At 43.8% G+C, this 115343-nt stretch carries 90 protein-coding genes, 1 tRNA gene and 2 pseudogenes (1 of these 93 running past the window's edge); 33 read left to right on the top strand and 60 right to left on the bottom strand.

The annotated features are described in order from the left end of the window. The 4 genes from PG901_RS03285 to PG901_RS03270 form a co-directional block, all read left to right on the top strand. On the top strand, nucleotides 1–416 hold the end of the coding sequence (locus PG901_RS03285; protein WP_271133494.1) for an ATP-binding protein. It extends 1759 nt beyond the left edge of the window; 416 of the gene's 2175 nt are visible here — the last part of the coding sequence; its start codon lies off the left edge, out of view; it ends in the stop codon at nucleotides 414–416. Nucleotides 417–792: 376 nt separating this feature from the next. Beyond that, nucleotides 793–1563 (top strand): methionine ABC transporter ATP-binding protein, encoded by a 771-nt coding sequence (locus PG901_RS03280; RefSeq protein WP_201565075.1) that lies wholly within the window; start codon nucleotides 793–795, stop codon nucleotides 1561–1563. Nucleotides 1564–1580: 17 nt separating this feature from the next. Continuing rightward, the gene (locus PG901_RS03275) at nucleotides 1581–2267 is read left to right on the top strand and encodes a methionine ABC transporter permease (RefSeq protein ID WP_149488683.1); all 687 of its coding nucleotides are present in this window, start codon (nucleotides 1581–1583) and stop codon (nucleotides 2265–2267) included. A 266-nt stretch (nucleotides 2268–2533) separates the two neighbouring features. After that, nucleotides 2534–3517: a MetQ/NlpA family ABC transporter substrate-binding protein gene (locus PG901_RS03270; protein ID WP_271133493.1), complete on the top strand. Its 984-nt coding sequence runs from the start codon at nucleotides 2534–2536 to the stop codon at nucleotides 3515–3517. Between the two features lie 145 nt (nucleotides 3518–3662). Here PG901_RS03270 and PG901_RS03265 read toward each other — a convergent pair whose 3' ends face one another. Then, the gene (locus PG901_RS03265) at nucleotides 3663–4919 is read right to left on the bottom strand and encodes an amidohydrolase family protein (RefSeq protein ID WP_271133492.1); all 1257 of its coding nucleotides are present in this window, start codon (nucleotides 4917–4919) and stop codon (nucleotides 3663–3665) included. Nucleotides 4920–5011: 92 nt separating this feature from the next. Continuing rightward, nucleotides 5012–6244: an MFS transporter gene (locus PG901_RS03260; protein WP_271133491.1), complete on the bottom strand. Its 1233-nt coding sequence runs from the start codon at nucleotides 6242–6244 to the stop codon at nucleotides 5012–5014. 498 nt (nucleotides 6245–6742) lie between these two features. Between PG901_RS03260 and PG901_RS03255 the strand changes: the two genes are divergently transcribed. Next, nucleotides 6743–7591: an aldo/keto reductase gene (locus tag PG901_RS03255; RefSeq protein ID WP_271133490.1), complete on the top strand. Its 849-nt coding sequence runs from the start codon at nucleotides 6743–6745 to the stop codon at nucleotides 7589–7591. 124 nt (nucleotides 7592–7715) lie between these two features. On the opposite strand, the gene ccmE is transcribed toward PG901_RS03255, so the two are convergent. From ccmE to ccmA, 5 genes are all read right to left on the bottom strand, one after another. Beyond that, nucleotides 7716–8216 (bottom strand): cytochrome c maturation protein CcmE, encoded by a 501-nt coding sequence (gene ccmE, locus PG901_RS03250; RefSeq protein ID WP_271133489.1) that lies wholly within the window; start codon nucleotides 8214–8216, stop codon nucleotides 7716–7718. 254 nt (nucleotides 8217–8470) lie between these two features. After that, complete coding sequence (gene ccmD, locus PG901_RS03245; protein ID WP_372830399.1) at nucleotides 8471–8695, bottom strand: heme exporter protein CcmD; 225 nt, start codon at nucleotides 8693–8695, stop codon at nucleotides 8471–8473. A 46-nt stretch (nucleotides 8696–8741) separates the two neighbouring features. After that, on the bottom strand, nucleotides 8742–9530 hold the full coding sequence (gene ccmC, locus PG901_RS03240; protein WP_201565070.1) for a heme ABC transporter permease CcmC: 789 nt from the start codon (nucleotides 9528–9530) through the stop codon (nucleotides 8742–8744). Nucleotides 9531–9738: 208 nt separating this feature from the next. Then, nucleotides 9739–10395 carry a heme exporter protein CcmB gene (locus tag PG901_RS03235; protein ID WP_271133637.1) on the bottom strand — a complete coding sequence of 219 codons (657 nt, stop codon included), beginning with the start codon at nucleotides 10393–10395 and terminating at the stop codon, nucleotides 9739–9741. A gap of 184 nt (nucleotides 10396–10579) precedes the next feature. Beyond that, complete coding sequence (gene ccmA, locus PG901_RS03230) at nucleotides 10580–11209, bottom strand: heme ABC exporter ATP-binding protein CcmA (protein WP_271133488.1); 630 nt, start codon at nucleotides 11207–11209, stop codon at nucleotides 10580–10582. A 76-nt stretch (nucleotides 11210–11285) separates the two neighbouring features. On the opposite strand from ccmA, the gene PG901_RS03225 reads away from it, so the two are divergent. From PG901_RS03225 to PG901_RS03210, 4 genes are all read left to right on the top strand, one after another. Continuing rightward, the gene (locus tag PG901_RS03225) at nucleotides 11286–12392 is read left to right on the top strand and encodes a hypothetical protein (protein ID WP_271133487.1); all 1107 of its coding nucleotides are present in this window, start codon (nucleotides 11286–11288) and stop codon (nucleotides 12390–12392) included. A gap of 71 nt (nucleotides 12393–12463) precedes the next feature. Next, entirely contained in the window at nucleotides 12464–13480 is a 1017-nt protein-coding gene (locus PG901_RS03220; RefSeq protein WP_271133486.1) for a YbjN domain-containing protein, read from the top strand. A gap of 136 nt (nucleotides 13481–13616) precedes the next feature. Then, nucleotides 13617–14534, top strand: coding sequence for a histone deacetylase family protein (locus PG901_RS03215; RefSeq protein ID WP_271133485.1), 918 nt, complete (start codon nucleotides 13617–13619; stop codon nucleotides 14532–14534). 66 nt (nucleotides 14535–14600) lie between these two features. Then, nucleotides 14601–14807, top strand: a complete 207-nt coding sequence (locus tag PG901_RS03210; protein ID WP_201624653.1) for a DUF2905 domain-containing protein — start codon at nucleotides 14601–14603, stop codon at nucleotides 14805–14807. A 19-nt stretch (nucleotides 14808–14826) separates the two neighbouring features. On the opposite strand, the gene PG901_RS03205 is transcribed toward PG901_RS03210, so the two are convergent. The 3 genes and pseudogenes from PG901_RS03205 to coaBC form a co-directional block, all read right to left on the bottom strand. Next, nucleotides 14827–15609: a sulfite exporter TauE/SafE family protein gene (locus tag PG901_RS03205; protein WP_201619219.1), complete on the bottom strand. Its 783-nt coding sequence runs from the start codon at nucleotides 15607–15609 to the stop codon at nucleotides 14827–14829. Nucleotides 15610–15693: 84 nt separating this feature from the next. Beyond that, a pseudogene (locus PG901_RS13640) lies at nucleotides 15694–16143 on the bottom strand (phosphopantothenoylcysteine decarboxylase domain-containing protein); the annotation flags it as partial. Nucleotides 16144–16263: 120 nt separating this feature from the next. Continuing rightward, nucleotides 16264–17067 (bottom strand): annotated as a pseudogene (gene coaBC / locus PG901_RS13635) (bifunctional phosphopantothenoylcysteine decarboxylase/phosphopantothenate--cysteine ligase CoaBC); the annotation flags it as partial. 130 nt (nucleotides 17068–17197) lie between these two features. On the opposite strand from coaBC, the gene radC reads away from it, so the two are divergent. The 3 genes from radC to PG901_RS03185 all read left to right on the top strand — a co-directional run bounded on the left by radC (nucleotide 17198) and on the right by PG901_RS03185 (nucleotide 22978). Further along, nucleotides 17198–17881 carry a RadC family protein gene (radC, locus tag PG901_RS03195; protein WP_271133483.1) on the top strand — a complete coding sequence of 228 codons (684 nt, stop codon included), beginning with the start codon at nucleotides 17198–17200 and terminating at the stop codon, nucleotides 17879–17881. Between the two features lie 356 nt (nucleotides 17882–18237). After that, nucleotides 18238–21216 carry an acyl-CoA dehydrogenase gene (locus PG901_RS03190; RefSeq protein ID WP_271133482.1) on the top strand — a complete coding sequence of 993 codons (2979 nt, stop codon included), beginning with the start codon at nucleotides 18238–18240 and terminating at the stop codon, nucleotides 21214–21216. 388 nt (nucleotides 21217–21604) lie between these two features. Then, nucleotides 21605–22978 (top strand): dicarboxylate/amino acid:cation symporter, encoded by a 1374-nt coding sequence (locus tag PG901_RS03185; RefSeq protein ID WP_271133481.1) that lies wholly within the window; start codon nucleotides 21605–21607, stop codon nucleotides 22976–22978. Nucleotides 22979–23263: 285 nt separating this feature from the next. Here PG901_RS03185 and PG901_RS03180 read toward each other — a convergent pair whose 3' ends face one another. Beyond that, nucleotides 23264–24019 carry a TSUP family transporter gene (locus PG901_RS03180; protein ID WP_271133480.1) on the bottom strand — a complete coding sequence of 252 codons (756 nt, stop codon included), beginning with the start codon at nucleotides 24017–24019 and terminating at the stop codon, nucleotides 23264–23266. A 498-nt stretch (nucleotides 24020–24517) separates the two neighbouring features. Between PG901_RS03180 and nhaA the strand changes: the two genes are divergently transcribed. Then, entirely contained in the window at nucleotides 24518–25720 is a 1203-nt protein-coding gene (gene nhaA, locus PG901_RS03175) for a Na+/H+ antiporter NhaA (RefSeq protein ID WP_201619224.1), read from the top strand. Nucleotides 25721–25808: 88 nt separating this feature from the next. After that, nucleotides 25809–27197: an oxygenase MpaB family protein gene (locus PG901_RS03170; protein ID WP_271133479.1), complete on the top strand. Its 1389-nt coding sequence runs from the start codon at nucleotides 25809–25811 to the stop codon at nucleotides 27195–27197. Nucleotides 27198–27456: 259 nt separating this feature from the next. Here PG901_RS03170 and PG901_RS03165 read toward each other — a convergent pair whose 3' ends face one another. Next, nucleotides 27457–28194 carry an NUDIX hydrolase gene (locus PG901_RS03165; protein ID WP_201565058.1) on the bottom strand — a complete coding sequence of 246 codons (738 nt, stop codon included), beginning with the start codon at nucleotides 28192–28194 and terminating at the stop codon, nucleotides 27457–27459. Nucleotides 28195–28318: 124 nt separating this feature from the next. On the opposite strand from PG901_RS03165, the gene PG901_RS03160 reads away from it, so the two are divergent. The 3 genes from PG901_RS03160 (at nucleotide 28319) to PG901_RS03150 (ending at nucleotide 31274) form a co-directional block, all read left to right on the top strand. Continuing rightward, nucleotides 28319–28834, top strand: coding sequence for an HPP family protein (locus tag PG901_RS03160; RefSeq protein ID WP_271133478.1), 516 nt, complete (start codon nucleotides 28319–28321; stop codon nucleotides 28832–28834). A gap of 359 nt (nucleotides 28835–29193) precedes the next feature. Next, nucleotides 29194–29757 carry an NUDIX hydrolase gene (locus PG901_RS03155; RefSeq protein WP_201565056.1) on the top strand — a complete coding sequence of 188 codons (564 nt, stop codon included), beginning with the start codon at nucleotides 29194–29196 and terminating at the stop codon, nucleotides 29755–29757. A 194-nt stretch (nucleotides 29758–29951) separates the two neighbouring features. Beyond that, a complete protein-coding gene (locus PG901_RS03150) occupies nucleotides 29952–31274 on the top strand; it encodes a serine hydrolase domain-containing protein (RefSeq protein WP_271133477.1) in 1323 nt (440 codons plus the stop codon). A gap of 111 nt (nucleotides 31275–31385) precedes the next feature. Here PG901_RS03150 and PG901_RS03145 read toward each other — a convergent pair whose 3' ends face one another. After that, nucleotides 31386–34463, bottom strand: a complete 3078-nt coding sequence (locus tag PG901_RS03145; protein ID WP_271133476.1) for an insulinase family protein — start codon at nucleotides 34461–34463, stop codon at nucleotides 31386–31388. Between the two features lie 262 nt (nucleotides 34464–34725). Here PG901_RS03145 and PG901_RS03140 point away from each other — a divergent pair, with 262 nt between their 5' ends. Both PG901_RS03140 and PG901_RS03135 read left to right on the top strand, forming a co-directional pair. Beyond that, nucleotides 34726–35187, top strand: coding sequence for a universal stress protein (locus PG901_RS03140; RefSeq protein WP_271133475.1), 462 nt, complete (start codon nucleotides 34726–34728; stop codon nucleotides 35185–35187). 145 nt (nucleotides 35188–35332) lie between these two features. After that, nucleotides 35333–35794 (top strand): universal stress protein, encoded by a 462-nt coding sequence (locus tag PG901_RS03135; protein WP_087813544.1) that lies wholly within the window; start codon nucleotides 35333–35335, stop codon nucleotides 35792–35794. A 149-nt stretch (nucleotides 35795–35943) separates the two neighbouring features. Here the strand turns inward: PG901_RS03135 and PG901_RS03130 are convergent, their stop codons facing one another. Further along, a complete protein-coding gene (locus PG901_RS03130; RefSeq protein WP_271133474.1) occupies nucleotides 35944–36876 on the bottom strand; it encodes a LysR substrate-binding domain-containing protein in 933 nt (310 codons plus the stop codon). A gap of 192 nt (nucleotides 36877–37068) precedes the next feature. Between PG901_RS03130 and PG901_RS03125 the strand changes: the two genes are divergently transcribed. Beyond that, nucleotides 37069–38151: a YeiH family protein gene (locus tag PG901_RS03125; RefSeq protein ID WP_271133473.1), complete on the top strand. Its 1083-nt coding sequence runs from the start codon at nucleotides 37069–37071 to the stop codon at nucleotides 38149–38151. 215 nt (nucleotides 38152–38366) lie between these two features. Here PG901_RS03125 and PG901_RS03120 read toward each other — a convergent pair whose 3' ends face one another. Both PG901_RS03120 and PG901_RS03115 read right to left on the bottom strand, forming a co-directional pair. Next, complete coding sequence (locus PG901_RS03120) at nucleotides 38367–38576, bottom strand: cold-shock protein (protein WP_010201661.1); 210 nt, start codon at nucleotides 38574–38576, stop codon at nucleotides 38367–38369. 245 nt (nucleotides 38577–38821) lie between these two features. Beyond that, a complete protein-coding gene (locus tag PG901_RS03115; RefSeq protein WP_271133472.1) occupies nucleotides 38822–39244 on the bottom strand; it encodes a YbaN family protein in 423 nt (140 codons plus the stop codon). A gap of 470 nt (nucleotides 39245–39714) precedes the next feature. Between PG901_RS03115 and PG901_RS03110 the strand changes: the two genes are divergently transcribed. Continuing rightward, nucleotides 39715–41787: a carboxypeptidase-like regulatory domain-containing protein gene (locus tag PG901_RS03110; RefSeq protein WP_271133471.1), complete on the top strand. Its 2073-nt coding sequence runs from the start codon at nucleotides 39715–39717 to the stop codon at nucleotides 41785–41787. A gap of 86 nt (nucleotides 41788–41873) precedes the next feature. On the opposite strand, the gene PG901_RS03105 is transcribed toward PG901_RS03110, so the two are convergent. The 5 genes from PG901_RS03105 to PG901_RS03090 form a co-directional block, all read right to left on the bottom strand. Then, entirely contained in the window at nucleotides 41874–43169 is a 1296-nt protein-coding gene (locus tag PG901_RS03105) for a VWA domain-containing protein (protein ID WP_271133470.1), read from the bottom strand. Nucleotides 43170–43204: 35 nt separating this feature from the next. Next, entirely contained in the window at nucleotides 43205–44128 is a 924-nt protein-coding gene (locus tag PG901_RS03100) for a RelA/SpoT domain-containing protein (RefSeq protein ID WP_271133636.1), read from the bottom strand. A 412-nt stretch (nucleotides 44129–44540) separates the two neighbouring features. Then, complete coding sequence (locus PG901_RS13685) at nucleotides 44541–44711, bottom strand: hypothetical protein (RefSeq protein ID WP_082785718.1); 171 nt, start codon at nucleotides 44709–44711, stop codon at nucleotides 44541–44543. After that, nucleotides 44698–45015 carry a hypothetical protein gene (locus tag PG901_RS03095; RefSeq protein ID WP_271133469.1) on the bottom strand — a complete coding sequence of 106 codons (318 nt, stop codon included), beginning with the start codon at nucleotides 45013–45015 and terminating at the stop codon, nucleotides 44698–44700. Before PG901_RS03095 ends, PG901_RS13685 begins: the two co-directional genes overlap by 14 nt. Nucleotides 45016–45032: 17 nt before the next feature. After that, on the bottom strand, nucleotides 45033–47990 hold the full coding sequence (locus PG901_RS03090; RefSeq protein WP_271133468.1) for a valine--tRNA ligase: 2958 nt from the start codon (nucleotides 47988–47990) through the stop codon (nucleotides 45033–45035). A gap of 343 nt (nucleotides 47991–48333) precedes the next feature. On the opposite strand from PG901_RS03090, the gene PG901_RS03085 reads away from it, so the two are divergent. Continuing rightward, nucleotides 48334–49419, top strand: coding sequence for a formate/nitrite transporter family protein (locus tag PG901_RS03085; protein ID WP_271133467.1), 1086 nt, complete (start codon nucleotides 48334–48336; stop codon nucleotides 49417–49419). A 288-nt stretch (nucleotides 49420–49707) separates the two neighbouring features. Here the strand turns inward: PG901_RS03085 and PG901_RS03080 are convergent, their stop codons facing one another. From PG901_RS03080 to PG901_RS03055, 6 genes are all read right to left on the bottom strand, one after another. Further along, a complete protein-coding gene (locus tag PG901_RS03080) occupies nucleotides 49708–50631 on the bottom strand; it encodes a bile acid:sodium symporter family protein (protein ID WP_201565043.1) in 924 nt (307 codons plus the stop codon). A 376-nt stretch (nucleotides 50632–51007) separates the two neighbouring features. Continuing rightward, the gene (locus PG901_RS03075; protein ID WP_271133466.1) at nucleotides 51008–51520 is read right to left on the bottom strand and encodes a YbjQ family protein; all 513 of its coding nucleotides are present in this window, start codon (nucleotides 51518–51520) and stop codon (nucleotides 51008–51010) included. A gap of 46 nt (nucleotides 51521–51566) precedes the next feature. Further along, nucleotides 51567–52034: a YbjQ family protein gene (locus PG901_RS03070; RefSeq protein WP_271133465.1), complete on the bottom strand. Its 468-nt coding sequence runs from the start codon at nucleotides 52032–52034 to the stop codon at nucleotides 51567–51569. Nucleotides 52035–52214: 180 nt separating this feature from the next. After that, nucleotides 52215–52772, bottom strand: coding sequence for a UPF0149 family protein (locus PG901_RS03065; protein ID WP_201565040.1), 558 nt, complete (start codon nucleotides 52770–52772; stop codon nucleotides 52215–52217). Nucleotides 52773–53227: 455 nt separating this feature from the next. Further along, entirely contained in the window at nucleotides 53228–53464 is a 237-nt protein-coding gene (locus tag PG901_RS03060; RefSeq protein ID WP_045443968.1) for a PA3496 family putative envelope integrity protein, read from the bottom strand. A 188-nt stretch (nucleotides 53465–53652) separates the two neighbouring features. After that, nucleotides 53653–55203, bottom strand: a complete 1551-nt coding sequence (locus tag PG901_RS03055) for a hypothetical protein (protein WP_271133464.1) — start codon at nucleotides 55201–55203, stop codon at nucleotides 53653–53655. 437 nt (nucleotides 55204–55640) lie between these two features. On the opposite strand from PG901_RS03055, the gene serB reads away from it, so the two are divergent. From serB to hemJ, 7 genes are all read left to right on the top strand, one after another. Continuing rightward, nucleotides 55641–56828, top strand: coding sequence for a phosphoserine phosphatase SerB (gene serB, locus PG901_RS03050; protein WP_271133463.1), 1188 nt, complete (start codon nucleotides 55641–55643; stop codon nucleotides 56826–56828). Between the two features lie 151 nt (nucleotides 56829–56979). After that, on the top strand, nucleotides 56980–57990 hold the full coding sequence (locus PG901_RS03045) for a DUF368 domain-containing protein (protein ID WP_271133462.1): 1011 nt from the start codon (nucleotides 56980–56982) through the stop codon (nucleotides 57988–57990). Nucleotides 57991–58208: 218 nt separating this feature from the next. Next, nucleotides 58209–58262, top strand: a complete 54-nt coding sequence (locus PG901_RS13680; protein WP_372829526.1) for a hypothetical protein — start codon at nucleotides 58209–58211, stop codon at nucleotides 58260–58262. Further along, the gene (gene aciT, locus PG901_RS03040; protein ID WP_442966846.1) at nucleotides 58240–58617 is read left to right on the top strand and encodes an AciT family ciprofloxacin tolerance protein; all 378 of its coding nucleotides are present in this window, start codon (nucleotides 58240–58242) and stop codon (nucleotides 58615–58617) included. The genes PG901_RS13680 and aciT overlap by 23 nt, the downstream gene beginning before the upstream one ends. Before the next feature lie 202 nt (nucleotides 58618–58819). Then, nucleotides 58820–59326, top strand: coding sequence for a hypothetical protein (locus PG901_RS03035; protein WP_271133460.1), 507 nt, complete (start codon nucleotides 58820–58822; stop codon nucleotides 59324–59326). Between the two features lie 231 nt (nucleotides 59327–59557). After that, nucleotides 59558–60733 (top strand): biotin synthase BioB, encoded by a 1176-nt coding sequence (bioB, locus tag PG901_RS03030; RefSeq protein WP_271133459.1) that lies wholly within the window; start codon nucleotides 59558–59560, stop codon nucleotides 60731–60733. A gap of 104 nt (nucleotides 60734–60837) precedes the next feature. After that, a complete protein-coding gene (gene hemJ / locus PG901_RS03025) occupies nucleotides 60838–61272 on the top strand; it encodes a protoporphyrinogen oxidase HemJ (protein ID WP_271133635.1) in 435 nt (144 codons plus the stop codon). A 132-nt stretch (nucleotides 61273–61404) separates the two neighbouring features. Here the strand turns inward: hemJ and PG901_RS03020 are convergent, their stop codons facing one another. From PG901_RS03020 to PG901_RS02995, 6 genes are all read right to left on the bottom strand, one after another. Beyond that, nucleotides 61405–62244: a hypothetical protein gene (locus PG901_RS03020; protein ID WP_271133458.1), complete on the bottom strand. Its 840-nt coding sequence runs from the start codon at nucleotides 62242–62244 to the stop codon at nucleotides 61405–61407. Between the two features lie 460 nt (nucleotides 62245–62704). Next, on the bottom strand, nucleotides 62705–63196 hold the full coding sequence (locus PG901_RS03015; RefSeq protein ID WP_271133457.1) for a hypothetical protein: 492 nt from the start codon (nucleotides 63194–63196) through the stop codon (nucleotides 62705–62707). 73 nt (nucleotides 63197–63269) lie between these two features. Then, nucleotides 63270–63986: a ribonuclease PH gene (gene rph, locus PG901_RS03010; RefSeq protein ID WP_183620154.1), complete on the bottom strand. Its 717-nt coding sequence runs from the start codon at nucleotides 63984–63986 to the stop codon at nucleotides 63270–63272. Between the two features lie 190 nt (nucleotides 63987–64176). Continuing rightward, a complete protein-coding gene (locus PG901_RS03005; RefSeq protein ID WP_201624695.1) occupies nucleotides 64177–65898 on the bottom strand; it encodes an AMP-binding protein in 1722 nt (573 codons plus the stop codon). A gap of 620 nt (nucleotides 65899–66518) precedes the next feature. After that, complete coding sequence (locus PG901_RS03000; protein ID WP_201624677.1) at nucleotides 66519–68246, bottom strand: AMP-binding protein; 1728 nt, start codon at nucleotides 68244–68246, stop codon at nucleotides 66519–66521. Between the two features lie 375 nt (nucleotides 68247–68621). Continuing rightward, a complete protein-coding gene (locus PG901_RS02995) occupies nucleotides 68622–70463 on the bottom strand; it encodes a vWA domain-containing protein (RefSeq protein WP_271133456.1) in 1842 nt (613 codons plus the stop codon). 365 nt (nucleotides 70464–70828) lie between these two features. On the opposite strand from PG901_RS02995, the gene parC reads away from it, so the two are divergent. Beyond that, a complete protein-coding gene (parC, locus tag PG901_RS02990) occupies nucleotides 70829–73150 on the top strand; it encodes a DNA topoisomerase IV subunit A (RefSeq protein ID WP_271133455.1) in 2322 nt (773 codons plus the stop codon). A gap of 142 nt (nucleotides 73151–73292) precedes the next feature. On the opposite strand, the gene PG901_RS02985 is transcribed toward parC, so the two are convergent. From PG901_RS02985 to PG901_RS02975, 3 genes are all read right to left on the bottom strand, one after another. Then, on the bottom strand, nucleotides 73293–73772 hold the full coding sequence (locus tag PG901_RS02985; protein ID WP_271133454.1) for a hypothetical protein: 480 nt from the start codon (nucleotides 73770–73772) through the stop codon (nucleotides 73293–73295). Between the two features lie 167 nt (nucleotides 73773–73939). Continuing rightward, entirely contained in the window at nucleotides 73940–74722 is a 783-nt protein-coding gene (locus PG901_RS02980; protein ID WP_271133453.1) for a hypothetical protein, read from the bottom strand. A gap of 115 nt (nucleotides 74723–74837) precedes the next feature. After that, the gene (locus tag PG901_RS02975) at nucleotides 74838–75437 is read right to left on the bottom strand and encodes a hemerythrin domain-containing protein (protein WP_271133452.1); all 600 of its coding nucleotides are present in this window, start codon (nucleotides 75435–75437) and stop codon (nucleotides 74838–74840) included. A 348-nt stretch (nucleotides 75438–75785) separates the two neighbouring features. Here PG901_RS02975 and PG901_RS02970 point away from each other — a divergent pair, with 348 nt between their 5' ends. Continuing rightward, on the top strand, nucleotides 75786–76616 hold the full coding sequence (locus PG901_RS02970; RefSeq protein WP_271133451.1) for an HAD family hydrolase: 831 nt from the start codon (nucleotides 75786–75788) through the stop codon (nucleotides 76614–76616). Between the two features lie 189 nt (nucleotides 76617–76805). On the opposite strand, the gene PG901_RS02965 is transcribed toward PG901_RS02970, so the two are convergent. Further along, on the bottom strand, nucleotides 76806–77069 hold the full coding sequence (locus tag PG901_RS02965; RefSeq protein WP_201565026.1) for a hypothetical protein: 264 nt from the start codon (nucleotides 77067–77069) through the stop codon (nucleotides 76806–76808). A 116-nt stretch (nucleotides 77070–77185) separates the two neighbouring features. Then, nucleotides 77186–77983 carry a 3-oxoacyl-ACP reductase gene (locus PG901_RS02960; protein ID WP_271133450.1) on the bottom strand — a complete coding sequence of 266 codons (798 nt, stop codon included), beginning with the start codon at nucleotides 77981–77983 and terminating at the stop codon, nucleotides 77186–77188. A 388-nt stretch (nucleotides 77984–78371) separates the two neighbouring features. On the opposite strand from PG901_RS02960, the gene PG901_RS02955 reads away from it, so the two are divergent. Then, nucleotides 78372–79505, top strand: a complete 1134-nt coding sequence (locus PG901_RS02955; protein ID WP_271133449.1) for an ABC transporter substrate-binding protein — start codon at nucleotides 78372–78374, stop codon at nucleotides 79503–79505. A gap of 128 nt (nucleotides 79506–79633) precedes the next feature. Here the strand turns inward: PG901_RS02955 and PG901_RS02950 are convergent, their stop codons facing one another. The 11 genes from PG901_RS02950 to PG901_RS02900 all read right to left on the bottom strand — a co-directional run bounded on the left by PG901_RS02950 (nucleotide 79634) and on the right by PG901_RS02900 (nucleotide 96855). After that, a complete protein-coding gene (locus tag PG901_RS02950; protein WP_201565023.1) occupies nucleotides 79634–80869 on the bottom strand; it encodes an FUSC family protein in 1236 nt (411 codons plus the stop codon). Nucleotides 80870–81119: 250 nt separating this feature from the next. Further along, complete coding sequence (locus PG901_RS02945; protein ID WP_271133448.1) at nucleotides 81120–82541, bottom strand: FAD-dependent oxidoreductase; 1422 nt, start codon at nucleotides 82539–82541, stop codon at nucleotides 81120–81122. Between the two features lie 168 nt (nucleotides 82542–82709). Continuing rightward, nucleotides 82710–87173, bottom strand: a complete 4464-nt coding sequence (gene gltB, locus PG901_RS02940) for a glutamate synthase large subunit (protein WP_271133447.1) — start codon at nucleotides 87171–87173, stop codon at nucleotides 82710–82712. Between the two features lie 1008 nt (nucleotides 87174–88181). After that, nucleotides 88182–89315, bottom strand: a complete 1134-nt coding sequence (locus PG901_RS02935; RefSeq protein ID WP_271133446.1) for a hypothetical protein — start codon at nucleotides 89313–89315, stop codon at nucleotides 88182–88184. Between the two features lie 183 nt (nucleotides 89316–89498). Continuing rightward, nucleotides 89499–90689 (bottom strand): 3-dehydroquinate synthase, encoded by a 1191-nt coding sequence (aroB, locus tag PG901_RS02930; protein ID WP_271133445.1) that lies wholly within the window; start codon nucleotides 90687–90689, stop codon nucleotides 89499–89501. A gap of 62 nt (nucleotides 90690–90751) precedes the next feature. Continuing rightward, nucleotides 90752–91315 carry a shikimate kinase AroK gene (aroK, locus tag PG901_RS02925; protein ID WP_201565531.1) on the bottom strand — a complete coding sequence of 188 codons (564 nt, stop codon included), beginning with the start codon at nucleotides 91313–91315 and terminating at the stop codon, nucleotides 90752–90754. 164 nt (nucleotides 91316–91479) lie between these two features. Then, on the bottom strand, nucleotides 91480–93852 hold the full coding sequence (gene pilQ / locus PG901_RS02920) for a type IV pilus secretin PilQ (RefSeq protein WP_271133444.1): 2373 nt from the start codon (nucleotides 93850–93852) through the stop codon (nucleotides 91480–91482). Nucleotides 93853–93879: 27 nt separating this feature from the next. Then, nucleotides 93880–94413 carry a pilus assembly protein PilP gene (locus PG901_RS02915; protein ID WP_201565523.1) on the bottom strand — a complete coding sequence of 178 codons (534 nt, stop codon included), beginning with the start codon at nucleotides 94411–94413 and terminating at the stop codon, nucleotides 93880–93882. After that, nucleotides 94413–95144, bottom strand: a complete 732-nt coding sequence (locus PG901_RS02910) for a type 4a pilus biogenesis protein PilO (protein ID WP_271133443.1) — start codon at nucleotides 95142–95144, stop codon at nucleotides 94413–94415. The genes PG901_RS02915 and PG901_RS02910 overlap by 1 nt, the downstream gene beginning before the upstream one ends. Continuing rightward, nucleotides 95141–95800 carry a PilN domain-containing protein gene (locus tag PG901_RS02905; protein ID WP_271133442.1) on the bottom strand — a complete coding sequence of 220 codons (660 nt, stop codon included), beginning with the start codon at nucleotides 95798–95800 and terminating at the stop codon, nucleotides 95141–95143. The genes PG901_RS02910 and PG901_RS02905 overlap by 4 nt, the downstream gene beginning before the upstream one ends. Further along, nucleotides 95800–96855 carry a pilus assembly protein PilM gene (locus tag PG901_RS02900; RefSeq protein WP_201619263.1) on the bottom strand — a complete coding sequence of 352 codons (1056 nt, stop codon included), beginning with the start codon at nucleotides 96853–96855 and terminating at the stop codon, nucleotides 95800–95802. Before PG901_RS02900 ends, PG901_RS02905 begins: the two co-directional genes overlap by 1 nt. Before the next feature lie 192 nt (nucleotides 96856–97047). Here PG901_RS02900 and PG901_RS02895 point away from each other — a divergent pair, with 192 nt between their 5' ends. Further along, on the top strand, nucleotides 97048–99744 hold the full coding sequence (locus tag PG901_RS02895) for a penicillin-binding protein 1A (RefSeq protein WP_271133441.1): 2697 nt from the start codon (nucleotides 97048–97050) through the stop codon (nucleotides 99742–99744). Nucleotides 99745–99893: 149 nt separating this feature from the next. Here PG901_RS02895 and PG901_RS02890 read toward each other — a convergent pair whose 3' ends face one another. The 11 genes from PG901_RS02890 to tuf form a co-directional block, all read right to left on the bottom strand. Continuing rightward, the gene (locus tag PG901_RS02890; protein WP_201565507.1) at nucleotides 99894–100421 is read right to left on the bottom strand and encodes a DUF6586 family protein; all 528 of its coding nucleotides are present in this window, start codon (nucleotides 100419–100421) and stop codon (nucleotides 99894–99896) included. 318 nt (nucleotides 100422–100739) lie between these two features. After that, complete coding sequence (gene rpoC / locus PG901_RS02885; protein WP_201565505.1) at nucleotides 100740–104960, bottom strand: DNA-directed RNA polymerase subunit beta'; 4221 nt, start codon at nucleotides 104958–104960, stop codon at nucleotides 100740–100742. A 188-nt stretch (nucleotides 104961–105148) separates the two neighbouring features. Further along, nucleotides 105149–109267 (bottom strand): DNA-directed RNA polymerase subunit beta, encoded by a 4119-nt coding sequence (gene rpoB, locus PG901_RS02880; RefSeq protein ID WP_271133440.1) that lies wholly within the window; start codon nucleotides 109265–109267, stop codon nucleotides 105149–105151. An 871-nt stretch (nucleotides 109268–110138) separates the two neighbouring features. Then, nucleotides 110139–110510, bottom strand: coding sequence for a 50S ribosomal protein L7/L12 (rplL, locus tag PG901_RS02875; protein WP_201565501.1), 372 nt, complete (start codon nucleotides 110508–110510; stop codon nucleotides 110139–110141). 126 nt (nucleotides 110511–110636) lie between these two features. Next, nucleotides 110637–111164, bottom strand: coding sequence for a 50S ribosomal protein L10 (gene rplJ, locus PG901_RS02870; protein ID WP_201619266.1), 528 nt, complete (start codon nucleotides 111162–111164; stop codon nucleotides 110637–110639). Nucleotides 111165–111583: 419 nt separating this feature from the next. Next, complete coding sequence (rplA, locus tag PG901_RS02865) at nucleotides 111584–112285, bottom strand: 50S ribosomal protein L1 (RefSeq protein WP_201565497.1); 702 nt, start codon at nucleotides 112283–112285, stop codon at nucleotides 111584–111586. After that, complete coding sequence (rplK, locus tag PG901_RS02860) at nucleotides 112286–112717, bottom strand: 50S ribosomal protein L11 (protein WP_068405081.1); 432 nt, start codon at nucleotides 112715–112717, stop codon at nucleotides 112286–112288. 92 nt (nucleotides 112718–112809) lie between these two features. Next, nucleotides 112810–113340 carry a transcription termination/antitermination protein NusG gene (gene nusG, locus PG901_RS02855; RefSeq protein WP_201565495.1) on the bottom strand — a complete coding sequence of 177 codons (531 nt, stop codon included), beginning with the start codon at nucleotides 113338–113340 and terminating at the stop codon, nucleotides 112810–112812. A gap of 71 nt (nucleotides 113341–113411) precedes the next feature. Further along, the gene (secE, locus tag PG901_RS02850) at nucleotides 113412–113900 is read right to left on the bottom strand and encodes a preprotein translocase subunit SecE (protein WP_201565493.1); all 489 of its coding nucleotides are present in this window, start codon (nucleotides 113898–113900) and stop codon (nucleotides 113412–113414) included. A 51-nt stretch (nucleotides 113901–113951) separates the two neighbouring features. Further along, a tRNA-Trp gene (locus PG901_RS02845) sits at nucleotides 113952–114027 on the bottom strand. Between the two features lie 411 nt (nucleotides 114028–114438). After that, on the bottom strand, nucleotides 114439–115343 hold a 905-nt coding region (tuf, locus tag PG901_RS02840), incomplete at its 5' end, for an elongation factor Tu (RefSeq protein WP_271133439.1).

Here is a 115343-nt window from a genome sequence, read left to right as displayed (position 1 = left end):
ATAAAAACAATAGTACTGAGAAAAATGACGCTAAAGATAACTCTAAGAGCAATAATAAAGAGAACGCTAAAGATAATGGCGAGACAGCAAATACACCACGTAAAGAGGGTTTGTTTAGTAAGCATCTAAAGAAAGCAAAAACCGAACCAACCCGCCCGCTACCAAAATATGCCGTGTTGGCAGTGATTGATGAAGGCGACGGTATCCCTGAGAATAAACGCGAAGAAGTTTTTAGTCCCTTTGTACGCTTACAGCAGAAGAATAAAGGCTCAGGACTTGGCTTATCCTTGGTTGCCCAAATTGTCACCGCGCACCAAGGGCGCATCCTGACAGACACCATTAACGGTCATACGCGATTTTTAGTGGTGCTACCTGTGAAGCACGACCCTCATTATCATCATGAAAGCCGTGATTAATCCTATAGCTCAGTCTTAAAAAACTAAGTCTTAAGAAACTCAGTGGCAAAAAACTTACTACTAAAAAACCAGTGCTAAAAGCATGCTCGAACATGCCTGCTGATGTTATATTGCTTCTTTATTTCATAACCATTTATTCGAAATGACGATAAATTTACGCGCTACCTGTCTTGATTGTTTGGTTACTTAATAGCGAGCAAGCCAAGATTATCCTTAAGTCATGGATGTCCATATCCAAAACACTGCATAATATGCTATATTAGCGCCCCTTATTATGGGGTTATTGAATGTTGTTTTTAACTGTGCTCTTTACGATGTAAGAGACCCTACAACCGCTTCATGACTATTAAAATATTTATTGAATTTTGAGCCCTCCATGAGTGACATGATTGTCTTAAACGATGTGACCAAAAGTTTTCTAAGCGACCGGTCTATAAAAGATAAAGACGGCAAGCCACATTGGTTTACTGCTGTCGAGCCGACGTCCTTAACTGTGCAGCAAGGCGAGATATTTGGCTTGATGGGCTATTCGGGTGCGGGTAAATCTACCCTATTACGCCTGATTAATTTGCTTGAGCGTCCAGATTCCGGTCAAGTCATCGTCGATGGTACGGATTTGACCACCTTATCCGCTAGTGATTTACGTATCGCCCGCCATAATATCGGCATGATTTTTCAGCAGTTTAACCTGATGTCCAATCGTACGGTCTTTGATAATGTCGCGTTTAACTTAACGGTGGCAGGTTATCCGAGCGCCGATATCCATAAGCGGGTGATGGACTGCTTAGAAATCGTCGACTTGATCGACCGTGCTGGGCATTATCCCGCGCAGTTATCAGGGGGACAAAAACAGCGTGTCGGTATCGCGCGCGCCATTGCGCCAAGCCCAAAAGTATTATTGGCGGATGAGCCGACCAGTGCGCTTGACCCTGCGACCACGCGCAGCTTATTGACTTGTCTACGCGATATTAATGAACAGCTTGGCGTCACCATCGTCATTGTCACGCATGAAATGAGCGTGATTCGCAGGTTATGCGACCGCGCAGCGTTGTTACATCAAGGGCAATTGCTCGAGGTTGCCGATATTCGCGACGGTCTGATTCAGGCCACCACAACGATTGGCAAAGGCTTGGTTCACGAAGACTAAGAGGTAGGAGAATAGACATGTTAACTGGTGCTGAATTATCCGCCTCGATAGACAAACTGCTCGCGCTGCGCAAAGAGATTTGGCAGGCGTTTGTAGATACCTTTATTATGCTTGGTATCTCAACGACGGTCGCCATCGTGATCGGCGGTTTGTTTGGGGTTTTCTTATTTTTATCTAGTGATCGGCAGTTTTTGCAAAACAAGACGCTATACGGTGTGCTGGGTGCGATTACCAACTTTATGCGCGCCTTCCCATTTGTGATTTTGATGATTGCCATGAGCCCTTTTACTAAAGCCATTGTTGGCACCGGTATTGGACCGATTGCCGCCTCTTTGGTATTGGCGATTGCGGGTTCCTTTTACTTTGCGCGCTTGGTTGAACAAAACCTGCGTGAAGTGCCACGTGGTATTATCGAAGCAACTGAATCGATGGGCGCCCGTCCTTTTACCATTATCAAAGTGCTGCTTAACGAAGCGCGTTCTGGCTTGGTATTGTCGGTCACCATTTTATGTATCAGCTTACTGTCGTTTTCGGCAGCTGCCGGTATGATTGGCGGTGGCGGTTTGGGTGATTTGGCGATTCGTTATGGCTATTATCGCTATCAAACTGAGGTGATGGTATTTATTGTCGTCATGCTGTCGATTATGGTTATCGGGATTCAGGCCTCAGGTAATTGGATAGCCATGCGTTTGGATAAGCGCTAAATTTCACTTATAAATTGACTATAAACAGTATTAGTCATTGGCTCTTAAAGTACGCATATTAAACGTTTGATATGAATAATGCTCAAGCTTTAATGCCGATTCATCCTAAGCAAATGCTTGACTTTGTAACTGATTCCCTTTAATTTTGATACTATCTTAACAACCGTTAACTTAGCAGCATTACTATTCACAATGTTGCTTTTTTAAGGCGGGTTTTAAATGTTGATACTCAATCCCCTATTCCCATCCCTTATTAAGGAAGTTTCATGAAATTAACAGATATCAGCCGTCAAGTAGCCACAGCATTCGCTGCGGTTGGCGTATCAGGTCTTGTATTGGTCGGTTGCAACAACTCATCAGCGCCAGAAGCCAACAAAGAGCCAGTCACTGAAGGCGCAACGGAAACAACGACCACAGAAACAGCCGCGACCAGCGATATCGATCCTGAGCATAGCAAAATTGTCATCGGTACGACCGAAGGTGACTTTGCCGATATGGTACGTAACCAAGTAAAAGGCTCGTTAGAAGCACAAGGTTATGAAGTTGAGCTCGTCACATTTACCGATTATGTACGTCCAAACATCGCCTTGGCTGATGGTGATTTAGACATCAACATCTTCCAGCATAAGCCTTATCTTGATACCTTCAAAAAAGAAAATAACCTTGATTTGGTTGAAGCCTTCCAAGTACCAACAGCCCCACTTGGCATCTATTCAGGCAAAAAGACTAAAATCGATGAGGTCTACAAAGGCATGAGCGTTTCTGCGCCTAATGACCCAAGTAACTTTGCCCGTGCGTTAGTGATGATGAATGAGCTAGGTTGGATTACGTTAAAAGACAATATCGACCCATTGACCGCCTCAAAAACCGATATCGCTGATAACAGCAAATACGACATCAAAATCGTTGAGCTAGAAGCTGCCCAGCTACCACGTGCGCGTGATGAAGTTGACTTTGCTATCATCAATGGTAACTATGCAACTGATGCCGGTATCAAGCTGACTGAAGCGCTATTCCAAGAGCCAAGCTTTGCTTATGTCAACTGGTCAGCGATCAAAACTGCTGATAAAGACAAAAAATGGGTAAAAGACGTGACCAACGCTTATAACTCAGAAGCCTTTAAAAAGTATGCGCATGATAGCTTCCCAGGTTACAAATACCCAAAAATCTGGGGTACTGATACCACTGCTGCCCCTGCGACTGCTTCTACAACAGCTACTGCTCCAGTTACAGAAGCTGCTGCTCAGTAATTGCTTGCCTCATGATTTAAGATAGTTTATGCCAATAAAGTATCTTAAAAATTAAATAGAAAAAGCCCATTATTAATTAATGGGCTTTTTCGTTAATATTTTAGCTGGTTGCTATTTATTCTTTCTCTATTTTTGGTAAATAAGACTACTTGGTTTTTCTAAAAACATCCAATTCGATATCATAGCTTGGTTCAGACTTTTTAAATAAATATTTACCATGACGAACAGAAGCAAGCACGTCAGCGCGTTGACGGACCGCCTCAAACGGACTATCGGCGTCCAATACCAAAAAGTTAGCGGGCTTACCAACATCCAAACCGTATTCATCTTCGATATTTAAGGTCTTTGCGCCATTTATGGTAATAAAGTCGAGACAGACGTCAAGCTGCGGCAGCGACATAGTTTGCGCCAAATGAATACCGTTATCCAAGATATTCATCATATTGCCGTTACCAGTTGGATACCACGGATCGTTAATAGAGTCTTGACCAAAGCTGACGTTAATACCATTTTCCCAAAACTCTTTGACCCGCGTCAAACCACGGCGTTTTGGATAAGTGTCCTGACGACCTTGCAAGTAAGCATTTTCGGTTGGTAATGCGATAAAGTTCATGCCTGACTGCTCAAATAGCCCCATCATCCGAAATGCATAAGCATCATCTGCTGAGCCAAATGAGCAAGTATGACTCGCCGTCGAGCGCGCGCCGATACCTTCAATCATAACCAAAGCATTTAATAGTTGCACGTGACGGCTCATCGGGTCATCAGTTTCGTCACAGTGGACGTCGATGAGCTTGTCATATTTAAGCGCAAGCTCCACCGTCTTACGCACAGAATCTTGACCGAATTCATACGCCCATTCAAAATGCGGAATACCGCCAACACAGTCCGCGCCCATTTTTAACGCTTCCTCCATCAACTCGACAGCGCCTTTATAGGCGTACATGCCTTCTTGCGGGAACGCCACAATCTGAATGGTAACGTTGTCTTTTAACTCTTCGCGCAGCTCGAGCATCGCTTTGAGCCCTGTTAAATCAGGGTCGCAAACGTCGATATGGGTACGAATGTACTGTACGCCTTTAGAAACCTCTTCCTGAATGCCTCTTAGCATCCGCGCTTTGGCATCTTCAAAAGATTGCGTTTTTTTGACATCATGCCAGCGCGCAATCCCTTCAAATAGCGTACCTGAAGTATTTTTTGCCTCATCACCGCCGCCGGTATAGACATAATCTAAATGCAGATGCGAGTCTACATAAGGTGGCACAACCAACCGACCTTTCAGGTCAATCTCTTCTGTAGCAGCCGGTAAACCCTTACCTATTTGCTGAATGATACCGTCTTTGACGAGAATTTCATTAGCATCGCTATTGCGATAGATAGTGGCATTGGTAAATTTAATCATGACAAACTCCTATTATTATTAAAAGTTAGTTATTAAAAATGCGTTATTTAAAATTGCTTATCAAAACCTAGTTATTAATTGTTATTAGATTATTAGACAACAGGCGCCGCCAAGGTTTTCTTAGAGATTACCGTAATAATAATGGCAGGTACGAAACATAGAATAGACAGATAAATGATACCCAAGACACCGGTTTCTGGCATATGCACCAAAATCAAACCGGCAAGCCATGTGGCAATCATAATTGAGAAATTAAATACGCTCGATTGTACCGAGGTCGCGACAGCTTTTGCTTCCGTCACCTGATGGCTAACAGCCGTTTGAAACATAGTTACCAGAGGTCCGAATGCCAGTCCCCAAAGTAAAAAAGCAAAATGTGCAAAACCATTTGTCCCTCTAAAGAAGACAAACAACAGCATGGCAACCACGCCACAAACTAACATCCCAACGATTAAACCCCGTAAATGGGTATCAATAATCTTGGCCGATAAGATGACAGAGATGACCGAACCTATCCCAAAGATAAATAGCGCTAAGCTGATACCGCCAACGAACTTAATGGTTTCGACCAATAGCGTGATATAGGTGTAGGTGCTGTAATGGGCGACGACTGCTAAAAAAGTCAGTGCTAAAACAATCCAGACGCCAGGTATTTTGAGCACCGCTATTGGCGAGTTACTTTGGGTCAGTTTTTCACCTTGCACCGATGGCAAAAACTTCATAGCCAGCAGTGCAATCACCGCACCCAATACACCCAGTACGATAAATGAGGTACGCCAGCCAACTTGAGTGCCAATATAGGTCATAATCGGTAGACCCAGACTGACACCAAAGGTATTGCCCGCCATAATAATAGTGATAGCCTTGCCATGCAGGTTTTCTGGCACCAATGCCGTCCCATAGGCGGCAATCATCGGCCACATAATCCCTGCACAAATACCGCCAATGATACGCATGATGACGATAAGCGCATAAGATGAGGTAAGACCGACGACGATATTAGAAATGGCAAAGCCCGCCAATAAGACCAGCAAAAGAATTTTTCGATTGACCCACAACGTCATACTAATAAGCGGAATAGCGAAAATCGCTGATGCCAGCGCGTATATACCGACCAAAAACCCTACCTGAGTCTGCTCAATACCTAAGCCGGCGGTCATTTGCGGCAAGATACCCGACGGCATCAGCTCTGAGAGAATACCAATAAAGGTCACGCTTGCCATCAAACCAAAAATAAACCACGAAATAGGGTTTTGATGCTGACTGTCTGCACCATTTTTTAAATGACTGTCTTGTACAGTACTTGCCTTTGAAAAATTGGACACATCCTCTCCTAATTGAATGAAGTTGCTAGAAGATTGTGGAACTTGGCTTTGTTCATCGTTATTTTGTTAATCGCTACCTTGTTAACCATTACTTTATTGATAGCTGTATCAATAAAAACCTATATACCTCTCTATATATAATTTTTTGTGGATAAATAAATTTGTCATTTGTTTGGTTATACTCTAGCATTACGTCCATTTTATGTATACCCCTTACCATAGTAAGGTTTTTTAATTTCAGTATTTTTCTATCTTAAATAGCTCCTGTAAACAAATTATTAATAACCTTAGGAGTTATAAAATGACGTTACAGCCTGTTTGTCGTTTGTAGGAAAGCGTCACCCGCCCTTTCACTTACCGCTACTTTTTTCTATAGTGGTTTAGCTTAATAGAGACTGCGACTTAATAGAGATTGAGAACATTATATTTTTGATTGAACTCTCTATTAATAATATAAGAGCTATTAATAAATCAAAAAAAAACAAAAAGGACAATAATATGCGTGCTAAAACTTATAATATTCGCACCGCTGGACAAGCGAACATTCCGGTACTCGGACTGGGTACGTGGCAATCAACGGGACAAGACTGTATCGATGTCGTCAGCCAAGGCCTAAAAATGGGCTACGAGCACATTGATACCGCCCAAGCTTATGATAATGAAAAAGAGGTGGGACAAGGCATTAAGCAATCAGGCGTAGCTCGCGATAAGTTCTTTTTAACGACGAAAATATTTCCTGATGACATGAAGTTTGAGCCAGAAAAGCTTATTGCTGCGGCCAAGCGTTCGTTAGAAAACTTAGATACCGATTACGTTGATTTGCTGCTGCTACATTGGCCTGATGATCGCGTGCCTTTATCTGAAACTATTCCGGCACTTTGCGAATTACAAAAACAAGGTTTAACCCGTAATATCGGGGTGTCTAACTTTAATATCGCCAATATCATCGAAGCCAAGCGCTATGCTGATGTGCCTATTGCGGTCAATCAGGTGGAGTTTCACCCCTTTATTAAGCAAAAAACGTTGCAGACCTTTTTAAATAATCACCATATTTTATTAGAAGCATATTCGCCGCTTGCCCGCGGAGATGTGTTTGATAATGAAGTGATTAAGGAAATCGCTGATAGACACGGTATCACTCCAGCGCAAGTATCGCTGGCGTGGATTTTATCCGATAAGCAGCGTATTGCGATTCCAAAAACGTCCAATCCTGAGCACTTACAAGGCAACTTAGATGCTGTCAAGGTAACGCTCAATGCAGATGAACTTGAGAAAATTGGCAGCTTAGCGCGTAGCGATGGTCGTAAAATTAAGCATCCGGATTATTCACCGGAATGGGATGATTAATAAATAATATTTATTTGAATACTAGCAACAAAAAAAGCCAGTGATAAAGGTCACTGGCTTTTTTATATTTAACGCTTTTACGATAACTATTGATAATTATTGATAATTATTATTGTCAGCGCAATTACTGCTGTAAAGTCTTGGTCTCATGCACTTTTTCAGCAGGATTATATTGCTCAGAAGAAGGGACTGCGCCATTACGATTGTTCTCTTTCATCGATTTGGCAACTTCTGGCGGCATATAATTTTCATCATGCTTGGCCAATACTTCGCCTGCGACAAAGGTATCACCTTGCATTTTACCGGTTGCAACCACGCCTGAGTTTTCAGCGAACAAATCTGGCAAGATACCTTGATAGGTCACGGGCACGGTCGACTTAAAGTCGGTGATAGCAAATTCAATGCTTAACGGGTCGTCTGGCGCACGTTGGACACTACCAGCAACTACCATACCGCCAGCACGGATACGCTTATCTTGCGGCGCCTCACCTTGCGCAATGGCGGTGGCGTCAAAGTAGTAATCGGTCTGTTGCCCAATGGCATAAATCACCAACACCACGGCAATCGCCGCCCCTGCAAGCGTAAACATAACCCACATCAGTTTTTTGCGACGAACTGCGTTCATACCACTACCTCATTGATGAGTCGCTGTTTTACAAACTGCTCGTCTGCAAAACAGAAAATATTAAAGAAATTCCTATTAGACTGACTTGATAACAAGCGCGTCTAACCGTACTTTTCTAATACCTATATGGTAGCATTTTTTGCCCAAATCAATAAGCCCCCTCGCAACTGATGAGATCATATATTTACCATTGGATAATAATAATTTTATAAGCTAAAAATTTGATATTAAAAAGGACTGTTTAAGGAGTATTGTTAAGAGGATTGTTTGGTCGCAGGATTAGGAGTCTTAGCAGCGCGCTGTGCTTGACGCGCTTGCTGAATCGTTAGCTGCTTGATAAGCGCTTGCCGTTGACGACGGCTATAAATAATAAAAATTAGCATCATGCCGACCGTAATTGCCCAGCATGACCAGACAAACACCCCATGCTCACCCATGGCGATAAACTCAGAGACGCTATAAAAGTAAGGCTGCATCATATTTCCCTAGCCGTTATTTGGTTTGTTCATGATTATATTTTATGGGCTATTTATTTTGGCCACGAACGTATTCTTTTACCCACGCTTTACCTTGATCACGATATAAAATCAGGGTATTGGTGCGATAAATGGCCAACGTTGCAACCAATAAATAACTGCCAATAATCATCAGTAATAATGGCAGCCACATATCCGCCGACATTTTTGGTGCCGCAGTCAGCGTAAAGGTCGAGCCTTGGTGCAAGGTATTCCACCACTGTACTGAGTACTTGATAATGGGTAAGTTGACAGCGCCAACGATAGACAAAATAGCCGCCGCTTTACCGCGATTGGCGGTATGTTCAAAGGCAGCAAACAATGCCATTACCCCCGCATATAAAAACGCCAAAATGAGCATAGATGTCAAGCGTGCATCCCAAACCCAATACGTACCCCACGTCGGTTTTGCCCAAATAGAACCGGTCAGCAAGCTAATCACACAAAGCAAAAACCCCATCGGCGCTAACGCCTGCGCCACAAGGCTCGCGGTCTTAATTTTCCATACCAGATAAATGACACCCAGTACGGCTAAAGCAAAATAAATGGAGATAGCCAAACTGGCGGCTGGTACATGGATAAAGATTATGCGATAGCTATTGCCTTGCAGATAATCAGGCGGCGCAAATGCCAAGCCCCAAACGCTACCGATGAGCAGGCAGAGACCGGCTAGTATCGCCAGCCACTTAACCCAAGGCGCAAAGATGCGAAAGAACTCCTTAGTACCCACCGTGGTCAAGAAAACTTGCCAGATGCGTTGCCACAGGCTAGGAGATGAGACATTATTCAGGTTGGGCATGGGAATAAACCTATTACGCAGCTAGTGATTATCGAGTAAAACGCATGATTCATACGACTACCCGCTAACTTGCTGGCGTTGAACGCTGGATAGAATCTACACGTGACTGTTTGTTTAATAGCCTATTATAGCAAAGTTGCCAGTTTTCACCATGCTGTTAATATAAAGGGTTTTAATAAGAAAAAGAATGACATGCCAGCATGGGCTTTTAATTAAGCCACGCCATTTTTAACGTCATTGCAATCACCCATGGCATCACCAGTACTGAAATAATACTACCCGCCAATAATAAAGCTAAAATAGGTAAGCCGTTAAGACCAGTGGCAAATAAATCAACCGCACCCGTTGCAAAGATCAATACGGGTAATTGCATCGGTAAAGCAATCAAAGGTACCAACACGGCGCCATTTTTTAGTGATAACGTCAAGCTACTGGCGACCGCTGACAGCATAAGTAGCATCGGACTACCAGTGATAATAGATGCCATCAATATCCACGCTTCAAACCAGCTAAGCTGAAACAATGGCACAGCAAGCAAACTTAATGCCGCCACGATACCACTACTAAAAATCCAATGGATAACCAAACGAATCAGCACCCAGAATGGCAGCGACGCATTGGCGACGACCAATTGCGCCAGCGTACCATTATCAAGGGCAGGCTTAAACAAACCATCAACGCCCATTACCAGTGACAACAGAGCTGCAATCCAAACTGCGGACACCCCAAGGCGCTGCAATAAAGCGGGCTCACTACCAACGGCTAGCGGAAACAAGGTAATAATCACTAAAAACAGTACTAGAGGATATAACCACTGTACCGCTCCTTGCTGCTTGACCTGCCATTCGCGGCGCCAAAGCTGCATAAAACTGATAGCGCGCACAGCAGCTGTACTAGCATTTGAAGTGTTAGCATTCGAGCTTGTATTCACGGTTGGTACTGCGCTGTCTGTGTCTATCATTTATTGGCTCTTCCACTAATGCTTGTCGCACTTATATTGACGCTTGTTGCAGTTAGGTTGATGCTTATGGCAGTTATATTGATAGCATTTACACCATATAATCGGACAAATCGAGCACTTGATTGGCAACGCCAACCGCTTGATGACTGGTCATTAATATCGCACCGCCAGCCGTAGCAAATTCGCGCAACTTCTCTTCCATGCGTGCCACCATATCGACATCAAGCGCGGTAAATGGCTCGTCAAGCAACCATAAAGGAGTAACTTCAGGCGTTAATAAATACAAGCGTGCAAGGGTAATGCGCCGTGTTTGCCCAGCAGATAAATGGCTTGAGCTGATGGTCTCAAACCCTTGTAATCCTACCCACGTAAGCGCATCGTCGATATCAGCTGTACTTGGGCTAATGCCATATAAATTAAGCAAAAACGTTAGGTTTTGGGCGACGGTCAGGTTTGGATGAATACCCAACTGGTGCGACACGTATAAAGGCTGCACGGGCAAGCTTGCTATCCCTTGATAAACAACCTCACCGCTCAGCACGGGCAATAATCCAGCTAATTGCATCAGTAGCGTCGTTTTGCCCGTACCATTAGCACCGACCAAATGACAAATGCTGCCCGCAGCAAGATTGAGCGTCACGCCTTCACATAAAGGGATCTCACCGCGCTGAACCGTCAGCTCATCAAGCGCAAGTAAGGCTGTATTCAGAGCCGTCATCCAAACCTCTCATTATTTATTAAGCAGCAGGCAATATTCATCACAAACACAGATGAGGTTCATGGCATAATACTTTATGCTTACCACAACCACACAGTATAACAAATTGTCGATTACTATGACCTCAAAACCTATGCAGACTTCAAAAGATATTCAAAACCCAGCGCAAAAATCAGACACGCCGATGCTAACCCTAGACAGCTTAATCGAGGCACAAGTTGCCTTTATGCAGCAATGGCTATGTACACAAGCGCAGCCGCTATCAATGCAAGCTTGGCAGTGGTTTGGCGAGCAGCCACTGAGTAAATATATCAGTAACGATGATTTGCAGCATCTTATTAATGACTGGCTTCTTAAACAGCCGCTCAGCGAGGTGGTACGTCGCGATATTCGTGATATTTTGCATACTATTATTTATCATCCCGTTAATGATAATGTGCCTTTATCAGAATTGGTCGATGACACACAAGTTGAGATTCTAGCCAGCTACGTCGGTAGTCATGAAGAGCAGCGTAATATCTTGGTGCATACACTGGTCGGTAATGAAACCTTTGCAGACTTATTAACGCAAACGCTGTATCACGCTATCAATGATTTTATGGAATCCACGCTAGATAAAGCCGGTGCTGCCGGTAAACTTATGAAGTTTGGACGTAGCTCGTTTGAAAAAGCAACCAATCGCAATCTTGATGAAAAATTGCAGACGTACCTGCATCGCAATATTAAAGATTTAGCGCATAAAGCAGAAGCCAATGCCCAAGCGCATTTATCCAATGAAGAGGTTGCGCGTTTATTGGTGACGGGTTGGGGGCGCATCAAAGAAAAGCCGATTAGCGAAATCCAAACTTATTTACGTGATGAGCCTAACGATAGCAGTATTGAGCATATTGAAAACAGCATCCAACAAAGCTATAACCGTTTGCGCCTATCGCCTTATTTGCACAGCCTTGTGGCAGCGGGCGTCGATACTTGGTATACCAACCATCAAGCCGATAGCATGGCCAATATCGCGGCAAGCCTACATATCGATGAGCAGGCAATAACGCAATTGAGTACTGCCCTGCTCCCTGTCGTCACTGACGCCCTTGAAAGCTCATGGGTTACGGCGCATATAACAGATATGCTGCAGGCGTTTTACGCCCAGCCTAGTATCAAAGCAGGATTGGTATTTGGCAGCGATTAATCTGCTGTTGTAGCGTACGGTTTATGATTTAGTTTTTAAATTTCACCTTTTATTAGTTAGCCTACTATCCTATGAGCCAATCTCCTAAACTAAGCTTATGGCAAAGAATTAAACAGCTGCTTAACATATCGGCTGTGCAGGCTATTATTGATGATATCAAGGCGGCTAAAGACTTAGACTTAGATTTGGGTTCAGATTTAGACATAACAGAACAGGATAATAATAACTCTCATCCTTCAAAAAATGAGAAAGATAGTATTCAAACTCGTCCTAAAGACAGTGATAATAATGACAATGATCATAATGACAATGATAATACGGATGTCAGCGGCTCTAACCCTGACTTAAACCGTAATTCAAATCACAACATAAACCACAGCTTTGATGACCGTTCCGATGACGTCATTTATAACAGCCTTAGTAGCAACATTGATAGTAGGTTAGATAGCAGCACTGATACTGATACTGATACTGATACTGATACTGATACTGACGCTTATTTTGATAATGATATCGAAGGTATGACAAAGCAAAATAGTGATGATGACACCCCGATTGTCAATTATCTTAAGCAGTATTTTGACGAGCAACAATGGCACTATAACCATTATCGACCTAGAACCAGTGGCAATAAAAATATTGACAGCCAGCAATCACACCATTTGTCTTTGAGGATGCGTAATAAAAAGCTCGATTGCGGCTATCTTTTTCGTGTGCAAGAAAAAAACAACTTGCTGGCGGTCTACGGTATTTTGCCGTTTTTGATCCCCGAAAGTCATCAAAGCGCCGCCATGTTACTGATTACCCAAATCAATTACGACATGCTGATTGGCAATCTTGAGATGGATATCAATGATGGCGAGATACGCTACAAAAATGCCATCGATATCGAAGCGGTCGGCATGGATGAAAAAACCATTGAGCATTTACTACAAAGTGTCATCGCGATGACCACGGTTACTTATGAGATATTTAGCGACTTGGTCAACAATCAAAATCCTGCTACAGAATTGCAAGACTTACTGATGACACTACATCAACAAGAGGATGCGCGAACTTTTTTCTTACCAACCCAATTTGTTCAATAATCAAACTGGATATCTGTGCTTTTATAACTTCTCATTAGTATCTTATTCTCAAAAGCCCATTTTCAAAACCTTACTTTCAAAGCCATGAAAACCCTTTAGTCTTAAAAACTCTCTCAAATAGAAACCATTTAATATTATGCTAAAAATTGCTTACTCTGACATTTTTCGTTATTCCGTACCTGAAAAGCACCGCTTTCCCATGCAAAAATACACCATGATTCCTGAGCGCTTATTGGCTGAGGGAACCATCAATAATGAGAATTTTTTTGCTCCAAAGCGTCTGACAGAAGAGGAAATTTTAACCACCCATACAGCGGACTATTGGCAGCAGCTTAAGACCCAGACCTTACCACGCAAAGAAGCGCGCGCCATTGGCTTTGAGATGACGCCAGAATTGGTAGAGCGTGGTCGTTATATTGCCCATGCCACTTATGAATGTGCGTTATATGCCCAGCAATATGGCGTGGCGATGAATGTGGCTGGTGGCACCCATCATGCCTTTGCCAATCATGGTGAGGGATTTTGTGTTTTTAATGATGTGTGTATTGCCAGCAATTTATTATTAAATCGCGGACAGGCGCAACGAATTTTAATAGTTGATTTGGACGTTCATCAAGGTAACGGCAATGCCAGTATCATGGCGGATGAGCTACGCGTTTTTGTCTTTAGTATGCATGGCGCGAAAAACTACCCGTTTCGTAAACAAGTATCAGACTTAGATATCGAGCTCGATAATGATACGGGTGATGCAGAATACTTACAGATATTAGAGGATACGCTGCCGCGCTTAATCAATGAATTTGCGCCGGATATGATATTTTACCAATCTGCGGTCGATGTATTAGCAACCGATAAATTGGGCAAACTTAGTCTGACGATAGAAGGTTGTAAGGCGCGTGATGAGTTTGTCCTACAACAAGCTAAAGCGGCCAATATTCCCGTGGCTATCGTCATGGGAGGCGGCTATTCAGAAGATATCGAAGATGTGGTCGAAGCGCACTGCAATACATTTCGTTTGGCACAACAGCTGTTTTTTGCAGAATTGATTGAGTAATGTGCAACTAAGAAAAAGGCGCGACAAAATAACGTAAGAGAACCAGAGAGATTAGCGAGAGTCTAGATGGCAAAAATATTAATAGGTATAGGCATTTTTCTGGTTATTATCGGCGTTATTTGGCTGCTGTTTCCAAATGCGTTTTCATGGATAGGCAATATGCCAGGAGATATCAAACACACTTCAGGTAATACCAGAATATATTTTCCAGTCGTCACAATGATTATCATCAGTATCGTTGCCACCATACTGTTAAATTTGTTTAATCGGTAAATTTATTCAATCGCTAAGTTTATAGCAACGCCGTTATCCCCTGCCAACCCACGCGAATGCCTAGCACGATGAGAATCAGTAAAATAAGCTGGCGAAAGCGTGCTTGTGGCAAGTAGCGGCGCAAGCGAATACCAACTAACAGCGCGGCGATAGATAGAACACTTAGTAGAGTAATCAGCTGCCACTCACCGTGACTGAGCGCCATGATAGGCTCACGCAAGACAATAATCTGGGCAATTTTACCCAAGAAATAGCACATGTTGCCAACTTTGGCGATGGTATGCTTATCGTCACTTGCGGACAGTAAATACATCATTAATATGGTCGACATGGCATTGGTCGCACCGCCAATAATCCCAGCACTCAGACCAACGATAATCAGCACAGGCTTGGTATTGGGCAGACGAATTTGCTTACCGAGCAAGCTACTGACGACATAAAAGCCAATAACCGCTGCCAATACCAATAAGATATAAGCGCTATCGACCCACAGCAACAATTTTGCACCAAGCATACTACCGAGCAGGCTGGTGAGTGCTAATAGCCAATAGCGCCTACCGTAATAAATGAAATTTTGCCAAATAGTACGCCCGCCACCCGCTAGCCAAGTCATGGCATTAAGTAATAATGAGGGAAAAATCACTAGAACGATAGCATGGGGTAACGGATAGATACTGGCAAGCGCGGTGGTGGTTACTAACGTCACACCCAGTCCGCTAATACCATGCAGCAATGATGCCAGCGCAAAGATTGCTATCAGTAATAACGTCTGGGTGCTATCGTTATCCATCATATTCGTCATAGAAACTTACGACCTAATAGCGATATCGACGACAGATATCGACGACAGTAGAAACAGCATAACGAGGCGGTTTCTTATGATTGGTTATGATTGATGACGTTGCCAAATTGTTTCGCCAATAATAGTAGCCAACTGCTTGGCTATCTCATCTTTGCTCGCTTTCTCAAGTACTACGCTATCGTGCTCATAACGCTCTGAGAAAAATACTTGCATAGCATTATCATCACTGGCAAAACCAATATCTGCGCGTGAGACGTCATTACAAGCGATTAAATCTAAATCTTTAGATACTAGCTTGCCACGCGCATAGTGCTCGACATCTTGCGTTTCTGCTGCAAAACCAACGACAAACAGCTCAGGATGGGCAAGCGAAATCGTCGCTAGGATATCAGGGTTTTTAACCAAGCTTAGCGTCATGGCATCTTGGGTTTTTTTGATTTTTTGCGGTGCCGCTTCTTCAGTACGATAATCAGCGACCGCCGCAGTGGCGATAAAGATATCAGCAACTTTTACGCTGTCATTGGTGATAATCTCAGCATGTTCATGTTGATGCGCTTCACCGCAATCACAATCGCCATGCTGATGAGCATGGTCGTGGCTGTGTTCATGAGAATGATCGTGATCTTCTTCAGGCAGATACTGTAGCGCAATATGCGTACCATCGACACATTGCTGCGCTGCTACAAGCATGTTTTTAGCTGACAGGACGTCAATGCGCGTGACATTGAGCGGTGTTGGCAGCGCAACTTTGCCACCAGTAATCAAAATAACCTCTGCACCAGCGGCCACACAAGCACGGGCTAAGGCAAAGCCCATTTTCCCTGAAGAATGATTGGACAAATAACGCACCGGATCGATGGCTTCTACCGTCGGACCTGCAGTAATCACCACGCGTTTACCTGCCAATAACTGCGGCGTGGTTTGCATGGCATTAAACAGTAGCACTTCGGCTAATAACTCTTCAGGCTCAGGCAAGCGCCCTGCTCCGACATCACCGCACGCCTGCTCGCCGCTGGCTGGTTGGATAATTTGATAATTCATATCGCGCAGAGTCTGCACATTTAGATTCACTGCTGGATGCGCCCACATTTGCTGGTTCATCGCTGGCGCAATAATGACCGGCGCTGTCGTTGCAAGGCAGACAGTGGTCAATAAATCATCTGCCATACCCATCGCAAGCCGTGCCAAAGTATTGGCTGAGGCAGGTGCAATGACAATTAAATCGGCCCATTTAGCAAGCTCGATATGACCCATCCCCGCTTCTGCTTGCTCATCAAGTAATGAGATATGTACCTCATTGCCCGTCAAAGCTTGCAAGGTAAGAGGCGTGATAAACGCTTGTGCGCCTGTGGTCATAATGACGCGCACATCAAAGCCCGCCTTGATAAGTAGACGGGCAAACATAGCAGATTTATAAGCGGCGATACCGCCGGTGATAGCAAGCACAATATTTGACATAAGCATGGCATCAATAAAAAAATGAAAGATAAAAATTGCGCTTATAGTAACAATTATGCGATAAGTTAGGGGAAGTTTTGTAGATTTATCTCCGTTATCTGACACCTATCCCCATTATGAAGGAGTGACAATGGCAATTAAAGATTGGCATGAAGATGATAGACCGCGTGAAAAACTGCTGAAATTTGGTGCGGCTCATTTATCTGATGCTGAGATATTAGCGATATTTTTGCGCACAGGCACCCAGTCGCAATCGGCCATTGAGCTTGCCCGCCATTTAATAGACCAGTTTGGTAGCTTAGCTGAGCTGTTGGCCGCGCCGCAAGAGACGGTACTTGCTTGTCACGGTATTGGTCCTGCAAAATACGCCCAGATACTGGCATCGCTTGAGATGGGCACGCGCTATTTGGACAGTCAGCTTAAGACAGGTCACGCCCTTGGACGCTCGCAAATGGTCAAAGACTATATCAGCACCCAGCTGCGCGGTGAGCACCGTGAGGTCTTTGCTGTGCTGTGTCTGGATAATGCGTTAAACTTAATCAATTTTGAGATACTGTTTATCGGCGGTATCTCTTCTTGCTCGGTCTGTATCAAACACGTTTTGCGTCATGCGTTAAGCCACGCTGCCAGTCAGCTTATCGTCGCTCATAACCACCCGCATACCAATGCGACCCCTTCAACGGCCGACAACTTATTAACCTACGAGCTAAAAAAGGCTTGTGACTTAATAGATTTGTCATTGGTTGACCATATCATTGTCGGACGTAATGACACCTTATCTTATGCCGAGAGCTGCTTGCCCCCTTTTGGCTAAAGATCGATAACAGCTGGTTATATAAACAAAGCTTGATACATATTATCGACACAGCGTAGCATTTTGGCTCTTGATAGTTATAAACAACTGTTTCATATTGGTAGTTAACTTTATTTTTGCTGTGGCAGTTATCGGTAAGCCTACTATTGATAGATTTATTTAGTAGTAGGTTTACCCTTATTAATTTTAAAAACTGCTAGAAAAGAAGTACAAAACAGGCATTTATTTTGTCATATACATTAACTTATCGCATAAAAAATCTGATGGAAAAACAAAATAACAATTAGAATTATTCCATCAGTTTTTATTCATTTAAATTTTACGCTTGTGCATTCAGCGTTATAAAGGAGACAGTCATGGCCATCGGCTTATTTATTTTGGCAGTAATCATTCAGTTAGCCATGGTCTTGGCCATCTTTTTATTATCTTTATCCCGTGTCACCGGTAGTATCGTCGCCCTCGTGACCGTCCTCGTCACCGCCTTTATCAGTCCATGGTCGCTCATCTTAGGCATACCGTTAGCGCTATTATGCTTAGTATTGCTAATCGCCCCGCTGCGCCAATCATTGATTACTAAGCCTGTTTATAAAGCCTTGGGCGGTGCGATGCCAAGCATGAGCGACACTGAACGTGAAGCCCTCGATGCCGGTACCAGCTGGTGGGAAAAAGAGCTGTTTATGGGCGCGCCCGATTGGGATACCTTTGCCAAGTATCCCTATCCTGAATTATCAGAAGAAGAGCAAAGCTTTATTGATAATGAAGTAGAAGTGCTGTGTGCCATGCTTGATGAATGGCAAATCCATCATGAAGATAAAGAGCTGTCACCAGAGGCGTGGCGCTTTATTAAAGCCAATGGCTTTTTGGGTTTAATCATTCCGAAAGAATATGGCGGATTAGAATTTAGCTCGTATGCTCAAAGTCGGGTGATGAGTAAAATCGCTTCGCGCTCACCGACCGCTGCCGTTACTTGCATGGTGCCGAACTCGCTCGGCCCCGGTGAGCTTTTGATGCACTATGGCACCGATGAACAAAAACAACGCTGGCTACCAGGTTTAGCCAAAGGCGAAGAAGTTCCTTGCTTTGGTTTGACGGGTCCTGAAGCGGGCTCCGATGCAGGCGCGATTCCTGATACGGGTGTGGTTTGCTATGGCATGCATGAAGGCGAGCAAGTGCTCGGCCTGCGTATGAACTTCTCTAAGCGCTGGATTACTCTAGCGCCTATTGCCACCGTCGTTGGTTTGGCCTTTAAGATGCATGACCCAGAAGGTTTGCTTGGCGACCCTGAAAAGACCGATTACGGCATTACCTGTGCGCTCGTTCCTGCTAGCCATAAAGGGGTTGTTACCGGTCCGCGTCATAATCCAATCGGCTCGCCATTTATGAATGGTACAGTCGATGGTAAAGACGTCTTTATCCCGCTAGATTATATTATCGGCGGCGTTGAAAATGCCGGTCGCGGTTGGCGTATGCTGATGGAATGCTTGGGCGTTGGGCGCGGTATCTCCTTGCCAGCGCTATCGACCTCTGCCAGTGAAGTCACCTATTTGACCGTTGGCGCATTTGCAAAGGTTCGCGAGCAATTTAAAATCTCCGTTGGTAAATTTGAAGGAGTGCAAGATGCCACCAGTCGCATGGCCAGTAACACTTATATGCTCGAGGCCTTTCGTCACTTGGTCACCTGTGGCTTGAACCAAGGTGGTACGCCATCGGTGATGACGGCAATGGCAAAATACTATGCCACCGAAACCATGCGTGCGGTAGTCAATGATGGCATGGACGTGGTTGGCGGTCGCGCCGTACAGATGGGACCGCGTAACTTTTTAGCGATTCCTTATCAAGCCATTCCCGTCTCTATCACCGTTGAAGGGGCGAATATCTTAACGCGCTCATTGATGATTTTTGGTCAAGGGGCGATGCGTTGTCATCCTTATCTATTTGATGAGCTGCAATTATTGCAAAGTGATGATAAAGAAGGTGCGCTCAAGCAGTTTGATAATTTATTCTTTAAACATTTAGGCTATACCTTTAATCGCGGTGCCAAAGCCTTTGTCGCAGGCTATGTCGGTGGCAGCAATCATGCGCCAAGCTTTGCCGATGGCTTTACCCGTCCTTATTATAAAGACATCAACCGTTTAAGCGCAGGCTTTGCCCTAACCGCCGATATGTCTTTAGGCTTATTAGCAGGCGATTTAAAACGTAAAGAGATGCTCTCTGGGCGCTTAGCCGATATCCATTCGCATCTATTCATCTGTACAGCGATTTTACAATTTTATGAATATGGCTCTAAATCTAAAGCCGAACGTTTACATGCAGAAGTGGCCCTAAAAAACAGCCTTTATACCATTCAAGAAGCGTTCTTGTCTTTATTTGCCAACTTCCCAAATCGTATGGCGGCAAGCTTAGTCAGCTTTGTCACTTTCCCAAGTGGGCGTATCTTTGCGCCGGTCAGCGATGAGCTAAAACGCCAATTGGGCGATACCTTTATGGATGATTTTGAAGCCAATCCATTCCGCGATTATCTTAAAACCATGGTGTATTACAATACTGAGCCTGATGATGTCACCGGACGCATGGAGCACGCTTATCAAACGCTGCTTGACGTTGAACCTTTATGGCAGAAATTTAAAAAGGCTGAGCATAAAGACAACTTTGAAGGTCTTACCTTTGAAGATCATGTGGTCTATGCCAGCCAAAATGGTGACATTACCGAAGAAGAGGCTGAAGTCCTTATTCAATATAATGCCATCCGCTATGATTCGTTATTGACCGATGTGTTCGATAAGCATTTATCTAAAGCGCAAGAACGCACCAATCCGCACAGTTTAGAGAATGCAGTTTATAAGCTAACGGATTATGCGCAATTGAAAAACGATGCCCAAATAAGAAACGGCATCGCGACTGAGAATACTGCGCAAACAGCTGAGCCAATAACTGATAACCTTGAGCCTGCAGCGGATAATAAACAAGAAGCAACCGGTGATGCCAACCCTGACCATGGTTATGAAAGCGATGGTGATGTCAAAATGGTCAGTGAGCAAGACACTATAAAAGAAGTTCAGGCACAAACCGATTTTGCAGAGTCAAACCCTGAAGCACAAGCGCTCGACCCGCGTCACCGTGATGCAGAAACGCACCTAAGCGAGCGCATGGGTCATAATCACCGTTTGAATCGAGCGGCTGATACTCATGCTGATAATGTAGATGGCTTAGACAGCTCAAATGGCCTTGAGAATTCAGAAAGCTTGCAAGCAAAAACAGACCGCTTAGACAAATCGTCTAGCGCTAATAACAAATGGCAAGACGGTTTACGTCGCGACGAAAACGATAAGGTCTAAATAGCTAAAAACCAGCACTTTTCTAAAACTTGTTTTTCAACTTAAGCGAGATTATCCAACATGGATAGTCTCGCTTTTTTTGACTGCACCATAACTATTACACCCAAATCTACGCCAGAAATCTTTATGTTATTCTATTTAATCTAAAAATTTTTGCCGCTACATAAATCCTGACCACAGCAAGGCGACAATGTCACGTTATTAAAGTCATAAAAATTTCTTGCAGTATCCCCAACAATTCTTTTATATTGTCTCCAAAATCTGACTTAAATGACAGATAACACACTTATAGACGTAATAAACATAGTAATAAGCACGATTTTGCCGCTTATACGGCCTGATATATCGTGTTTATTGCTGTGCATTACGACAACCAAGGACAGTAGTTATGTGGAAAAATATGGGGCTGACTGGCAAGATTATTGTTGCCATGGTGCTGGGTATCATACTGGGTTTATTTATAAACTATTCAGGATTGAATGCCGAAGGTAGCTTTGTTAATACCTATATCACCAATGGGTTTTTTGCCATTATCGGCAAGTTATTTGTTAACTCGCTAAAAATGCTGGTTGTGCCTTTGGTGCTAATCTCGCTTATCTGCGGGGTTTGTGGTATCGGTGACATCCGCTTGCTTGGTCGTATCGGCACCAAAACCTTTTTAATCTATATGATGACAACGGCACTGGCGATTGCGACTGCCATCGGACTTGGCGTACTCTTTGGTATCGGTAAAGGCATGGATATCAAAACGGATGCGGCGTTTGAAGCGCAATCCGCACCGCCATTGCTTGATGTGTTCTCCAATATTATCCCATCAAACCCCATCAGTGCGATGGCAAATGGCGATATGTTATCGATTATTTTCTTTGCTATCCTAATCGGTATCAGTATCTTGATGGTTGGTAAGCCTGCTAAAGGCTTGGTGCAAAGCTTGGAGCTTATCAATGAAGTCATCTTAAAGATGGTGACCATCATTATGAACCTCGCCCCTTATGGTGTGTTTGCGCTGTTAGCAAAAGCTATGTCTGAGCTTGGTTTAGACCTTATTTGGTCGCTGCTTGGTTATGTTGCGGTATTGGTTGGCTCGCTTGCCTTCCATTTCTTTGTGACCATGATGATTGTCCTGAAGCTGGCTTCAGGCTTATCGGTGAGAACCTTTTTAACAAAAATGCGCGAAGTACAGATTTTTGCGTTTAGTACCTCAAGCTCAAACGCGACGATTCCAATTACCTTGCGTACCGTTACCAAACGTATGGGCGTCAACAACTCTGTCGCCTCGTTTACCGTGCCATTTGGTGCTACCATCAATATGGATGGTACGGCTATCATGCAAGGGACGGCGACCATTTTTATTGCCAATATCTATGGTATAGATTTGGGCATCACCGAATATCTGACCGTTATTTTAATGTCGGTGCTTGCCTCTGTGGGTACGGCGGGCGTTCCTGGTGTTGGTCTCATCATGCTCTCGATGGTATTTGCGCAAGTGGGCTTACCAATCGAAGGCATTGGTCTTATCTTAGGGGTTGACCGTATCCTTGATATGTTGCGTACCGCCGTCAACGTCAGTGGCGATGCCGCTGTGACCGCTATCGTAGCAAAGTCAGAAGGCAAGATGGATTTGGCAATTTATAACGACCCTGATGCCGGTGCAAAAGACGTATTCGATGGTCATATCGATGAAAACAGCGAGCGCGAATTCTCTGAAGTCTTTAGCGATGGCATTATGGGCAGTGAATACGACGATGTTAAGCGTGATTAAATGAAACGTGGCAGCTTTAATATAAAATAGCCAATGATAAAAGTTTAGAAATAAAAAACCTCAGCCAATTGTAAACTGAGGTTTTTTTCTGTCTTGAATAAGGTTTTTGAAATTAATATATAGACAAAATAACTTAAAACGGGGACGTTACTGCTGGCATAAATTTTTCGAAGCCTCTGGAATGCGAAGCACACCGCAAGCGAAAAATAACATTCCAGCAGTAGATGACTATAAACAAAGCGCTTTTAATTGACACAGACTATCCCAGCCTCAACATAGCTAACCTTAACCAAACACATATTTCGTCAGCATCGCCATACAAACCAAAACAATCATCGGACGAATCAGTTTACTACCGCCTTTGACAACCATATGCGAGCCAAAATAAGCACCTATCGTCTGCCCTACCATCATTGCCAGTCCCACTTTCCACAACACATTACCGCCTATAATAAAGAAAATGAGCGAGCCAATATTGGTGGACAAATTCAGCACCTTTGCCGCCCCCGTTGCTTCAATAATTTGACGACCACGCAACGCCACATTTCCTAAGGCAAAAAACATTCCCGTACCCGGTCCGATATAACCATCATAAAAACCTATCAAGGGTGCCACTACTTTTTGCCACCTGCTTTCTGAGATGCGCGGCGCGGCCTCTACTTCACCCAGCCTTGGGGCAAATAAGGTATAAATACCAATCGCCGCAATCAAAAACGGAATCAGCTTTTCTAATAAATCAGGTGGCGACAACTGCACGGCAATCGTACCAAGAACAGAACCGATAAAAGCCGCGATAATCGCCGTTTTTATATTCTTCGGTTTGACGACACCTTTTCTAATCATCGTAATGGACGCCGCGAGCGCGCCTGATGCTGCTTGTAACTTATTCGTCCCCAAGGTTAGTACGGGTGGAATATTGGCAAGCAGCATGGCTGGAATGGTCAATAAACCACCGCCGCCAGCGATAGCATCGATAAAGCCAGCCAGCGCGGCCACGACCGTCAGCATTAAAATAATCTCGATAGAGAGCGATATGTCCATGACATCGACCTTGAAAATTTATGACATAAAAAAAGTAAGCCTGAAAAAATCAGGCTCAGAATACGTTGGTTGATAAAGTAGCGGCTATTTTTTTAATCGATACCACTCTTTCATCAGTACCAAACTGGATATGAGGATTTGCTTAACGGCGCTCATTATAAAGATAAAAATGTAAAAAAAGCCAAAAACCTAACAAAGTCTGTTAGATTTGTCATATCGACTGTCTTATCGATATATCCTTTGATAATCGTTGAGTCTTCAAGGAAGAAGCATAAAACCGTTAACGTATTTAATTGTTTATATGAATAAAATTGTGAGAAACTAGAGACACCTATTTGTTATATCAATCTATATCACTATTATCTATGTCATTATTAATGGTGGTTTATCGTTTAACTATGCTGAGTAGTCCTGAGCTGAACTAAGCAAACCAAATAACAATAGGTACTTGAAGTTCTTGAATGATTTAGCACGTTTTATTTAGTTAATGAGGATAATATGGCAATACAAAGAATCAAAGCATTTTTCAACCTCGAGGCGTCAGGCGGCATTGTCTTAGCGCTGGCAGCCATCGCGGCAATGATTATTGCCAATACCCCTCTGAACACTTGGTATGAATCCTTTATTCATGCCCCCGTTGTCATTCAAATCGGCAGCTTTGCGATTGCAAAAGACGCCCACCATTGGATCAACGATGGTCTGATGGCAGTGTTCTTTTTCTTAGTCGGTCTTGAGCTCAAACGTGAAGTACTCATCGGCGAGCTCTCGAACGTCAAACAAATTATCTTACCAGCTGGCGCGGCATTGGGCGGCATGATTATGCCTGCTATCGTCTACTTGCTTTTTAACTATAATGAGCCTGAGTTTTGGAAAGGTTGGGCAATTCCGGCGGCGACCGATATTGCGTTTGCCCTTGGCATTTTAAGCCTACTTGGCAATCGGGTGCCAAACTCACTCAAAGTCTTTTTGGTATCCATCGCTATTTTTGATGATATTGGCGCTATTTTAATCATCGCTTTATTTTATACCAGCGACCTATCACTTGGTTCATTGGCTATCGCCGCTTTGTGTTTGCCGTTCTTATATCTACTCAATCGCCGTAACGTCACCAGCATTACCCCTTACATATTAATCGGGGTGATTATGTGGATTGCCGTGCTCAAATCTGGCATTCACGCGACCTTAGCTGGGGTGGTACTCGCGTTATTCATTCCGTTATTTGACCGTACTGACCCTGAACATTCCCCGCTTGAAGAGCTTGAGCACGACTTACAAAACACCGTATCTTACGGGATTCTGCCATTATTTGCCTTTGCTAACTCAGGTATATCGCTCAAGGGCGCAGGCTTTGCAGAGCTATTTCATTCCGTGCCATTGGGTATTGCTGCCGGACTGTTTATTGGTAAGCAAGTAGGCGTGATGCTTATGTGCTGGTTAATTTTCAAACTGGGTATTTCTACCATGCCAAAAGGCATGAACTTTAAGCAAATCTACGGCGCAGCGTTACTTTGCGGCGTTGGCTTTACCATGAGTTTATTTATCGGCGGCCTTGCTTTTGGTGGCGCGACACCATTATTTGATGAGCGCTTAGGTATCATTATGGGTTCAATCGTTTCTGGTATTGCCGGTTATCTGATGCTAAAAGCCACTTTAAAAGACGATGTTAATAATACCTCAGTAGATTTAACCCATCACTCATAATGACTGATTGAGTAACTTTATAATGAAGTTGCTCAAAGCGTTTAATGTTGGTTAATAAAAAGCAGTTGCTAAAGAATGGCTTATAAAAATGGATTCCATCGATATTACTAAAAAAATCGCTAAAACAATTGCTGCCAGTGGTCGGGGAAATGCTAATTCCAATCAAGCGCATGATTCTTATCAGCGTCATGGGCGCACGACAGCGATTGACGACCATAGTGACCTGCAAGTCTTAAAGCGCATCAAGCGCTATTTATTGCCAAAAGACTTTGTTATCTCGCAAGGTTTATTAGAGGAAATGGTTGCGGGTTATGATATCGGTGATCCCGTCGCAGATGCATTAGCGGCTGATGGTATTCGTTTTGCAAAGCCCTTACAGCAATTTATTATCAGCGGCAGTAACAGTGGCAGTAACTTCGACGCCAACCTTACAAATAACCCTGCATTTAACGCCTTAACCGAGCAGTTTAGCAGCCATCCTACTTGGTTCGACCCCAAGCTTGCACAAATCGGCGCGGTTGCCTATCGCCGTTATCCACTGATGCTGATTTGGTTATTACGTAACGTCGCGCTAATGGCAGGCTATAGTATTCCTGCTCTCTCCCTGCCGCTCATTCAAACAGGCGCATTGATGCACGATGCTCTACCGCGTTTGATGCGTACTTATGCGTATATCTTAGCCGTCTCTGAGCATCCTCTATTACACAGGTCGCATACGAGCGCAGGCAATCAGCGTCAGCCTATCGAGCAGGTATTGGCGATTGGCTCAGAAGGTTGGCGGCAGTCTATCAAGGTGCGACAGATTCATACCCTAGTGCGGCAAAATCTGCTTAAAGGTAAAGGCAATGCAGCTAAAGGCGTCATACCCAACGCCGACCAGCACCATAATCCAGATGGCAGTTGGAATAGCGCCTATTGGGGTATTCCTATCAATCAAACCGATATGATTGCTACCCATTTGCAATTTTCACTGTTGATTATGCGTGGGTTACGGCTGCTTGGCGCCCGTATCAGTACTGAGGAAGCCGAAGGTATACTGCATTTATGGAATCTTGCCAGCTATTGGATGGGCGTTGACTTGCAGCGCTTGCCTAAAGATGAAGCTGCTTGTTGGGAATGGCTCTATACCTATTTATCGATTCAGCAGCTTGATTTTAAAATGGGCCAGCCGCTAGCAAAAGCGCTGCACGATTTGCCGCGGCAGCTGATGGGTGAGGACAATCGCCGTGGACGTTTCGTTGAGATGGTCAATGCCAGTGTCACCCGTACCTTGGTCGGCGATGATATCGGCGATGGACTGGATTTACCAAAATCAAAGATACGCTTTGGTGTCTTGTCCTCCGTGCCGATTCTTTTTGCGCTCGATACAGCACGTCAGCACAATCAAACGGTGGCGGAAAAATTAGAAGCCTTTCGCGCCAAACGCCAAGACAATATGAATTGGTGGCTGAAGAAAAATGACGATTATTATAAATAAAGGATGATAAATGCAGAGGCAATTTAAGGAGAAAAGCGCTCGATATTAAATAAAACCAATAACAAATGATATTCATTAAATTTAAGAACCATAACTACAAAGCATATGTCGAATATTATTAGTAGTAAATAGAATATGCTAAGCCATTATCAACGGCGTCTACAATAACTATAATAAATCCGCAAAAGACGCGCTTGGTTTCACCAGAGAATGGTGCTGCTGTAGATCATTCAGTCCATAACCTCAGCCACTTTACGGGTTAATTACGCGTATTTTGGATGCGGTAATACCACTCAAGCTGCCGATCAAAGCCCGTCTCTAACAAGCTGGCAATGACGCGTCCTGTCAGACCCCAAACCGTTTCACCATCAACCTGCCAGCTGGGCGTGAGAATGGTCGCGGTCTGATCTTGCATCGTATACTCTACCGCATATTCTACGGTAGGCTGAGTCAGCAAGGTCTCAAAATCTGCCCAAAAAATGCGGGAAATTTCACCAAGCTCAGGCACTAACAATAAATCCGGTGCAATCAGCGCCACAATAGGACGGACACTCATACCGCTTTTAGAAGTTTGAATCGGTAATTGACCCAGTAGCTGCACTTTATTGGGCGGTAAGGCGGTCTCTTCACAGGCTTCACGCAAAGCGGTGACGACATTATTACCATCGCCGGCGTCATGTTTTCCGCCTACGCAAGAGACTTCGCCGGCGTGACTGTTCATATGCGCGGCGCGGCGCGTCAGTAGCAGTTTGGGATGGCGTTCATGGGTGATGGCAACCAATACCGAGGCATCGGCAATGGGTGTCTGATATAAGCTATCTAAAATGCGAGCGCTACGAGAAGTGTTAGAGCCGTCGTACAGCGCCGGACTGGTGACCGCATTTAAGGTTTCATGCTGCACCCGTTCCGCCAACTTTCGAATGGTCGGATAGCGAATAAAGTCTGGCACAGCGACTGAAAACTCATCAAAACGTAGCGACTGCGGGGGGAGTAACATTATTATTGCCCTATATTTTTATCAGTATGAAGCATCAATGCAATTAACTATAAATAGCAATTAAATATCAATATTGACTACTCAAGTATCAATGTCAAAAACCAAATGTTTTTAGGATACGCTCGTGGATAAGATTTTTTCATTAAATAAAATGCAGGGCAAGACTGATGATTGCCCGCAAAGATTGCCATTAATCATCATCGCCATAGCTTGGGTTGGCGGTACGTTTGCCACTGCCATACTGGCGCTACTGGGCAATTGGCAAAATGTCGCGATGATTTTGGGCTCATTTGGTGCCAGCTGTTTGCTTATTTTCGCTTATCCCGAGAGCCCTTTTGCACAGCCTAGAAACATCGTTGGCGGTCATCTTATCACCACTTTCACGGGCTTATCATTTTTGACCTTATTTGGTATCGAATGGTGGAGCTTGTCGCTTGCAGTTGGTACGGCGATTGCGCTGATGCTATTGCTGCGTGTTCCGCATCCGCCCGCTGGCTCCAATCCATTAATCGTTATGCTTGGCGGCGTCAAATGGCATTTTTTACTTACCCCTACTCTGGTCGGTGCGCTCGCCTTGGTGGTGGTTGCCCTCATTTATAACAATATCGGGCGCGGCCGCCATTACCCACGTTATTGGTAAAGCCATCCTTCAAGATAAAGCTATCTTTTAATAGTTAACGTCAGTCTAGCCTAGCGCAATCTGACTAAAGCTGCATATACTTTATGTGACTGGACTGGATTAGGCGGCGTTGTCTGTTGCGCTTAACAATGCATTTATTAATCAGGGCAGCTTTAACGGCAAGCAGTTGCGCAAACCTGTAGGGTTTTTATTATCACTGCCAGTGCGATGAGAATTTGTGTTATCTTAGGCTTAATGGCTATTATCAAATAAAAATTGATAAGCTAAAGTCATACTATTTTATAAAACAAGAATTATAATTCTTAAAATACCGAAAACCTTTTTCTCATTTCTCCTTTTCATTATATAAGGCAGTTGATATGCGCTATTGTCTACAATGCGGTCATGAAGCAGAACGCAAAATACCAGCCACCGATAATATCCCGCGCTTGGTATGCCCAAATTGCAATTATATTCATTATGAAAACCCAAAAGTCATTTGTGGCTCATTGGTCGTACATAAACACCGTGTACTGCTATGTCGCCGCGCGATTGAGCCACAATATGGCTTATGGACACTGCCCGCAGGTTTTATGGAAAATGGCGAAACCATGGCAGAAGGCGCGGCGCGAGAAAGCTTTGAAGAGGCAGAAGCGGTCGTCACCAATCCGCATTTATATTGCCTCTATGATATTCCTGATATCGGGCAAATCTATAGTATTTATATCACCGAGTTAAAAGACGGCGCTTACGGTATTGGCTCTGAAAGTCTCGACTGCGCTTTGTTCACCGAAGAAGATATTCCATGGGATAAACTTGCCTTTGAAGCCGTACGCCGCACTTTAAAAAGCTATTTTGCCGACCGTCAGCAATACGATAACCATGAAGATTTCCCCATTCATCAAGATATGATTGGCAAAGACCAAGCGATTAAGCGCTATTAACCACAAGCTTATAAAAGCGCACTTTAATAAAGCACTTTATTAACAACCTGCAGACTAAATAGTAGCAAAGCGGCTTTACAAAAATGCTTGGTAAAGACCATTGATAAGAATTATGCTAAGTTTTGAATATAGCGACTTATCAATGGTTTTTTATTGCCTAAAATTAATCGTTTAAGCTTATTTGCGAGGATACCATGCTGACTTTATTGCAACGCGCTTTGCCCCTGCTCCCCTTAACCATTGCCATGACTCTTATCAGCATGCCAAGCCATGCCGACGATGCACGCTTAACGGCCAAACAATCAGACCCGCAAACCCTTGGCTGGATGCAAGGTTTCCCGCCGCCCCAAGATAAGCTTATTGCGCAGCCCTCCTCTAATTTCTTTAGTTTCCCAAAACTGCGTTGGACGGTCTGTCATATCCGTGAGTTGATGCCCACCACTGACGTCAGTCGCGGTATCGGCGCACCCTCCAAGCTCAACTACGAGCTAGATAAAAACATTGATGCCATCACCTTTACGCCCACTAATAGTAAGCGCCCGATGACGTGGAAGCAGTCACTGGATGCCAATTACACTGACGGTATTATGGTCATGCACCATGGCAAGGTAGTGTACGAGCGTCAAAACGGTTGCCTCAATAAGCTTGGCAATCATGCAGCGATGTCGATGACCAAATCCATGACTGGGCTGCTAGCAGAAATTCTTGTCACCGAAGGTAAGCTTGACGATAAGGCATTAGTCGCATCTATCATTCCAGAACTTAAAAACAGTGGCTTTGGTGATGCAACCGTACGCCAAGTGATGGATATGACCACCGCCCTTGATTATAGCGAAGACTATGCTGACCCTAATGCCGATATCTGGCAGTATTCAGAAGCAGCAAGCCCACTACCGAAACCAAAAGGTTATAGCGGGCCTAATGGTTATTTTGAGTACCTGCAAACGGTTAAGAAAAAGGGTCAACATGGGGCAGAATTTAACTATCGCACCATTAATAGTGATGCGCTTGGCTGGATTATCTCGCGTACCACTGGCAAAGCGGTGAATGAATTACTCTCAGAACGCATTTGGCAAAAAATCGGTGCTGAACAAAGTGCTTATATGACTGTCGATGCTAAAGGTACGCCATTCGCTGGCGGCGGTATCAGCGCAGGCTTGCATGACATGGCACGCATTGGTAGCTTGATGCTCAATAAAGGCGAAATTAATGGCGAACGTTTATTCCCAGCGGCGGTCGTTGATAATATCGAAGCCGGCGGTGATAAAAATGCTTTTGCAAAAGCGGGCTATAAACAGCTAACCAACGGCAGCTACAAAAGCATGTGGTGGTTATTTAATAATCCCACGCCTATCTATGCGGCACGCGGCGTCCACGGTCAAACCATTTATGTTGATCCCGCAGCCGATATGCTTATCGTGCGTTTTGCGTCATACCCAGATGCCAGTAATAGCAAAATTGACCCAACCTCACTACCCGCTTATAAAGCGCTGGCAAATTATTTAATTAAAAAGTAAGCCTTTAAGAAATAGCGCTTTAAAAGACTCACCCAAAATAAAACCGCCGCTTTCATTTTTAGTGAAAGCGGCGGTTTTTTATAGCAATTAAGTCAATAGACTTTAAGTGAACTAGCTTTTAATTTTACACACTTTAAAGCCAAGCCCTTGTACCGCTGCTTCTTTATCATAAGGTGCTAATACCGCACGTACATGCTTTTGCCCTTGCAGGTATTGCTTAGCAACACGTTGCAAGTCATCGACCGTCACAGCCAATATTGCCGCACGCATTTTACGTTGCCAGTCGACACCGCGATGATGCAGATTGGCAAAGCAGGCTTTGACCGCTTCACCTGCTGGAGAGCCTGGTTTATCCATACCTGAGATAATACCTAAGATGGCTTCTTCTAACTGCTCATCGGTTTGTGGCTCATTTAATAGCCATTCGATACTGGCATCAAAATGTGCAAAGGTCTCAGCACACTGCGGATCGCGGTAGCTAAAGAACTTAAAGGCGCAAGCATTGGCATCGTAACCTGCACCGCCACCATAAGCACCGCCGCGCTCACGGATGGCACTATGCAGATAGCCATTACGCAGATAAGGCGCTAATACCATCAAGGCAGCGGTATCAGGATGGTCGGCTGCTGGCACGGTATATGCGCTAGCATTATGATAGACGTTGGTCGGAACTAGCCACGCCAAATCTTCAACATCGAGCGCCACACCACTTTCTAGTGCTTTGACCGCGTCTGTCTCGCCATTTAACGCCGCATCAAGTTGCAACTCGGCAAACTCGCTTGGGATATTGTCTTCAATACCCGCATCAGATTTTGTGATTTTTTCAGCAATTTTTGGCGCTTGGCTGTCTTTCCAGCTATCAACGATTAAGTTGCTCAAGCGTTCGGTTTGCTCGGCTTCACAGATAATAACGGCATGCTTAGGCAAGCTGATTAACCGTTGATGTAAATCCATCAGACTGGTTGCCAATTTATCCCACTGCGCATCATCAGTACTGGCATGGGTTAAGAAGTCTTTTAACGCGTTTAGTGCTGGCAGACCGCTGCGCACATATTCTAACTGTGCTTGGCGACTCATGCCGCGACTGGCGGTTTGCATCGCATAAGAATGCCCTGAACCGGCAAGGTTTGATTGCCAACCTGCTTGACGCTGCTGCAAGATTTCTTTGATACGGTCATGCTCACTAAAGACACTGTGCTCCATGACTTCTTTGAGCAAGTCAATCGCTTCAGGTTTACGATTTAGCGCGCGCGTTGCTACGACAAAGTAGCTGCTAATCGCTTGGCTGTCATCGATATTGGTGCGCTGACTGATACGCGCCGTCACCCCTGATGAATGCGCCGCTTGCTTAGCTTGCATCTCATGAGCGCTTAACGAATCAGTACCAAGCTCAGACAATAAGCTTAAGTAAATAGGCAACAATGGATGATTGATTACCTCATTAACGGGTAGCTCGCTGGTGTCCTGATTACCAATCGCATCGGTCAACGGCACAATTACTTGATAGTAATACAAGCCATTGGTACCCGCTTCATATTCAAATAAGGTGCTCTCTTGCCCGCTTAAATTTACTTGTTTTTGCGTGCCTTGCTTAAAGCTGATATCCGTTGGGACATCTTCTAAGCCAACTTTTGGCAATAGGCTTAAATCATCAGGTGCTGCTTGGCGCGCTGCCAAATCAAGCGCTTGCTGTTTTAAGATAGCTTTATCATCAGCGCTCAAATCCATCGCAATCGTATCAAGACGGGTCTGCTCAGCTGCTGCCAAACGGGCAGTTTTTTCGCTATCAGGTGTTAAAGTGACGCGGACACGATGCTGATTATCAAGTAAATGAGTTTTGATTAAATTTGGTAACCACTGCGCATCTTTTACTTGTTCACGTAGCCACTGCAAATGCTCATCAACTTCCCAGACATCGATAGGGTTGCCATCATGAATCGCCGTACTAAAGCCTTCTAGCATGAGATTCAAACCATACGGCATGCTATCACCACCGATATGGCGCTGATCTATCTCAATTTGATGCAAAATGGTTTCAATGGTTTCATCATCAATCGGTTTGCTCGCGACCTCTTTAAGCAAATCAATAATACCCTGCTCTACAGCCTCAGCATGCTCAGGGTTTGAACCGCGCAGACCGGTATAAAAGACCATTTCATAATGACTGTCGTCGAGTCCCAATAGCGGACTTGGCGCTTTACCAAGTGGATGGCTGTCCAAATACGCACGCAGCGGCGAACCAGCATGCTCAACCAATACCCCTTCTAATAGACGTAACGCCAAACGCTGTTTTGGATCAGTAATTGATGGTAATAACCACGCCACCACGTGATGCGTTTGGTCAGGACCGGCTTCATCAGCAGTATAAGTATCAACCGCGCTAATCGGTGCAGACAGGCGTTTTTCAGGACGCGAGACGTGTTTTTTGCCTGCTTCAAATTGAATCAAGGCATCTTCATGGATTTTCGCCTGCGTCTCAGCGACCGGAATATTACCAAAGCTCATAATCACACTGTTTGATGGGTGATAATGGCTTTGATGAAATTCAACCAGCTCATGATGGGTCAAATCAGGAATATCAGCAGGATCGCCGCCCGAATTATAATGATAGGTCGTCGTTGGGAACAAGTGATGGGCGACCGTATGATATAACTGGTCAATCTCGCCGCTCATCGCGCCTTTCATCTCATTAAAAACGATACCTTTAAACTGCGGCTTATCATTTTCGTCTAACTCGACGCGAATACCTTCTTGGGCAAAATCAAGCGGATGAATATTAGGGAAAAATGACGCATCAAGATAAACGGCAAGTAAGTTAAAGTAGTCGTTTTTATTTTGCGTGGCATACGGATAGGCTGTCCAATCGGCAGCGGTCATCGCATTCATAAAAGTGTTTAATGAGCGTTTAATCATTGAGAAAAATGGGTCACGTACAGGGAATTTCTCAGAGCCACATAAAGCCACGTGCTCTAGAATATGCGCCTCACCTTTTGAATCCATTGGCTGAGTGCGAAAGCCGACCAAAAAGGCATTTTCATCGCTCGGATGTGCCAAATGGTAATGCATGGCCCCAGTCTTAACATGCTGACTGATCAGCACATCCATCGATAGCGCCTCAATGTGGCGATGCTCAATCAGCTCAAACGCTGGATGTAGCGTTAAATCCGCAGTAAATGGCGTGTCAGTCATAGTTATCCTTATCAATGATAATGTATATCGTGCCCTGATTTTCAGGGCTCATAAAATGGTGTCTATAGCGCTAATAGATGGGGCTTACCTATGGATAAGTCAAGCTAGCCATATGGTAATAACGGCTCACTGGGTAAGATTTATCAATGAATATTTTAAAAGTAGTATTAATGCAATATCCATAATCAAATAATGGTTTTAACCCTTAACAAAGGTAGCCAGCACTGCTACTATAAAGTTAACTATTATTTAGGAGCCCCTGATGAGCTACCAACATATTTTACTGGTCACCGACTTATTGTCCGATGCTGACGAGGTTGCCCTAAAAGCCAAACGTATCCTTGCAGGCTCGCCTGAGGCTAGATTATCTGTCTTACATATTGTTGAAGATGATATGGTGCGCTTCGGCTTTGAGCTGGTGCCTGCGTCTAGTTTGTCAGGTGATTTCGATGGCGAACATTGGCAAGAAGCACGCACTAAATTGACGCAATTCTTAGAACGCAATGAGCTAAACGCGGTCAACTCCGAGGTCACTGCTGCTATCTCTAACAGTAAAGGCATCGTCAATTATTGCCGCGAAAAAGAAGTCGATTTACTGATTATCGGTCGCCATGAGCGCCGCGGTATCGCTGCTTGGTTAGTCAAGGCAACCGCCGACAGTATCTTGCCAAACGTACCTTGCGACAGTCTCGTGGTAAAACTCGATCAGCCTGTACCAAAATAACGAGATAAGCAAGCAAGGCACTAAAAAAGCTACTGTTAAGCGTAACAAATATCCCTATAAGATATAGACAAAGGTAGCTTAGCAGCACTTAACAGCGCTCGGTAGGAGTGCTATAGTAAATACTATCTGACACGAGGAAGACGCTATGAGTTACGAACATATTTTATTGGTCACCGACCTAATGTCCGATGCTGATGTGGTCGCCCAAAAGGCCAAACGCATCGTTGAGAATCGTCCTAACGCCAAGCTATCGGTGCTTCATATCGTTAAAGATACTATGGTTGGCTTCGGCTATGAGCTGGTGCCTGCCTCAAGCTTATATGATGAAATTGACGATGAACGCTGCCAAGAAGCGCGCGCCAAACTGGCACAGTTTTTGGACCGTAACGATTTACATGCGGTAAATTCTGAAGTGACCACCGCCATCTCTAACAGTGAAGGTATCGTCAACTATTGCCATAAGCATGATGTTGATTTATTGGTCATCGGTCGTCATGAACGTCATGGTATCGCCGCTTGGCTCAGTGGCGCGACGGCAGATAACATCTTGCCCAATGTCCCTTGCGACAGCTTAGTGGTGAGACTGGATAAACCGGTTAATAAATAAGTTTAAGAATACACTTAACGTAATTCCCAAGTTATTTAAAACTATTAAAAAACCTCATTAACAAAAGCGCATTGTATGACATTGCGCTTTTTTATTATTCATTAAAACAGTAAATATTCTCACTAGAATCTCTACATTTACCATTAAAATCAATCTTCTATCAAAATATCAATAAAGCTTTGCCAAATAGGGCTTTGATGGCGGGCTTTGTGCCAAACTAGCCACCACGTACGTGATAAGTCTATACCCGCTACTTTTACCTGCACCAATTTTCCTGCTGCCAGCTCCCCCTCAATGACATGCTGCGATAAACAACCAAGCCCAATATCGGCGCTGACCATATGTTTAATGGCCTCCGACTGCTGAATCGCCATCACAATCTCGGCATGCGGCAGATATTGCAATAATTGCTCATCGATAATTTGCCGCGTACCCGAGCCTGCCTCTCGTACCAATAGCGGGAGTATTGCCAATTGTTCTGCACTCATCTCATAACATTTTCCTTTCTCGTTATACTTCATGTCTGTCAGCCACTTACTATGACGCTTAGCAAAGACCATCAAGGTATCGGTCCGCCAAGCGCGCTGCTCAATCACCTTCATATCTGTCGGGCGCGGCATGCCTTCGACCAAAGCAATATCAATGTTTAATTGCTCAACCTCGCCGACTACCTCTTGGGTATTGGCAATATACATATCGATATGAGCATCCGGTAGCGCTGCATATAGCTTGGCAAGCAGCGGCGGCAGCACATAATTGCCGATAGTGGTACTGGCACCAATATGAATCTGCCCCGCTTGGTGCTTATGATAATGCTCTAGCGTTAAAGCCTGCCCCAAGATGGCTTGCGCCTGTATATAAATAGGATGGGCGTTTGGATGCTGATTGAGCCTGCGCCCGACGCGCTCAAATAGCGGCATCTGCAACCTTGACTCCAGCTCAGTGAGCGCGCTGCTGACCGCCGACTGCGACAAATGCAACTCTTCACTGGCTCGGCTGGTGCTGCCAGTTTGATAAATACTGACAAACACCGATAGCTGCTTAAGGGTAATCTTCGGCAGCATCTGTATGGGTTTTTTCATAATGGCTCTGACATCCTATGCTGCCTATAAATTTCCAAAAGCCTAAACTCTAAGAATCGTTTCTTAACCTAAAAAATCGATAGTTTATATCTTATTAATCTGTTTTTATTATAAATCGACATGACTTATACTGTCTATTCATAAGCTTATGCTTATTTCGATTATAGATGATAAATAATAGGTGCGTACGACATGAACGCTTTAGCACAAAACATGCATAACTACTTTCCGCATAACCGCCATATTTTGGGGCTGATTGTCGTGCTGATTGGTAGCTTGTTTTGCTTGTGGCTGAATATGAGCTTAGATACGTGGTCGGACGGGCGTATTATTGGGCTGTCATCGTTAACCCTAGCAATCTTGCTTGGGATGATATTGGGTAATACGCTATATCCAAATTTTTCTGAACAACTTAGCGATGGCGTTAACTTTGCCAAAGGTCAAATATTACGCCTTGCTATTATTTTTTATGGCTTTAAGCTGACTTTAACCCAAGTTGCTAGTGTCGGTATGCCAGCGGTAATGACGGATGCGCTGGTATTAACCTCAACGTTTTTACTCACCTATTGGCTTGGCACCAGATGGCTCAAAGTCGATAAGCAGACGACGTTATTAATTGGTGCTGGCGCCAGTATCTGCGGCGCAGCAGCGGTGATTGCCGCAGAGCCGGTCGTCAAAGCTGAAGCCCATAAAGTCACTATTGCTGTCGCCACCGTGGTGGTCTTTGGTACGATTGCCATGCTGCTCTATCCGTTTTTATATCAGCTTGGCTGGCTGCAACCGTGGCTAAACGCCCAGCAATACGGCATTTATACGGGTTCAACCATTCATGAAGTCGCGCAAGTGGTGGTCGCTGGTAATGCTGTTAGTACCGAGGTTGGGAATACGGCAGTCGTCACTAAAATGATACGGGTGATGATGCTCGCGCCTTTTTTACTGATTTTATCGTTTGCTTTAACCACAGGTAGTAGCAAAAATGGCGAAAAACTGTCATTGATGAAGCGTGTACAACAAGTCAAAGTGCCATGGTTTGCCTTTGTCTTTATTTTGGTAGTGTTATTACATACTTGGGTGCCAATGGCGGCAAGCTTTGAGCGTAGCATGGTCATGCTCGATGATGTGTTGCTTACCATGGCAATGTTTGCGCTGGGCTTAACCACGCACCTAAGCGCCATTAAACAAGCGGGGGTTAAACCGCTTATCTTAGGCGCAATGATGTTTGCTTGGCTTATCATTGGCGGCGGACTGATTAATATCGGCATTGCTGCACTCTAAGACAGTTACTGACTACACACCAAACTCTTAACACCAAACCAAAAATACCTACGACTATCACTATAATCGTAGGCATTTTTACTTTAAAAGCTTTGCTTAGCGCCCTATTATTAAGGCATTTATCATAAGCGATAAACATAAACAACAGACGAAAAAAAAACGAACCCGAAGGTTCGTTTTTTATTCATCTTGCTCTAGTTGTCTATAAAGACAAATTAGATAGCAACGATGTTATGAGCTTGTGGACCTTTTTGACCTTGAGTTACAGTGAACTCAACTTCTTGGCCTTCAGCTAAAGTTTTGAAGCCTGAACCAGTGATTTCGCTGTAATGAGCAAAAACGTCTGCGCCAGTTTCTGGAGCGATAAAACCAAAGCCTTTAGCTTCGTTGAACCACTTAACTGTACCTTTTTGAGTATCTGACATATTGATAATCCTACTTTTTAATTTATTAATGGTCTAGTGACCGGTAACGCTTGCAAATAGCTACTGAACGATAAATATTAAAACGAAGGATTATAACTAATACTACGAGGTAATGATTTGGTGCAGAACTGCTCTTAAGCTTGGTCGTATTATAGGGAGGTTAGTTCAGTATCGCAAGCCTTATCTCACCTTTCGTGTAACTAAGTGCAAAGATTGACTGTTTTTTGGCCCTATTTAGCCTATTTTTAAGCATTGGGCAGACGAAATAAAAACACCGCTACGCTAGTACAGACAACGGCTAGCAGCCATGCGACCCATATCATATCGGCAGGAATGTTAAAAAATAACATTATTGTTGATATGGTCATCATTATGGTTGCTAACCACTTCGCATATAGCGGTACGGCGCGGCGATCTTCCCAATCACGGACATATTTACCAAAGTATTTATGATTAATTAGCCAAAAGTGAAAGCGTCGTGAGCTACGCGCCCAGCAACCCGCTGCCAATAGTATAAAAGGTGCAGTTGGCATCACTGGTAACAAGATGCCAATAATACCCAAGACAAAAAATACCCAGCCTAGTATCAAAAACGTCCAACGTACGGTTGGGCTGCTATGCTGATTGGTCTTTGGTCGGTAGTAAAAAGCTTTTTTATTTTGGCTCATATAAGTGACGTCATTGGCTGATATTGATTGGTTGATATTTGATAAAGGTTAAACCGCTAAATCTCTAAATGAGATAGCTCTCTATATAACCACCTATATAGAGAGCTAAGCATGCAATAAAGGCTAAATCCGCTCAAGATTATTTTTGCATCTTTCTGTCATCTTTCGCACTGGCGAACCCTCAATCTGTAACTCACGAAACATTCACGCCTATGATTAACAAAATAATAGATAGCGTTTATTTTAATTACTAGAATATTGTTGAACTATAAGGCATAATTTCTTTGTTGCTAGTTTATGTTTATTAGTAACTATCCATATCAACATGTTTTACTTCTATCAAAAACACTGTTATCAAATTGCTTTCTACAAACGTGATTTTGACAGAGTTTTCTTCAATAAATCACAGAAATTAAAACCATTAAAATCCAAAGATAAACCAAGGCACTGTCTAAATAAGAGACTCTTTTATGACCAAATTCAACACCCTTACTGCCAGTATATTGTTTGCTGCTTTGAGCTTAACAGCTTGTGGTGATAACAATGATACAGTCGTTCAGCCCAATCTACCTGACACAAATACTCAAGAACAGCGTATCAGCGGCATGATCAAAGATACCAATGGCAGCCCTGTGGTAGGTGCTGAAGTCAAAATCGGTAAAAGTGCGGTGACTACCGATAGCGCAGGTACTTATTCTTTGAGCTTAGATAAGTCAGAGTCTGATGCAGTGATTTTAGTACGTAAGACCGGCTATCTGACGATGGCGCGTGAATTCAAAGTAGCGCCTAAGCGTTCGCATAAATTAGACATTACCTTGACTGTCGATCAAGTCACAAGCGCCTTTGCGACCAGTGCAGGTGTTAGTGAGCTACAAGTATCAGGCGCTAAGGTAAGCATCCCCGCGAATAGCATCGTCAAAGCAGATGGCAGCAGCTACACAGGTACCGTCAATATCGCTGCCAACTACTACAATCCAGACTCTATCGCAGGGGCACAGTCCTTTGCACAGCCTTTTGCAGGACAAAATGATGATGGCAGTCAGCAGACAGATCTGGTCACCGTCGGCGTCATTGATGTCAAGCTCACTGACCCTGCTACAGGCGCAGCGCTTAACCTCAAAAAAGGCACTCAGGCTACTTTAATCTACCCTAAAGTATCAACTGACCAAAACCTACCTTCTATCCCTTTATGGTATTACGATGAAGAACAAACGGTTTGGGTAAAAGATGGTGTTGCTACTCGTCAAACAGACGGTAGCTATAAAGGACAAGTGTCTCATTTCACATTATGGAATCTCGACATTCCTATTAAAGATTATTACGCCATATTAGAGGGCTGTGTGATTGATGCTAAAACCAAAAAACCTTATGTAAAAGATGATTTTGCTGGTCAAGTGAAAGGACGCGGCAGTTTCTTTAGTGCTGGCGATGCGGATAGTGAAGGTAAATTTAGCATAAAAGTACCTTTTAATACCCCTTTGACCTTATCACCTTATGGGTATTCTGTTCGTTTTAACCCTATACAAATTCCTGCCTTGGCACAAAATGGTACTTATTCAATCAATAACGGTAATTGTATTGAAATAAAGAGTAATAACGATGATAGCGAGATAGATCTAAACAATAGTGATATGGGCGGAGTATTTGATGAGCTACCGTTAGCGCCTGTGCCTGTGACTCCTATACCTGTCATACTAGATGCGCCATTCCAGCCACCAACAGAACAAAATACAGCGGGGTTGATCGGTTATAATTTTGATTTTACAACTGACTCAAATGCTGATTCAGAACTTGAGAACATCTCATTTAATACCTTAAGCACTAAAAATAATAACTCACTTAATATCCTTGAAAAATCATTGTACCTAAAACAATATTACGATGATTTCGAAGCCGAAAGCGTGCTTTTGCTGACGGCGAATGGGATTAGCCCTCAATTTAGATTCTTTGTGACGGCGGATGGAGATCTCAATATAGAACAGCTTAATACTATATTTGTAAATAACAAATATACCCAAAGTCTGAGCAATGGATTTATATCGACGGGCACTTATACTGACGTTTCTCTGAGTGGTCAAAAAATAGGTAGCGTATTCGCCCTTGAAAATAATGACGATTACTATAATGACATCCCTGATAGCGTAATCAATAAACTAAACAACTTACCTAATTCATTAAGCGTGTTTAGCAGCGGTGCTAGCTGTAAAAAAGCACTCACTGGTAGCGTCAATGTCGACTCTATTGATCTTGCTTATAAACTACCTAACTTAAGCTTTGAGCAAGCGATAAAAGACTTTAGCAATGCTAAAAGAGGTACATGGGCAGGCATCCCTTGGGTTGCTGAAGTAAGAGATGTCAACGATGAAGATGATGATTCACCAGTCGCTGTCGTTAACTATAATAATGAAGTGTATGCTGCTACTTATAACGAGGCTCGTCTAGGGGGTTTAAAAGAATCAGAGAAGGATGATTGTGCTTTTTATAATGAAGTCGCTAAGAATCAGATCATGACTGCTTTACGTACGGCTTATCCTAAGCTTTAAAATATCGTAACTGCCCTAACATTTAACCAAAAACCGCTCACAATTTAGGCTGTGAGCGGTTTTTTTGTTAAACATGCTATCCTAATTTATTTCGCTATCAACCCTATCTCACGTGCTTCTTTTAGCCAGCTTGGAAACTCTTCTAGCATGTTTTCATACAAGGCTTCTTCGCTAACATCATCCAAATCATCTAATTCAAAAAAGTCACAATTATCAATCACACGCCCTGTCATGTCGTCTAGTTTTTTTAGGATGCCATAACCACGACCACCTAAGCCTACAAACTGCCAGAATATCGGTAGTTTCGCGGCTTCCGTCATGACTCTGGTGATACCGCGATTGTCATTCACCCCGCCATCACTGATAAATAGCACGTAGATAGGCACATCCAAGCCGTCTTTTTGATAAAAGTCCGTCACGGCTTTCATAACTTCTGCTTCGTTATTCACACGCGGGCCAAGTGCCCATTTCCGCCAGCCGCCGTGAGCGTTGTCAATGAAGCCTTCATAGTTACTCAACCCAATCTCACCCAAATACTGCGGGTCTCGGGCAAACGCCCAGCAGTCTAGCGCTTGGTCGTCATCGAAGCTCACTGCCAATGGCAATATACGGTTGACCACTTCTTGTACGCGGCCTTTTTTGTACTGTCTGTTCATTGAACCTGAGGCATCTAACACCAGTGCTACCTTTGCGGTTAATTGCTGCAATTGGCGTTTTTCAAGCGATATCGTGGCTTTTTTGGCCAGATTGACCAGTGTTGGGGCTTTGTCTAGCATGACCTTTTCGAGCGATGGTTTTACTTGCACTGGCGTGGCGATCGCCTCTGCTGCTGTCGAGCTGCCCTCTTCTACATCACCACCGAAGTGCTGCACAATGGCGGCAAGTCCACCATTAAAGCCTTGCGCGACGTTAGATACTCGCCAAACGCCACTTTTACGATACAGCTGCATCAGCATACTGGCTTGCTGCTGGGCAAAGTCTGCTGCTTGATACGCTGCCTGCACCTTTTGCGACTGCTGCCAAATGCCAATCTCTAACGATTGAATTTGATTCAGCGGGGTATCGGCTGATAATACAAAAAACAAGCTGTCTATATTCGCAGCCATTTTGGATAAACTGACTTCAAACTCGGCTTGGATGCCTTTACTCACCGTCGGCTGCGACTCGTAATGGGTGAGCTTGATTTGCCCGCACGGTGAGGTTGGCTGATTATAAAACACCATGTAATCATCATTGATCAATTTGCCCGCTGCATCTAAGGCAAAGCAGCTGATGTCCATCTCTATTGGACTTTGGCGGGTAAACTTAAGCGTGATTGACGCGGTATCGTCAATAGCAAGATTGCTTACAGGCGCGCGTTGTCCGACGGTGAGATGGTTCATGGTGTTCCTTCGATCTATTTGAAAGGTTAGAAAATTTAGCTCAAGTTGGATGCATAGTCATTCAATCTATTGAAGTATCTTTTTAGAATAATTATGAATTCAGATACATCTATATAAAAATTCGGAAAAGCCTTTCTCAAGTTAGTTAAATTTGTAATTTCAACGAATAAGACTTGGATTTGATCTGTATAATTCAGCTCCTCTTCTAACCTGATATAAAGGTCATTAACAGTTTTAGATGCTGCTTTAGGATAAGTTCTCACGATACTTTCTTTTTTAATGTAGTCAATAAATATAATTGCATAATCATTCTTAGAAGTTTCATTTAGCTTATAGCTTATATCTGAAGTCATATTATTAAGAAGCACTAGTAGTTCTGTTATTTTTAACTCTAACATTATTTCTTTGAGCCGTATAGAACCTCTGATTACCTCTTCCGCATCATCTATAGTAAGGTATTTACGGCCACTTTCAAATTTCTCAAACCATGAAAATATATAAGAAGACTCTTTAAAAAAACTCTTCCAGTCTTTTTCGCCATCGCCGCCTTTGAAATTTACTCCCATATAAGTTCCTATAGTCTCTACCACAGTAGACCATGCATGCTGTGACTTCGTCCTAACTTGTAACTCAAATAACCTCCTGTACTCTATTCCTCTATGTTTATTCGTTATCTCGAAAGCTATATGGTAGCTCCTATATCCATCTTCTTTAGGTTTTTTTATATAATTAAACTCTTTAACGATAGAAATATTTCTACCTAATATTTTACCGTCTTGTAATAACTTAACTACCTTTGCTAATTCTTTAAGATCATTGACTACAAGCCTTACACCTACAATATCCTGCATTTTGGTAAGTCTCATACCTTCACTTTTGACTAATTTTTGTTTTATTGACACTAGCCTTTTTAGTCGTTGCCCTGTGTAGCAATTCTTAAGATCAAGGTTTTTGACGATTCTTTCTAGTAGTTTTGAAGCTATATCTAATACATAAATATTGTGGGAGCGCCATTCTCTTATTACTTCGTGAGCCTATCCGCTATTAAAGTCTTCAGATATAAGCTTATATACGTTGTTGTAGTATGTGTTTGACTTCATTCGAAGGTACTCACTATCCAATATAAATCTTGTTATATTTAAGAAAAACTAAGAAGAATATATTTGTCACTAAATTTGGAAAACATTTTATATCGACTTCGTTTTAAATGACAAAGTAGTAGAGACATACATTATGACAAATCATAGCACACAGATATTTATTAATGGTATAGATATGAACTCTGAAGTAAATAATTAACCAGTAGACAATAAAAAACGCCATCACAATTGTGACGGCGTTTTTTTATTTATAAAGCTATTATTATAGCAACTACAGATTCTTCAACCCTTCCATCTGCGCCGTCAACTGCCCTTCTAACTCAGCCAACTTCGCCTTCTCAGCATCGACTACTTCTGCAGGTGCTTTACTGACGAAGCATTCATTACCCAACTTACGCGAGATACCTTCCTTCCGCTTGCTTAAAAAACTATTTAAACCCAACCAAAACCATCACAGTTACGCCCAACCCTAACCAACCAAAACCCTTTGTACCTTGTACTGGTATCGTCGTATTTATTTCAGGAAATAGAATAGCGCCATACGATACTAGAGGTAATATCATCAGCAAGGTATCAATATGGCGATTCGTTGAGAAGTATGGAGGATTTAAGAATAGGTAAACAAGCACATATACCACCATAAACACAGTGGCGAAAATAGCATGCTTATCTAACGGCTCATGACGATTCCAATAGAAATATAGAATCGCCATGATTAAGAACGCAAGTATTAAAGTTATGGCCATTATAATGATTGCTTAGACTACAAAGCCTTCAACTCTTCCATCTGCGCTGTCATCGCCGTCAACTGCCCTTCTAGCTCAGCCAGTTTAGCCTTTTCAGCATAGACCACTTCCGCAGGCGCTTTACTGACAAAGCCTTCATTACCAAGCTTGCGGGCGATACCTTCGGCTTGACCTTTCAACTTATCATATGACTTACCTAAGCGTGCCAGCTCAGCCGTTGGATCGATTAGCCCTTTCATCGGTACAAGTACACGTAACTGACCGACCATACTTGATGACGATAGTGGCACTTCATCGCCTTCTTTGACGATCTCTAGGCTCTCGACTTTGGCAAGCGCTTTAAACTGGTTTTTGATACGTGACAGACGCGCATCTTCGTCGCTAGAGATATTTTGTAGTAGCACTGGCAGACGTACGGCATTACCCAGTTTCATCTCACCACGGATATTACGCACGCTGGCGATAAGCTCTTGAAGCCACGCCATATCAGCCTCAGTTTGCTCACTGATTTGGGCAGTATCGGTTTGTGGATAGTCAGCAACGACAATGCTGTCGGTATTCTTACGACCCAGTAGCGGCGCAACCGTCTGCCAAATTTGCTCGGTCAGATAAGGCATGATTGGATGGCTAAAGCGTAGCGCCGTCTCTAGTACGTGTAGCAGCACATAGCGGATTTGCGCTTTGCGCTCGTCCGATACCGAGTCATCATTAAGGCTGGCTTTGGCAAGCTCAACATACCAATCACAGTATTCATTCCAGATAAACTCATAAATATCATGACTGACCATATCGAGGCGATACTGGGCAAAATGCTGATGGATATTGCTAATCGTCGAGTTTAGACGACTCATGATCCACTTTTCTGGTAATTCCCAAACATCCATGTTGGCCGCTTGATCGATGGCTTGTGCGTTACCTTCTTTATCGACACAGTTCATCAGTACAAAGCGGCTGGCGTTCCAGATTTTATTACAGAAGTTACGATAACCTTCGACACGCTTTAGATCAAAGTTGATATCGCGACCAGTACTGGCAAGCGAGGTAAAGGTAAAGCGCAGCGCATCGGTACCGTAAGCTGGGATACCTTCTGGGAACTCTTTACGGGTTTGCTTTTCGATTTTGGCGGCGTCTTTTGGATTCATCATATTGCTGGTGCGTTTTTCAACCAGCGTTTCCAGATCTATACCATCGATCAAATCAATCGGATCTAAGACGTTACCTTTAGATTTCGACATCTTTTGACCATTGCCATCACGTACCAGACCATGCACATAAACGGTCTTAAACGGTACTTGCGGCGTGCCATCTTCGTTTTTGACAAAATGCATGGTCATCATGATCATGCGCGCAACCCAAAAGAAGATGATGTCGAAACCGGTGACCAACACGCTGGTTGGGTGAAAAGTTTTAAGCACGCGTGGATCGGCGTTAGGGTCTGCCCAATCAAGCGTACTAAACGTCCACAAACCCGAGCTAAACCAGGTATCAAGCACGTCATCGTCTTGGCGCAATTTGACGTCGTCGCTTAAATTGTACTTAGTGCGTACTTCCGCTTCATCACGGGCAACATAAATCTCACCTGTCGCGTCGTCATACCACGCAGGGATACGATGTCCCCACCATAGCTGACGGCTGATACACCAATCCTGCAAGTCGGTCATCCACGACATATACATGTTTTTATATTGCGCAGGGACGAATTCAATACGGCCATCTTCTACGGCATCAATCGCAGGCTTGGCAAGCTTACTGACGGCAACATACCATTGATCGGTCAACCACGGCTCAACGATCGTACCGCCACGCTCAGCACGCGGGGCTTTGAGCGCGTAGTCTTCGATATCTTCTAGCCAGCCTTGCTCGCCCGCTTGCTCAACAAGGAATTTACGCGCCGCAAAACGCTCAAGCCCTGCATACTCACTCGGCGTGGTTTCTAATGTTGGCTCACGTGTTTGTAGATCAGGATAAACTTCCATCGCTGGCAAAATGTTAGCGCGCTCATCAAGGATATTAATCAATGGCAAGTTATGACGACGACCAAGTTCATAGTCATTAAAGTCATGGGCTGGGGTGATTTTTACGCAGCCGGTACCAAATTCGATATCAACATAATCATCGGCAACGATAGGCACAATGCGACCAGTGATTGGCAAGGTAATGGTTTTGCCAATCAAATGCGCGTAACGCTCATCCTTTGGATTGACGGCAACGGCGGTGTCACCCAGTAAGGTTTCAGGGCGCGTGGTGGCGACGACCAGATAGTTTTTACCCTCTTGGGTTTGCAACTCTTTATCAGTGAAATGATAGCGGAAATGCCATAAGCTACCTTTTTCATCGACGTTTTCTACTTCTAAATCCGATAGCGCCGTTTGGAACTTAGGATCCCAGTTGACCAAGCGCTTACCACGATAAATCAAACCATCGTCAAACAGACGCACGAACACTTCTTTAACCGCATTCGATAAGCCATCATCCATGGTAAAGCGCTCACGCGACCAATCGACCGAGCTGCCAAGCCGGCGGATCTGACGGGTGATATTATCGCCCGACTCTTCTTTCCATTCCCATACTTTATCTATGAAGTCTTCACGCGTCATATCACGGCGCTTGATACCTTGAGCCTCCAGACGACGCTCAACGACCATTTGGGTGGCGATACCAGCATGATCCGTACCTGGCTGCCAAAGCGTATTGTCACCATCCATGCGGTGATAACGCGTTAGGGCATCCATAATGGCATTATTAAAGCCATGACCCATATGTAATGAACCGGTGACGTTCGGTGGCGGCAAGGCGATAGAGAATGACTCGTCTTTATCAAAGCTTGGCTTAAAATAACCACTGTCTTCCCAGCCTTGATACATGCCCGCTTCGACATCGCTTGGATTGTAGGCGTTCTCTAATTGACTTAAGGCGGCTTGAATAGATTCGGTCAGGTTGCTCTTGGTATTTTCAGGGGTATTAGGAGTACTCATAATAGAATGGTCTTTTATTAAAAATGAATGTGGTCAAACAAAGTTATCGAAAAATAGGGAAAATAATTAATAGAGTGATTTTAACGCAGATGGGCAGATTTTGTTAGATACTAAGGTAATTTATCAGCCTTACAGCGCGTCATTGCGCCACTAACACCAGCAAATAGCAGCAAATACCAATAAACAACCGCAATCAGCTGAACTTCCCACAAAATAAATCCTAGTCGTGTTATAAAATACAGGTGATGCGAGAACTTATATAGTTATCGTATATAGCTATCGTATAGCATGATAAATGGCGTCTTTATCCTAAAATAATAATCTGATAAATAGCGAGCCGACCGTGTCCCAAGAGACTGAGCACACCTATAACAATAGCAGCCATTCTAAAGCTGACAACATAGATGATAAGCGCTTGATTGATGAGAGCGCTAATCATCCATCTAGTACTAAAAATAAAGATATTAGCGATGCGGATACGCCAGACGATACTAATGCAAAAGAAAACTTGGAATACGAAGACTTCTCTGAGGATATTAGCAAAGAAGACCAAGAAACCATCAAAAAAGTCGCTAATGATGACAATTTAAGTCAAGCAAAAAGCTATGCCAGTATCTTAGTCGAGCAAGTGATGGATGCCAGAGAAACTTTTGAGCGCTCACTTGGCTCACTATTTACCAGTGCTTTTACCGCTGGCCTTGAGATTGGCATCAGCTTCTTTATGATTTTAGCGGCTTTTGCGCTATTGAGTGGCGTGCTACCGAGCCATTATGCGGTTGTACTCGCCTCCCTACTTTACCCGATTGGTTTTATCATCGTCGTCATCGGTCAGTCGCTATTATTTACCGAACAAACCTCACTCTTAAGCCTACCTGTGCTCAATAAAATCGAACCGCTCAATAAGCTGCTACGCCTGTGGGCCATTGTCATCGCTGGCAACGTCGTTGGTGGCTGTTTATTTGCGGCATTAATGATAGGTTTAGGTTTAAATATGCAGCTATTTAGCGTCAGCGACATTGATATTTACGCCGAGCATATCTTAGGGTTTAGATGGTGGGTAATATTTGGCAGTGCTATCTTGGCAGGCTGGATGATGGGCGTTACCGCGTGGCTTGTAACCTCAGCGCGCGATACCCTTAGCCGCATCGTCTTGGTGACGCTTATTACTGGCAGTATCGGCTTTTTGGGTTTGCATCATAGTATCGTGGGTAATATCGAAGTATTCTCAGCCTTGCTCTATGGCAATACCGTCAGCTTGGGGCGTTATTTGCTATTTTTAGCTGTGGTGTTGGTCGGCAATACCGTCGGCGGCGTGGTATTTGTCGCAATACTTAAAAACCGTACCTTCCTATTCGAATTAGCCAAAGTAAAGGAAGAAACAGCTAAGGATAAGTTAGAGGCAAAAAACAATATCCGTGGACCTTACTAGAGACAATCAGCACGGTATTTTTAAATCGGGCGCGTAAATTCCACAACCGCTTTTAACTATAATAATTCCATTGAAAAACAGTACAAGGCTGCTGGGATAAATTTTACGCAGCCTCGAGAGTGCAAAGCACACAGCAAGCAAGGAAAATTTACCACAGTAGCCTTTTATAACATTTGTACTTATTTTATTTAGCACTGACTATATCGAAAGCGGTTATGCAGCTTTATAACTAAAAAATTATAATCGAGCAATTATGCCTGAGTAATTATACAAATAACTCATCCCTATTTACAGCATACGCGCTGCCAACACACTACTTTCTATCTCAGACTTTCTTAACTTATTGTGCCGAGCGCTAAATATACGCACCAAAATGCCTGCCGTTAGGAACATTACCAAGGTATAAATGGCGGGCATCATCGACATATCATAGTTAGATAATAGCGTTAATGCCATAAATATCGATAAAGTACTGTTTTGTAAACCGACCTCTAGCGTGACCGAAGTTCTTTGCGCTAAGTTAAGGCCGAACCATTTGCTACTATAATAACCGAGCGCCATGGTTGAGACGTTTAATAATACTGATACAGGGCCGGTCGCGATAAAGGCATCGACAATGATATCGCGTTGCACATAACCCAAAAACAGCACTAAAAACGTTAAAAATATCACCCCAAATCGAGACACATAGACTTGTGAGCGATCGGCAACTTTTGGGGCGTAGCGTTTAATCAGCATTCCGATACTAATAGGTACAATCGTCAGCACCACCAAGGTAAGCACGGTTTTTACTACCGGCAATTCAAACTCACTACCGCTGCCCATAAAATAAATCAATGAAAAACTCAGCACAATGGGAATGGTAAATACGGTAATAACGCTGGCAATCGCTGTCATCGTCACCGACAGCGCCACATCACCTTTAGCCAAATAGGTAAATAAGTTTGAGGTAGTGCCGCCCGGACACAGAACGAGGAGCATAACCCCAACGGCGTATTCTGGGCGTAATGGCATGATATTAGCTAGGGCAAAGCCAATGATTGGCAACAGTATCAGCTGATTGGTCAAGCCAATACCGACAGCTTTTGGGTATTTTAATACCCGTTTAAAATCATTGGTAATCAGGGTCAAACCCATACCCATCATGATTAAAAACAAGCAAACAGGAATAACAACGGTATTTACTAAGGTGACTAGAGCCAGACTTTCCATAACTACATCCCTGTAGATAAGACCTATTGCTAGGTCAGTTTATAATGATTAAATGATGCCTGATTAGCAATCCTTGCTAATGCTTATAGATAACGGACATCACCCGTTTTAAACAATACTTATTTTGAACGATTTTTTATAGCATCTTTCATAGCAATGTTATTGCTAACTATCAACAATAATTAAGAATTAATAAAGGGAGTATATAGGTCAAAAGTCAGGTTTAGCTGTTTTATTCAACGACTCACCAGTCAAATGCGGCATATAGAGATTGAGTAGGAATAACAGAGGTTTAAACGGGGTCATTTACGGTGTAATTTTAGAGAATTAGCGCTAAATACTACTTTTAGTTAAATAGCTATGACGGTATAAACGCTTATTTTTTGGAAATATTGATGGAGGCGTCATTAGGCGCTTTAGTAGGATTTTCAGTACTAACCACTGCCGTACCATAGGCAATGGCTTCGACCATGCTGCCCAATTGATTGATATTACTCACTTCAAGACGTAAACCATAGATATGGTTATAGCCTTTTGCCTGTGCTTGAGTGCGCATACGTACCAATGCTTCACGGCGAGCGCGGTCAAGCAAGGTTTCATAAGTGGTCAGATTTTTGCCAAAGATACTTAAGATGCGCGCTATGACCATTTTAAAATAATCTTGTGCAATCACCACGCTGCCCATGACCAGCTGGCCCTCAGTATCCGCAGCAAGCTTCGGCACATAAAAGCGCTCGCTTGAGACAATAATATGACTGAGTTCTTGCTCTGCGACTCTTAATTGCGCCAAATGCTGCCGCTCATGCCGCGCCCCAAAAAACCAGCCCAGCACAAACAGAACGATAAGCGGCGCGTAGTTCATCAGCATTTGGGTAAGAGAGTTATTCATGGGACGTCTCGTATCATCAAAAAGCGTTGCCGCTTTTTATGGTTCATTAACCAAAAGGGTTGAAACGTGGCAAATCATCAGCAACGGTGCTGGGCGACTGAGGCGCTGCGTGGCTGTGATTATGACTCTGATCATTATTATGATTATTGAAATCCGTATGACCAGAATGATTGCTCGGTGGTTGCTGAGACAGCGGGACGGCTTTGACCGCTGTACCATAGACAAACAGCTCTGATGCACCTTGGGCAATGCTCGAGGTCGAAAAACGCAGGCCCACGACCGCATCAGCGCCCAAGGCTTCTGCCTTAACTACCATACGATCTATCGCTTCTTGACGTGATTCTTCTAACAGCTCGGTATAAGCCGTCAACTCACCGCCGACGATGTTTTTCAGCCCAGCAAATAAGTCTTTACCAACATGCTTTGAGCGCACGGTACTGCCATATACGACATCTAAGCGCTCGGTAATCTGATAGTTGGGTAAGTGCTCAAGATTGGAGAGTTGCACAGTCATAGTACAGCCTTATCGGTGACTTATAGGGAGTTCAATGAATATTTAGGGATTCAGCAAATAGTAAGGAAGAATGCTTATCGACAGTATTAATTTATAGACAGCATCTACTGGGATAAAGATATCCAATAAATGCCGTCTATTTAGCTATATGTTCGTCCGTCTGTTTATATACAAACAGTTCTAGTCGTTGGTATGAAACAATAAAAACAGTTCAGTCAAATTACCTTCGATACTATTGGCCATTTGCGCCATTTTATCTTCATCGGCACGCATTTGCGCAAGCTCAGGATCTTCATCATCGATGCCACTGAGTACAATCATCGGCAAGGTTAAGACCGCTACATCTTCTGCAGTTTCTTCATCTTCAAACCAATCACTGGCTTCATCGCCATACATCGCATCGACAAAACCAATTGACCAAGCTACGATATCTGACTCGTCTGAAAAATCGACCGCCACTTCTTCGTTACCGGCATCTTCACCAAATGGTAGCTCAATCGGCGTCTCGTTTTTTAGTTCCGCCATAATCGATTCGCGCCAGCGCTGGATACCGTCGATAACATTTTCTGGAATTTCACTGACATGACCTTCAAACAATGCTTCTATCCAATTTGGCAACGGACGGCCAATGACAGTCGCGGTCAAAAAACCATGGGTGGCAACACTATCGAGCACAAACGCGCTTTCTTCATTGTCCAAATAGTCTAATAATTCATCGAAACTGAGTGGGTTATTCATAGTGTGATAGTCCTTGGAGGATAGATTACGTCAGGCGCAATAAATAAGTTATGAAATACAAGAAATATAAAAGGCGGGAAAGCTAAAAATCAAGGTAGACAACAACAAAAACTGTCTGAACGCATAAAACCTGTCCAAAGCACTTTTATAAAATATGTCTATTGAAGAACGCTGATTGCCGCGTTATTTTTAATAAACCAATAGCATTAAGAAGAATAGCATCAAGAAGAATAGTATTTAGAATAATAATACTAAGAACCCTAATCTTAAAAACAGTATTGAGCAATATTATTAAAAACACCTAACAACCAGCTTAGCACAATGCATTCGACAGCAGGATTTTAAGCTTGTGAATCGGTTTAATCAGTTAACAACTTTCGGCTAAAAATCACGGAACCAAGCCATTTACCTTATCCGTTAAACGGCAGCTGCAACCCGATAATGGGCATGAGGATTTAGAGATCGTCATCATCCCAGTCATCACCATCTTCATCAAAATTATCGATGTCATCAAGATCGTCTTTTAGCTCTTTGGCCAAACGTTTTTCTTCTAGCAAATTATCGATCAAACGGCGTTTCTCTAGGCTGCTTAAGCGTGTACGCACACTTGTTTCGGCCTCTTCCACCATCTTTGCATCATCATCATCTACAAAATCATCATCAAAATCGTCATCAATATCAGCGTCACTCATGACAAACTCCTATCATTTTTCGGCAAGGGTATTAAAAATACATGAATATATATATGCCTTATAAAGTCTCTATTGAGTGTTGTCAATCCTTTTTATCACTATCATAGCATCATGTACAAAGTTAAAGCCTGCGCAAACGCTTATCGCACAGGCAATTGTAGAGGCTCACCTGTATCTAACGCTACGATTTACTCTTGCTCTTCTGTCTCTTCAATCATTAATACTGCATTGCGCACATCGGCCAAACGCTGAATCATGGCATCATTGCCGCCATCAAATATCGCGCATTCGCGCTCATAAACAGTGGTGGGACGCATGATGCTTTGTACTTGTACATGATGGCTGATTTGTTTCAGACCAGCATTGGGTAGCAATATAAGCATTTGCTCTTTTTTACCCACGCTATCTAACAGATGGCTCATTGCCTCGACTTGCGCATTATCGCTCACCCCCGCTTTTGCTGGTAAGGCAAAACGTGATAGCTCGACATGCTTATCATGAATGATTTTATTCAGCATCAAATACAGTTTGCCAAGCATCACACCTGCCAACGCGACTTTGGCGTGGCTGTTGTCTGCTTTTAGCATCACATAAGCGCCGCTTTCATCAAAGTGTGGCTCATTAAGTGCGCTGACCCCAAGTAGCAACGGCTGCTTAAGTAGCTCAGTCACTGCTTGGTTCAATAATTGGGTACATAACGCTAAATAAGGCAGACGCTGCGACGGCGCTAGGCGCTCAAGCATGTTGAACTCATCGTGAAAGACAATCTGAACGCTGACACTATCGAATGGGCGGGTAGCCGACAAGCGCGCAGCACTAGCAGATTTATGGCTACTGCCATTCTCATGACTAGCCGCTATTTCGTCTTGCGTGCTGTCCGTATGATTACTGCCCGCACTATTTACCGTATAGTTTTCAGCGTCATTGCCATTATTGCCCTCATTACCATTATTATTGTCATCAGTGTTCAGCGCGGTGTCCTGACCTTGTTGCCCTCTGACATACTGATTTACCGCACTATGAATGTTTAATTTTCGAGTATGCGGTTTTTTGCTACTGGTATCGTGAGCGGTTTCTTTAATCGCGCTATCGAAACCAGTTGGGTTAGAGGCAGATCCAAGGTTAAGCTCACTATCTGATTCGCTTTCACGATTAAGGTTGCGCTCATAACCGCGCTCAAATTCACGCTGATCAAGTTGTCGATACTGCTCACGATGCAAGTCTTGAATATCACGGCTTAGCGCATTGATTTGCTCTCTACTTGGGCGGGCAATATAACCATAAATCAGCCATAGCAATAAATGCAGCAACATCGAGCCAATGACAAACGGCCATTGCATGGCGATAATCTCACCCTTGCTAATATCTTTTAGCGTCAAGGCCACACTACCGATGACCGCATCGCCTTTGGTGGCGATTTGGCTAATGGTATCACCCTGCTGCATCGGCGCATTCCCGACCGGCACCAAGACATCACCATTATTGTCTTTAATCAGTATGCGCGTCACGTCCTGCTCACTGGTATAGCGATTGGCTATGACGCTGAGGCTGACGCGGTCTTTATTTTCTAAAGACAAGCGCGCCTCATCAATAAGCTGGGCGACCATTTGCTCGCCCTTTTGGGCACGGCTATTGCTCAGCTGCTGATCGGTACTGATGACCAATAATAGGGTCTGCAAACAAAAACTAACCAGAAGAATAATGGCAAACAACCCTTGCCGCGGCGCTAAATACGTCATGATATGTTAAACTTTTTTGGATAAATGGAATTAAAAAACGAGGCTATGGCTCATTTTCTGGAAGAGTATGCAGCTATCTTTTTTACATTTGCTTTGGCTCAATTTACTACCGCAGCTACTCGCTAAATAATATTTAATCAAATGTCATTTACGAGACCTGACTATCGTACATGAGATTTGTTGTGCAAGTATGTTTGGCGCACGCGCACATCGACAAATCCCCGTTTATTTTCTCTACTATATCACCATACTAAGGGTTATGGCGTCAGCTAATATCATAAATTTATTGTAATAATTTTCTTTTATTCAACGGCGATTTTTGCTCATACCAAGCATTTTTATCTGACTGTGAGACTTTATACCTCATCTATAGGCGCTGCCCAGTAAAACTGTTATTATTCCTAATCTTATATCAGCATACAAGGGACAATTGAGCGATGCAAAAAAATACATCTTACTCGTTACCAAAAGACAGCAAAGCATGGCAACAAGCCGTCGATTCTGTAGCGTCATTATTGCCTGCGGGTACTAATCTGCATGATTTTGATGCGCTGCAATCCTTGCCTATTTTTGCGTTGATTGTGGTATTGCCTACGCATGTATCCTCGCTCGATATCCATCAATATGTGCAATCATGGGTGGATGAGCAGCCAAACTGGCATTTGGTGACCGTAGCAGAAGATGCCGACGCCAATTTTGTCGATGTTGAGATTGCTGATATAGACACTACGCAGCCATTTGCCAAGCACTCGTTTATTGATGTGCAAGTGTTCCGCTATTTGCTGGTGCCAGTCACCGATACGCTGATGCACCCTGCTAAAAAGACAGCAGCAGCGCACATTATCGATGACCAATTGACCACGCGTCTACGTCATGACTTAGTCGAAGACTATAAAAACTCGCAAAGTGCAATGAGTAGCGACCATTTAGATGTTGTCGATTGTCATATCTTATCGCTCGGTCATATGTTACGTACCCATAAGCTTGCCTGTTTCGATATGGACTCTACGTTGATTGAGCAAGAAGTCATCGTTGAGCTGGCAAAAACCGCTGGTATCGGTGAGCAAGTCGAAACCATTACCGAAGCAGCGATGCGCGGTGAGATGGATTTTGACGAATCTTTTGCTCAGCGCGTGGCATTATTAAAAGGTATTCCAACGAACGTGCTCGATGATATTTGCAGCCGTTTGACCTTGTCGACAGGTGCGCGCACGACTATCAGTGCGCTTAAAGCCTTGGGTTATCATACGGTCTTGGTTTCAGGCGGCTTTACCTATTTTGCCCGTTATATCGCTGAGCAGCTGGGCATCGATGAAGTACATGCCAATGCGCTGGATATCGAAGATGGCGAAGTCACCGGTCATGTACAACTGCCGATTATTAATGGCGCGAAAAAAGCAGCGATTGCTGAACATACCGCCGAACGCTTAGGTATTGATATGTCGCAAGTGGTCTGCGTCGGTGATGGTGCCAATGATTTACCGATGATGGCACTGGCAGATTTGGGTGTGGCGTTTAATGCCAAGCCCATCGTCCAAGCGCGTGCAGACGCTGCGGTCAATGTCACAGGGCTTGAAGGCGTGCTTTATGCGCTTGGCTATCCAGCCTTTGTACGTACAAAATAACGCTTCACTATTCTAAAAATAAGCTAGGTTAAGGATTTGTCCTTGACCTAGCTTTTATGATTGAAGACTTTATGTTAAAGCCTTTATATATCTATATCTCTTTTACCCTATTTATCTCACTTTTATCTTGTTAAATAAGAAAGGAATGTCCATGACGGCATCACAATCACCGCGGCCAGATGCGCCGTCATCTTCCCATAATCTAGATAATGAGCATTTAATTAAAGAAAGCTCGCCTATTTATCATGACACTCCAAAACAGCTATTAGGTGTCTACGTCAAAGGTATTGCGATGGGTGCAGCGGACATTGTACCCGGTGTTTCTGGCGGTACCATTGCCTTGATTGCGGGGATTTATGAGCGCTTAATTAATGCCTTAAGTAGCGTCGGTCCCAATCTATGGCAGATATTTCGCCAACAAGGCGGGCTTAAAGGTTTCATTGCGGTCTGGCGACAGGTCGATGCTACTTTTTTAGTGTGTTTATTACTTGGTATCGCGACCAGTTTTGCTACTTTAGCCGGACTCATTAAGCATTTATTGGACAATCAACCTTTACTGATTTGGTCGTTCTTTTTTGGCTTAGTAGTGGCGACTGTCTTTATCTTATTAACTGAGATTACGCGTTGGAATATAGGACGGGTCGCATTATTTTTGCTGGGGGCTGGTAGCGCGGTCGTCATCAGTAGCTTGCCGTTATTGACCACGGCACCGAGCTTACCTTATTTATTCCTTGCGGGCGCGATTGCCATTTGTGCGATGATATTACCCGGTATCTCAGGGTCCTTTATCCTATTGTTAATGGGCGCCTATGATTCGGTACTCGAAGCCGTCCATACGCTAAACTTTAGTATTATTTTTACTGTCATTGCCGGTATGGCAACGGGGTTATTATTATTTACCCGTATGCTCAAATGGCTGCTATCACGCTATTATCAAGCAACCCTTGCCTTGCTGACAGGCTTTATCGCCGGTTCGCTGGTGAAAGTATGGCCATGGAAAACTGATGCGCTCGGTACATTAAATAGCGATGCCATCAACAATGTCATGCCATGGCAGTATCCTACGGGTGCTCATTGGCTAACTACGTTAGGCTTGATGCTGTTAGGAGCCGTGTTGGTAACCGCTCTATCATGGTGGGGGCGCCGCGGTGTTCGTCCTTAAAGTTAAATAGTTCTCAAAAAACACTTTGATTCCAAAAAAGCGCCCATGATTGTGGCGCTTTTTTGTTGGTAATTTTCTTGGCAATAATGGCAGAATTTGCCCAGTATTTTCTTAATATCATTTAAAAAATCAAACGTCAGCTGTTGTCGCAAAGTCGTCGCTAGCCTCTTTAGCTTTAGGTCGCAAACTTCCATAATGACGGTGTTGGAATTCACCTGATGAAGAGCGAGATGAACAATGTTATTAACAATATTTTCTACTTTTGCCAGTGAAACATGGGGCGCTGGCGCCATACTGGGTACTGGTCTGATGCTAGGCTTGCTACTGGCGCTTGCCTTATCGTCGCAGCGTTGGTTGCTATGGTATCTGTTCGGTGGCATGGCCTATTGGTTGGCGGTTGAAGCCATTCACAGTTTATTAAGCTATTGGTTGGTGTTGTCAGAATGGCACAATTATGTGGTTGCTATGGGTATCAGCTGGCTACCTTTGGTTGCTTGGGTACTTTACAGAGCATTGCGTTACGAAGATGTCAGTCGCACTGTGCATGAGCAACGTGAGCTGCAAGCCGCCCGCTATATTGAACATACGCCTGTCTATGATGATGACTATCAACCGCGCTTTCAGTAATTCGGTCATTCAGTCATTCACTAAGTTTGCCCAATCATACTGCCGTCATTGAATGTTACAAGATACTTAAGGCTCTCTACGTAACTCCTAAAGAATTGAAACCTATCATTCGTTCAATCGTTTATAATCTAATTATATATTTGTCGCAAAAATTGTTATAAAGTACGCATTATTTTGCGTCTCATTCTTTAGGAGTTCGATTATGTTTACTGTTCCTGTATTAGATATTAAGTCTGATCCATTAGATGTTTTATTGGCGTTGATTGGTTACCGTTTATCGATGTTGGCTGATAGCGATAACGAAGACGTCAAAGCGCTTTTTGCTGACCGTAAAGTAACCATCGAGCTTGCCAGCACTGAAGCTGATGTGGCGCGTTATTATAGCTTTGATAATGGTACATTTAGTCAACATAGTGGTCATGCTAAAGAAGCCGATTTGACGATTAACTTCAAAGATTCAATGACCGGCGTTAAGCTGTTGACCAAAGGCAGTCTTCCTGCTTTTATGACCGCTGTACAAGAAGGCAATCTAAGCATCGAGGGCGACTATAGCCTAATGATGTGGTTCAATAAGCTTGCCAAACACATCGTGCCAGCCGTTCCAGAACAGTGCAAACCTTATATCCAGCAAGCCAAACCTTATGCTTATAAAGCGCAGAAGTTTGCCAACCATTGGCTCGGCGTTGCTAAGCACAAGTTGGGTAAATAATTGCCTCACCTAGTTAAGTAGCTGACCAACCTCTAACGAGCTACTTAGCACTATTCTGATTTTCTAAAAAGGTTGCGGTATACTATACGGCAACCTTTTTTATTGCCTAGATTTTATCGTTTTAACTTTAGCAAGGGCAAAAAATACAAGGTTATTTAATTGTTCTTCATTTAACTAATAGCTATTAATTTATCTAATACTTCTAAATACCGTTATAAAAGGATTTATCTCATGGCAGGATTGCTTAACATCTCAGAACCGAATGCCAATAACCACAATCATAACCACACTGATACAACACTTAATAATAAAAACGCGTCCCATGATTTTCTAGCGACATTAGCAACAGACGCAACTAATACCAAGCAACAAGCAACCAGTAAACACAGCCGTGAACAGATTGCTCAGTTGTTTGACTTGCCTTTGATGGATTTATTACTGCAAGCACAGACGATCCACCGCCAACACTTTACCGCCAATGAAGTACAAATCAGCACCTTGCTATCTATCAAGACCGGTAACTGTCCAGAAGATTGCGGTTATTGCTCCCAGTCTGGTCACCACCGCGATACCACTAAGTTACAAGCAGAAAAACGTATCGAGGTCGATAAGGTCATTGCCGCCGCCAAACGTGCCAAAGCCACAGGCTCATCGCGTTTTTGTATGGGTGCAGCGTGGAAACACCCGAGCGCCAAAGACATGCCTTATGTAGTCGAACTGGTCAAAGAAGTCAAAGCATTGGGGCTTGAAACCTGTATGACCCTTGGCATGCTAGATACGGATCAAGCAGCACAATTGGCAGATGCGGGTTTAGATTATTACAATCATAATCTCGATACCTCAAGAAGTTACTACGAGCAAGTAGTCAGTACCCGCAGCTATGATGAGCGTCTAGATACCATTGCAAACGTACGCAATTCAGGTATTAATGTTTGTAGTGGCAACATCGTCGGTATGGGCGAAAGCCGTGATGACCGCATCGACTGGGTCCATGAGCTGCTGAAAATGCCCAAAGCGCCCGAGTCTATTCCGGTCAATCTATTGGTTCCTATTCAAGGTACACCGATCGGTGATAAGGTTTTAGCAGAAGGTCAGCTGCCCGTCCTTGAATGGATACGGACGATTGCCGTGACACGTATTTGCTGTCCAAGCAGCTACGTACGCTTATCTGCTGGACGCGAAAGCTTATCTGACTCTGAGCAAGCACTAGCATTTATGGCAGGGGCAAATTCATTCTTTTATGGTGATAAGCTACTGACCACGGGCAATGCCAGCCAGTCGGGTGACGATAGGCTGATGCGCGAGCTTGGGTTAACCAAGCAATTTGCCGCGCCACGAGCGCCAAAGCAAGTACCGGTGCTTGACGCCATGAGTGGTCATCAGTCGCAAGTTGTCTTAGCAGAGTAAATGCCATGCGTGCCGCTACCATTATCGCGTAATCTGCGCTAAGCTTGCCGACGTTATGAATCAAGAAATTGCGCATAAAATATCAAATCGTAAGAGAGAATATGATGGCAGATTATTTCAATTGGATTAAAGCGGCACACATTATCTCTATGGTGTGCTGGTTTGCGGCGATATTTTATTTGCCGCGCCTATTCGTTTATCATGCGATGAGCGACGATAGCATCAGCCACGAGCGCTTTGCCATTATGGAGCGCAAGCTCTATCGCGGTATCATGACACCATCGATGATAGCCACCTGGTTGTTTGGTTTATGGATGTTGGGAATGGGCTGGGATGTTTATAAAACTCAGGGCTGGCTACACGTAAAATTATTATTGGTGGTGCTACTTTCTGGTTATCATGGGGCTTGCGGATTTTATCGTAAAAAGCTCATTGATAATCCGCATTATAAATCGCATAAATTTTGGCGCTGGTTTAATGAAGTGCCAGTATTTGCGTTAATCTTTATTGTGATTTTAGCGGTGGTAAAACCCTTTTAAAAAAAACGAACGATACGGCTTATTTACCTTATAAGCATTTTTATCTTGAGTCTAAAATCCATAAAAAAGCGTCCGTTACTCTAATAAGTGACGGACGCTTTTTTATCTCTCAATTAAGCTTAGTAAATACAATTAAACGTTTGGTCGCATGATTTGATAGACATTGCTTAAATCATAGACACGGTAGCGCGCAGGCTCACGGCGATTTTCACCGGCATAGCTGAGTATTAATGCTTGCTTGGCGCGCTCATCGACCCAGCCAACAAACAGTCCGCTATGCTCGACGCCATTGTAACCATGATTGATATAATACAGCCAATCACCGACTTCAATATCCTTGCTACTGGCATAAGGGCCTTGACCGTAAGTGCCTTTATGAATGGTATCGCGGCTCACCCCTGCTCGATTAAACACCGCATTGAGATAGTCCCAGCAGCCACCTTTAATAATCGTCCGCTCATTTAACGCCATCTTGCGCGCGGTGCTAATCACTTCGCGCGCCGCCCGACTGCTTTGGGTTTCAGCATTGCTTAACAGCGGTAAATATTCGCTATCGACATTGTCATAATTGCCAGATAAAAATGCGGGCAGAACAGATGGTGCTTGGCGTGCTACTTCAGGATAACGGTAATTGCTTTGGGCATTACCGATGTAAGCATTTTGATTAGAATAGGAGTTATTAGAGTAGCTGTTATTAGAAAAGCTATTACTAGAATAGCTTGGTTGCGCGTTGCTCGAATTCGAGCGATAGCTAGTGGCATTGCCAGCACGCTGAATGGTAGAGCGTGTGCTAATTTTGGCCGAAGGAACCGCTGAATACGTTGGGGTATAACGGGCGCTATAATCAGGTTGGACAGATTTTTGCGCAATCAAGGCGCTCATACTATCGGCATGAACCTGACCGGCCGCAGCAAAGGTAAATAATAAGGCACTGCACGACGTTGTGATTGACCAAAGGGACAAACGCGACATGACTAACTCCTTGTCAACATATTATTGATTAGCCGACTCAATTTAATATTAATAAACGGCTATCAATGCTCAGTATCAATAAGCGTATTAACGATAAGTAAGATAAGATTTTTCAATCCTATTTATAAACCATTTGCACAGGAATCTGCAAGTCTTATTGCTAGGAGATAAGCGATAAAAGGTATGAGATTGAGGATAAACGGTAAAACGAGATAGGAGTTTTAGAGATGAAGGCAGAGATTTAGGAAAGATAATATCATCAGTTCAATATAAAAAAGGTATATTCAATATAGCGTTCTGCTGGAACAAGTTTTGCTCGCTTGCTGTGTGCTTTGCACTCCAGAGGCCTCACAAAAAATTTTCCAGCAGCACTAATTTTTTCTAAATTGAATCAGCTATAAGCTATGTTAAATATAACTCACAGAATGAACAGATTAAAACATTAAAACCAATCGACAATCTAATCGTTGCTCATCTTGATATTGGCATGGCGTTTGCTCAGCGGTTGCCCTTGTAGAATGGCTTTGGCCGCGTTAGCTTCTTGAATATTATCAAACCCACCAATCAGATATTTACGTATGTCATCACAATCGACAATCTGTAGCTGTTCACCAATCAGAGTAATTTTATCGCCATCAGTCAGGTGAATATGCTCACGTTTGCCTTGATTATCATGCACCAACTCGCCATCACGTACCCACAATACGCCGCTACTAATAATACCGCTCATGGCTTGTTTATGCTTCAAGCGTTGCCGATTAAAAATAAAACTACCAACAATCAGCAGTGCCAAAGCGCCAATAGCCAAGCGCTCAGGCAACAGACTCATGGCTAAAGCAACCGCCACTGCCCCAACCAGTAATGCGGAGCCAAACCAAAATAGCCCATTGTCAGCCGCTGACGACTGACCTTGTAAGGTGATTTTGGCGCCGTCATCAGTCAGCTTTAGCATGCGCGATTACCTGTTCAAAAGCAGTAAATGGTTAAAAGTTTAAATAAAAAGTCATAAAAGAACGTTTAGAAATCTACCAACCTAGTGCTGTTTTTTGCATAGCAATCAGCTCAGCGATACCTTTTTCCGCCAGAATCAGCATATCGTCTGCTTGCGCGCGGGTAAATGGCTTTTCTTCTGCCGTCCCTTGCAGCTCGATAAACTCGCCCTTTTGCGTCATCACCACGTTTAAGTCCGTATCACAGCTGGCATCTTCTTCGTAATTTAAATCAAGATAGGCTTCGCCGTCTTTCATACCAACTGACACCGCAGCGACCAAACCAATCAATGGATCGGCTTTGAGCTTTTTGGTTTTTTGTAGGCTTTCTAGCGCATCGATAAGGGCAATAGCTGCACCCGTCACACTAGCGGTACGCGTGCCGCCATCTGCTTGCAATACATCGCAATCAAGATAAATGGTATTTTCGCCAAGCTTACTTAAATCAATCATCGCCCGTAAACTACGACCGATTAAACGCTGGATTTCTTGCGTACGACCTGATTGCTTACCGCGTGCTGCTTCGCGCTGATTACGGGTATTGGTCGCACGTGGCAACATACCGTATTCTGCGGTAATCCAGCCTTTGCCTTTACCTTTAAGCCAGCGCGGTACGCCCGACTCAACGCTCGCAGTACATAATACTTTGGTATCACCAAAGCTGACCAATACTGACCCTTCGGCATGCTTAGTGTAATGGCGCTCAAAGCTGATTGAGCGAAGTTGGTTAAGCTCACGGTTGTCAATACGCATAAAATTTCCTAGTACGATGTTGTAAAAGCAGAGTTATGGTTATAGAGAGTTATACAATAACAAGTTCGTCGTTACGTCGACGGATCTGCTCGCAGACATAAATATGACGATATCCTAACGTGGCAGCGGCGCAATAGCAAGATTCTCTCAAGCTATTACGCCGCTGCTTTAGCAAGATTTAGCGTTAACTTTATTCTAAACCTTCCATCTTACGCAATTCTTTACGTAGGATTTTACCGACGTTTGATTTTGGTAATTCATCAACGAATTGGATATGACGCGGACGTTTGTAGCCGGTCAGTTGCTTTTTGCCAAAATCAAGCAGCTCTTGCTCGGTGACATTGCCTTTTTTGACCACAAATAGCTTTGGATCTTCACCGCGGTCATCATTTGGAATACCAATAGCGCCGCATTCTACCACAGCAGGATGCTCACTCATGGCTTCTTCGATCTCATTTGGATAAACGTTAAAGCCCGAAACCAAAATCATGTCTTTTTTGCGGTCAACGATTTTGATAAAGCCTTTTTCGTCCATGATCCCGATATCGCCTGTTTTTAAGAAACCACTAGCGGTAAAGGTTTCAGCGGTTTCTTGTGGACGATTTTGATAGCCAATCATCACCTGTGGACCTTTGACACAAATCTCACCGCGATCACCTAATGCCACTTCATTTTCATCATCATCGATTAAAATAATATCAGTGCTAGAAGCAGGAATACCAATTTTTCCGGTAAATTCAGAAATGGTCATTGGATTAAAGGCGACTACTGGCGAGGTTTCAGACAAACCATAACCTTCAACGATAGGCAGACCAGTGATTTTATGCCACTCTTTTGCCACACTTGGCAATACCGACATACCGCCGCCAATCGAGGCTTTTAGGTTAGAGAAATCTAAATCTGCAAAGCCTTCTTTATGTACTAAGCCATTAAATAAGGTGTTTACCGCAGGGATAAACGATGGCTTGTATTTGCCCATCTCTTTAATCAAACCATCCAAATCACGCGGGTTTGGAATTAATAGACCGGCATAACCTTGGTACATACCATACATACCGCAAACCATAAATGAGAACACATGGTATAGCGGGAGCGCGGTCAAAATCACATCATTAGCATCGACATCATCATCAAAGGCGCTGTTCATCAGGACACTAATCTGTAGCATGTTAGCGACTAAGTTACCGTGCGACAGCATCGCGCCTTTGGCAACACCCGTCGTACCGCCAGTATATTGCAACAAGGCCACATCGCTTAAGTTCAAATCAGGACGCTTATACTTGCTGGCTGAAACCGCATTTAACGCATGCTTAAAGCTGGTGCTCTCTGGCAGACGATAAGCGGGAATCATTTTTTTAACATGACGCGCGACCAGGTTGACCACTGCCCCTTTGACCAAGCCAAGCATATCACCAAGCTTACAGACGATGACATGCTTCACTTGCCCTTTATCTTCGGCATCTTGATAGGTTTTTGCAAAGTTTTCAACGATAAACAACGCTTTAGCGCCACTATCATGCAGCTGATGCGATAGCTCACGGCTGGTATACAAAGGATTGACATTAACCAGTACCATACCTGCACGGATAATACCCAAAGCCACCACTGGATACTGCAAAATATTGGGCATCATCACCCCAACTTTATCGCCCTTTACCAATCCTAACGACTGTAAATAGCTGGCAATTTGGCGACTGTATAAGTCTAATTGCTTAAAGGTAATGGACGCACCCATGCAAATATACGCAGGTTTTTGCCCATAACGACTAAAGTTACGCTCGAACACTTCAAGTAAAGACGTACTGTCATCTGGCATATCGATGGTCGCATCGATGCCATAGCGCTCATAAGCACTCAGCCACGGACTGTCGCTATCTATCGTCGGCATGGTAGGAAATGCATTTTCAACCATTGATTGAGCGTTGCCCGCAGCGTTATGGTTGGTGGTTTCTTTATTGATACTGTCCGTCATAATCGTCCCTAAATGTTACTGTTAAAATATAGAGTATATGTGCTGCCCTTACCGTGGTCGCCAACCACGTATTGATAAAATCAAAAGTTTGTGAATAAATAACTGCTCAACACCTAAGCTCTGAGCGCAATTGTTATTCACAAACTTTTTACATCAAAAATCTTTAGACATATAAGCCGCATGCCTAAGTTTACTCTCACTATGATGCAAATGCATAAAAGCTATTGTATCACCAGTTGCAAACGCATTAACGCAAAAAGCTATTATTCAAATAGCCAGCATTGTCGATGCTTTTATAACGGCGCTAAGCACTTAAGCATGCACTTTTATCGTGAAATACAAAAATATAATCGGCAGGAACTATAGCAGTTTTGCTCGCCATTCTCTATGCGTACTGCCAAATCATCATAGAAAAATAAAAAAAATGATAAGGTCTTATACAAACGACCTTATCATCTTTCAGTATGACACCAGCGAATATCCGGCTATTTTTGACCCTATTTATCATGTATTAAGGGTGATAAATGTGGGTAAAAACATGATATTCGGTGCTAAATCACTTAACCGTGATTCTTCTCTTCTAAAGCGCGCAAGTCTTTATGTAAAATCTTACCGACGTTAGATTTCGGTAACTCATCGATAAATTCAACATAACGAGGACGCTTATAACCGGTTAGATTTTCTTTGCTATAAGCGAGCACGTCTTCTTTAGTCAAGCTGTCATCACTGCGCACGACATAAATCTTCGGTACTTCGCCGCTCTTTTCATCATCGACACCGATAACGCCGCATTCCAAAATCTTTGGATGACCTGACATCACATCTTCCACTTCGTTTGGATAGACGTTAAAGCCTGATACCAAAATCATATTCTTTTTGCGATCAACAATCTTAAAGTAACCCTCTTCGTCCATCACGCCGATATCACCGGTACGGAAATAACCATCAGACGTCATGACCTCAGCGGTGGCATCATCACGTTTCCAGTAGCCTTTCATGACCTGCGGACCACGAACGCAAATTTCACCGCGCTCACCAAGTGGCACTTCATTGCCTTCTTCATCCAAGATGGCCATGTCTGTTCCAGGCATCGGTAGACCGATATTACCTGAGAACTCGCCTGTACCTTGCGGATTTGCTGAAGCAACAGGAGAGGTTTCCGACAGACCATAACCTTGCACAATGATGTTGCCAGTTATTTTTTCCCATTTAGCCGCGGTATCTTTTAATACTGCCATACCGCCGCCCATAGACATCTCAAGCTTGCTATGGTCTAAGGCTTTAAATGCGTCACTATTAGCGAGCGCATTAAATAGCGTATTTACCGCTGGGAAAAACGCCGGTGGATAATCTTTATAGGCTTTGATTAAACTTGCGCCATCACGTGGATTCGGTACCAGCAGACCGATACAGCCACGATATAGACCGTACATACCACAAACTGTAAATGAGAAGATATGATAGAGCGGCAAGGCTGTCATAATAACAGGCTGCTCATTACGCGCTTCAAACTTATCAAACGCATCGCCAAGATAGGTATCACACTGAATTAAGTTGGCGACCAAGTTGCCGTGCGTTAGCATCGCGCCTTTTGCCACACCTGTGGTACCACCGGTATACTGCAATACGGCGACATCATCAAGCCCGATATTGGTGGGGCGGTTATACTTTTTCGCAGACAATTGATTGAGTGCTTTTTTAAAGTTCACGCTCTTTTTAAGCGTGTAATGAGGCACTAGTTTTTTGACATGACGCACGACAGCATTGACGATAAAACCTTTTAACGGGCTCATTAAATCGCCCATCGACGTCACCACCACATGATCGACCAAATCTTTACCGATATCTTCATAAGTCTTGGCAAAGTTTTCTAGGATAAACAGCACTTTAGTCTCAGAATCTTCTAACTGATGCTGAAGCTCTTTAGTGGTATAAAGTGGATTGACGTTAACCAAGGTCATGCCAGCACGTAGGACACCTAATACGGCAACCGGTAACTGCAAGATATTGGGCATCATAACGCCGACTTTATCGCCTTTTTTTAGGCCAAGCGACTGTAAATATGCGGCAATCTGTTTGCTATAACGGTCTAAATCTTCGTACGAGAGCTTTACATCCATGCACACAAAGGCGGTACGACCAGCATGAGTAACAAAATTCTGCTCAAGAATATCGATTAAAGAGGTATTGGCGGGCGGCATATTAATCTCGTACTGTATGCCAAGCTTTTCGTAAGTTTTGAGCCACGCTTTGTCATTACGACGAATTAGGTTACCTTGATTTTCCATAATCTTACTGCTCCTAGTAATAGTGTGCTGCTATTAACCTATCTCTATCACAGAGTGATAAACATACCAAACCTCATCGTTCAAGCTAACCATCCATATAACCATGATGGCGGGCGGCTGACGATATAAGCGTCTGGCAATGAGTCAACAATATAGCGATAAATAGCCCTTTGTTGATTAACATACACACTTTATACAAACTACTCAATATAAAAGATTGCTACCTGAGTTCTTAAACGTACTTGACGGCCGTTAATTATATTACTATCAAATACTTAACCATTAAATGACCGGCCATACCACGGATTGTTACCAATTATTTATTACCAAACATTGTTCCATTGTTAATAAAAATAACCGTACCTTACGCTTTTCTTAACGTTTACTGTCAAGGGCAGCAGCAAGCTCGGTTAAGGTCACAAAGTTACGCCGCGTGCCATCCTTATCGCTATCTGGTTTTTGAGCCAGAGTACTGGTCGCAAGTTTGGTGCTATGGCTATAGTGCCAGTCATTAATATAATCGCTTTGGCTTAAGCGTTGACCAAACCCTGCTACGGCGATGGCAAATTGGGTATCGATACTGGCTTTATTTAAAGGGCGACTGGCATTAATAATGGGTTGGTTAATCAACTTAGAGCTACCACCTTTTGGCGCTTTATAGCGAATATTTAGATAGCCTAGCTCGTTTGTTTTTTTGCCGCTAGCTGTCTTCTTTGATTCATTCTCATTATAACGGCGGTCGCTGTATAACCCTTTTTTGCCAGTGGGGGTTATTTCAAACAGTGCAATGACTGCCTTACCTGCTCCCAACTCGCCGGCATCGACTTTATCATTATTAAAATCCTCCTCATTAAGGACGCGGTTTTCATAACCGATTAAACGCCATTCGCTGACCACATTTGGATTAAACTCTACTTGCACCTTGACGTCTTTGGCGACGGTATTAAAGGTCGCCGCTAGCTCATCGCTAAAAACTTTTTTGGCCTCAGTCAAACTGTCGATATAGCTATAGTTACCATTGCCGTTATCCGCCATCTGCTCCATCATGTGGTCGTTGAGATTGCCACGACCAAAACCGACGGTCGATAAGGAGATTCCGCGATCACGATTGGCTTTGACCAACTCTAGCATCTCATCGACATCACTGATACCGACATTAAAATCGCCATCGGTCAGCATCATAATGCGATTGATGCCGTTCTTTTTCATGCCTTGTTCTGCTTGTCTATAAGCCAGCTTTAAGGCGTCTTCACCATTGGTCGAGCCAGCAGCAGTTAAGCTTTCTATTGCAGCGAGTATTTTTGCTTTTTGGTCACCACTGGTAGAAGGCAGTGCCACACTGGTAGTGCCCGAATACGTAACAATGCTAATACTGTCTTGCGCACGCATCTGTTCGGTGAGTAACTTCAATGACGATTGCGCCAGTGGTAGCTTATCGCGTGATGACATGGAGCCTGACACATCGACCAAAAATACCAAGTTGGCGGGCGGCATAACTTGATTGGTGTTTTTACTAGACCAGCTATTCTCAACCGCTTTAATCCCGACTTTGACGATTTTATTATCTTGATCGGCCTTATCCCACGGTGAATCAACCACTTCCGTTGCGACCACAAACGGCGCATTGGCGATACGTTTGCCATCATCAAATTGATAATTAAAATAGTTAATCAACTCCTCTACGCGCACGGCATCGACAGGTGGCAGCTGCCCCTCATTAAGATAGCGGCGCACATTGGCGTAGCTACCAGTATCGGTATCGATGGATAGAGTAGCAACCGCCATCTCAGTGGTGCGGTGTACCGGATTGGCGTCGTTTTTTTGATAATTATCACGTACTGGTGGCTGTACGCTGATGCCAGATAACGGCCGCACACTCCATTGCGGCGCGGAACGTGTCATGCTGCCCATGCTATTGCTCATGGTGTTATTGGTAGCGCTCATAGCACTGTCAGCTAAGACAACACGTGGCATCGCCACCTCCGACTCGGCGACTGCTACAATAGGCGGCATAGATTTTTTATTATCTGATTGCTTTATAGCATTTAGACCAATAGTGCTACGAGTTTGCTCGGCCATCGGCTGGCTCACTGCCGATGAGCTACACGCCGTCAATCCCATCATACTGGCGACAGCACTGACTACTAGCGCATTTTTGGTTAGATGCTGAGCACGCGTTCGTGATAAATAGGCAGGTGATATAGATGACGATGACATAATAGCTACTCCATATGATAGACGGCTTGGATAGATAGACGGCTTGGATAGACAGTTCGATAATAACGGTTCCGTGTTACAGCCTTTATAATAATTATTGCTGAGCACTATTGCATAGTGCGTTATGAAACAGGCGCTTAGTAAAAAGACAAACCATATGCGTCTGATTCACTATACTTCTCTTATTTCGTAAAAGCTATCAGCCAAAACGCAATCAGCACGACTATCTAGCACGTCACGACCTGTCGTCTATTCTGACTTATGCCTTTTTAATTTTGCCAATATCCTTTACGATAGCACTATCCTATTTGCACGCTTGCACCAATTATTTATACCTATTAAAACTGATAAGTGAACCCTATTTTATGTCCGATGTTATTGATAATACCATTACACCCATTATCCCAAATGAACCAATGGATACCCGCTCAGTGGCGGAGTTTACCGAGCAAGCCTATCTCAACTATGCCATGTACGTCATCATGGATCGGGCGTTGCCAAATATCGCTGACGGTCTAAAACCTGTCCAGCGCCGTATCGTCTATGCCATGAGTGAGCTAGGACTAAAATCGACGGCGAAGGCGAAAAAGTCTGCGCGTACCGTCGGTGACGTGCTGGGTAAATATCATCCGCATGGTGATAGCGCCTGTTATGAGGCGATGGTTCTGATGGCGCAGCCGTTTAGTTATCGCTATCCGCTGATCACGGGTCAAGGTAACTGGGGTAGCCCCGATGACCCTAAGTCCTTTGCCGCGATGCGCTATACCGAAGCCAAAATGTCGGCTTATGCCAATACCTTGCTTGCAGAACTCGGACAAGGCACGGTCGATTGGCAAGATAACTTCGATGGCACCATGCAAGAGCCGACCACCCTACCTGCCCGCCTGCCTAATATTTTATTAAATGGTACGACTGGTATTGCCGTCGGTATGGCGACCGATATCCCGCCGCATAACCTAAATGAAGTGGTACGCGCGGCTATTCGTTTGCTAAAAAATCCTGAGCTATCGGTTAAGCAATTAACCCAATCGATACCAGCGCCTGATTTGCCAACGCCCGCTGAAATCATTACCAGTAAAAAAGATTTGCAGGCGATGTATGAGACTGGTCGCGGCAGCTATAAAATGCGCGCCACCTTTCATATTGACCCAAAAGAGAAGAATTTAGTCATCATCGATGCGCTTCCTTACCAAGTGTCAGGCAATAAGATTCAAGAGCAAATCGCTAAGCTCATGACGGATAAAAAGCTGCCTTGGATTACTGATATTCACGATGAATCAGATCATGAAAACGCTTGCCGTATCGTCTTAGAGCTAAAATCTACCCGCGTCGATGTGCAGCGAGTAATGAGTCATCTATTTGCCAGCACTGATTTAGAAAGCAATTACCGCGTCAATATGAATATGATTGGCCTAAATGGTAAGCCCCAAGTCAAAAACCTCAAAGAAATCCTTGAAGAATGGCTCGTCTGTCGCCGCTCAGTGGTCACGCGCCGTTTGCAATATCGCCTCGATAAGATCGATAAGCGCTTGCATATCCTTGCAGGTTTGCTGATTGCTTATCTGAATATCGATGAAGTCATTCGTATTATTCGTGAAGAAGACGATCCAAAATTATCATTGATGCAAGACTATGACCTGACTGAGATACAAGCCAATGCTATCTTAGATATTCGTCTGCGTCAGCTCGCTAAACTAGAAGAGATTGAGCTTCGCCGCGAGCAAGATGAGCTGGCAGCCGAACGCGCCATCATTCAAGAGTACTTGGACAATCCAGACAGCCTGACCAATCTGATGATTGATGAGCTTACCGCCGATATGAAAGAACACGGTAACGAGCGCGTGGCACAATTGGCAGAACGCGAAGAAGCGCAAGCACTCAAAGAGTCTGACCTCGTACCAAGCGAGCCTGTCACTGCTATCCTATCGAAAGCAGGCTGGATTCGCGCTGCCAAAGGCCATGACGTCGATGCTGCTGGCATGACCTATCGCTCAGGCGATAGCTATCAAGCCCACGTGCGCGCTAAATCCAATGAGAGAATCTACGTGCTCGATAGCACTGGACGCAGTTATAGTATCGATGCGCATAGCCTCGCCTCCGCCCGTGGTCAAGGCGATCCGCTGACCAGCGTACTCAAACCGCCAGCAGGTGCCAGCTTTGAGCAGCTATTAACGGGTGCTGACGATCAACGTATCATCCTCGCCAGCTCAGCAGGTTATGGTTTTATCAATACTATTGGCAATCTCGATAGCAATCAAAAAGCGGGCAAAAATATCATCAATCTAGCAGCTGATAGTCGTTTGCTCCCTGTTGCGCGTATCGATGCGCCAGCGGATATGACTGCCAATGCTAATAATGAAAATGCCGAAGGTGAAAATAGCAGCGCAAGCGCGATGCCTGACCATGTTGCTGTCGTGACCAATGCAGGATATCTATTGATATTTGCCCTTGATGATTTGCCTGAACAGGCACGTGGTAAAGGCAATAAGCTGATTAAATTAAAAGACGGTGAAGAGGTGCTTGCCATCACGCCACTTAGTCAGCAAGACAGCCTAATCATTACCGCTGGCAAACGTCATGTGACGCTAAAGCCTAATGATTTAGCCAATTATACGGGCACTCGTGGTAATCGTGGTGGTCAGTTGCCAAGAGGCTTTCAGAATGTGACGAGTGTTGAGGTTGGTTGATAATATCTATACTTCGCACTTTAGTCTCTAACATTTAAAGCTCACAATATTCTTAACAAAAAGCCGCCTATACACAAGGTATAGACGGCTTTTTTAGGCAAGCTAAAGCAGATGACAATTATGGTAAAAAGATATTACTCATCTAAAAATTGCTGGATTCGGTATCTGCAAAAACTGCTGTCAAAAAGCTTTCAATCTGATTACTTGTCATGAGATAGGGATTATAGTCAGAACCTGCTGAGAAGCTTTTTAGGGCATATTCTTCATCTTCAGCGCTTGATGTTAGATATTTAACTAAAAACCCATTCCATTGACGCGATTCAATTTCCTCTATATTAACAATATTAGGGAAAATGGTTGAATGCTTGTCAAGTATTTTTCCTAAGGCAATATTGATAGCAGGCCTTGTACCTTGAAAACTTTGAACGAAATAACCTTCACTAATGACTAAAGCTGAAACTATATTGTTTTCTTCAAAATATCTTCGCCAATACTCAAATGCACGAGTCAGCTCGATTCCCGAATCTAGGTCGACATTTTTGGCGATATATGTCATGTTGATAAGAATATGCTCGCCATTTATTTTTTTGCTTTCTGGAGTATGGCTCGTCGTTATCTGCATAAAAAACCTTATTTATAAAATACTTATCTAAACCAAGATACACTTTATGATGAAATATAATCAATAATATTTTTGGATTTTGACCGATTTCTTTATCAGATATCATGATTTCTTAGAGTTATAGCTATCGTAGATACCATCTTGTACATCTTACTCTGACACTCGAACTAACTAAATATATTGATGCCAAAAGTATCTACAATAAACATGGTCGCACTCAATAATGCACCGATGAATAAACACAGTTTCATGCCAAACGGCATATATTTAAAGGGTATTTGGGTAACACCGTATAGATGCAGGTTTTCAGCTTTGCTAATGGGATAAAACATGATCCCAACAGCGAGCATAAACGTAAACGGTGCTAAAAAGCAAAAGTGCTTTAGTTGTGTTGGCATATCAGCAGTATACAAATTCATCGTATAAGCACTCATCAACATAATAAATAGCGCAATAAAACGACTGGCTAAACGAGACTGAGCAAATTGCTTGGCATGTCTTTGTACATCATATACCCGTTGCGTCTGTGTTTTAATGACAGGGTCTGGATAAAGTTGTTGCTGCGCTTTGATAACAGAGATTAATCTTCCTTTCCTGACAAAGCTACTTATTGACGAGTACGCCCAATAGGCTAAGACTGCGCTCATAAGAAACAGCCACCATATCACGCTGGGGTATGTCGCCCATACCATCAGGATGACTATGAATAACATTAATAGCGCGAGAAAAAACTGTAAGAAATTTCTTATTCGACTGGATTGCAAGCTGAACAATATCATACGCTTTCGAGTAGCGAACGTGGGAGACTCTGCACCTAGTGGAATATCGCCCGTAAGTTTTTGACCAATAATTCTGAATGTGCCCTTGATACTGCTATCATTTAAACCCGCTCCATGATGTAGCACTTCTACGATCGCATCAGTACGAGCTTGTTCTTTATCGTTCATCACAATATCAATTCCGTTGAAGACACCTCTCAGAATTTTAGGAGTAGTTTTAGTATTTTACAAGCTGCAACGTTGTTTCATGAATGAATAGAAAAATTTAAGGCGCAATACTCAACTCCTAACCCTGCCTCAACCCCAAAATCGGAATCACTAAATCTTCCTCATCAGTCAAATGTTGCGAGAGTAAATCGGTCGCCTCCACCAAGGTTTGATGTAATTGCGCTGCCAGCGCCTTATCCTCAACCCCACTTCTCGCCAACGTATCGTTTTGCACTTGCAACTTATCGAGTAGCGCATCCAAGCGCACATGGTCGCGACCCAATATCTCAAACCCTGCCTGTAGCTGCGGATACATCCGAATAAACTCAGGGAAAAACCCCTCATCCTCGACGCCATGATGTTGATGCAATTTGAGAATGTGCATACTGATACGTTTGAGTAGCTGCGAGCGATATTCTGCCCAGTCGTACTCGCCAGATTGATAACCTGCACTAATCTGTGTCAAGATACGCTGACGCTTGCGTATGTTAGTATGTACTTTTAGCCAGCCCGATGTTTTGTAAGCATAATCTGCGCTAAACCATTGATCAGGTGGTAGCTTGTTGAATAAGAACAACCAATCCGTCTCAAGCCGACTGTCAGGATGACGCGGTGATAATATAAACAAATCATCGTCTAAGGCTTTTTGGCTCACATTGTTTTCGGTAGATAAGCTCATTATGCTGTCCTTATCAGGCAAGTTTGCATTTTATATATTTATTAAGAATACTAAACGAAATGCTATTTCTATTTAGAGCTTATATAAAGTCAAAAAGTATAAAATCAACCATTTGCCGGCCAGCGCCTTCTAAATATGAAAGGCATTTATCGTTATAAAAGCGCTACATAAATGAGTCACAACCACCCTATTGCTGTATTTTTAGTCATATAAAATTGAGTACTTATTGATAAATACAAACTACATTATTATTAGCGATAATACTTAAAATTATTCAGTAAATCTCAACGACTCTCAACACCTGCTCTAATTACCTAAATAGTCGTTTTTCAAATATAAAGGATACTCATGTTTATTGTAGATAAGGCGGCGACAGCCAGTATGAAGCATACATTGCCTGTGCCAAAAGTGATATTTTTTGACATTGACGATACGCTTAGCCGTAACGGTGTTATCGCCGCGCACAACCAAGCGACCCTTGAAGCGCTTGCCAAAACTGATATTAAATTGGTGATTTCGACGGGACGCTCTAAAGCGATATTGCCAGCAGATATTTTAGCTTTGTTTGAAGCTGATGTCTTAGATGCGATTATTTGTATGAATGGGCAATATAGCTTTGATAATAAGGGTGTCATCAGTCATTACCCTTTATCTGCTGAGCAGACGGACAAAATCGTCCAGTTATGTGAAACAAGCGAGCTGATTCATAAGTTCGACTCGGCGACGCATATCGCATGGTCAGGTGAAAACGCCCGCTTGCGTGAATACAACGCCAGAACACCAAACTCTATCGTTGACCCAGTCTATTACCTATCGAATCCAGTCTATCAATGCTCGGTATTCTTCAACAATCAAGAAGACAAAATGCAAGACATCGACTTTGCCCAGGACGATTTAAAGCTGGTACATTGGCATCATATTGGCGCAGATATCCTGCCAGCAAACGCCTCTAAAGCACGCGGTATCAAAGACGTCTGTCAGTATTATGGCGTAGATGCACGTGAATGTATGGCGTTCGGTGATGGCATGAATGATTTAGAGATGTTTGATTTAGTCGGCTATGCGGTAGCGATGGGCGATGCTCAGCCCGCACTAATCGAGCGCGCAGATTTCGTCACTGGCACAATTGAAGAGTACGGGATACAAGCAGTGCTTGAACAATTTAAGATAGCATCATAAGTATAAGAATCTTAAGAGAAAGTAGTCATAGCGTTTATCTTTATAACCAAAAAAAACCCCTTGCCAATCGCTGACAAGGGTTTTTGTTTTTCTAGTTATTGATAATTTTTGGTTGATAACTCACAGCTGGTCGCAAGAATAATGCCGCACATAACTATCTTAGTAATTAAATATAGAGCAAAAAAGGACTTAACGCTTCCTTGTCATCAAACTATAAACCCAGCCACCAATTTTATAAAAGCCGACGACCATCAGGATAAGCACCAGCGCTGCCAGTACATAGGCCAGCCAATTAGGCACACTACTCAGCCAACCAATGGTAAATGCCAAGCCCATATAAGTCTCCACCGGCCAGTTTAAGATAGGCGTCGGTGAGCCAGCATGGAACATCATCATAAAAGCAACCATCCCAATTACTGCGGCGATGATTCCAGCTCGTTTACGGTTATTCATCTTATTCCTCTATCTCTTAGTTAATCAATGTGGTCAGAAGTTTGTTTGCTTGTTTTTTATTTTATCTTGCTATTTTTATCAACGTTTAGATATCAAAGCATCATGACCTCAAAGCCTTAAGGCATCGTCAAACCACCATCGACAGCGATAGACTGTCCGGTGATGGCCAAGCTCAAATCAGACGCCATTAATAGTACCGAATTGGCAAAGTCAGCCACCGAGGTTGCTTGTCGTAATGGCGTGGTGGTGGCGATATAATCAAAGACCTCTTCAGTCGTTAAACGGCTCGCATCCGTGGTTTGTAGCAATCCACCTGCCAGCAAGTTAACGCGGATACCGTATTGTCCAAGCTCCGCAGCCAAGTTACGCGTCAGTCCAATCAATGCAGATTTGGCAGTGGTATAGTCGTAATAAGTGACCACCGGATTATAAACAAGATTGGTTGAGATATTGATAATCTTGCCCATTTTTTGCGTTTTCATTTGTGGTAGTACCGCTTGCACGCTATTGACCGCACCTTTGACAATACCGTCAAGCTGCTGCGAAAAATGCGCCCATTTGACGGTTTCGATACTGGTATAGTCGGCACTCGGATTAAACTGATAACTTGGCAAGGCGTTATTGACCAATATATCAATGCGACCATAACGCGCAACCACTTCAGCTGCCAGCGCTTGCATTTGTGCTAAATCGCTAACATCAGCTTGATAAGCAAATGCTTGACCACCTGCGGCAATGATACCGGCAACCACTTGGTCGGCAGCGCCTTTACTATTAAGATAATTGACGCAAACGCGTGCGCCTGCTGCTGCCATTTGCTCAGCAATCTGAGCGCCAAGTCCGCGACTAGCGCCAGTGACAATAGCGACTTTATCCGTGAGCAGCGCTGGAATCAGTGGGTTACTCTGAGTCATGATGTTGCATCCTTTATTATTGTGTTATGGTTAATCTATTTGTTTTATATAAACTATATTGTTAAGTGATGGCTGAAAAATAAACCAGCGCCCATCATAACATGATTATTTGTGCTTATTATCTTACAAAAGTTTAGCGGAAAACCTCATACTATTACTTGTAAATAATTCTTAGCCAGTTATCGGCATGAGCTTTAATAGTGGTATGAATACCGAGCGCATCCTTACCCTTTAAATTATTCACAATCATAGCCATAATAGTTTCACATTTGGCTCGATAGCTTATATTTAGTACTTAACACTTAGTATTCAACACTTAGCACTTAGCATTAACTATCTACCATCTAACTTTTACTCATTTGCATCATTCTTATTTAGGAGAGCTATTTTGACCCATTTATCATCATCCCACTCTGCCGCTCACAGCGTTGTTCGTGGCACTCGTATACTGCCAAAAGCGCTTTTAGCGGTGACAGTCGGACTTGCACTTGCCAGCTGTAGCAACTCTGACAATGCGGCAACTGACGGTACAACTGCCAGCACAGAAACGCTTAATTTGTATAACTGGTCTGAGTATATGCCGCAGGAAATTCTCGATGGCTTTACCGAAGAGACGGGCATTCGGGTCAATTACACCACTTTTGATTCTAACGAAGCCATGTACGCCAAGCTCAAATTGCTTGATGACTCTAGCCAATATGATTTAGCGATTCCATCGACCTATTATGTCGAAAAAATGGCCAAAGAAGGGTTGCTACAAGAGCTGGATAAGTCCAAATTAAGCAACTTTAAGAATCTTGATACCTCATTTACCAATACCAAAGTTGACCCAGAAAACAAATACTCGATTCCTTACATGTGGGGCAGCACCGGTCTTGCCATCAATGGCGAAGCGGTTGATCCTGCGACCGTAAATAGCTGGAATGACTTATGGCGTCCTGAGTATAAAGGTCAAGTGATGCTGATGAATGACATGCGCGAAGTGTTTGGCATGGCGCTATTGACCCTTGGCTATTCAGGTAATAGTAAAAACCCTGACGAAATCAAAGCCGCTTATGAGAAGCTGACGACCTTGATGCCAAATGTGAAAACCTTTAACTCCGATGCCTCGCGCATGCCGTATATGGAAGGCGAAACCACGGTTGGTATGAGTTGGAATGGTGAAGCTATCATCGCCAATAACGAAGGCTTGACCAGCTTGGTGTATAAATACCCAACTGAGGGCGCTATCTTGTGGATGGATAACTTTGTGATTCCCAAAAACGCCAAACAGGTCGATGCAGCACACAAATTTATTGACTACTTACTGCGTCCTGAGAACTCTAAAATCGTCAGCGAAGAGATTGGTTATGCCTCGCCTAATATCGCCGCGCGTGAGATGATGCCAGAAGAGGTTAGAAACAATCCAACCATTTATCCAAGCAAAGATGTGCTAGCAAAAGCTGAATTCCAAGAAGATGTCGGTGATGAAGCCTTGCAAGTGTATCAGCAGTATTGGGATAAGCTAAAAACCGGTCGTTAATCATTGTTTGTTAAAATATGATTATTAATGGCTGATGGTTATTAGCTGTTTTTATTAAATATGGTTATAAAAAAACGCTGACCTTATAGAGTCAGCGTTTTTTATTTGTCTTTTATTTATTTTTCTATTTATAAATGCAAATCAGTTTCGCTACCTTTATGCTCAATACGGCGCTGCTCGCGGCGCTGATAACGTAGACCTGAGGCGGCAAACCATTGCGGCTTGGTGGTTTGTAGCAAATCACTGAGCCGCTGCAGTTGTAGTTGTAAGGTTTGAGTTAACCAAAAATAGCCTTGCCACTCAAAGCCCAAATTTTCTACACTTGGATATTCTGATACCGCAATGCGCGTAATAGGACGAAATACCTCATCGTTTGGGCTACGTAATACCGCCGCCATATGCTGCATCGCTTGCGTTAATTCATGCTGATAATGGATAAGCAAAATATGATTTTCATCATCAATCTCAATATTCGCCAAGCGCGGCGCGGCACTTAAGAGCAAGTCAATCGTACCAATAATATTACGATGGGTACGCTGAATGGTCTCTAGCGTTTCTTTTTCAATGCCCGATTCACTGGCTGTCGCGGCGATATGCGGGCGCACGGCAAGCAGGCGCTTATTGATTTTTTGTAGCGCCTTTACCAAAGATTTATTAACGGGTGTATCTGGTACAGAGCTGCTCTTTGGGTAAATAATACTGGCTGAACTGGTCGCCTTACTATATTTAAATGGCTTAGGTACCAAAACTTCCGCATCAATATGATTGCCAACCCCAGCGTACAAATTACTGCAGGTTTCAAGATTGCTGGCCAATAAAAACCGCCACATCAAGGTCGATTTAAGCGGTAGGATTAAGGTTGCTGCTACCGCCACCCCTGCGCCAAGTAAGATATTAAAAGCGCGATATAAACCATCTTGGGCGATATTACTATGATCAGGGCTTGAAACAATCATCAGCATCGTAATCCCTGTCAATAGACCAATATAACCCAGCTGCTTGACCGCTACATAACCGATGATGCCACTGATAATACCAATCAGCCCGTAATATAACCATAGCCAATGACCCGTATCTTGGATCAGCCATAAGAAACTCAGCCCGACCACCACCCCAAGTAAGGTGCCGAGTATGCGCTCTTTGGCCTTGGTATAAATCGCCCCTTGATATTGCAATAAGCCCAATATCACAAACACGGTAATGGTCGTCCACTCACCATGCGGCAAGTGCGTGAACTCATTTAACAACAGTGCAATCAGCACGGCCACACCCAAACGTATGGCATGCAAAATATCCGCATGCTGATAGCGGGCATATGGCTCCACAAACGGCGCAGTAAATCGTTGCCAAAAAGTCGGTTTCACGCAGGCTGTCTCTTATAATAAATGAATAAAAATAAATGAATAAAAATGCGGTTAAATAATAACTGCTAGCTTAACTATTGATAAAGCGATAATAAAGCAATGGTCAAAAAATAACGCCTTTCATCTATTAAAAGATAAAAGACGTTAAAGGTCAAAACATGCTAGCACATAACAACAAAAAAGCACGCCAAGATAGTGCTTAGCTGACAACGTCTGGCTAAGAGCCTTTAGCTATTGCTAGCGCTAAATGCTACACCTCTAAGAAATCTAGAATGCCTTCTGCTGCTTCACGACCTTCCCAAATCGCCGTCACGACCAAATCAGAGCCGCGTACCATATCACCACCAGCAAAGATTTTGGGGTTACTGGTTTGAAATTTAAAGGTTTGTTTTTCGGCGGCTATGACCCGACCCGAGCTGTCCATCGAGATTTGCTGCCCTGCAAACCAATCAGCAGGGCTAGGACGGAAACCAAAGGCCAAAATAACCGCATCACAGGGGATAATTTCTTCTGAATTGGGAATGGGCTCGGGGCGCTGGCGACCACGGTTGTCAGGCGCGCCTAGATGAGTGGTAATCACTTTGACCGCGTTCACTTTGCCATTTAAACCAATGATTTCTGTCGGTTGACGGTTGAATAAAAACTCAACACCCTCTTCGCGCGCATTGACCACTTCGCGGCGGGAGCCGGGCATATTTTCTTCATCGCGGCGATAAGCACAAACCACTTGCTGCGCCCCTTGACGGATACTGGTACGGTTACAGTCCATCGCCGTATCACCGCCGCCTAGCACCACCACTTTTTTACCTTTTAAATCGATATATTCTTCTGGATTTTTCTCCCAGTCGTTACAGCGATTGACGTTTGCAATCAGGTAATCTAGCGCATCATAGACGCCCTCTAGCTCTTCACCTGCAAAGCCGCCGCGCATATATGTGTAAGTACCCATGCCCATAAATACCGCATCATACTCGCTTAGCAGCTCATCAATGCTGACATCAGTACCGATTTCTGTCTCTAAACGAAACTCCATGCCCATGCCTTCAAAGATGACACGGCGGTTGCGCATGACGCCTTTTTCCATCTTAAATTCTGGAATACCAAAGGTTAATAAGCCGCCAATTTCTGGGCGCTTATCAAAAATAACAGGTGTTACACCATTTCTAACTAAGATATCTGCACAGCCCAAACCTGCTGGACCAGCGCCAATAATAGCGACTTTTTTGTCCGTCCAAATCACATCGGACATATCAGGACGCCAACCAAGGGCAAAAGCGGTGTCGTTGATATACTTTTCAACGTTGCCAATAGTCACCGCGCCAAAGCCGTCGTTTAAGGTACAAGCGCCTTCACATAAGCGGTCTTGCGGGCAGACACGTCCACAAACCTCAGGCAAAGTATTGGTACGGTGGCACAATTCTGCCGCCTGAAATATCTGACCTTCACTCGCCAGTTTAAGCCAATTGGGAATGTAATTATGTACCGGACATTTCCACTCACAGTACGGGTTACCGCATTCAAGGCAACGATGCGATTGCTGCGCCACTGACTCGCTTTCAAATGGATGATAAATCTCTACGAACTCGGTTGAACGGGTGGCGATGTCTTTTTTGGTGGGCTCAAGGCGTGGTACATCTAAAAACTGAAAACTATTTTCTAAGCGTTTTGCCATGGTATTGTCTCTTTTATATAGAGGTATTTTATAGTGGCTAACGACAACCAATATCTGCAGCCTCAATGAGGCAAATTTACGGATACGGGCTGTCATTTACCTGCTTAAAATTGTGCATTAAAGCTATGTATTAAAACTGCTCGTAAACCTCTTGCTGACTCATTCCATTTATTGTGGATCAGCTGTCGTGGTCTTAAGCAAGGTCGCAACGTTTGCCGCTTTGGGCTTCACCAAATAGAACTTACGCGCATAATGCTCAAAGTCCGCTAAGATGGTCTGCCCCCACGCACTACCGGTTTTATCGACATGGGTTTCAATGACTTGTTGCAAGTAAATACGATGACCTTCCATTTGCTCGCTTGAGATACGGTTTAAATCAATCAACTCATGATTACAGCGATCAAAGAAGTCACCATCCATATCGAGCACATAAGCAAATCCACCCGTCATACCAGCGCCAAAATTCAGACCCGTACGACCAAGGATGGTAATGATACCGCCGGTCATATACTCGCAGCAATGGTCGCCTGTGCCTTCGATGACCGCATGCGCGCCAGAGTTACGTACGCCAAAACGCTCGCCTGCCGTGCCAGCAGCATATAGCTTACCGCCTGTTGCACCATACAAACAGGTATTACCGATGATAGCAGTTTCTTGCGCATGAAAGCTTGAGTCTTTCGGCGGATAAATGACAATCTCACCGCCCGCCATGCCTTTACCGACATAGTCATTGGCATCGCCTTCAAGCTCAATATGCAAGCCGCCCGCATTCCAGACACCCAAACTTTGCCCTGCGGTTCCGTTTAAATGCAGCTTAATGGGCATATCACTCATGCCAATATTGCCCCATACCTGTGCAATCTCACCTGAAATACGCGCGCCGATAGAGCGATCACAGTTGCCGACGGCGTAGCTATAATCGCCGCCGTTCCCTTTACGAATATTGAGCAGCATATCGCTAATCATCTGCTCAGCAAGCAAGCCTTTATCAAACGGCTCATTACGCGCAACCTGGCAGGTTTGCGCTTTGCCACTACTGGCTGGATGGCTAAATAATAACGGCGTTAAATCCAAATGACGCTGCTTATCGGTATTACCTTCTAATACTTCAAGCAAGTCAGTACGTCCGACCAGTTCTTCCATACTGCGCACGCCTAATGCCGCAAGCCATTCACGCGTTTCAGTCGCGACAAATTTAAAGAAGTTAATGAGCATTTCTGCTTCGCCAATGAAATGCTCATCGCGGAGCTGGGCTTTTTGGGTGGCAACGCCGGTCGGGCAGTTATTAAGATGGCAAATGCGCAAGTACTTACAACCAACCGCAATCATCGGCGTGGTACCAAAGCCAAAGCTTTCAGCCCCAAGAATTGCGGCTTTGACCACATCAAGACCGGTTTTTAGCCCACCATCGGTTTGGATACGGACTTTATCACGCAAGCCATTAACACGTAGCGACTGATGGGTTTCAGCAAGCCCTAGCTCCCACGGCGAGCCAGCATGATGGATAGAGGATAGTGGCGATGCTGCGGTGCCGCCATCATAGCCTGAGATAGTAATTAAATCGGCATAGGCTTTTGCCACGCCCGTTGCAATCGTACCAACACCGGGACGCGAGACCAATTTTACCGATACCAAAGCATCTGGATTGACTTGTTTTAAATCAAAAATCAGCTGCGCCAAATCTTCAATAGAATAAATATCATGATGCGGCGGCGGTGATATGAGCGTCACCCCAGGCACCGAATAACGCAGACGGGCGATTAACGCATTGACCTTACCACCCGGCAGCTGACCACCTTCACCGGGTTTTGCGCCTTGAGCAACCTTAATCTGCATCACTTCTGCTGAACGCAGATAGGCAGGCGTCACGCCAAATCGACCAGAGGCGATTTGCTTAATTTTTGAATTACGCAACGTGCCATAACGTACCGGATCTTCGCCGCCTTCACCAGAGTTTGAGCGCCCGCCAATGGTATTCATCGCCATGGCAATCGCTTCATGGGCTTCAGGAGACAACGCCCCTAACGACATCCCTGCTGAATCAAAGCGCGTCAAGATTGCTGAGATATCTTCGACCTCATTAACGTCAATTGAATTATCCGTCTTTAATTGCAGCAAGTCACGCAAGGTTGCAACGGGACGGCTATTGACCAAATCGGCATAATGACGATAATTATCATAATCGCCTGTCCGTACCGCAGTATGTAAGCTATTAATGACGTCAGGATTAAAGGCATGGTATTCTTTATTAAAGACAAACTTCAGCAGGCCACCTTGATCTAGTGGCGCACGACGTTTAAAGGCATTGGCAGCCAATTGCGCTTGGTCGACAGCTAAATCGGCAAAAGTTGCGCCTTTAATACGGCTTTGCACGCCTTTAAAGCATAAGCTTACCACTTCTTCAGAGAGCCCAACCGCTTCAAATAATTGTGCGCCCCGATACGATACAATGGTCGAGATGCCCATTTTTGATAAGATTTTTAGCAAACCTTTATCCAAGCCTTTACGGAAATTTACCCGCGCTTGAATCGGATCGCCAAGCAGCTCACCAGTCGCTACCAAATCATCAATGACGTCATAAGCTAAATATGGATAAATACAGGTCGCACCAAAGCCAATCAATACCGCTACTTGATGCGAATCGCGTGCCAAGCCTGTCTCTATGATTAAATTGGCATCGGTACGAATACCTTGTGCTATCAGGTAATGATGCACCGCACCGGTGACCATAATGGCATTGGCCGGTACTTTATCGGCAGTAATGTTTTTATCAGACAAGACAATCAAAGTATGACCAGCACGGATGCTATTTGCCACTTGCTCACAGATAGCTTTGATGGCGGCTGATAACTCAAGATTGGCATCGTAGTTTAAATCGATACGCGCCATTTGGAACGCTGGATCAGCCAAAGTTTCGAGCTGCTGCATTTTACTGGCTGATAAAACTGGCGACGATAAGATAATACGATGGGCGTCGCGTGCTGATGGCGCAAACACATTGGTCTCAGCCCCTAAGCAAGTCTGTAGCGACATCACGATGGACTCGCGCAATGGATCAATCGGCGGATTGGTCACCTGTGCAAACTGCTGGCGGAAAAAGTCGCCGACATGGCGAATTTGCTGCGACAGCACTGCCATAGGCGTATCATCACCCATCGAGCCGACTGGCTCTTGACCATTTTCGGCATTAGGACGGATAATTTCGGTGCGCTCTTCATTGGTGATGTGATACATTTTTTGCAATGCTTTTAGCGGCTCGCCGCGGCAGGCTTGTGCGGCTAACTCTTCTTCAAGGCGCTCATCATCACGGATACGGGTCGCTTCTTCACGTAGCCACTTACGATATGGATGGGCCTTTTTGAGTAACGTCGCAATGGCTTTGGTATCCATAATTTGACCGGTCATGGTATCGATCACCAGCATCTGACCGGGACCGACCCGACCTTTAGCGAGCACGTCTTTTGGCGCATAATCCCAAACGCCAACCTCAGACGCCACAGTGATATAACCGTTTTTGGTCGTGACCCAACGCGATGGGCGTAGACCATTACGATCAAGCATACAGACAGCATAGCGACCATCTTGAATCACTAAACCTGCTGGGCCATCCCACGCCTCCATATGCTGCGAGTAAAACTCATAAAACGCGCGCAAATCCATATCCATACTATCGACATTTTGCCAAGCGGGTGGCACCAGAATCGACATCGAATGGAACAAACTCATACCGCCCGACATCAGCACTTCTAGCATATTATCTAAGCTTGATGAGTCTGAGCCGGTGCTATTAACCAGTGGCGTTAGTTCGTTTAAATTGGGCAATTTATCAGATTTTAATTTTGGCGTACGCGCCTCGGACCAGCTACGGTTGCCGGTGATGGTATTCAGCTCACCGTTATGCGCCAAATAGCGAAACGGCTGCGCCAGTGGCCAACGCGGCAGCGTATTGGTCGAAAAACGCTGATGGAAGACCACAATATGCGAGGCCAAACGCGTATCTTGTAGGTCTAAAAAGAAAGCTGGCAGGTCTGATGGCATGACCAAACCTTTATAAATAATCGTCTGACAGTTTAATGAGCATACATAAAACAGCTCGTCATCAACCAAGCGTTGTTCCGCTTTTTTACGCGCGACAAATAACTTACGGTTAAAATCATCGGCGGCTAGCTCATCTGCTGCATTGACAAATACTTGCTGAAAACCGGGCAAGGTCTCACGACCAATCTCACCAACGATACTCAAATCAAGTGGCACATCGCGCCAACCAGCTACTTCCAAACCTTGGGCGCTAAGCTCTTCATTGAGCACCTGTCGGCTATACTGCGCTTTCGTCTCGTCTAAATTAACAAAGACCATACCTACTGCAAAATTGGCCGTCAGCGTAAACCCTTGCTCAGCTGCAATATTGCTAAAAAATACGCTTGGCGTCGCCAATAATAAACCGCAACCATCACCGGTTTTACCATCCGCAGCGACACCGCCGCGATGGGTCATACAACTTAAGCTGTGAATGGCTGTTTTTACCAAATCATGGCTGGCTTGGCCCTCAATATGAGCAATCAAACCAAAGCCGCAATTATCAGAGAAGTCATCTGGGGTCGCCAAATGCGTAGAGGAGGAAATCATTGACATAGCTTGTCCTTTTAAGTAAGCAGACAGCATATACATCTTAGATGATGTACAAACCAAACTCCGCAGGCAGAACGGGTATATATTCACATAAGCGGATTAATAAAACGCAGGCAGAGCAAATAGAGTAAAGATTCTAAAGGTGATAAAAATACTTACCACGATTCTCTTTACTCTTCTAATTACTATACAGTAATTGCAACTTTTACTTTAGGGTTGGCTACTAAAAGGACTGCATTCAGGAGATAAGATAAATGATCATCATCACCCTATCTATCCTTTTATCCTTAAAGCCCTTATACATCATTCACTATCGGTCTTTACAGGCTTGCGATCTTCTTTCAGCGGTTAAGGCGCTCAATGTGAGTCGCATAAACCTTGGTAAATGCTGATATGCGTTAACCACTTCGATAGATAATGCGCCAAGTAAATGATAAGAAAATGATGGCTAAAGTAGCTACTATCACTAGCCTAAACCGTCAAATTTGAATATCAGACGCTCTGTACTCAAGCGCCTTAATGACCCCAATTAGGGTAATAACGAGAGATTGTGCCACTTGCAATAAGCTTAATAGAGATGGCAAGTAGCAGCGCTTGAGACAACAACATAAGCGTAAGTGCTTGTATTTATAGCAAGCCTACTTACTAAATGCTGCGATGTAAGATAACGATTTACGATAACTATACAGAACGTCGCCCATAGTTATCTTAGTTAATGATTGACAAAAAATCTAGTCTTTTCTATGTCTTTGTGTTCTCGATTTTGTAAAAAATTATATTATCAATGATGATGCCATTACTAACTTTCGCGACTGAGACCCCGTTTAAGCCGTTTATATATGCGCTTTTAGATAGTTTTCCATGCCTATGAGCCTTAATATTAAAACCTAATAACCACTGCATACATTCAAATGTAATCTTACTTATCAAAATCGCAAACGCAAACGCAAACGCAAAAAAACCTACCAAACAGGATATCTGGTAGGCTTTTCTAATAAACGCTCATTGAAATTAATTGCTTTTTTCTTCAATAAGCTCTTTTATGCTGTCATTGTTGTTCTTTGAGGCGTTGTTCTTTGAGGCGTTGTTTTTTGAGGCATTGTTATTAGCACCGGCACCGGCATTAGGATTTTTACTAGCCGCATTGGAATTGGCGTTCTTATTAGCCGCATTACTGTTTGCATTCGCACTCGGCGGTTTAGGCGCTTCAACCACAGGTGGTTTTTTCGGTTCATTATTGTTACTTGCTTCAGATTTTCGGCTATTATCTGCATTTTTTGGTGTTGGTGCAGTCGTTGTCTGCTCTTCGATACCGACCGTACGCTCTTCATTAACAGATAAGGTCTCAGAGGTATCGACTGACTGACGAATACTTTCAGCAGTGCTATTATTCGTCACTTCTTGCGCGCCGCGATTGGCATTACTTGCTGCTTGCTCGTTGGCACTATCGTTAGCTGGTGCTTTCTGACGCACCGGCACTTCGCGTTTGGTTGGGCGCAAATTGACAGCGCGCGTGCGTTTGGTGCTTAAGTCCTTGACAGGATCAGGACGCTCATAATTATCAATAATACTGACGTAGCGATTGATCTCTTCTGGCAACACACGCACATTAGCAGGCAGCTTAAAGTCTATTAGCTTAGCCGCGCCGACCGCTTCTTGTGGACTGCTCATCAGCCCATAAGTCAACATATAGCGTACTTGATTGTTTTCATCTAGGTAGCGAAAATAAGCAAACTTCTCGCGATCTTCACGGCTTTCTAAATAGCTGACAATCACATCGTTTTCAGCGACATTCATCACCTGCACTGTCCACTTGCCTTTATTGGCCAGCAGATAACGCTTATCTTTAAACTCATCAGGGTAGCTGCGCAAATCACGAACCGTGGCATCAAAACTAATCGGCTGCACATCGGTATCAAGCTCATGCAAGGATTCTATCTTTAACGGCTGCTCAAGCTCATCAGTTGAGGCTTGTGGCGCTGATATTGGCTCATTCTCGATTTTTGCGCCCATCGCTGGCGTTTGACTAAACATCCAAACTAAGGCGGTAAACACGCCCAATAGCAGTGTCGCTATCAGCCAAATCAATGCTTGACGGCGATATTTCTGCCCAGCTGTGCGAGTCGTCGAGCGTGATGCTGCCATGGAGATGTCCTTGGGGAAAAGTACTTATAAAGATAGTCTGATAAAAAGCCATTTATAACGCAATACTTATAAAGATGAAGTTAAAAAATTGTCACTTAATGATGAGGCTATAAATTAAAGTCTTAACGTTATGATGAATAGTATTGACTCTATTATTAACAGTATTGACGCTTTTACTAACCTTTATGAGTGATGTTGTGACAATACTTCTGTTAACAGTTCAGCATCGAAATCATTGGTCAATATCGCCTCACCTAATGATTTTAACAAAATAAGGCGGATTTGTCCGTGTTTGACTTTTTTATCATGACCCATCAAACCTAATGCCGTCTGTACGTCAATAGCGGGTGGCGTAATAGGTAAATTTGCCAATAGCAATACGCGCTTAATACGAGCAACGTCAGCACTCGTTAACCAACCAAGCTTTTGCGACAGCTCAGCCGCTTGCACCATACCAGCCGCGACCGCCTCACCATGTAGCCAATTACCATAGCCTTCATGGGTTTCAATCACATGACCAAAGGTATGACCGAAGTTTAATAGGGCGCGCACACCGGACTCTCTTTCGTCTTGTGCGACGATATCGGCTTTGTACTGGCAGCAGCGCTTCACCGCTTCGCCAAGTACGGCTAAATCTAAAGCCATCATCGCTGGTAGATTGTGCTCAAGCCAAGTCAAAAACTCTGCATCCATAATCAGCGCGTACTTAATGACCTCTGCCAATCCTGCTGATAGCTCACGTGCCGGCAAGGTTTTCAGCGTGCTCATATCGGCAAGCACCATTTGCGGCTGCCAAAATGCGCCAATCATGTTTTTACCTTGGGGGTGATTGATGCCGGTCTTACCGCCAACGCTTGAATCCACTTGTGATAGCAAAGTCGTTGGGATTTGAATAAAATTGACCCCGCGCATAAAACTTGCGGCGGCAAAGCCTGTCATATCGCCGACCACCCCACCACCAAGCGCGATTAGGGTCACATCACGGTTAAAGTGCTCGGCCATCAGCGCATCATAAATCTGATTGATACTGGTCTGGTTTTTATATTGTTCACCATCTGGGAGCACACAAACCTTGACGGTAAACTGCGCTTCAAGCTCCTCCTGTAAAGCCTTTAAATATAAAGGCGCAACCGTCTCATTGGTGACGATAAGGACTTGACGACCTGTAATATAAGGAGCAATTTGGCTTGCCATGCTGCTTTTTTTAGCGCCATTTTCAGCGCTGTTATTAGTAGTGTTTTCAGCAGCGTTTTCAGCAGTGTTACTAACAATGTTTTTAGGGTTGCTTGCATTACTATCTTCAGTAATGACGATAGGATAATCATGACTTTGCGTCTGTACTGTTAGGGTGGCATGAAACAGTGGCGTTGCCATGAAAATCTCCTTAAGTATGAGGATTGAATTAAATTGAGCGGCGTTGTTTATTAAACTTTTTCTTATTCATCTTCTTGATGTGCTGAGCTGATAGAAGTTGAGGCACAAAATGCGTCTAGTTGCTGCAATAACTGATTGACCATATGGCGAGGATAGGTATGACCGGTCGGCATGATAATATGCGCCACTTGCCGATATAAGGGGTCGCGGGCGCTGTATAAATCTTGCAATATTTTTCTAGGATTCGGTTGTTGTAACAATGGTCGCGACTTATCTTTGGCAGTACGCGCCATTTGCACGTCCACCGGAGCATTGAGATAGACGACGATGCCGCGCTCTTTAAGAAAGGCACGGTTTTCGGCCGCCATTACTGCGCCGCCGCCGGTCGCTAAGACAATTTGTGATTGCTGCGTCAGCTCATCGATGGCACGCGTCTCCCGTTCGCGAAAGCCCGCTTCGCCTTCTTTAGCGAATATCCAAGCAATATCTGCGCCGGTTTGTGACTCAATATACCAATCACTGTCTACAAACGAGCGCCCTAACTGCTTAGCCAGTAACCTGCCAATGGTGGTCTTGCCCGCTCCCATCGGCCCCACTAGAAATACCGACGGTAATTCCTCAACCATAATACGCACTCAGCTAAATTAGGTATGATACAACGTCATTGATATTCTGGCTAGTAATGCGCGTTGATTATTGTGAGTAAAATCCAAGCACACGCAAAAATTGGCCATAAAAAAAGCAAGCGTTGATGCTTGCTTTTTTTAGTTATAAAGACATTAAACGCTGATTAATTTAAACGGCTGATGCCATCATTAATCAATTTTGGCGTGACAAAGATGAGCAGCTCTTCCTTTTCGTTTTTACGGACATCACGACGGAAGGCTCGACCGACATAAGGCAAGTCACCTAAGAAAGGTACTTTATCGACACCATTACTGCTACGGTTTTTAAAGACGCCGCCTAGAACAATGGTCTGACCATCTTCAACAATGACATTTGTAGATATAGCATCTTCAGCAATGAGAAAGTCAGTACCGACTCGTGTTGGGCTAGCATTTCTAATATCTAATTTTAAGCCGATTTTACCATCTGGGGTGATATTTGGTGTAGCCTCTAAACTTAATGATGCTTCTATGAATTTGGTCGTAGTTGCACCACTGGCCGATGCTTCTTGATAAGGAACTTTTGTTCCAGAAGATACTTTTGCCATTTGTTTATCAGCCGTCAAAATCTTTGGTGTCGAAATCACTTCACCGCGGTTATCAGCTTGTAGTGCTGATAGCTCAAGATCGAGCATCACATCTGACATGCTAAGTAGCCCAAAAGCAATACTACCGGCTGGGTTGGCAACACCTAAGTCAACGTTTAAGTTATCAGGACGGCTGATGTCATATTTAGGATAAGAAACCGTTTGACCATTGACTGTCGTTGTTTCTACGTCAAAATCTTTTAAATCCCATAGCGTCTGATTACTACCACCGACCAATAAGTTACGGTTATTGGCAGCGCCGTTTGACAAGATACCCCAACGCACGCCGATCTCTTTACTAAAGCTATCAGTAGCACTAACAATACGTGCTTCAATCATTACTTGACGGACTGGAATATCAATTTTACCAATCAGCTTATGAATATTTTCAATGCTTTCAGCGACATCTTTGATAATCAAGGTATTGGTACGCTCATCAACCGTTACCGTACCACGGTTAGACAACAAGGTATTGTTATCAGTAGAATTTGTGTTGCCAGTGCCGCTGCCACCTGATGAGCCACTGCCCTGAGAGATAAGGGTCAAGACATCAGCCGCTTTAGCATAGCTTAAGCGAATGTATTCCGTGCGTAGCGGCGCATACGACTCAACCGCTTGCTGCGCTTCAAGCTCACGTGCTTCTTGTTCAGCAAGCTCAGTCGAGGGCGCAACCAAAATCACGTTGCCATTTTCACGCTTACCAAGATTTTTACTCTTTAGAATAATATCTAGCGCTTGATCCCAAGGTACATTAATCAGGCGCAAGGTGATATTACCCGCGACCGAATCACTAGCCACGATATTCATATCAGTAAACTGTGCCAAGATATCTAACACACTACGGATTTCGACGTCTTGGAATTCCATAGATAGCGCTTCACCGCTATATACTTTTTCTTCAAGCGTTGGCTCACGAAGTAGCTCAGGCTTGCGGATATTGATATTTAACTGGTTACCCGATTGATAAGCTTGATACTCATAATCTTCTTTAACATTGATGGTAATCACACCATTTTGACCTTGGTTTTTAGTATCAATACTATCAACCAAACCACTATTCACGTTTAAGCGACGTAATAAATTTCTCGGCACGGTACTGCCGGTTAAACGTACAACCAACTTATTACCTTGACGCTGGACGTCAACTGGAATGGCTTCGTTGGCAAGCGCAATACTGACATTACCGCCACCATCATTGCCTGCGGTAAAATTAACCGCCGTTAAACCGTCATAACTATACTGCTTACTCACTTGTGAGGCCGCAAGCTGTGGGCTTAGCAACGGATTGACGCGCACCACCATGGTATCAGCAGGGACTGCGGTTTTGTTTACTGTAGAGCTAGTAGCTGTGGTACGAATAGGCGCACTTGATTTGCTACTGGTCTCAACTATCGGTGTAACAACAGCAGTGGTAGTGATACCCGCATTGCCATTAAGCACGTCTTGCACAGGGTCATTGGTAACTACTTGATTAACCACTGGACGACTAGGGTCGCTAATCGTTAACAACAAATCATTGCCCTCAATAGCGGTGGTATAATTGCCCGCTTGTTTGAGTCCAACAATCAGACGGGTGGTATTGTCGCTATTTAGGGTAGTGACATCCTTGATCATACCGACGTTATATTCATTAAAACGACTGGCAAGTCCGTTTTGTACCTTTTCAAAATCCAATACCAAACGGCTCGGATTATCAAGCTGGTAGGCGGCAGGTAATACTGGTTTGCCGACAAAGCCCAAACGCATTTGGGTAACGGCCGGTGCGGTCTGTACCACAGAGACGTTATTGATGCGCTGCTCAGCATGAGCACTGCTACTAACTGCTACCATACTCATTGCCAATGCAGAGATGGCAAACGTAGAAGATACGCGGTTGTTCATCGTCATTACCTTGTTATTGCGTACTGTCATTATGTATTCCTCAAAAAATCTGCCGACTTAGCTTATAGGGGAGACCAGCGACTGGGGTTTTTCTACAAACCCAGCGCGGCTGTCTGGCACAATTTCAATCAAGTTAATCTGGGTCGGCGTGATTTCAACAATACGGCCGTCATTTAATCCAAGATAATTACCGACTCTAACGCTCGCAACTGAACCATCGGGGCGCTGTACTAAGGCATATTGCTGACCTTCAGGGGAAATAACGACACCGCGAAAGACGAGTTGCGATAGCTCATATTGCTCAAGCGGTTCTTTTACTCGGGTTATATCAGGGCGCACGCCATCGATAGAGGTAGCAGGGCCTTGAACGTTCACTAAGCTTGGTGGCAAAAATGGACTACGCTGCGCACTGGCACTATAGACAAAATCTTCTACCAGCTCAGCCTTGGGCGGCGGTTCAATCGGCTGCGCTGGCTGGTTACGAATATCGGCCATCGCCTGCTCTGCCATGCCGATACGGTCAGTACAACCCGTTATCGACAAAACAGTGGCGCTTAAAATAAGCAGCATGGGCAGTTTTTGGATATTCATTAGTTGCCTCCTGCAGCATCAGTGGTAGCAGCATCAGGTGCGACAGCTTCATCACCTTCGGGAGCCGCTTCTTTTGAGCGATACGTTTTGGTTTGTAGCACCAGATTGAGCTCAGGTAGAACATCCAAAGTTGGCTGCGGATTACTGACTTCAAAATCATGCATCGTAATAATACGCGGCAAAGCAGCAAGCCCGCTGATAAAGCTACCAAACTGATGGTATTCACCTAAAGCGGCAATACGAATAGGCTGCTCAATAAAGAACTCATTTTCAATCTCAGGCTCTACTGAAATATCTTGGAAACGGATATTACTGCCAACGCCCGTCATATTGATACCTTCGACCAATTCTGATACACGGGTATCTTTTGGTAGCTGGTCAAGTAAGGTATTGAACTCCGCTTCCATTTGAATCACTTGCGCTTGATAGGCCTTTAAATGACGCGCCCGTGATTCTTTTTCACGGTAGCTATCAAGTAAGGTTTGCTGTTGACTTTCCGCAGCAGTGATCTCATCAATTTTACTGCTAATCGGCAATGCCCATGACAGCGCAGCGATTAAAGCAATAATAAATCCAATCACGGTGACTTTGACAGGGAGCGGCCAACTGCCATAGTTCTCAGCATCCAACGACTCAAAGCTGCGGCGGAATTCATTCAAATCAAACGGCTTTTTAGCACTAACCGCCGTCTTTTTGGTTTTAATGAGGCTTTTTTTACGGCTCAGTTTCATAACTCACCTCCAAGCACAGCATTACCATCCGCATCAGTAGCTTCAATCGTTTCTGACTGTACTTTGGTCGTTACGACAAACTGAACATAACTGTCTTCAGGATAAATAGGACGCGGCTGTTCACCAACAGTAACCGTACTATTAAGCGCTGGAGCAGATTCATAAGCAGTAATATTTTGCTGGATGTTACTCACTGCTGAATTGCCCATCCATTTGCTACTATCAAGGTTACGAATCAAACTAGAGACAATATTTGGATTGTCAGCAAGACCGGTTAAAGTAAGCACATCACCTTCGCGTTTTAAATTATTTAAATAAAGCGCTGGCGGCATCGCCTTGGCAAGATCATCCCATAACCGTACAGGAACCGGACGTCGACCTTGCAAATCTTGGATAACCTGCATGCGTGAGACGATGTCATCACGGCGCTGCTCTAAGCTATCAATCTCTACCAAGGCTTTATCTAGGCGCGCATTTTCTTGTTCAATCAGTGCATTGGCATCTAATTGCTCATCGAGTTCATTGTTAAAATAACTCCATGAAGCGAATGCCGCCAATAGAGCTAGCAAAGTAACGGCCACCACCAAAGTGATAAATTCTTTATTGCGGCGTTCGCGCTCTTCTTGCCGCCAGGGCAATAAGTTAATACGAGCCATTAGTCGAAGCTCCTTAACGCAAGACCGCAAGCGGCCATTAAGCTTGGTGCATCAAGCGCCAATTGCTCATTATCGATATGTGGAGCAATGGTCATATTGATGAACGGATTTGCCATACTCACAGGCACGCCCAATCTTTGCTGTGCCATGCCAGCAAGTCCTGCAATAGAACTACTGCCACCTGCAAGCACCAGATGATCAATACTGGTATATTGACTAGAAGAGAAGTAGAATTGTAGAGAACGAGTAATCTGTTGAATGGTATTTTCTATAAATGGTGTTAATACGTCGGGATAGTAATCGTCCGGCAAAGTACGTTCGCGTTTACTAATCGTCGCTTCTTCAGCGGATAATCCGTATCGATTTTGTATCGCTTCGGTAAGCTGAGTACCACCAAATAATTGTTCACGACTATATATAAACTCGCCATTTTTAGCAATATATAATGTGGTTTGATTATGACCAATATCGACGACAGCTACCAAATCTGGTACGTTTGGCAGGCTATCTGCCATCAAACTAAAGGCACGCTCAATTGCATGCGATTCGATATCCATCACTTTGGTTTGCAAGCCACCAAAGGTCAGCGCATCCACTCTTTGGTCAACATTTTCCGACCGTGACGCTGCCAATAGTACCTGCACCATATTGTCATTAACCAAAGAGGGACCCAATACCTCAAAATCCAAATTAACATCTTCTAATGGATAAGGTACGTATTGATCAGCATCCAAGCGGATTTGCGCTTCACGCTCAACGTCGTTAAGCACCATATCCATATCGATTATTTTGGTAATCACGGCTGAGCCTGAAACTGCCGTAGCGGCGTTGCTACCGGCAGCTTGGCAACGTCGCGCCAAGCTTGCTATTGTGTTACCCACCGCTTCAGTGTCTACAATGAGTTTGTCGACGACTACGCCTTCCGGCAACCTTTCTATGCCGTAAGATTTTAGGTGAAATATGCCCTGTTGACGCTGTATGTCAACCAACTTCACTGAGGTGGTGCAAATATCCACGCCAATCAAATGTCGACTCTTAGAAGTAAATAGCCTCACAAACTCTATACCTTATGTTAAGTGTACAATCTGATAGTTATTTGTAATAATTTAGTACAATACTTTACTTAACAGATAGATTCAAGCATTTAAATTACTTATTAAGCAACACTTACACATTTATTATTACTTGCCTATTTTGTTCAAGGTATAATGCCCTATCTATTGAAACTTTAATTGATAAGTCTTCTTATGACCAAAAAAAATGCTACCGCTCGTCTCATTCACTTTTTGGTGGGGCTTTTCATTGCCTGCTTAGCGTTAGCGCTAATCTTAGCACTTGCCGTACCTATTGGCTTTTACGGTATGGCAATGTATTTATCGCCAACCTTGCCAAGCATTCAAGAGATTAAAACGGCCAACCTAGAGATGCCGTTACAGATATATAGTAGTGACGACAAACTGATTGGTCAGTACGGCAATCGTTTATCGCTACCGGTTACGTTTGAAGAGATCCCTAAAGGCTTAACGCAGGCTTTTTTAGCGGCAGAAGATGCGTCATTTTTTCAGCATAGTGGTATTAGTATTAAAGGTCTTGGTCGCGCTGTGACCGAAGTGGTCACCGATGATGAGAGTCAAACGGGCGGCTCTACTATTACCATGCAGGTTGCCAAAAACTATTTCTTAAGCTCAGAGCGCACCCTAAACCGCAAACTGACAGAGCTGTTTTTAGCCCGTAAAATCGAAGACGAGCTGAGCAAAAATGACATCCTTACCTTATATGTCAATAAAATTTATTTAGGCGAAGGCGCTTATGGTATTCGCGCCGCTGCCAAAAAATATTATAGTAAATCTCTAGAAAACCTCACCGTTGCCGAAATGGCCATGCTCGCAGGTCTGCCAAAAGCCCCTTCTAAATATAACCCGGTTGCCAATCCAAGTCGCGCCCTCACCCGCCGTAATTGGATTATTGGACGTATGCATGAGCTTGGCTATATTAATAAGGCTCAGCACGACGAAGCCATTAACGCCCCAATTGGTATCAATCTTTATCAAGAAAAACTTGACGTCAATATGCCGTATTTGGCAGAGATGACGCGTTCTGCCTTGGTCAACCGCTATGGTGAGCAAGTGATGCATGGTGGCTGGCGCGTGCGTTTGACCGTTGATAGCGAAGCACAAAAAGCAGCAGAATCAGCGATACTAACAGGTTTGGTGGCTTATGAGCACCGTCATGGCTGGCGCGGCGCTGAAGCAAATGGCGAACCGCTGGAAAAATTCCGTCGCTATAGCAATATGTCTCCAGCCAAAGTGACCAAGGTCAATGCTCGCAGTTTTGAAGCAACCATGCCCTCTGGTGAGAATGTAACGGTTAACTGGTCTGGTATGAGCTGGGCGCGCAAATATATTTCTGCCGATCGCATCGGCTACTTTCCGAGTAATGCCAGTCAAATTGTCAGCAAAAATGATATTGTGCGCCTGATACCGACGACCAATGGCAATTGGCAATTGGGACAAATACCTGAAGTACAGGGTAGTTTGGTTTCTCTAAATCCTGAAACGGGTGCCGTTCGAGCCTTGGTAGGTGGATTCGACTTCAACCATAGTAAATTTAACCGCGCGCTACAAGGCTGGCGTCAACCAGGTTCGACGATTAAGCCACTGGTTTATACCACTGCTTTAGAAAAAGGCTATCGTCCAGACAGTATTGTCTCGGACCGCCCTATTCAAGTAGGTGACTGGAAACCTAAGAATTCCGACCAACGTTTTTTAGGTGATATCACCTTACGCCGTGGGCTTTATCTATCTCGTAACTTAGTCTCTATCCGTTTGCTGCAAGCAATTGGTATCTCTGATGCGCGCAATTTATTAGACGAATTTGGCCTTGATAAAGAAAAGCTACCTACAACTTTGTCTTTAGCATTGGGCGCTGGTCAGGCAACGCCATTACAGATGGCGACGGCTTATGCCACCTTTGCTAATGGCGGACATCGCATCCAGCCTTATTTTATCGAACAAATTTATAACTATGATAATAAGCTGCTGTTTCAAGCCAACCCGCAGCAAGCTTGCGCCTTATGCTTTAATGAGCAGCTTGACGCTGTCAATAAAAAGCTTATTAAAGATTATGAAGCAAAAATAGAAGCAGAGAATAAAGCAGCTGCTGCTAAAGATGAAAGCATTAGTGCTAAAGACAATGCGACAGATAAAAAAGACGCTGAGCTAAAAGCAGAAAATAACGACAAGATAGCAAAAGATGATAAAGTGCTTGATTTAGATATTTATGATGCAAGCCCATATGCAGATCGCCTAAAAGCACCAGTAGTACAGTATGTACGTGCTGAACAAGCACCGCGTATTTTAAAACCTAGAGTTGCTTTTGAGATGGCCGATATCTTACGCGATGTTGTCCAGCGCGGTACGGCTGTGAAAGCAAGAGCCTTAGGACGTGATGATATTGGCGGTAAGACCGGAACGACGAATGAAGCGAAAGATGCTTGGTTTGCAGGGTTTCATCCTACCAATGCCACGGTTGTATGGATGGGCTTTGATCAGCCATCAACGCTAGGTCGCCGTGAATATGGCGGCGTAGCAGCGCTGCCGGTTTGGATGGACTTTATGAAAGCCCAATTAAAAGACACCCCTCATCAATGGGTCTCTATTAATAACCGTGCCAAATCAAAGAAGCAAAAGCAGAGCATTATAGAAATGATGGATGAAGGTGCTGCCGAGCTTGAAGACGATACTGCCGATGAGGTTAAATCAGCAAAACCCGTTAAAACCACCACCCAGCAACGTAAGCCCCCTGCTCCTGAACCAATTGAAGAGCAAATTCAAAATCGACCAGCTCCTGAGAAACCGAAGCCAAGTCGTACTGACGACAACAATCCTCAAAACAAACCTTTATCAGCAACGCCAGTTGCGCGTATGCCACCGATGCCAGAATAAATAAACCACTATTCTGGTTAACAGCTTCATAAAAAAGGTCTTGCTCAGTCTCCTGCGCAAGACCTTTTTTTCGCTTTTAGAACCTGTATTTGAAGTTAAGGCGAATTTATAAGCTTAAAGGGAATTGATTTGAAAAGCGGCTGATGATATTAAAACTCTACCATACCAGCACGTAGCTGCTCAATCAGCTCCGCAAACTGCTGACGCCATTCACGTATGGTTGCTTCGTCTGGCAACCACTGATTCGATAACGTCACAACATTTACAATCAAATCAGGCGCTTCTTTTATCTCACTACCCGTCTTCTCATCGATAACATTATCAGGCAATACCGCGTACAAACAGCGCTGATAAGCATGCTCTATATTGGCTAAAAAACCTTGTTGCTGTAATTGTTGTAAGCGCTGCACTTCAGGCGAAACTTGGGTACGGGCGCTTAGTGCTTCTTCAATATCTGCTAAGGTTGGCGCGGTCATACTTAAACCATAAAAATGCCCAAGTTCTTGTACAAAAGCAAGATATGTCCCATATAGGTGAAAAATAGCGGTTTCACAATGGGCTTGATAGAGCTGTTTATCGTTAGTATTACCTGCCGCCTGACAAGCCAAACGACAAAAATACAGCTTTTGATTGGTACGGTCAGCTTGGTATTTGGCAACGCGAGTCTTACCTGCCATGCGCCTATCCTTGTTATTTAGTGAATGATTTGTTTAATAGGTATTACGATTATAATAATAGGTCTTTTAAACAGCTTTTACGTGAATAAGTAAAATTGCTTAATAAGCTTTGTTTTGCGATTAAGACATTTATTTAGAAATATTTATTTAGAAATATTTATTTAGAAATATTTAAAAAACCATCTATATAGCAGTGTACTATTTTCTGAAGTCACATTCTAAACAAATAATTTACCTGATTTATTTTCTTTAAGCCACAAAAAAGCCAGCAACTTAGGCTGGCTTTTTTGTTAAGGAAACAACTAAGCGTTATTTAGATTAGTGATTGCCTTGGTTAAGCTCTTGGGCAAACGCTTCATCAAAGCTTGCAAAGTCTTTGCTATCAGTGCTGGCTGTCATATCAAACGCTGCATTCAAGTCTTTATCTTGCAATTTTTGCTCCGCTTTTTCTTTACGGGCTTTATGATAAGCAAGACCAGTACCGGCAGGAATCAAGCGACCAACAACGACGTTTTCTTTCAGACCACGTAGCTCATCCACTTTACCAGTTACGGCAGCCGCAGTTAGAACACGAGTGGTTTCCTGGAACGACGCCGCTGAGATAAAGCTTTCTGTTGCCAGACTTGCTTTAGTAATACCAAGTAATTGACGCTCATACTGTACTGGGAATTTATCTTCCGCTTCCAGTTTAGCATTCAAGGCTTTGATATCAGCGTATTCGACCTGATCGCCTTTAAAGTGGCTTGAATCGCCGCCGTCCGTTACTTCAACTTTACGCAGCATCTGACGAATGATAACTTCGATGTGCTTATCGTTGATTTTTACACCCTGCAAGCGGTATACGTCCTGTACTTCGTTAACGATATAGTCAGCAAGCGCGGTTTGTCCTTTCAGACGTAGGATATCGTGCGGGTTTTGTGGACCATCAGCGATAACCTCACCACGAGCAACCGTCTCGTTTTCGAAGACGTTGATTTGACGCCATTTCGGGATCAGCTCTTCATGAATCTCACCATCTTCATTGGTGATAATGAAGCGGTTTTTACCCTTGGTTTCTTTACCGAAGCTGACTACACCCGACATCTCTGCCATGATGGCATGATCTTTCGGACGACGTGCTTCAAATAAATCAGCAACACGTGGTAGACCACCGGTAATATCTTTAGTACCTGATGATGCTTGTGGTACACGACCTAGGATCGAACCGGCTGCTACTTTTTCACCGTCGCTAACGCGAATGATGGTTTCAGCTGGTAAGAAGTAAACCACTTCTTTACCTTCGTCAGTGTTCAAGATAATCGCCGGACGTAAGTCTTTGGCTGAGCTTGAACGGTCACGAGTCGCTAGAATCTCAAACGAGCTCATACCAGTCGCATCATCAACTTTTACCGTCGCTGTCATACCGTCAGTGATGTCACTGAAGCGTGCAGTACCAGCAAATTCTGTGATAATTGGATGCGTGTGCGGATCCCATTTAGCGATAGTCTGACCGCCTTCGACCTGCTCTTCGTTTTTCACAAGCACGCTTGAACCATAAGGAACTTTATAGCGCTCACGTTCACGACCAAGCTCATCAGTCAACGCCAGTTCAGCTGAACGCGACACGATAACCAAATGACCATCGGTATGTTGCACCGTTTTCATGTTCTCAAAGTGCACTTGACCAGCATTACGTGCTGAGATGCTGTTATCCACAGAGGCTGAACTTGCTGCCCCACCAACGTGGAAAGTACGCATCGTTAACTGAGTACCAGGTTCACCGATAGACTGCGCTGCCATAACACCGACTGACTCGCCGATATTGACTTTATGACCACGTGCAAGGTCACGACCATAACACTGTGAACAAACGCCATGTTCGATATCACAAGTAATAACCGAACGTACCCAGATATCATCAATCGCGTTGTTATCAAGCACATTTACCCAATGCTCATCGATCAAGGTACCCGCTGGAATCAATACTTTATCAGCATCATCGTTATACGTTACATCACGAGCGGTCACACGGCCAAGTACTAGCTCACCGAGCTTCTCAATGATTTCACCACCTTGAATATGCGGCTTCATGAGCAAGCCTTGCTCAGTACCACAGTCTTCACTGGTAATAACCAAATCTTGTGCCACGTCAACCAAACGACGCGTCAAGTAACCCGAGTTAGCGGTTTTCAGTGCGGTATCCGCAAGACCTTTACGGGCACCATGCGTTGAGATAAAGTACTGAAGTACCGTCAAACCTTCACGGAAGTTGGCTTTAATCGGCGTCTCAATGATTGAGCCATCCGGTTTTGCCATCAAACCACGCATACCTGCCAACTGACGAATCTGTGCCGCACTACCACGAGCACCAGAATCTGACATGATAAAGATAGAGTTAAATGACTTCTGCTCTTCTTCTTCACCTTTAGCATTTAAGATTTTATCAGTCGCTAAGTTGTCCATCATCGCTTTCGCGACTTTATCATTGGTACGTGACCAAATATCGACAACTTTGTTATAACGCTCACCCGCAGTCACGAAACCTTGCTCGAATTGATCTTCAATCTCGCGAACTTCCGCTTCTGCGGTTTCGATGATTTGTACTTTGCTTGGTGGAATGACCATGTCATCGATACCGATAGACACGCCAGACAGTGTTGCTTGAGCAAAACCAAGGTACATCAATTGGTCAGCAAACATAACACTTTCTTTCACGCCAACTTTACGGTAGCAAGAGTTGATCAATTTAGAGATATTTTTCTTCGTCATCTCTTCATTACATTCATCGAACGACATGCCTTTAGGCATGATGTTCCAGATAAGTAGACGACCAGCGACGGTATCTTGTAACTTGACTTCTTTAGTCTCATTACCTTCTTCGTCGACATGAGTTTCAGTCACACGTACTTTAATTTTGGCGTTTACATGCAAATCGTTTGAACCAATCGCACGCAATGCTTCATTAACGGTGGCAAAAATCATGCCCTCGCCTTTAGAATTGATTGACGAACGGCTGATGTAGTACAGACCCAATACAACGTCTTGTGATGGTACGATGATTGGATCACCGTTAGCAGGCGACAAGATGTTGTTGGTCGACATCATCAATGCACGTGATTCAAGCTGCGCTTCTAGGGTCAATGGCACGTGAACGGCCATTTGGTCACCATCAAAGTCGGCGTTGAACGCGGTACAGACTAGAGGATGCAGCTGGATGGCTTTACCTTCAATCAATACTGGCTCAAATGCTTGTAGACCCAAACGGTGAAGCGTTGGCGCACGGTTCAAGAGTACTGGATGCTCACGGATAACCATGGCCAGCATATCCCACACTTGTGGCTCTTCACGCTCTACCATCTTTTTAGCAGCTTTAATCGTCGTTGCTAAACCATGAGACAATAATTTGTTATAAGTAAATGGCTTGAATAGCTCAAGTGCCATTTTCTTCGGTAGACCACACTGATGTAGACGTAGCGTAGGACCAACAACAATCACCGAACGACCAGAGTAGTCAACACGCTTACCAAGTAAGTTCTGACGGAAACGACCTTGCTTACCTTTGATCATATCTGCCAAAGATTTCAATGGACGCTTGTTACTACCAGTAATCGCACGACCGCGACGACCGTTATCAAGCAAGGCATCGACTGATTCTTGCAACATACGTTTTTCGTTACGTACGATGATATCAGGGGCGCTTAGCTCTAATAGACGCTTTAGACGGTTGTTACGGTTAATCACGCGGCGATATAAATCGTTTAGATCTGAGGTCGCAAAACGGCCGCCTTCTAGTGGTACTAGCGGACGCAAATCTGGTGGTAGTACTGGTAAGATATTCATTACCATCCACTCAGGCTTGTTATGAGAATCACGGAAGGCTTCTAATAACTTAAGACGCTTAGACATCTTTTTAAGCTTGGTTTCAGAACCGGTTTGCGGAATTGCTTCACGCAACTCGTCAATCTCGATATCTAAATCGATGTCTTTTAATAGGTCTTGAACGGCTTCAGCACCCATTTTGGCAGTGAACTCATCGCCAAACTCTTCAAGCGCTTTATAATAATCTTCATCATCAAGCAGCTGATACTTCTCTAAAGAAGTCAGACCTGGCTCGGTTACGATATAGCTTTCAAAATATAGGACGCGTTCGATATCACGAAGCGTCATGTCTAGCAATAGACCGATGCGGCTTGGTAATGATTTTAAGAACCAAATATGCGCAACAGGGCTCGCAAGATCAATATGACCCATGCGATCGCGACGTACTTTAGCAGTTGTGACTTCAACGCCACATTTCTCACAAATAACGCCTTGGAACTTACGGCGCTTGTACTTACCACATAAACACTCAAAGTCTTTTACTGGACCAAAGATTTTGGCACAGAACAGACCATCACGCTCAGGCTTAAACGTACGATAGTTAATCGTTTCTGGTTTTTTAACTTCACCATGTGACCATGATTTGATCACGTCAGGTGAGGCTAAGGTAATTTGAATACTATCAAACTCTTGGTTACCGTTGCCGGTAGGGCTTTGCATGATATCGAGTAAATCTTTCAAGTTGCTTCTCCGTTATCTTTATAATCATCTGACAGCGTGCTAGGAGCGCGGCTAAGATGAATGAAGGCAATGAATAGGGTTGAGACAAATCACTAAAAGCAGCAGCTATGCGCGTACTGCTTCTAGATTGACCACTAAGGATAATAATTAACTAAAGCTATGTTAAAGGTAGCTTCAGTCAGCCGTGCTTAATGGGTTTGCTTTAACTCAATATTGATACCCAGTGATTTGATTTCTTTGGTCAACACGTTAAACGATTCAGGCATACCTGGATCCATATACTGCTCACCATCAACGATGTTTTTGTACATACGCGTACGGCCTTCAACGTCATCCGACTTCACAGTCAGCATCTCTTGTAGCGTATAAGTCGCGCCGTAAGCTTCTAGTGCCCAGACTTCCATCTCACCGAAGCGCTGACCACCAAACTGAGCTTTACCGCCGAGTGGCTGCTGCGTCACAAGTGAGTAAGAACCAGTTGAACGTGCATGCATTTTGTCGTCAACCAAATGGTTAAGTTTCAGCATGTACATGTAGCCAACGGTTACTTTACGGTCAAACTTCTGACCAGTACGACCATCATACAACGTCTGTTGACCATCGCGATCCATACCAGCAAGCTCTAGCAAATCTTTAACTTGGCTTTCTCTTGCGCCGTCAAATACTGCTGTGCCCATTGGTACACCAGCGCGCAAGTTATCTGCTAGCGCCATGATGTCATCATCACTCAAGCTATCAAGATCAACTTGCTCACCGCCGACTTGGTTATAGATTTTGTCTAAGAAGTCACGTAAATCTTTGATCGCTGCTTGCGATTTGAGCATACCATCGATCTTCTCGCCCAAACCTTTCGCTGCCATACCCAAATGCGTTTCTAGAACCTGACCGATGTTCATACGAGATGGTACACCAAGCGGGTTCAAGACGATGTCAACGGTATTACCATTTTCATCATAAGGCATGTCTTCAACTGGCATAATGCGCGATACCACACCTTTGTTACCATGACGACCCGCCATCTTATCACCAGGCTGAATACGACGCTTAACCGCTAGATATACCTTAACGATTTTTTGTACGCCATGTTGTAAGTCATCACCAGCGGTTAATTTGCGTTTTTTCTCAGCAAACTTCACATCGATATCTTTTTGCTTATCAACCAAATACTCAGCGATTTGCGTGAGACGCTCAGAGATTTCTTCTTCAACAGGCTGAATATCAAGTAAAGTCTCAAGGCTCATATCTTTCATATCAGCCAATGCCATCACTGTACCGGCTTTTAAACCAGAACCACCGCTGACTTTTTGACCATCAAGCAAGTTACCAATACGACCACGAGCCGCTTCTTCAAAGATACGTAGCTCTTCTTTTAAATCTTTACGATAGCTATCAAGCTGTGATTTTTCAATTGCTCTTGCACGTGCATCTTTTTCCACGCCATCACGAGTAAAGACTTGAACGTCAATAACCGTGCCTTTGCTTGATGTTGGTACACGTAGTGACGTGTCTTTAACATCAGCCGCTTTTTCACCAAAGATAGCCCGGAGCAATTTCTCTTCTGGCGTCAGTTGCGTTTCACCTTTTGGCGTCACTTTACCAACTAAGATATCACCAGCGTCAACTTCAGCACCGATATAAACGATACCTGCTTCATCGAGACTTGATAGCGCCGCTTCGCCAACGTTTGGAATATCGGCAGTAATTTCTTCAGTACCTAGCTTGGTATCACGTGCCACACAGGTCAATTCTTGGATATGAATGGTGGTGAAACGATCTTCTTTAACCACTTTTTCAGACAGCAATATTGAATCTTCGAAGTTATAACCATTCCACGGCATAAATGCGATGCGAATGTTCTGACCCAATGCAAGCTCACCAAGATCCGTTGACGGACCATCAGCCAAGATATCACCTACAGCAATAGCATCACCTTGGTTGACGATAATACGTTGGTTGATACAAGTATTTTGGTTAGAACGCGTGTATTTAACGAGGTTATAGATATCAATACCAGCTTCACCAGCAATCATCTCATCTTCATTGACACGAACCACAACACGTGATGCATCAACGTCTTCGATCACACCGCCACGCTTAGCGATCACACAAACACCTGAGTCACGCGCAACGTGACGCTCCATGCCCGTACCTACTAACGGCTTGTCAGCACGTAGCGTAGGAACTGCCTGACGCTGCATGTTCGAGCCCATAAGCGCTCGGTTAGCATCATCATGCTCTAAGAATGGAATTAGACCTGCTGCTACCGATACTACCTGACTTGGCGACACATCCATATGCGTCACTTTTTCTGGCGGCATACGCACGAATTCACCATAGCTACGCACACTGACCATCTCATCAGATAACGCGCCTTCTGCGGTTACTGGTGAATCAGCCTGTGCAATAACAGTACCAACTTCTTCAATCGCTGATAGATACTCAATAACGTCTGTTACTTTACCGTCAACCACACGGCGATATGGCGTTTCTAAGAAGCCAAAGCTGTTGGTCTTTGCAAAGGTCGCTAATGAGTTAATAAGACCAATGTTTGGACCTTCAGGAGTTTCAATCGGACATACGCGACCATAATGGGTATCATGTACGTCACGTACTTCAAAGCCTGCACGTTCACGGGTCAGACCACCAGGTCCTAGTGCTGATACACGGCGTTTATGGGTAACTTCAGACAATGGGTTGTTCTGATCCATAAACTGCGATAACTGGCTTGAACCAAAGAATTCTTTGACAGCAGCAGCAACAGGTTTTGAGTTAATCAAATCTTGTGGTGACAAGTTATCAGATTCCGCTGAGCTCAGACGCTCTTTGACCGCACGCTCTACACGTACTAGACCAACACGGAATTGGTTTTCTGCCATTTCGCCTACAGAACGAATACGACGGTTACCCAAGTGATCGATATCATCGACTTCACCGCGACCGTTACGAATCTCAATCAATTCTTTTAGGACATTAACGATATCGGCGTTGGTCAATACGCTACGAGCGCGTTGAATGTCTGGATCATCCGTATTATCAAACTCTAACCCTAAACGGCGGTTAAATTTCATACGACCGACATTTGATAAGTCATAACGATCCGCGTTGAAGAACATGCTGTCAAATAGTTTTTCAGCGGTCTCAACCGTTGGTGGCTCACCTGGACGCATGACTTTATAGATTTCAATCAATGCTTCTTCACGGCTTGACGTACTATCAGCACGCAAAGTGTCGGCAATATAACTGCCTTGGTCGATATCGTTGGTGAACAGAATGCTGAATTCTTTGATAGACTCACTGGCTTCAAACGCACTTAATTTAACCAATAATTCATGGTCAATCAGCGTATTGGCTTTAGCGATAACTTCGTCATTAACGACGATGTCTTCCGCTAAAATACGCTCGTATAAGTATTCATCGGGGATAGAGATTTTAGTCATACCCGCTTCTTCAAGCTGACGGATACGGCGGGCATTAATACGTTTGCCCTGCTCGACAACCACTTCGCCTTCAGGCGTCACGATATCAAACTGCGCCATCTCGCCACGTAAGCGGTCAGCTACCAGATCAATCTCAAACTGCTCTTCACCTTTATAAACCGCGACTTTATCAAAGAACAAATCTAAGATCTCAGACGTGCTTAAACCTAACGCACGTAGGATGATAGAAGCAAGCAGCTTACGACGACGGTCAATACGAGCAAAAACCAAATCTTTGGCATCAAATTCAAAGTCTAACCATGAACCACGGTAAGGAATGATACGGGCGTTATAAAGCACCTTACCACTTGAATGCGACTTACCTTTATCATGGTCAAAGAATACACCCGGTGAACGATGCAGCTGTGATACGATTACACGTTCAGTACCATTGATAATAAAAGTACCGTTGGCAGTCATCAATGGCATCTCGCCCATATAGACGCTTTGCTCACGGATATCTTTGATTGCCGCTTTGCTGTCTTTATCTTTGCTGTCTTTGTCTTTGATGATTAGGCGAATTTTGACACGCATCGGCGCAGCAAAGGTCGAGCCGCGTAAGATACACTCACGCTCATCAAATTCAGGCGTACCTAAATAATATTCAACGAATTGTAACTCAGCATTACCAGAGTGACTCTCAATTGGGAAAATAGAGGAATACGCAGCTTGCAAACCAGTATTCTCACGAGCTTTTGGCTTTTTATGCTCTTGCAAAAATTGCTCATAAGAATCTACTTGGATAGACAACAAATAGGGAATGTCCATCACAGTAGGCAATTCAGCAAAACTTTTGCGAATACGCTTTTTTTCAGTATAAGAATATGCCATCGAGAGTCCTTACAGTAAACGTGGAAACAAATTGAAAGCGTGGCCAGCGTGCATCTATATTAGTTGATATTAATACTATGCAAACTTAGCGACGTAAACGATAATATAAAACGGTTATTCATGCTCATTTAATGACTGATGATTAATTCACGCGTATAGTGCATGATTAAGCCAGCTTATTTAAGCGTAAAATCAGAATCTAAACATGCCTATATGGGTGCTGACATTGCAAATTTCAATGCCCTACACTCTATAGTACTTAAGGCCAAGCACTGGTCTTTAAATACTATTGATTCTCTTTATAAATTCACTTAAAGTGTTATTGATACCTTTAAAGCATTATCGATATCTCAAACAAGGGTGTTGCGTATTAAGTTCAATTTCATGCTATTTAATGGTGCTTTTTAATACTACACAGCAAACGACTCACCCGCTACAATCATAAGTAATATCGTCGCTGATATCTACCGTCTACGAGCCTACTTACTGACAGTAAAACCATGCTAAATGGATAATCGAATATTTATAACTTTTCAGAATTAATGGTAACTGGGGTAACTATAACTTTTAGAAACAATGACTTTTAGAAACAATGACTTTTAGAATCAGTATAAACTATAGCGTTAATGGGAAAGCATGCAGACACAAAAAAATGCCAAACATCGATCGACGTTTAGCTTATATTAACTGATTTCAATAACTACTAAGTGTACTTGCATGTATATCGTCTGTCCTTTTGATGGGTATCCACCGTGATGTTGCATGCGTATGTTGGCAGACACAAAAGGTCAAGCTACGAATTATAATAAAAAAAAGCTGGCAATGCAAGGCATTACCAGCTTTTTTTGTACAACACTAAGATAAGCTCAGCTTATTTTAGTTCAACAGTTGCACCAGCTTCTTCAAGTTTCTTTTTCAACTCTTCAGCTTCAGCTTTGTTTACGCCTTCTTTGATTGGAGCTGGAGCGCTTTCAACCAAATCTTTCGCTTCTTTCAAGCCAAGACCAGTAGCTTCACGTACGGCTTTAATTACGCCAACTTTCTTCTCGCCAAAGCTGGCAAGAACTACGTCAAACTCGTCTTTTTCTTCAGCAGCAGCAGCAGGACCAGCAGCAGCAGGTGCAGCAGCAGCAACAGCAGCTGTTACGCCGAATTTTTCTTCCATAGCGCTGATTAATTCAACGATATCCATTACTGACATTTCAGCGATTGCGTTTAACACATCATCTTTAGATAGTGCCATGAGAACTCTCCGTTATCTGATAAAATTTAGTTGGTTTTAATATCGCTTGGATTGCTTGCCAAATTTTCAAATAGTGTTGGCAATAAAGTGCAATCGGCGATGTCAAAGTTACGTTAAAACAAGCAATTAAGCAGCTTCTTTTGCGTCTTTGATTGCTGCTACCGTGCGAACAAGCTTACTAGGAACAGCGTTCATAGTTTGAACAAGCTTGGTAACTGGTGCATTCATAGTAGCCATTAGGATAGAGATTGCTTCGTCGCGAGTTGGTAGCTTCGATACGCGCTCTAGCTCTTCTGGACCATAAACTTCACCACCGACTGATACCAATTTGGTCTCTAAAGCTTTGTTATCTTTACTGAACTCGAAAACAACTCGAGCAGCAGATCCCAAATCTTCCATAGAGAAAGCCAAAAGTAGTGGACCAGTCATACGGTCTGACATGCTCTCAAACTTAGTGCCTTCAAACGCGCGTTTTGCTAGGGTGTTTTTTACCACTTTCAAAACGACGCCTTTCTCACGGGCTTGTTCGCGTAGCTTAGTAAGCTTTGCAACACCAATACCATGATATTCGGCAGCTACTGCTGAGTGAGCATTAGCAGCAACTTCAGACACTTCAGCCACAACTTGTTGTTTTTGCTCTAGCGTTAATGCCATAAGTTGACTCCTTTAATCTAATCAATCTAATTCATACTAAGACTGACTTGATACGATACGTTATTTATAAATTCTATGAAGAATTCACTCATAACGACTGATTACGGCACCGTTATCAGAATGACATCAAGTGATAGCCTAGCGCTTATATTAATTTTTAATACAGCTACTAGCCTATCGGCTCTTATCAACAACTGGGTGGGTCACCGTCTGCGTAGGACAACTAAGATTTTCATCTGTCGTCGATTAACAAAAGCAGCTCGTTGTTATTATCAGCAATCCGAAAATCATTAATAATAACGCAAAACCGCTTTCTACCTACGGTCTTAGACAGCATAGCGTTTGCTACGCTGACCTAATTCTTTAAAATATTTTTTGCGGCCTTTATTTGAAATCGTCAAATAAAGGCAGATGTTTAATTATTTCGCTGTGCGATATGGAACAGGATCAATAGTGATACCTGGGCCCATAGTGCTAGACAAGGTAATTTTCTTAATGAAAGTACCTTTAGAAGTAGCAGGTTTAGCACGCTTTAGATCTGTGATTAGTGCTTGAGCGTTTTGGATAACTTGCTCAGCAGTGAAACCAACTTGACCGATAGTGGTATGGATAATACCCGCTTTATCAACGCGATACTGCGCTTGACCCGCTTTAGCGTTAGTTACAGCTTCAGCAACGTTAGGCGTTACCGTACCAACTTTTGGGTTAGGCATCAGGCCACGTGGACCTAAGATAGTACCTAATTGACCAACAACACGCATCGCATCAGGAGCAGCAATAACGACGTCAAAGTCCATGTTACCGGCTTTGATTTGTTCTGCTAGGTCTTCAAAACCAACGATGTCAGCACCAGCTTCTTTGGCGGCTTCAGCAGCAGCGCCTTGAGCAAATACAGCAACGCGTTTGGTTTTACCAGTACCAGCAGGTAGGTTGGTAGCGCCACGAACGACTTGGTCAGATTTACGTGGGTCAACACCCAAGTTTACTGCGATGTCGATAGACTCTTTGAATTTAAGAGCTGGCAAATCGTTTAAGATTTGAACCGCTTCTTCAAGAGTGTATAATTTTTCGTTTTCTACACGCTCAGCGATTAACTTTTGACGCTTAGTAAGTTTGCTCATTTACACACCCTCCACGGTAATACCCATTGAACGTGCAGTACCAGCGATGGTACGGACAGCAGCATCAAGACCAGCAGCAGTTAAATCTGCATCTTTAGTCTTAACGATCTCTTCTAACTGAGCACGGTCCACTTTACCGACTTTAGCGGTGTTTGGTGTACCAGAACCTTTAGCGATACCAGCAGCCTTACGTAGTAAGTATGCAGCTGGTGGCGACTTCATGATGAAGGTAAAAGACTTATCGCTGTATACAGTGATCTCAGTAGGAATCGGTAGACCCGGCTCTTGGTTTGAGGTCGCAGCGTTAAATTCTTTACAGAACGCCATGATGTTCACGCCTTTTTGACCCAATGCTGGACCAATCGGTGGTGAAGGATTTGCTTTGCCTGCAGGCACTTGTAGTTTGATGTAGCCATCAATCTTCTTAGCCATGAGATACTCTCCTTTATGGGTAATAGCGCCAAATCAATGTGGTATAACCCTTATTGACTAACAGCTCCCCGGTTGATGAATTTGTGGCTAGTTTAGTCTAGTTTTTCAACTTTACTAAACTCAAGCTCGACCTGAGTCGGTCGATTAAATACGTTTACCGTTAAATGTAGCTTAGACTTCTCATAATCCACTTTTTCAACCAACCCTTTAAAGTCAGTAAATGGACCATCGATAACCAACAACTCTTCGCCCGGCTCAAATAGAGTCTTAGGACGCGGGTCAGCTTCAGTCTGGTTCAGACGGTTTAAGATGCGATCTGCTTCTACTTGCGTAATGGGTGCAGGCGTCTCTGGCGTGCCACCGATAAAGCCCATAATACGTGGACAATCTTTAACGATGTGCCAAGTGTTGTCGTTCATCTCCATTTGGATTAATACATAACCCGGAAAGAACTTACGCTCGCTTTTACGCTTTTTGCCGTCTTTCATTTCGACGACTTCTTCAGTAGGAACCAACACATCACCGAACGAATCAGCAAAGTCACTACGATTAATACGATCAGTTAATGAACGTTGTACTTGCTTTTCATATCCTGAAAACGCTTGGACAATATACCAACGCATATCACGCTCCTGATCATTACAGTTAAGTCGTTATAAGTAAATTTTGGCTTAAAGGACACTAATACGCGTCATTAACCAATAAAGATACCAACGAACCAATTAAAAAAGTTATCTAATAACCAAACAAGGAAGCCAACAATCGCAATCATGACAAGCACTTGCCATGTGTATTGGAAGGTTTCATCTTTGCCTGGCCATGTGACTCGGCGCAGCTCAACGGCCGCATCTTTTAATAATATTTTAAAAGCGCGACCTTGATTTGTTAATGCCAAGCACACGAAAGCAATGATAACCAGCGCCGCGATAATACCAATACGCACCCAGACATCATTGGCAGGTTGCCAATAGCCAGGTAAGTATTGATTAACTAACGTTGCACCAATTAAAATCGCTGCGGCTAATAGCCACAAAATCACATCTTTTACTGAACCAGTTTTAGCAACTTCAACAGCAGTCGTTTGATTGCCAGCTGAAACGTGCTTATCTTTGGACAGCATTCCACCAGCAACTGCCTTGGCATCAGATAACTTAGTCTCGAGGTTATCTTGATTATTGCTCATAAAGAACTCACTTCGGAGATGGTGGGGTATGACAAAGATGTGATAAGAAGATGGCAGGCGATGTAGGACTCGAACCTACAACCCTCGGTTTTGGAGACCGATGCTCTACCAATTGAGCCAATCGCCTATGGGTGTAAAGGACAGCATTATACAATATTTGGCATAGAATGCAAGCATTTAGGAATAAAATTCTTCTATCGCCTTAATGTCGCTACTCTTAAACCTTATTATTTACACACTTTGTATGCATAATAATCTTAAACATTTAGCATAAAAGGTGCTGATAAGCTGCAGCGTTAATATAGCAAGCTCAGTCAAGAATTACAATAGATAGCAAGCAGGTTTAAAAACGAATTTTTATAAATACAGTTAAAATGGGAATATCTTCTTATTCAACCCTACTCTTCAACCATTCATATTTAATCACTTATAATCACTTATTCTACACCCACAAAAAAAGCCACCCTCTTTCAAGGATGGCTTTTTTCTAACTGCTTAACGTGATCAGATTGCTCTGATAGCGTTAGTGCTTTAATGCTTAGCTAAGTACGTTAGCAACAACACCAGCACCTACCGTACGGCCGCCTTCACGAATAGCGAAGCGTAGACCTTTGTCCATAGCGATTGGGTGGATAAGCTCTACGCCCATCTCAACGTTATCACCAGGCATTACCATTTCAGTACCGTCTTGTAATTGGATTGCGCCAGTTACGTCAGTGGTACGGAAGTAGAACTGTGGACGATAGCCGTTTAGGAATGGTGTGTGACGACCACCCTCTTCTTTTGACAATACGTATACTTCAGCGTCAAACTTGGTATGCGGGGTGATTGAACCTGGCTTAGCAAGTACTTGGCCACGTTGTACGTCTTCACGCTTAGTACCACGTAGTAGTACGCCACAGTTTTCGCCTGCACGACCTTCGTCAAGCAGTTTACGGAACATCTCTACACCAGTACAGGTGGTTTTTTGCGTGTCACGGATACCAACGATTTCGATCTCGTCACCAACACGTACGATACCTGATTCAACACGACCAGTAACAACGGTACCACGACCTGAGATTGAGAATACGTCTTCGATTGGCATTAGGAATGCTTTGTCGATGTCACGCTCTGGCTCTGGGATATAAGTATCTAGGATACCTAGTAGTTCTACTACGGCTGGTTGGCCATATTTGCCTTCGTCGCCTTTAAGGGCTTGGGTGGCTGAACCTTTTACGATTGGGGTGTCATCACCTGGGAAGTCGTAGTCGTTAAGAAGTTCACGAACTTCCATTTCAACGAGTTCTAGTAGCTCTTCGTCATCAACAAGGTCACACTTGTTCATGAAGACGATGATGTACGGTACGCCAACCTGACGTGAAAGCAGGATGTGCTCACGGGTTTGTGGCATTGGGCCGTCAGTTGCTGATACAACTAGGATTGCGCCGTCCATTTGAGCGG

It is taken from the genome of Psychrobacter sp. ANT_H3 (genome assembly GCF_027919975.1).
In the GTDB taxonomy this organism is placed as follows: domain Bacteria; phylum Pseudomonadota; class Gammaproteobacteria; order Pseudomonadales; family Moraxellaceae; genus Psychrobacter; species Psychrobacter maritimus.
Note: the sequence above shows the minus strand (reverse complement) of the source record. Positions and strands in the feature narration are given on the sequence as shown.

Coding starts and splice junctions, on each gene's coding strand:
- PG901_RS03280 (WP_201565075.1), top strand. CDS start 793: ATGAGTGACATGATTGTCTTAAACGATGTGACCAAAAGTTTTCTAAGC.
- PG901_RS03275 (WP_149488683.1), top strand. CDS start 1,581: ATGTTAACTGGTGCTGAATTATCCGCCTCGATAGACAAACTGCTCGCG.
- PG901_RS03270 (WP_271133493.1), top strand. CDS start 2,534: ATGAAATTAACAGATATCAGCCGTCAAGTAGCCACAGCATTCGCTGCG.
- PG901_RS03265 (WP_271133492.1), bottom strand. CDS start 4,919: ATGATTAAATTTACCAATGCCACTATCTATCGCAATAGCGATGCTAAT.
- PG901_RS03255 (WP_271133490.1), top strand. CDS start 6,743: ATGCGTGCTAAAACTTATAATATTCGCACCGCTGGACAAGCGAACATT.
- ccmE (WP_271133489.1), bottom strand. CDS start 8,216: ATGAACGCAGTTCGTCGCAAAAAACTGATGTGGGTTATGTTTACGCTT.
- ccmD (WP_372830399.1), bottom strand. CDS start 8,695: ATGATGCAGCCTTACTTTTATAGCGTCTCTGAGTTTATCGCCATGGGT.
- ccmC (WP_201565070.1), bottom strand. CDS start 9,530: ATGCCCAACCTGAATAATGTCTCATCTCCTAGCCTGTGGCAACGCATC.
- PG901_RS03235 (WP_271133637.1), bottom strand. CDS start 10,395: ATGCAGCTTTGGCGCCGCGAATGGCAGGTCAAGCAGCAAGGAGCGGTA.
- ccmA (WP_271133488.1), bottom strand. CDS start 11,209: ATGACGGCTCTGAATACAGCCTTACTTGCGCTTGATGAGCTGACGGTT.
- PG901_RS03225 (WP_271133487.1), top strand. CDS start 11,286: ATGCTTACCACAACCACACAGTATAACAAATTGTCGATTACTATGACC.
- PG901_RS03220 (WP_271133486.1), top strand. CDS start 12,464: ATGAGCCAATCTCCTAAACTAAGCTTATGGCAAAGAATTAAACAGCTG.
- PG901_RS03215 (WP_271133485.1), top strand. CDS start 13,617: ATGCTAAAAATTGCTTACTCTGACATTTTTCGTTATTCCGTACCTGAA.
- PG901_RS03210 (WP_201624653.1), top strand. CDS start 14,601: ATGGCAAAAATATTAATAGGTATAGGCATTTTTCTGGTTATTATCGGC.
- PG901_RS03205 (WP_201619219.1), bottom strand. CDS start 15,609: ATGACGAATATGATGGATAACGATAGCACCCAGACGTTATTACTGATA.
- radC (WP_271133483.1), top strand. CDS start 17,198: ATGGCAATTAAAGATTGGCATGAAGATGATAGACCGCGTGAAAAACTG.
- PG901_RS03190 (WP_271133482.1), top strand. CDS start 18,238: ATGGCCATCGGCTTATTTATTTTGGCAGTAATCATTCAGTTAGCCATG.
- PG901_RS03185 (WP_271133481.1), top strand. CDS start 21,605: ATGTGGAAAAATATGGGGCTGACTGGCAAGATTATTGTTGCCATGGTG.
- PG901_RS03180 (WP_271133480.1), bottom strand. CDS start 24,019: ATGGACATATCGCTCTCTATCGAGATTATTTTAATGCTGACGGTCGTG.
- nhaA (WP_201619224.1), top strand. CDS start 24,518: ATGGCAATACAAAGAATCAAAGCATTTTTCAACCTCGAGGCGTCAGGC.
- PG901_RS03170 (WP_271133479.1), top strand. CDS start 25,809: ATGGATTCCATCGATATTACTAAAAAAATCGCTAAAACAATTGCTGCC.
- PG901_RS03165 (WP_201565058.1), bottom strand. CDS start 28,194: ATGTTACTCCCCCCGCAGTCGCTACGTTTTGATGAGTTTTCAGTCGCT.
- PG901_RS03155 (WP_201565056.1), top strand. CDS start 29,194: ATGCGCTATTGTCTACAATGCGGTCATGAAGCAGAACGCAAAATACCA.
- PG901_RS03150 (WP_271133477.1), top strand. CDS start 29,952: ATGCTGACTTTATTGCAACGCGCTTTGCCCCTGCTCCCCTTAACCATT.
- PG901_RS03145 (WP_271133476.1), bottom strand. CDS start 34,463: ATGACTGACACGCCATTTACTGCGGATTTAACGCTACATCCAGCGTTT.
- PG901_RS03140 (WP_271133475.1), top strand. CDS start 34,726: ATGAGCTACCAACATATTTTACTGGTCACCGACTTATTGTCCGATGCT.
- PG901_RS03135 (WP_087813544.1), top strand. CDS start 35,333: ATGAGTTACGAACATATTTTATTGGTCACCGACCTAATGTCCGATGCT.
- PG901_RS03130 (WP_271133474.1), bottom strand. CDS start 36,876: ATGAAAAAACCCATACAGATGCTGCCGAAGATTACCCTTAAGCAGCTA.
- PG901_RS03125 (WP_271133473.1), top strand. CDS start 37,069: ATGAACGCTTTAGCACAAAACATGCATAACTACTTTCCGCATAACCGC.
- PG901_RS03120 (WP_010201661.1), bottom strand. CDS start 38,576: ATGTCAGATACTCAAAAAGGTACAGTTAAGTGGTTCAACGAAGCTAAA.
- PG901_RS03115 (WP_271133472.1), bottom strand. CDS start 39,244: ATGAGCCAAAATAAAAAAGCTTTTTACTACCGACCAAAGACCAATCAG.
- PG901_RS03110 (WP_271133471.1), top strand. CDS start 39,715: ATGACCAAATTCAACACCCTTACTGCCAGTATATTGTTTGCTGCTTTG.
- PG901_RS03105 (WP_271133470.1), bottom strand. CDS start 43,169: ATGAACCATCTCACCGTCGGACAACGCGCGCCTGTAAGCAATCTTGCT.
- PG901_RS03095 (WP_271133469.1), bottom strand. CDS start 45,015: ATGGCCATAACTTTAATACTTGCGTTCTTAATCATGGCGATTCTATAT.
- PG901_RS03090 (WP_271133468.1), bottom strand. CDS start 47,990: ATGAGTACTCCTAATACCCCTGAAAATACCAAGAGCAACCTGACCGAA.
- PG901_RS03080 (WP_201565043.1), bottom strand. CDS start 50,631: ATGGAAAGTCTGGCTCTAGTCACCTTAGTAAATACCGTTGTTATTCCT.
- PG901_RS03075 (WP_271133466.1), bottom strand. CDS start 51,520: ATGAATAACTCTCTTACCCAAATGCTGATGAACTACGCGCCGCTTATC.
- PG901_RS03070 (WP_271133465.1), bottom strand. CDS start 52,034: ATGACTGTGCAACTCTCCAATCTTGAGCACTTACCCAACTATCAGATT.
- PG901_RS03065 (WP_201565040.1), bottom strand. CDS start 52,772: ATGAATAACCCACTCAGTTTCGATGAATTATTAGACTATTTGGACAAT.
- PG901_RS03060 (WP_045443968.1), bottom strand. CDS start 53,464: ATGAGTGACGCTGATATTGATGACGATTTTGATGATGATTTTGTAGAT.
- PG901_RS03055 (WP_271133464.1), bottom strand. CDS start 55,203: ATGACGTATTTAGCGCCGCGGCAAGGGTTGTTTGCCATTATTCTTCTG.
- serB (WP_271133463.1), top strand. CDS start 55,641: ATGCAAAAAAATACATCTTACTCGTTACCAAAAGACAGCAAAGCATGG.
- PG901_RS03045 (WP_271133462.1), top strand. CDS start 56,980: ATGACGGCATCACAATCACCGCGGCCAGATGCGCCGTCATCTTCCCAT.
- PG901_RS03035 (WP_271133460.1), top strand. CDS start 58,820: ATGTTTACTGTTCCTGTATTAGATATTAAGTCTGATCCATTAGATGTT.
- bioB (WP_271133459.1), top strand. CDS start 59,558: ATGGCAGGATTGCTTAACATCTCAGAACCGAATGCCAATAACCACAAT.
- hemJ (WP_271133635.1), top strand. CDS start 60,838: ATGGCAGATTATTTCAATTGGATTAAAGCGGCACACATTATCTCTATG.
- PG901_RS03020 (WP_271133458.1), bottom strand. CDS start 62,244: ATGTCGCGTTTGTCCCTTTGGTCAATCACAACGTCGTGCAGTGCCTTA.
- PG901_RS03015 (WP_271133457.1), bottom strand. CDS start 63,196: ATGCTAAAGCTGACTGATGACGGCGCCAAAATCACCTTACAAGGTCAG.
- rph (WP_183620154.1), bottom strand. CDS start 63,986: ATGCGTATTGACAACCGTGAGCTTAACCAACTTCGCTCAATCAGCTTT.
- PG901_RS03005 (WP_201624695.1), bottom strand. CDS start 65,898: ATGGTTGAAAATGCATTTCCTACCATGCCGACGATAGATAGCGACAGT.
- PG901_RS03000 (WP_201624677.1), bottom strand. CDS start 68,246: ATGGAAAATCAAGGTAACCTAATTCGTCGTAATGACAAAGCGTGGCTC.
- PG901_RS02995 (WP_271133456.1), bottom strand. CDS start 70,463: ATGTCATCGTCATCTATATCACCTGCCTATTTATCACGAACGCGTGCT.
- parC (WP_271133455.1), top strand. CDS start 70,829: ATGTCCGATGTTATTGATAATACCATTACACCCATTATCCCAAATGAA.
- PG901_RS02985 (WP_271133454.1), bottom strand. CDS start 73,772: ATGCAGATAACGACGAGCCATACTCCAGAAAGCAAAAAAATAAATGGC.
- PG901_RS02975 (WP_271133452.1), bottom strand. CDS start 75,437: ATGAGCTTATCTACCGAAAACAATGTGAGCCAAAAAGCCTTAGACGAT.
- PG901_RS02970 (WP_271133451.1), top strand. CDS start 75,786: ATGTTTATTGTAGATAAGGCGGCGACAGCCAGTATGAAGCATACATTG.
- PG901_RS02965 (WP_201565026.1), bottom strand. CDS start 77,069: ATGAATAACCGTAAACGAGCTGGAATCATCGCCGCAGTAATTGGGATG.
- PG901_RS02960 (WP_271133450.1), bottom strand. CDS start 77,983: ATGACTCAGAGTAACCCACTGATTCCAGCGCTGCTCACGGATAAAGTC.
- PG901_RS02945 (WP_271133448.1), bottom strand. CDS start 82,541: ATGGCAAAACGCTTAGAAAATAGTTTTCAGTTTTTAGATGTACCACGC.
- gltB (WP_271133447.1), bottom strand. CDS start 87,173: ATGTCAATGATTTCCTCCTCTACGCATTTGGCGACCCCAGATGACTTC.
- PG901_RS02935 (WP_271133446.1), bottom strand. CDS start 89,315: ATGGCAGCATCACGCTCGACGACTCGCACAGCTGGGCAGAAATATCGC.
- aroB (WP_271133445.1), bottom strand. CDS start 90,689: ATGGCAACGCCACTGTTTCATGCCACCCTAACAGTACAGACGCAAAGT.
- aroK (WP_201565531.1), bottom strand. CDS start 91,315: ATGGTTGAGGAATTACCGTCGGTATTTCTAGTGGGGCCGATGGGAGCG.
- pilQ (WP_271133444.1), bottom strand. CDS start 93,852: ATGACAGTACGCAATAACAAGGTAATGACGATGAACAACCGCGTATCT.
- PG901_RS02915 (WP_201565523.1), bottom strand. CDS start 94,413: ATGAATATCCAAAAACTGCCCATGCTGCTTATTTTAAGCGCCACTGTT.
- PG901_RS02910 (WP_271133443.1), bottom strand. CDS start 95,144: ATGAAACTGAGCCGTAAAAAAAGCCTCATTAAAACCAAAAAGACGGCG.
- PG901_RS02905 (WP_271133442.1), bottom strand. CDS start 95,800: ATGGCTCGTATTAACTTATTGCCCTGGCGGCAAGAAGAGCGCGAACGC.
- PG901_RS02895 (WP_271133441.1), top strand. CDS start 97,048: ATGACCAAAAAAAATGCTACCGCTCGTCTCATTCACTTTTTGGTGGGG.
- PG901_RS02890 (WP_201565507.1), bottom strand. CDS start 100,421: ATGGCAGGTAAGACTCGCGTTGCCAAATACCAAGCTGACCGTACCAAT.
- rpoB (WP_271133440.1), bottom strand. CDS start 109,267: ATGGCATATTCTTATACTGAAAAAAAGCGTATTCGCAAAAGTTTTGCT.
- rplL (WP_201565501.1), bottom strand. CDS start 110,510: ATGGCACTATCTAAAGATGATGTGTTAAACGCAATCGCTGAAATGTCA.
- rplJ (WP_201619266.1), bottom strand. CDS start 111,164: ATGGCATTAACGCTAGAGCAAAAACAACAAGTTGTGGCTGAAGTGTCT.
- rplA (WP_201565497.1), bottom strand. CDS start 112,285: ATGAGCAAACTTACTAAGCGTCAAAAGTTAATCGCTGAGCGTGTAGAA.
- rplK (WP_068405081.1), bottom strand. CDS start 112,717: ATGGCTAAGAAGATTGATGGCTACATCAAACTACAAGTGCCTGCAGGC.
- nusG (WP_201565495.1), bottom strand. CDS start 113,340: ATGCGTTGGTATATTGTCCAAGCGTTTTCAGGATATGAAAAGCAAGTA.
- secE (WP_201565493.1), bottom strand. CDS start 113,900: ATGAGCAATAATCAAGATAACCTCGAGACTAAGTTATCTGATGCCAAG.